General features: G+C 45.5%; 81 protein-coding genes and 1 other annotated feature (1 of these 82 only partly in view). Of the genes, 28 read left to right on the top strand and 53 right to left on the bottom strand.

The window, feature by feature from the left end; genetic code table 11:
* Together L7D49_RS09810 and L7D49_RS09805 are read left to right on the top strand one after the other, a co-directional pair.
* On the top strand, nt 1–185 hold a 185-nt coding region (locus L7D49_RS09810), incomplete at its 5' end, for a hypothetical protein (RefSeq protein ID WP_238080647.1).
* A 202-nt stretch (nt 186–387) separates the two neighbouring features.
* Complete coding sequence (locus L7D49_RS09805) at nt 388–909, top strand: hypothetical protein (protein WP_238080646.1); 522 nt, start codon at nt 388–390, stop codon at nt 907–909.
* On the opposite strand, the gene L7D49_RS09800 is transcribed toward L7D49_RS09805, so the two are convergent.
* Together L7D49_RS09800 and L7D49_RS09795 are read right to left on the bottom strand one after the other, a co-directional pair.
* Nucleotides 910–1404, bottom strand: a complete 495-nt coding sequence (locus L7D49_RS09800; protein WP_238080645.1) for a C40 family peptidase — start codon at nt 1402–1404, stop codon at nt 910–912. It lies immediately after the preceding gene.
* 200 nt (nt 1405–1604) lie between these two features.
* Nucleotides 1605–2306, bottom strand: coding sequence for a glucosamine-6-phosphate deaminase (locus L7D49_RS09795; protein ID WP_238080644.1), 702 nt, complete (start codon nt 2304–2306; stop codon nt 1605–1607).
* Between the two features lie 308 nt (nt 2307–2614).
* Between L7D49_RS09795 and L7D49_RS09790 the strand changes: the two genes are divergently transcribed.
* Genes L7D49_RS09790 through L7D49_RS09780 form a run of 3 tightly spaced genes read left to right on the top strand, consistent with a single transcriptional unit; the run spans nt 2615 to nt 4938 of the window.
* Nucleotides 2615–2758 (top strand): cytochrome c oxidase subunit 2A, encoded by a 144-nt coding sequence (locus L7D49_RS09790; protein ID WP_238080643.1) that lies wholly within the window; start codon nt 2615–2617, stop codon nt 2756–2758.
* Nucleotides 2759–2782: 24 nt separating this feature from the next.
* Nucleotides 2783–3286: a cytochrome c oxidase subunit II gene (locus L7D49_RS09785; protein WP_238080642.1), complete on the top strand. Its 504-nt coding sequence runs from the start codon at nt 2783–2785 to the stop codon at nt 3284–3286.
* Nucleotides 3283–4938: a b(o/a)3-type cytochrome-c oxidase subunit 1 gene (locus L7D49_RS09780; protein WP_238080641.1), complete on the top strand. Its 1656-nt coding sequence runs from the start codon at nt 3283–3285 to the stop codon at nt 4936–4938. The genes L7D49_RS09785 and L7D49_RS09780 overlap by 4 nt, the downstream gene beginning before the upstream one ends.
* Nucleotides 4939–5031: 93 nt before the next feature.
* Here L7D49_RS09780 and L7D49_RS09775 read toward each other — a convergent pair whose 3' ends face one another.
* Nucleotides 5032–6930: a putative bifunctional diguanylate cyclase/phosphodiesterase gene (locus L7D49_RS09775; RefSeq protein WP_238080640.1), complete on the bottom strand. Its 1899-nt coding sequence runs from the start codon at nt 6928–6930 to the stop codon at nt 5032–5034.
* 242 nt (nt 6931–7172) lie between these two features.
* Here L7D49_RS09775 and L7D49_RS09770 point away from each other — a divergent pair, with 242 nt between their 5' ends.
* From L7D49_RS09770 to L7D49_RS09750, 5 genes are all read left to right on the top strand, one after another.
* A complete protein-coding gene (locus L7D49_RS09770; RefSeq protein WP_238080639.1) occupies nt 7173–7520 on the top strand; it encodes an SCP2 sterol-binding domain-containing protein in 348 nt (115 codons plus the stop codon).
* A gap of 68 nt (nt 7521–7588) precedes the next feature.
* Nucleotides 7589–8374, top strand: a complete 786-nt coding sequence (locus L7D49_RS09765; RefSeq protein WP_238080638.1) for a C40 family peptidase — start codon at nt 7589–7591, stop codon at nt 8372–8374.
* 195 nt (nt 8375–8569) lie between these two features.
* Complete coding sequence (locus tag L7D49_RS09760) at nt 8570–9172, top strand: ECF transporter S component (RefSeq protein WP_238080637.1); 603 nt, start codon at nt 8570–8572, stop codon at nt 9170–9172.
* Between the two features lie 16 nt (nt 9173–9188).
* On the top strand, nt 9189–9962 hold the full coding sequence (locus L7D49_RS09755) for an energy-coupling factor transporter transmembrane component T family protein (RefSeq protein WP_238080636.1): 774 nt from the start codon (nt 9189–9191) through the stop codon (nt 9960–9962).
* The gene (locus tag L7D49_RS09750) at nt 9959–11611 is read left to right on the top strand and encodes an ABC transporter ATP-binding protein (RefSeq protein WP_238080635.1); all 1653 of its coding nucleotides are present in this window, start codon (nt 9959–9961) and stop codon (nt 11609–11611) included. Before L7D49_RS09755 ends, L7D49_RS09750 begins: the two co-directional genes overlap by 4 nt.
* Before the next feature lie 39 nt (nt 11612–11650).
* Here the strand turns inward: L7D49_RS09750 and L7D49_RS09745 are convergent, their stop codons facing one another.
* On the bottom strand, nt 11651–12388 hold the full coding sequence (locus tag L7D49_RS09745; RefSeq protein WP_238080634.1) for an SDR family NAD(P)-dependent oxidoreductase: 738 nt from the start codon (nt 12386–12388) through the stop codon (nt 11651–11653).
* Nucleotides 12389–12596: 208 nt separating this feature from the next.
* Here L7D49_RS09745 and L7D49_RS09740 point away from each other — a divergent pair, with 208 nt between their 5' ends.
* Entirely contained in the window at nt 12597–14180 is a 1584-nt protein-coding gene (locus L7D49_RS09740) for a SulP family inorganic anion transporter (RefSeq protein ID WP_238080633.1), read from the top strand.
* Between the two features lie 84 nt (nt 14181–14264).
* Here L7D49_RS09740 and L7D49_RS09735 read toward each other — a convergent pair whose 3' ends face one another.
* The 4 genes from L7D49_RS09735 to L7D49_RS09720 form a co-directional block, all read right to left on the bottom strand.
* A complete protein-coding gene (locus L7D49_RS09735; protein ID WP_238080632.1) occupies nt 14265–16232 on the bottom strand; it encodes a TRAP transporter permease in 1968 nt (655 codons plus the stop codon).
* A gap of 54 nt (nt 16233–16286) precedes the next feature.
* The gene (locus L7D49_RS09730) at nt 16287–17285 is read right to left on the bottom strand and encodes a TAXI family TRAP transporter solute-binding subunit (protein ID WP_238080631.1); all 999 of its coding nucleotides are present in this window, start codon (nt 17283–17285) and stop codon (nt 16287–16289) included.
* Nucleotides 17286–17507: 222 nt separating this feature from the next.
* Entirely contained in the window at nt 17508–18791 is a 1284-nt protein-coding gene (gene murJ / locus L7D49_RS09725) for a murein biosynthesis integral membrane protein MurJ (protein WP_238080630.1), read from the bottom strand.
* Nucleotides 18788–19891 carry a glycosyltransferase gene (locus tag L7D49_RS09720; RefSeq protein ID WP_238080629.1) on the bottom strand — a complete coding sequence of 368 codons (1104 nt, stop codon included), beginning with the start codon at nt 19889–19891 and terminating at the stop codon, nt 18788–18790. Before L7D49_RS09720 ends, murJ begins: the two co-directional genes overlap by 4 nt.
* A gap of 426 nt (nt 19892–20317) precedes the next feature.
* Between L7D49_RS09720 and L7D49_RS09715 the strand changes: the two genes are divergently transcribed.
* The 3 genes from L7D49_RS09715 (at nt 20318) to L7D49_RS09705 (ending at nt 25424) form a co-directional block, all read left to right on the top strand.
* Nucleotides 20318–21211, top strand: a complete 894-nt coding sequence (locus L7D49_RS09715; protein ID WP_238080628.1) for a C40 family peptidase — start codon at nt 20318–20320, stop codon at nt 21209–21211.
* A 144-nt stretch (nt 21212–21355) separates the two neighbouring features.
* Nucleotides 21356–23068 (top strand): N-acetylmuramoyl-L-alanine amidase, encoded by a 1713-nt coding sequence (locus tag L7D49_RS09710; RefSeq protein WP_238080627.1) that lies wholly within the window; start codon nt 21356–21358, stop codon nt 23066–23068.
* A gap of 184 nt (nt 23069–23252) precedes the next feature.
* Nucleotides 23253–25424: a 5'-nucleotidase C-terminal domain-containing protein gene (locus L7D49_RS09705; protein WP_238080626.1), complete on the top strand. Its 2172-nt coding sequence runs from the start codon at nt 23253–23255 to the stop codon at nt 25422–25424.
* 381 nt (nt 25425–25805) lie between these two features.
* Here the strand turns inward: L7D49_RS09705 and L7D49_RS09700 are convergent, their stop codons facing one another.
* The 8 genes from L7D49_RS09700 to L7D49_RS09665 form a co-directional block, all read right to left on the bottom strand.
* Complete coding sequence (locus L7D49_RS09700) at nt 25806–26084, bottom strand: DUF2691 family protein (protein WP_238080625.1); 279 nt, start codon at nt 26082–26084, stop codon at nt 25806–25808.
* Between the two features lie 45 nt (nt 26085–26129).
* Nucleotides 26130–27215 carry a CapA family protein gene (locus L7D49_RS09695; protein ID WP_238080624.1) on the bottom strand — a complete coding sequence of 362 codons (1086 nt, stop codon included), beginning with the start codon at nt 27213–27215 and terminating at the stop codon, nt 26130–26132.
* Between the two features lie 641 nt (nt 27216–27856).
* A complete protein-coding gene (locus L7D49_RS09690) occupies nt 27857–28030 on the bottom strand; it encodes a hypothetical protein (protein ID WP_238080623.1) in 174 nt (57 codons plus the stop codon).
* Between the two features lie 152 nt (nt 28031–28182).
* Nucleotides 28183–30582 carry a bifunctional 2',3'-cyclic-nucleotide 2'-phosphodiesterase/3'-nucleotidase gene (locus tag L7D49_RS09685; protein WP_238080622.1) on the bottom strand — a complete coding sequence of 800 codons (2400 nt, stop codon included), beginning with the start codon at nt 30580–30582 and terminating at the stop codon, nt 28183–28185.
* A gap of 178 nt (nt 30583–30760) precedes the next feature.
* A complete protein-coding gene (locus L7D49_RS09680; RefSeq protein WP_238080621.1) occupies nt 30761–32137 on the bottom strand; it encodes an ABC transporter substrate-binding protein in 1377 nt (458 codons plus the stop codon).
* Nucleotides 32138–32179: 42 nt separating this feature from the next.
* On the bottom strand, nt 32180–32998 hold the full coding sequence (locus tag L7D49_RS09675) for a carbohydrate ABC transporter permease (protein ID WP_238080620.1): 819 nt from the start codon (nt 32996–32998) through the stop codon (nt 32180–32182).
* The gene (locus L7D49_RS09670) at nt 32995–33891 is read right to left on the bottom strand and encodes a carbohydrate ABC transporter permease (protein WP_238080619.1); all 897 of its coding nucleotides are present in this window, start codon (nt 33889–33891) and stop codon (nt 32995–32997) included. Before L7D49_RS09670 ends, L7D49_RS09675 begins: the two co-directional genes overlap by 4 nt.
* Nucleotides 33888–35021, bottom strand: a complete 1134-nt coding sequence (locus L7D49_RS09665; RefSeq protein WP_238080618.1) for an ABC transporter ATP-binding protein — start codon at nt 35019–35021, stop codon at nt 33888–33890. Before L7D49_RS09665 ends, L7D49_RS09670 begins: the two co-directional genes overlap by 4 nt.
* A 156-nt stretch (nt 35022–35177) precedes the next feature.
* On the opposite strand from L7D49_RS09665, the gene L7D49_RS09660 reads away from it, so the two are divergent.
* Entirely contained in the window at nt 35178–36032 is an 855-nt protein-coding gene (locus L7D49_RS09660) for a glycerophosphodiester phosphodiesterase family protein (RefSeq protein ID WP_238080617.1), read from the top strand.
* 59 nt (nt 36033–36091) lie between these two features.
* On the opposite strand, the gene L7D49_RS09655 is transcribed toward L7D49_RS09660, so the two are convergent.
* The 4 genes from L7D49_RS09655 to aceA all read right to left on the bottom strand — a co-directional run bounded on the left by L7D49_RS09655 (nt 36092) and on the right by aceA (nt 40519).
* On the bottom strand, nt 36092–37261 hold the full coding sequence (locus tag L7D49_RS09655; protein WP_238080616.1) for a pyridoxal-phosphate-dependent aminotransferase family protein: 1170 nt from the start codon (nt 37259–37261) through the stop codon (nt 36092–36094).
* Between the two features lie 195 nt (nt 37262–37456).
* Nucleotides 37457–37585, bottom strand: a complete 129-nt coding sequence (locus tag L7D49_RS09650) for a YhfH family protein (protein ID WP_238080615.1) — start codon at nt 37583–37585, stop codon at nt 37457–37459.
* A gap of 20 nt (nt 37586–37605) precedes the next feature.
* The gene (gene aceB, locus L7D49_RS09645) at nt 37606–39213 is read right to left on the bottom strand and encodes a malate synthase A (RefSeq protein ID WP_238080614.1); all 1608 of its coding nucleotides are present in this window, start codon (nt 39211–39213) and stop codon (nt 37606–37608) included.
* 22 nt (nt 39214–39235) lie between these two features.
* Complete coding sequence (gene aceA, locus L7D49_RS09640) at nt 39236–40519, bottom strand: isocitrate lyase (RefSeq protein WP_238080613.1); 1284 nt, start codon at nt 40517–40519, stop codon at nt 39236–39238.
* A gap of 183 nt (nt 40520–40702) precedes the next feature.
* On the opposite strand from aceA, the gene L7D49_RS09635 reads away from it, so the two are divergent.
* Nucleotides 40703–41371, top strand: a complete 669-nt coding sequence (locus tag L7D49_RS09635; protein ID WP_238080612.1) for a LytTR family DNA-binding domain-containing protein — start codon at nt 40703–40705, stop codon at nt 41369–41371.
* Nucleotides 41372–41582: 211 nt separating this feature from the next.
* On the opposite strand, the gene L7D49_RS09630 is transcribed toward L7D49_RS09635, so the two are convergent.
* From L7D49_RS09630 to L7D49_RS09620, 3 genes are all read right to left on the bottom strand, one after another.
* Nucleotides 41583–42722 (bottom strand): polysaccharide pyruvyl transferase family protein, encoded by a 1140-nt coding sequence (locus L7D49_RS09630; RefSeq protein WP_238080611.1) that lies wholly within the window; start codon nt 42720–42722, stop codon nt 41583–41585.
* A 205-nt stretch (nt 42723–42927) separates the two neighbouring features.
* Nucleotides 42928–45153, bottom strand: coding sequence for an S-layer homology domain-containing protein (locus tag L7D49_RS09625; RefSeq protein ID WP_238080610.1), 2226 nt, complete (start codon nt 45151–45153; stop codon nt 42928–42930).
* Nucleotides 45154–45322: 169 nt separating this feature from the next.
* Complete coding sequence (locus L7D49_RS09620) at nt 45323–46786, bottom strand: O-antigen ligase family protein (RefSeq protein ID WP_238080609.1); 1464 nt, start codon at nt 46784–46786, stop codon at nt 45323–45325.
* Nucleotides 46787–47070: 284 nt separating this feature from the next.
* On the opposite strand from L7D49_RS09620, the gene L7D49_RS09615 reads away from it, so the two are divergent.
* Nucleotides 47071–49071, top strand: coding sequence for an S-layer homology domain-containing protein (locus tag L7D49_RS09615; RefSeq protein WP_238080608.1), 2001 nt, complete (start codon nt 47071–47073; stop codon nt 49069–49071).
* 57 nt (nt 49072–49128) lie between these two features.
* Here the strand turns inward: L7D49_RS09615 and L7D49_RS09610 are convergent, their stop codons facing one another.
* Nucleotides 49129–51396 (bottom strand): S-layer homology domain-containing protein, encoded by a 2268-nt coding sequence (locus L7D49_RS09610; RefSeq protein WP_238080607.1) that lies wholly within the window; start codon nt 51394–51396, stop codon nt 49129–49131.
* Nucleotides 51397–51730: 334 nt separating this feature from the next.
* On the opposite strand from L7D49_RS09610, the gene L7D49_RS09605 reads away from it, so the two are divergent.
* The 3 genes from L7D49_RS09605 to L7D49_RS09595 all read left to right on the top strand — a co-directional run bounded on the left by L7D49_RS09605 (nt 51731) and on the right by L7D49_RS09595 (nt 53851).
* Nucleotides 51731–52669, top strand: coding sequence for a hypothetical protein (locus tag L7D49_RS09605; protein WP_238080606.1), 939 nt, complete (start codon nt 51731–51733; stop codon nt 52667–52669).
* A gap of 183 nt (nt 52670–52852) precedes the next feature.
* Nucleotides 52853–53275 (top strand): hypothetical protein, encoded by a 423-nt coding sequence (locus tag L7D49_RS09600; protein ID WP_238080605.1) that lies wholly within the window; start codon nt 52853–52855, stop codon nt 53273–53275.
* A 168-nt stretch (nt 53276–53443) separates the two neighbouring features.
* Complete coding sequence (locus L7D49_RS09595) at nt 53444–53851, top strand: hypothetical protein (RefSeq protein WP_238080604.1); 408 nt, start codon at nt 53444–53446, stop codon at nt 53849–53851.
* Between the two features lie 114 nt (nt 53852–53965).
* Here the strand turns inward: L7D49_RS09595 and leuD are convergent, their stop codons facing one another.
* From leuD to L7D49_RS09490, 21 genes are all read right to left on the bottom strand, one after another.
* The gene (gene leuD, locus L7D49_RS09590) at nt 53966–54550 is read right to left on the bottom strand and encodes a 3-isopropylmalate dehydratase small subunit (RefSeq protein ID WP_238080603.1); all 585 of its coding nucleotides are present in this window, start codon (nt 54548–54550) and stop codon (nt 53966–53968) included.
* A gap of 21 nt (nt 54551–54571) precedes the next feature.
* Nucleotides 54572–55981, bottom strand: coding sequence for a 3-isopropylmalate dehydratase large subunit (gene leuC, locus L7D49_RS09585; protein ID WP_238080602.1), 1410 nt, complete (start codon nt 55979–55981; stop codon nt 54572–54574).
* A 36-nt stretch (nt 55982–56017) separates the two neighbouring features.
* Nucleotides 56018–57115, bottom strand: a complete 1098-nt coding sequence (gene leuB, locus L7D49_RS09580) for a 3-isopropylmalate dehydrogenase (RefSeq protein ID WP_238080601.1) — start codon at nt 57113–57115, stop codon at nt 56018–56020.
* A 79-nt stretch (nt 57116–57194) separates the two neighbouring features.
* A complete protein-coding gene (locus tag L7D49_RS09575) occupies nt 57195–58736 on the bottom strand; it encodes a 2-isopropylmalate synthase (RefSeq protein ID WP_238080600.1) in 1542 nt (513 codons plus the stop codon).
* Nucleotides 58723–59757 carry a ketol-acid reductoisomerase gene (gene ilvC / locus L7D49_RS09570; protein WP_238080599.1) on the bottom strand — a complete coding sequence of 345 codons (1035 nt, stop codon included), beginning with the start codon at nt 59755–59757 and terminating at the stop codon, nt 58723–58725. Before ilvC ends, L7D49_RS09575 begins: the two co-directional genes overlap by 14 nt.
* Nucleotides 59758–59789: 32 nt before the next feature.
* Nucleotides 59790–60305, bottom strand: a complete 516-nt coding sequence (gene ilvN / locus L7D49_RS09565) for an acetolactate synthase small subunit (RefSeq protein ID WP_238080598.1) — start codon at nt 60303–60305, stop codon at nt 59790–59792.
* Nucleotides 60302–62059 carry an acetolactate synthase large subunit gene (ilvB, locus tag L7D49_RS09560; protein ID WP_418895867.1) on the bottom strand — a complete coding sequence of 586 codons (1758 nt, stop codon included), beginning with the start codon at nt 62057–62059 and terminating at the stop codon, nt 60302–60304. The genes ilvN and ilvB overlap by 4 nt, the downstream gene beginning before the upstream one ends.
* Before the next feature lie 85 nt (nt 62060–62144).
* Nucleotides 62145–62399 (bottom strand) — a binding site (T-box leader).
* A gap of 2 nt (nt 62400–62401) precedes the next feature.
* Nucleotides 62402–64069 carry a dihydroxy-acid dehydratase gene (gene ilvD / locus L7D49_RS09555; protein WP_238080597.1) on the bottom strand — a complete coding sequence of 556 codons (1668 nt, stop codon included), beginning with the start codon at nt 64067–64069 and terminating at the stop codon, nt 62402–62404.
* Between the two features lie 248 nt (nt 64070–64317).
* Nucleotides 64318–64848, bottom strand: coding sequence for an IseA DL-endopeptidase inhibitor family protein (locus L7D49_RS09550; protein WP_238080596.1), 531 nt, complete (start codon nt 64846–64848; stop codon nt 64318–64320).
* Between the two features lie 82 nt (nt 64849–64930).
* Nucleotides 64931–65881, bottom strand: coding sequence for a bile acid:sodium symporter family protein (locus L7D49_RS09545; protein WP_238080595.1), 951 nt, complete (start codon nt 65879–65881; stop codon nt 64931–64933).
* A 141-nt stretch (nt 65882–66022) separates the two neighbouring features.
* Nucleotides 66023–66469 carry a hypothetical protein gene (locus L7D49_RS09540; protein ID WP_238080594.1) on the bottom strand — a complete coding sequence of 149 codons (447 nt, stop codon included), beginning with the start codon at nt 66467–66469 and terminating at the stop codon, nt 66023–66025.
* On the bottom strand, nt 66470–66799 hold the full coding sequence (locus tag L7D49_RS09535; RefSeq protein WP_238080593.1) for a Zn-ribbon domain-containing OB-fold protein: 330 nt from the start codon (nt 66797–66799) through the stop codon (nt 66470–66472).
* 5 nt (nt 66800–66804) lie between these two features.
* Entirely contained in the window at nt 66805–67941 is a 1137-nt protein-coding gene (locus L7D49_RS09530; protein WP_238080592.1) for a thiolase C-terminal domain-containing protein, read from the bottom strand.
* A complete protein-coding gene (locus L7D49_RS09525; RefSeq protein WP_238080591.1) occupies nt 67938–69419 on the bottom strand; it encodes a class I adenylate-forming enzyme family protein in 1482 nt (493 codons plus the stop codon). The genes L7D49_RS09530 and L7D49_RS09525 overlap by 4 nt, the downstream gene beginning before the upstream one ends.
* 6 nt (nt 69420–69425) lie before the next feature.
* On the bottom strand, nt 69426–69899 hold the full coding sequence (locus L7D49_RS09520) for a PCC domain-containing protein (protein ID WP_238080590.1): 474 nt from the start codon (nt 69897–69899) through the stop codon (nt 69426–69428).
* On the bottom strand, nt 69892–70653 hold the full coding sequence (locus L7D49_RS09515; protein ID WP_238080589.1) for an SDR family NAD(P)-dependent oxidoreductase: 762 nt from the start codon (nt 70651–70653) through the stop codon (nt 69892–69894). The genes L7D49_RS09520 and L7D49_RS09515 overlap by 8 nt, the downstream gene beginning before the upstream one ends.
* 11 nt (nt 70654–70664) lie before the next feature.
* Nucleotides 70665–71984, bottom strand: coding sequence for a TRAP transporter large permease (locus L7D49_RS09510; RefSeq protein WP_238080588.1), 1320 nt, complete (start codon nt 71982–71984; stop codon nt 70665–70667).
* Nucleotides 71981–72466 carry a TRAP transporter small permease gene (locus L7D49_RS09505; RefSeq protein WP_238080587.1) on the bottom strand — a complete coding sequence of 162 codons (486 nt, stop codon included), beginning with the start codon at nt 72464–72466 and terminating at the stop codon, nt 71981–71983. The genes L7D49_RS09510 and L7D49_RS09505 overlap by 4 nt, the downstream gene beginning before the upstream one ends.
* A 17-nt stretch (nt 72467–72483) precedes the next feature.
* Complete coding sequence (locus tag L7D49_RS09500; RefSeq protein WP_238080586.1) at nt 72484–73515, bottom strand: DctP family TRAP transporter solute-binding subunit; 1032 nt, start codon at nt 73513–73515, stop codon at nt 72484–72486.
* A gap of 15 nt (nt 73516–73530) precedes the next feature.
* On the bottom strand, nt 73531–74847 hold the full coding sequence (locus L7D49_RS09495; protein ID WP_238080585.1) for a (Fe-S)-binding protein: 1317 nt from the start codon (nt 74845–74847) through the stop codon (nt 73531–73533).
* A complete protein-coding gene (locus tag L7D49_RS09490; protein ID WP_238080584.1) occupies nt 74840–76252 on the bottom strand; it encodes an FAD-linked oxidase C-terminal domain-containing protein in 1413 nt (470 codons plus the stop codon). The genes L7D49_RS09495 and L7D49_RS09490 overlap by 8 nt, the downstream gene beginning before the upstream one ends.
* 373 nt (nt 76253–76625) lie before the next feature.
* On the opposite strand from L7D49_RS09490, the gene L7D49_RS09485 reads away from it, so the two are divergent.
* Genes L7D49_RS09485 through L7D49_RS09475 form a run of 3 tightly spaced genes read left to right on the top strand, consistent with a single transcriptional unit; the run spans nt 76626 to nt 77235 of the window.
* Nucleotides 76626–76772, top strand: coding sequence for a hypothetical protein (locus L7D49_RS09485; RefSeq protein WP_238080583.1), 147 nt, complete (start codon nt 76626–76628; stop codon nt 76770–76772).
* 12 nt (nt 76773–76784) lie between these two features.
* Nucleotides 76785–77042 (top strand): hypothetical protein, encoded by a 258-nt coding sequence (locus tag L7D49_RS09480; RefSeq protein ID WP_238080582.1) that lies wholly within the window; start codon nt 76785–76787, stop codon nt 77040–77042.
* On the top strand, nt 77002–77235 hold the full coding sequence (locus L7D49_RS09475) for a hypothetical protein (RefSeq protein ID WP_238080581.1): 234 nt from the start codon (nt 77002–77004) through the stop codon (nt 77233–77235). The genes L7D49_RS09480 and L7D49_RS09475 overlap by 41 nt, the downstream gene beginning before the upstream one ends.
* Nucleotides 77236–77263: 28 nt before the next feature.
* Here the strand turns inward: L7D49_RS09475 and L7D49_RS09470 are convergent, their stop codons facing one another.
* Complete coding sequence (locus L7D49_RS09470) at nt 77264–78385, bottom strand: CdaR family transcriptional regulator (RefSeq protein ID WP_238080580.1); 1122 nt, start codon at nt 78383–78385, stop codon at nt 77264–77266.
* A gap of 359 nt (nt 78386–78744) precedes the next feature.
* On the opposite strand from L7D49_RS09470, the gene sda reads away from it, so the two are divergent.
* On the top strand, nt 78745–78915 hold the full coding sequence (gene sda, locus L7D49_RS09465; protein WP_238080579.1) for a sporulation histidine kinase inhibitor Sda: 171 nt from the start codon (nt 78745–78747) through the stop codon (nt 78913–78915).
* A gap of 28 nt (nt 78916–78943) precedes the next feature.
* Here the strand turns inward: sda and L7D49_RS09460 are convergent, their stop codons facing one another.
* From L7D49_RS09460 to L7D49_RS09445, 4 genes are all read right to left on the bottom strand, one after another.
* Nucleotides 78944–80374, bottom strand: coding sequence for a S41 family peptidase (locus tag L7D49_RS09460; RefSeq protein ID WP_238080578.1), 1431 nt, complete (start codon nt 80372–80374; stop codon nt 78944–78946).
* 81 nt (nt 80375–80455) lie between these two features.
* A complete protein-coding gene (locus tag L7D49_RS09455) occupies nt 80456–82447 on the bottom strand; it encodes a TRAP transporter permease (protein ID WP_238080663.1) in 1992 nt (663 codons plus the stop codon).
* A gap of 25 nt (nt 82448–82472) precedes the next feature.
* Nucleotides 82473–82949, bottom strand: a complete 477-nt coding sequence (locus L7D49_RS09450; RefSeq protein WP_238080577.1) for a DUF1850 domain-containing protein — start codon at nt 82947–82949, stop codon at nt 82473–82475.
* Nucleotides 82936–83922, bottom strand: coding sequence for a TAXI family TRAP transporter solute-binding subunit (locus tag L7D49_RS09445; protein WP_238080576.1), 987 nt, complete (start codon nt 83920–83922; stop codon nt 82936–82938). Before L7D49_RS09445 ends, L7D49_RS09450 begins: the two co-directional genes overlap by 14 nt.
* Nucleotides 83923–84268: 346 nt before the next feature.
* Between L7D49_RS09445 and L7D49_RS09440 the strand changes: the two genes are divergently transcribed.
* The 3 genes from L7D49_RS09440 (at nt 84269) to L7D49_RS09430 (ending at nt 88452) form a co-directional block, all read left to right on the top strand.
* Nucleotides 84269–85417, top strand: a complete 1149-nt coding sequence (locus L7D49_RS09440) for a polysaccharide deacetylase family protein (RefSeq protein ID WP_238080575.1) — start codon at nt 84269–84271, stop codon at nt 85415–85417.
* A 266-nt stretch (nt 85418–85683) separates the two neighbouring features.
* On the top strand, nt 85684–86694 hold the full coding sequence (locus L7D49_RS09435; protein WP_238080574.1) for a YpdA family putative bacillithiol disulfide reductase: 1011 nt from the start codon (nt 85684–85686) through the stop codon (nt 86692–86694).
* Between the two features lie 234 nt (nt 86695–86928).
* Nucleotides 86929–88452, top strand: a complete 1524-nt coding sequence (locus tag L7D49_RS09430) for an AbgT family transporter (RefSeq protein ID WP_418895871.1) — start codon at nt 86929–86931, stop codon at nt 88450–88452.
* 37 nt (nt 88453–88489) lie between these two features.
* On the opposite strand, the gene L7D49_RS09425 is transcribed toward L7D49_RS09430, so the two are convergent.
* The 3 genes from L7D49_RS09425 to L7D49_RS09415 all read right to left on the bottom strand — a co-directional run bounded on the left by L7D49_RS09425 (nt 88490) and on the right by L7D49_RS09415 (nt 93298).
* Entirely contained in the window at nt 88490–89992 is a 1503-nt protein-coding gene (locus L7D49_RS09425; RefSeq protein WP_238080572.1) for a class I adenylate-forming enzyme family protein, read from the bottom strand.
* A 134-nt stretch (nt 89993–90126) separates the two neighbouring features.
* Nucleotides 90127–91812: a methyl-accepting chemotaxis protein gene (locus tag L7D49_RS09420; protein ID WP_238080571.1), complete on the bottom strand. Its 1686-nt coding sequence runs from the start codon at nt 91810–91812 to the stop codon at nt 90127–90129.
* Nucleotides 91813–92155: 343 nt separating this feature from the next.
* Nucleotides 92156–93298 carry a M20 family metallopeptidase gene (locus L7D49_RS09415; RefSeq protein WP_238080570.1) on the bottom strand — a complete coding sequence of 381 codons (1143 nt, stop codon included), beginning with the start codon at nt 93296–93298 and terminating at the stop codon, nt 92156–92158.
* 225 nt (nt 93299–93523) lie between these two features.
* On the opposite strand from L7D49_RS09415, the gene L7D49_RS09410 reads away from it, so the two are divergent.
* Nucleotides 93524–94067 carry the 5' portion of a hypothetical protein gene (locus tag L7D49_RS09410; protein ID WP_238080569.1) on the top strand. 17 nt of this gene lie beyond the right edge of the window, so the window shows 544 of its 561 coding nt (coding positions 1–544); it begins with the start codon at nt 93524–93526; its stop codon lies beyond the right edge, outside the window.

Here is a 94067-nt window from a genome sequence, read left to right as displayed (position 1 = left end):
GAGCTTATTCTTCTCGAGCAATTTTACGAGCGGTTCGGGAGAGGATACGAGCGGTCGTGGGAATATACGAGTGGTTCGGTGGCAGATACGAGCGGTTGCTGAAATATACGAGTGGTTCGACCACAGATACGAGCGGTTACAGGATTATACGAGTGGCTCGACAGCGGATACGAGCGGTTGATTGAAGATACGAGGTTCGGCGGGATACGGTTCGACCGTTTAATCTAAACGCGGGAAATTTACATGTCTTTCCCTACACCAGGTCGCGCTGAATGCCTTTGACCAATCAAGAAAAATGATCTGATCGTTGAGCTTATTCTTCTCGAGCAATTTTACGAGCGGTTCGGGAGAGGATACGAGCGGTCGTGGGAATATACGAGTGGTTCGGTGGCAGATACGAGTGGTTCGACCACAGATACGAGCGGTCACAGGATTATACGAGCACTTCGCAAACAGATACGAGTGGTCACAGAGATATACGAGCTCTTACAAAACAGATACGAGTGGTTACAGGATTATACGAGCTCTTCGCAATCAGAAACGAGCGGTCACAGAGATATACGAGCTCTTACAAAACAGATACGAGCAGTTACAGGATTATACGAGCACTTCGCAAACAGATACGAGCAGTCACAGGATTATACGAGCACTTCGCAACAGATACGAGCAGTCACAGGATTATACGAGCACTTCACAAACAGATACGAGCAGTCACAGGATTATACGAGCACTTCGCAAACGGATACGAGCGGTCACAGGATTATACGAGCACTTCGCATACAGATACGAGTGGTTACAGAATTATACGAGCGCTCCCCAAAATACGCCCTTCCCTCTCCCCTTCTCCACAACCCAATTAAAAACAGCAGCCGCCCAATGATGGGTGCTGCTGTTGTGTTATTACTATAATTATCTAGCAGAAGCAACGTCATGTACTTCGGAGACGCGTTTTGCTCCGATGTAACGTTTGCCCCAGTAGTGTGGGTCGTTTAGTGCATCGACGCGTACGCCTTTGGATGTGGAGGCGTGTGCGAATTTGCCGTCGCCGATGTAGATGCCGACATGTGAGACACCTTTGCCTGTCGTATTGAAGAAGACGAGATCCCCTTCACTCAATTCATCCTTGTCGACTGAGCTTCCTGAGCTATACATGCCGGAAGTTGTTCTTGCAAGGCTGATTCCGTGTTGTTTAAAAACATAGCTTACATATCCAGAGCAATCAAAACCTGCTGTTGTCGTGCCGCCGTATGAGTACTTAATGCCTTTCAAACTGGTAGCCGTTTCTAGAATGGCAGCTGATTTTGAAGATGACGCTTCAGCTTGATCTATGAAAGGCGCAACAAATAAGAGTAGTGCCATTGCAGAAATCGCAAAGAACTTTTGCATGTTTGCTTGTATTCTCATATTGTCCCCCAAAATTTATATTTATCTGAATAAATCATCTGAAACTACTGTAACATGCTTTTAGTCCTGTAAACATTACAGTTCTGTAACAAGCCCATGACAAAAACATTGCGATTTCAGCAGGGTGACATCGTATTGAAATAGTCATCACAACAAAAAGACCGCCATCCTTAGAACAGAGGCGGTCTTTTCGTATTATTTTAAAGTTTCAAGTCTGTAATAATTGTAACATTGTCGTGATTATGCAAATACGTAATTGGCCATTCGGCTGTCACTACGCCTTCTTTCATTTTCTCCAAGGCGGCCCGTTTCTTCTCGCCGAACGCAAGAAGTAGCAATTGTTTCGCGCTCATAATGGAGGAAATGCCCATTGTCAAAGCGGTTTCCGGTATTTTTTCATCGTTTTCGAAGTACTGGCTATTGACACCCAGTGTGGATTCCGTGAGTTGTGCCACATGCGTCACAGAATCAGCCCCTGTGCCTGGCTCGTTGAATGCGATATGCCCATTTTCGCCGACACCGAGGAGCTGGATGTCCAGTCCGCTTTGTTGCAGCCCATCTTCATAGCGTTTGCATTCTTCTTCTAGGTCTGAAGCCATACCATCGGGAATGTTTGTTTCTTTGAATTTCTTTTTATTAAATAAATGATCGTTCATGAAATAAGCGTAGCTGTTCGGGCTGGATGCTTCCAAACCGACATATTCATCAAGGTTGAACGTTTTGACATCCGAGAAATCCAGTTCGGATTCCGTCCATTTCTTGTACACGGGGATCATGGTGCTTCCTGTTGCTAATCCGAGGACATGAAGCCGATTGTGTTCCAGTTCTTGTTTCACGATCTGATAAACTTGCTCTGCCCCTTGCTCGGGGTTCTCCACTTGGAGCCATTTGATGTTACCCATTCTATCAACCGACTTTCCTATAGATTTTTCTGTGCTCTTCCATTTTAATTTCCACGCTGGACTTGGTCAATTGACGAATTGACTCAATTCACGAAGTACGCCCGATTTTCTTTTCCCTTTTCCGCGCTGTTGAAACGTGACTATATGCCTCCCTACAAAACAACTATGTCGAATTATTGAAGTCCCTTTGAACAAAGTGTGAACAAAGTTCCGATTCAACAAATCATAGGGAATTCCCTAATTCTCATTTTTTCCGTGGTGATTAAGATAAAAGTAACAAAAGAAATTCCCGTTCGGGAGGTGAACGTATGGCTAAGTCAACAAAGCAGCAATTGGAGCCGCAACATAATCCATCTATCAATTTGAAGGGAACCTTGATTGCTGTCATGCTGCTCGGCGTTTTCATTTTGGCAACATGGTTCGGATGTTATTACTTATTCTTATCAAGATAGTCTTACCCGTCAGGAGGGAATCCAATGCATTTGCATAAATTTGAAAAAGTATGGCTCATCTTTGGGATGGGATCATTAGCACTCTTTCTCGTCATTTTAGGTTTTGCCGCCTTTTGGAAAGGCACCCATCCTCAAAGCCATATTGAAACCATCGATCCGGAAAATGTCGAGGCGCATGATTCATTCAAGCCCGAAAATCTTGGTCTCCGGGAAGTAGCCGATGGCAAATATATCGTCAATATTGTCGCTTCCGCTTTCAATTATGATTTCGGCACGGACGCGGACGGCAAGCCCGTCAAGAAGATCAGTGTGCCAAAAGGTTCTACGGTTTTATTCCAGATTACAAGTAAGGACGTCGTTCATGGCTTCCAAGTTGCAGGCACGAATGTCAATATGATGGTGGAACCTGGCCACGTGAGCCGTTTAGAGACAGAAATGAAGAACGTCGGTGAGTTTACAGTCGTCTGTAATGAATATTGCGGAATTGCCCACCATCAGATGTTTGCCACTGTGGAGGTGTATGAATGATGAACCCGTTGAAAATTGCTAAGAAAGATGCGCGTCTTTACATGTCGTTCATGTATGTGACGTTTGCTTCATTGCTCGTCGGAGGGCTGATGGGTCTTTTACAAACACTCGCGCGCTCCGGAAAATTCACATTGCCGTTCAATATTAACTACTATACGATTCTAACGGTTCACGGAGTCATACTTGGTCTAGTATTAACTACATTCTTTATCATCGGATTCCAATTTGCTTTAATGGGAAAAACAGTTGGCATTTCCGATAAGCAGCGCAAAGCTGGCTGGTGGTCCTTCTGGCTGATGCTCGTTGGAACTGTTATGGCAGCGGTCACTATTCTCGTCGGCGAGGCGAATGTTCTTTATACATTCTACGCACCACTCCGTGCTCATCCTGCGTTCTATATCGGATTGGCTCTCGTCATCGTCGGCAGCTGGGTTGCCGTATTTACTAACTTCCACCAGCTTTATGTTTGGAAGAAAGCGAATAAAGGACAGAAATCGCCTTTGCTCGCATTCATGGTCGTCATCAATATGGCCATGTGGTTCATCGCATCGTTAGGTGTTGCAGCTTCCGTATTGATTCAATTCATTCCATGGTCACTCGGCTACGCGGAAACGATCAACGTCTTGCTCAGCCGTACATTATTCTGGTATTTCGGTCACCCGCTCGTCTATTTCTGGTTGCTTCCTGCATATATGGCATGGTATGCAATCATTCCGAAAATCATTGGCGGAAAATTGTTCAGTGACTCCCTTGCACGGATGTCTTTCATTCTTTTGTTAATGTTCTCGATACCGGTTGGTTTCCATCACCAGTTGACAGAACCAGGTATTGATCCGACATGGAAGTTCATTCAAGTCGTCTTAACATTCATGGTCGTCATCCCTACTTTGATGACAGCCTTCTCCATTTTCGCGACATTTGAAACAACTGGCCGCCGCCAGGGCCATAAAGGTTTGTTCGGCTGGTTCAAACATTTGCCTTGGAAAGATGTTCGTTTCCTTGCACCATTCATCGGTATGGTTGCTTTCATTCCAGGCGGTGCCGGCGGGATCGTCAACGCATCCCACCAAATGAACTCTTTGATCCACAATACGATCTGGGTAACTGGGCACTTCCATTTGACTGTCGCCACTACCGTTATCCTAACTTATTTTGGAATAGCGTATTGGCTTGTGCCACATTTGACAGGACGCCGTTTGACACCAAGATTGAATAAACTCGGCATCATTCAATCGATTATTTGGACAGTCGGCATGACGATCATGTCAACAGCGATGCATATTGAAGGTCTGTTAGGCGGACCTCGCCGATCGAATTTCTCAACTTATGCAGGTGGAGAACAAGTTCAGTCGTGGATCGGCTACCAGATTGCGCAAGCAGTTGGTGGAACTATCCTTTTCATTGGTATTGTACTCATGGTGTACATTTTCATTCAGCTTGCTTTCTTCGCACCGCGCGGCGTGGAAGAATTCCCGATCGCAGAGGAAGAAGTCGATGCAGAACCTACGCCAAAATTGCTCGAAAACTGGTATCTATGGATCGGTATTACGATTGCGCTCATTTTATTCGCCTATACCATCCCGGTCTTCGATATACTGAAACATTCCCCTCCTGGTTCTGTGCCATTTGATTGGCCAATCGGCAGGTATTAAAAAGAAAGGTCCGATCTCTTTCAAACAGAGATCGGACCTTTTTTATGCATCAAAAAAGTTGGAAGCGAAGGCTCCGTTTCCAACTGTAAATTTTCACTTTGATATGGAGACTAGAGGCAATGTAACTCCCGCTTTCGAAGTTGCAAGCAGTTGATCGAACTCCTCTACTGGCGCTGGTTTGCCAAAGTAGAAGCCTTGCGCCCCCGTGCACTCCAATTCCCGCACAATCTCCCACTGAGCCGCCGTTTCGATTCCTTCCGCTATCGTGTCCAACCCGAGCATGTTAGCTAAATGGATGATTGTTTTAACGATGGAGCAGCTTTTCGGATCGTTTCCCAGCCCGCTGATGAACTGGCGGTCAATCTTGATTTGCTTCACGGGAAAGCGCTGCAGGTAAATAAAAGCGGAATAGCCTTTACCAAAATCATCGATTGAAACACTGACTCCCATTTCAGTGATGATCTCCATTCTTTTTTGAACGGCTACATGATTTTCCAATGCCACATTTTCGGTTATCTCCAATATCATCTGGCCTGATTCCACTCCAAAGTCATCCATGCATTTCCTCAAATAAAATGGAAAGTTCGGGTGCAGGAAATGCCGAGGAGAAATGTTAACAGAAATGGTCAGATGGCCGTAACCCATACGCTTCCATTCTGCAAGCTGCATCATCGCCTGCCTGATGACCCATTCCCCTAGTGGAATGATTAAGCCTGTCGATTCCGCCAGCTCTATGAAGCCATCAGGTGTAACCAATCCGCGGTGTGAATGCTCCCACCGAATCAATGCCTCCACTCCCTGCACAACACCATTCAAGTCGACTTGCGGCTGGTAGTATAACTTGAATTCATTGGCGTCTAAACCTTTCCGCAAATTCATTTCGGAGAACATTGTCTGTTTGACATGTTCTTGCATAAGCGGTTCGTATAGGCCACATGCCTTTCTTTTGGTGTCCTGCCTCGCTGTCTCCAGGGCCAAATAGGCTTGTTGTACGCCTAGTAACGGACACTCTGCATGATCCGGAAAGATAGAAATTCCGTAACTGAACGTCATATACACTTCCTGTCCTGAGAGGAACAACGGTCTTCTTAGCTCATTCGTTACAAGTTCCATTCGCCTAAAGAGCAAGTCAGAATCAAGTTGTCCTTCAAATGCGGAATAAATGAGAAAGTGATCAAAGGCAAATCGTGCTGTTATGGCAGGAGGCGGAAACAGTTTCCTGACCCGCTCCCCGATCATCCGCAGCAACTGGGAGGCACAATCATGTCCCAGAGCACTCTGGACCTCTGTGTATTGGTCGATCACCAAATAGATGAACATCCCCCGCTGTCCCTGCCGCTGGTTTTGCAATTGCTCCGTCACCGCCTCATCAAACGAATGGCGGTTATGAAGTCCTGTCAGCATATCTGTATACGCCAATGTATGTACATGCTTCTCCATATCAATCCGGTGAAGCCGATCGAAGATAAATGACACCATATCCGCGATGGCAGCGATCAGGATTTTATCAAGCGACGTCCACGTTCGTTTATTCCTCGTTTCACAACAAAGCACCCCGCCAAGTCCCCTGCTCAATATTATGGTCGCATCAATCAGGCCGGCAACCGGATCCGTTTGTTCAAAGTACCAAAGCTTTAATTCTTCCATCGACGGATCAGTGAGAATATCGTCGACAGCCAATACTCGTTCTGATTCAATCGCTTTAAAATACGTCGGATAGTCCGATCGTTTCAACTCTTGGCCGGAATAATGATGTGAGTTGCTGCTGTCAAATGAATTTTGCGCAACGAGCCGATTATGGTGTTCATCATACAGCCAAATGCTCACCCGTTCACATTTCATAATTTCAGCAATCCCTTTGCACAATTCCATTAAATTGTCTCGCAAAGATTGATGGGTCAATTTTAATTCTTTTGCGTGTGAAAAGATAAACTGCTGTTGCCGCCGCAATTCGTTGAAAGCCGTGACCCATTCTTCATATGGCCGTTCCATCCTCCCTTACCCCCTTTCAATAATTAGACAGTCCTACTAGTAATATCGGTATTCTAAGGCTGATTTGCAATAAACGACTAACAAATATAGGAACTCACGTAGAGGAAATTCATAACTTTGTCAATATTTATAATGGCTACCTTACTTAGATATTTCATTACCTAAATGGGTTCCTCTAGTAGAGTTGGAAGCTTTATGATAAAATGAATGGGTATTCATTACTAAAAAGGGATGGGATGACTATGAACGTAGAAACAATGGAGATGACAGAGATTTGGGATCAGATCGATGCGAAATTGAACGGAGAGCCTGAACCAATCCGAGCTTTGAAGGTATCCTATGCTTTTCATTTGAGCGGAGAAGATGGCGGATCATATGGGCTAAAGCTGAATGACGGCAAAGCCGAAATCATTAGGGAAGATCCGGGCGATGTGGACTGCTCCCTCTCCATGAGCACGAAAGACTTTAAGAAGCTACTCGCCGGGAATTTGAATTCGACAGCCGCCTTCATGATGGGGAAATTGAAGGTTAAGGGCAATATTGGTCTCGCTTTAAAGCTAGAAACCTTATTAAAACAGTATTCTTTTTAACTCTGTATTGTTTTGTCGAATGATTCACATTACAATAGAATCATAGACATAGCGAACGGAGGATTCGGATGAAAGCAAAGGTTTTGTCGCTTCTCGCTACAGCTGCATTAGCGACCGCACTCACAGCAGGACAGGCAAACGCCACATCTGATACGTACGTTGTAAAAAAAGGCGATACGTTATGGAAAATCGCTTCTAGCCACAAGATTTCCGTTGATGAACTGAAAACCTTGAATAACATGAAGTCTGAAAGCATAAAGATCGATCAAAAGCTTGTTGTGACAAAAAAGACGGCAAGCACCAAACCACCTGCCGCCGCACAAACAAGTAAAACGGCTACGGCAGACAGCCTGACAGTAAGCAAACAAACATCGTCTACCAATCAGTTTAAAGCTCCAGCACCAGTAGCACCACCAGCTCCTGCTCCAGCGCCGCCTTCTCAGGTGGACAAGCCGCATGCGCCGGGTGCTGCTTCGCAATCCATTTTGGCAGCCGCAACGGAAGTATCGCTTCCTTTGCTTGATACCCCATATGTATGGGCTGGCGTCACACCGGAAGGCTTTGACTGCAGCGGTTTCATTTACTATGTATTCCGTACTGCAGGACTGGATCTGCCGCGCCTCGATACAGTCGGCATGCATGCAAATGCCACGACAGTGGACGAGCCGGTTCCAGGCGATCTCGTTTTCTTCCAAAATACATACCGTGAAGGCATTTCGCATGCGGGAATCTATTTAGGAGACGGCAATTTCATTCATGCCGGAACCAAAAAAGTCGAAGTGGCTTCCGTCAATTCTGCTTATTGGAAGGACAAATTTGCCGGCTATAAGCGTTTCAATCAATTGATGAAATAATTTTAAGACCAAGGGATGTGCCTCTCTCTTGGTCTTTTTCTTATCTTTCGTGTCATATTCTCCAGTAGTAGTCGAAAAGGTCTTCCCTCTTGCAGTAAAATAGATTAGTATAGTCATGTGTCATGACACTTAAAAGCAATCGTTTGCAGCCTGAGGGCTCTTCGATAATAAACGCATGAAAAGGGGTACATGAGAATGGTTCGTACTGGGTTATGGTCATTCCGATTTTCAACGGCGGCACTCGTGTTAATTCCAGCGGCAGTCGGCATCAATTACATCGGAAAATTATTTGTGGAGCTATTGAAGCTTCCGTTATGGGTGGACTCCATCGGCACAGTCCTGTCCAGCATGCTCGCTGGCCCAATCATCGGTGCGCTCGTCGGGATCGTGAACAATGTGATTTACGGCTTCACCACATCGCCCGTGTCGTTTGTTTATGCGATTACCTCAGCGGTGATCGGCCTTGTGACAGGAATTATGGCGTATAAAGGGTGGATTTCGAATATCGGAAAAGCGCTTGTCCTCGGCTTTGTTGTCGGACTTATCGCGGCTACCGTTTCGACTCCGCTCAATATTTCCTTTTGGGAAGGGACAACAGGCAATGTATGGGGCGATGCGCTCTTTGCTTGGATGACGGCACAAGGAAATCCGCTCTGGCTCGCTTCTTTTGCGGATAGTGTGGTCGTAGATGTTCCGGATAAAATGGTGACCGTATTGATCAGCTTTTTGATCTTTAGGAACTTACCTGAAAAAGTGCTTACCATGTACGATACGAAACAGGAAATTGAACGGCTCTAAGTTAGGAGGTGCAAGCATGCGCAACATGACGTTATACGTTCATCCGGAAAATGGATCGCCTATCCATCGAATGGATCCGTTGACCAAGATGTTATATGTATTCACTTCTGTCGCTATTTCTTACTTGCTGCCTTCCCATCTATTGGTGTCACTAGTGCTTGCGGTGAGCATTCTATTGCTGGTTGACGGAAAAGTTTTTCGTTCCATTTTGCCAATCATTGGTGTCAGCTTTGTACTGCTCGCCTCTATCCTCGTTGTCCAAGGATTCTTTCATCCCGATCGGGCAACTGTGCTGTGGGAAATCGGACCTTTCACTTTGTATAAAGAAGGATTTTCCATCGCCTTTTTAATTTTGCTGCGTGTCCTTAATATGGTCTGTGCATTTGGCGTGCTCATTTTAACAACAAAACCGGATGAATTAGTGGAAACTTTGGTGCAGAAAGGTCTGTCTCCTCGATTCGGCTATGTCCTATTGTCCGTCTTGCAGATCATCCCTCAGATGATGACGCTGACGGGTAAAATTATGGATGCGCAAAGGGCACGCGGACTGGAGATGGAGGGCAGCCTGTGGGTCCGGGTGAAATCGTTCATTCCGCTGCTTGGCCCCGTCGTGCTTCGTTCGCTTGCCGAAACGCGGGAAAGATCCATCGCTCTTGAAGTACGGGGTTTTAATTCGACAGGAAAACGAACAAGGCTGCATGAACTGCCTCTGTATCCATATGGGGTTGCAGCGAAGGCATTGCTTGCGGCAATCTTACTAACCGTTATTGTCTGGAGGATTTGGTCATGAGCCTTCTTCATGTTGAACAATTGAAGTATCGATATCCGAACCGCTCCGTGCTCGCATTGGATGAAATCTCATTCACTGTCAACAAAGGTGAATTCATCGGCATTGCGGGCAGAAATACAGCTGGCAAAACAACATTATGCTACGCCTTATGCGGACTGGTCCCCCACTTCTTTAAAGGAGCCTACGGAGGCCGTATCTTACTTGATGGCGATGAAATCCTTGCCTCTCCATTAAGTAAAATCACGTCAAAAGTGGGGTTCGTGTTTGAGAATCCGTTCTCCCAATTAAGCGGAGCGAAATTTACAGTGGCAGATGAAATTGCATTCGGCCTTGAAAACTTGGGTCTTCCTCGTGAAGTGATGCATGAGAGAATCCAAGATAGTCTTCATATGCTAGGAATTGAACATCTCCGGCAGAAAAATCCGTTTGATCTATCGGGCGGCCAAATGCAGCGGCTTGCGATCGCCAGTGTCATCGCCATGCAGCCGGAAATTCTCGTCCTCGATGAACCGACGAGTCAGCTTGACCCGCAAGGCGCAGAAGAAGTATTCACCATTGTGGAGAAACTGACGCAAGATGGCATGACAATTGTGATGGCGGAACAGAAAATGGAAAAGCTGGCCGCTTATTCAGATCGGATTTTATTGCTGCATGAGGGGAAGTTAATTCAGGATGGGGAGCCGGCAGCTGTATTCTCTCGGGAGGATCTGATGGAGCTGGGCGTTGAGCCGCCGATTTATACGACGGTCGCCAAGAAACACGGTCTTCGCAAAGAAAGCACAGGCTGCTTCCCTGTTACACTGGAGGAATTGCTCGCTTTTGATTTGGATGAACCTTTGGAAGGACTCTTCCCTGTTCAGGAGAAAATTGAGACATCCAATATTCAAATAGAAGAGCTATCGTTTTCGTATCCAGATGGACAAAAAGTGCTCGATTCCATCACACTCGGTCTTTCCAGCGAGCCGATTGCCATTGTCGGCCAAAATGGAGCCGGAAAAACGACGCTGGTCAAACTGATGAAGGCTTTGCTGATACCTTCGGATGGACGAATTGTCATTGATGAAACTGATACGAAAGCTACGACTGCAGCTAAACTTGCAAAAAAAGTCGGACTCATTTTCCAGAATCCAGATGATCAGATTTTCAAAAAAAGTGTTCTCGATGAAGTGATGTTCGGACCGCTCAATATGGGGATCGACAAAGCTGAAGCGAAATCATTGGCCTTGCAGCAGCTAGAAGCTGTCGGCTTGGCAGAGAAGGCGGAGGAAAATCCGTATGACGTCAGTTTGGCCGAGCGGAAATTGATCGGCGTGGCCTCCATTCTCGCAATGGATCCAGACATTATTATTTTTGATGAACCGACTATGGGACAGGATTACGAAGGCAAATTACGGTTAAAGGGGATTATTGCGGACCTTCATTCGAAAGGCAAATTGGTCATCTGCATTTTGCATGACATGGATTTCGTGTCGGAAGTATTTGGACGGACGATTGTCATGGGACAGGGCAAAGTCTTATTCGACGGTTCGACGAAAGACGTATTTTCTCAACTGGATATTGTTCAGCGAGCTAAGATTGAACTTCCTCATCGGTATCAGATTGCACGAGCGATACAGCAAAAGCGGGAGTTTGCATCTCCGACATCATAAAAACATCCGCCCCTCTGCAGAAGGGCGGATTCTTTATTATTATCTAGCGGAGTAGCCACCGTCGATGACAAGTTCAGCACCTGAGATGTAAGCTGCATCGTCAGAAGCAAGGAATAGTACTGCTTTCGCAACATCTTCTGGTTGTCCTAGACGTTGAAGCGGTGTTGCTTTGATGAGCATGTCAAGAACCGCTTTAGAGGATTCCAAGTCTTTAACCATCGGTGTTTCAATAACACCTGGGAATACTGTGTTTACACGGATGCCATGTTGGCCATATTCAGCTGCTGCCGCACGTGAAATAGCGCGTACAGAGCCTTTAGAAGCGGAATATGGGTTAAGTCCCATACCGATCATTGCTGTATAAGAAGAGATGTTAACAATCGATCCTTTTTTCGCGTCTTTCATATTCGCAAGCGCATGTTTCAAGCCAAGGAATGTACCAAATCCGTTAATATCGGAAAGTCTACGCCAATCTTCAATTGTGATTGCATCCATTGGTTTTTCAGTGGAAATACCTGCATTATTCACGAGGATATCCACTTTGCCGAATTGATCCTTCACCGTTTTCATTGCTGCAGCCCATTCTTCATCAGAAGTAACGTTCAAACGCACAGTTGAAACGTTATCATGGTTGCCCCATTTTTGGCTGAGCGCCTCTTCGTTAATATCAGCGGCAACCACTTTTGCTCCTTCTGCTGCGAATAAACGTACCATCATTTCGCCCATACCGGATGCTCCGCCTGTTACAAATACTACTTTATCTTGGAATCTTTCCATGAGTACCGCTCCTCATAAGTTTATTTTAACATCTAAATAATAATCCTTTTTTTGTTCAATAGCAATCAAACAAACTCCCAAAGGCAAACTCACTTTTCAGAGAAGTAAGACCTATGTTTTTTCCAAGTATCTTGCCACTTTTCTAATGACGAGGTATGATAAAAGTGAAACAATGTTCGAAATAATAAAGTGGAAGAAGTGAACAATCATGTTCAAGGATAACCGTTTTATTTCTTATAATGCTGCTGGATTCCGAAAAGATTTGATTGCCGGGATCACTGTAGGTATCGTAGCCATTCCACTCGGGATGGCTTTTGCAATTGCCTCGGGTGTCAAACCGGAATACGGGTTATACACGACGATCATTGCCGGTTTTCTAGTCGCGCTATTCGGAGGAAGCCGTTTTCAAATTGCAGGTCCGACAGGGGCGTTTATTCCCATCTTGCTCGCTATTGTTCTTCAATACGGCTATGAGGATCTGCTGATTGCCGGAATGATGGCAGGTGTGTTTCTCCTCCTCATGAGTTTTCTAGGCGTCAGCCAGCTGATCCATTTCGTCCCCCGGTCTGTTACGATCGGTTTTACGACAGGGATCGCAGTGATCATTTTCACTGGGCAGCTGGGCAACTTTCAAGGATTGACCGGCCTTTCCAATCATGAGTTTTTTCATGAGAACATGGCAGGACTCATCAATCAAATCCATACTATCAATGGCTACAGTATTGTAACGGCTTTGATTGGCCTGACCGTCATTTTACTATTGCCTAAAATAGCGCCGCGCATTCCGTTGTTATTGGTCGCTCTGTTGATACCGACAATCGTCTCTTTTCTTTTCTATCCAGGAAAAGTGGAAACGATTGGATCGGCATTCGGGGGAATACCAAGAACATTGCCCAGTTTTCATTTGCCTCATATTACGCTATCCAAACTTGTTACTTTGTGGCAGCCTGCTTTGATCATCGCGGCACTAGGGGCCATCGAGTCACTGTTATCCGCCGTCGTGGCGGACGGGATGAAAAATGGGGAGAAACATAATTCAAAAAAAGAATTATTCGGTCAAGGGATCGCCAATCTGATCACACCTCTATTTGGCGGCATTCCGGCTACGGGTGCCATCGCTAGAACAGCAACGAACATCCGATCAGGCGCCGTCAGCCCTGTTTCTGGGATGGTGCAGAGTGCGTTTGTGCTAGGCTTCTTGGTAGTATTTGCACCGTACGCTTCCTTTATCCCTTTAGCTGCCATGGCACCGATCCTCATGTATGTCGCTTGGAATATGAGCGCCCGTCATGCGTTTGTCCATATTTTGTCTTTGCGCTCGAGTGATTCGATCGTATTGCTGACGACGTTCTTGCTTACTGTCTTCATCAATTTGACAGTGGCTGTCCAAATCGGCATTTTGCTGGCAGCCCTTTCATTCCTGAAAAAAATGAGCGGAAAGCTGGCTATCGTTCCACAAAAACTTTCGGACGTAGAAAAACACAAATTTGGCGATGGCGAAAAGACTGTCCTTAAATTTGCTTTAGATGGTCCTTTATTTTTTGGGACAGCGAAACGTTTTGAAGAACAATACCCGAAAATGTTGCTGGAGAAAGAAAGTGTCTTAATCCTCGATTTAGAACACCTCGCCATGATTGACGCAACAGGCGAAGCAGCACTTTTTGCCATGCTGGACGAAGCAGAGCGAAAAGGCATCGAGATTAAAATCAAACGATTGCCTAAAGAAAAAACAGCCCTTTTCAAACGAAGCGGACTGTACAATAGGATCGGAAAAGAGAATTTTTTCATGTGAATATAGCTTTGGGAGAGAGCAAGTTACTCCAATGAAAACAGGTGGCGGAAACCGTATCGTTTCTGCCACCTGTTACATTTCGGCTTACACCGTAGCCATTTTTCTTCTCGCTTCCTCTTCCGGCCGTTTCTTTTGAATTACCCAGATGAGAGTAATCAGTACGATTCCTGCGAGACTTGTATAAAATTCAGGCAGGATCAGCATGAGCCCCGCTCCAAACAGCACAATCCGTTCCCATAGCCGCGAGTTGCGAATAAAAAATCCAATAACCGCGCTGCTGACTCCGACCATGCCGATCAAAGCAGTGATCAAGCCCGTAATTAATTTAAATGGCGTAATATCTACAAATACGAAAATGGGATTGTAGATGAAGATGTACGGGATGATAAACGCCGCAATTGCCAGTTTGACGGCTGTCATTCCCGTCTTGAACGGGTTCGCCTTGGCAATGCCTGCGCCCGCATATGCAGCGAGACAAACAGGCGGCGTGATATCCGCCACAATGCCGAAATAGAAGACGAACATATGCGCCGCAATCGGGGCAATGCCAAATTCATTAATTAAGGCAGGTGCTGCGATTGTCGCCGTTACGACATAGTTTGCCGTGGTCGGCAATCCCATCCCGAGAATGATACATGCAATCATTGTAAAGAAAAGAGCGAGGATGAGGTAGCCGTTAGAGAGAGCAATAATGCCTGCAGCGAATTTTGCTCCAAGCCCTGTCATGCTGACAACGCCCGCTATAATGCCTGCAGTTGCAACGGCAGCGATTACCGGCAGGGCAACTCTGCCCCCTTGCTCCAGCACGTATATGATTTTATTAAAACTGAATTCCGATTCCTTTCGGACCAATGCGTTGAAAATCCAGATAACAAACGCGGAAGCAATTCCGAAAAGGGCTGCTCTCTGAGGGGTAAAGCCCGACATGATGGTAACGATGATGACGAGCAATGGAATGATCATATAGCCATCCCGCACAAATATTTTCTTAAACACCGGAAGCTCTGATTTTGGCAGACCGAGAATATTAAGCCGTTTCGCCTCGAAATGGGTCCCGATAAAAATTCCGGTGAAATAGAGGATGGCGGGAATGACCGCTGCCAGCATGATTTGGGCATAGCTGACTCCTAAATATTCCATCATGATAAACGCTGCCGCACCCATCATCGGAGGCATAATCTGTCCTCCGGTCGAGGCCGAAGCTTCCGTTGCTGCAGCAAACTCCGGTTTAAATCCAGCCCTTTTCATCATCGGAATGGTGAATGAACCGGTCGCCACCGTATTCCCGACAGAACTGCCGGAAACGGTACCTTGCAGTGCACTGGCCACAACCGCTGCCTTTGCTGTTCCGCCGGTAAACCGTCCCGTCAGAGAAAATGCCAAGTTATTGAAGAACTGACCAATCGGCGTGTTGACGAGAAGCACACCGAAAAAGAGGAACAGGAAAATGAATTTTGCTGATATTTGCAGCGGTGTTCCGAATACCCCGCTTTCACGGTACCAGAGGTTCGTCATCGTCCGATCTACTGCGAATCCAGGATGGGACAGGATCTTCGTCGGTATATGGTTGCCCAAAATGGCATAGCTAATGGCAACTAGTGCAACGATGACAATCGGCAAGCCTACTGTCCTTCTTGTCGCTTCCAAGACTAATAGGATGCCCAGAATTGAGATCGTAATATCAAGAGCACTATAACCGGATACACGGCTTTGCAGGATGGAATCGAAAAAAATGATTTTATGATATGCCACATACATCGCCGTGAAAGCCAGCACGACATCATACCACGGAACGCCCTTCTGCGTCTTTCTCCACTCTTTTTTCGCCGGATACAGCAAGAAGACGATTCCGAGTGCAGTTCCCAGATGGATGGCCCCTTGCTGCTGTGATGGCAGGACGCTTGTCAGGCCGGTATAGAGATGAAATATTGTCAGTGCGACGCCTAAAAACGTGACGACCCACGCCCATCTGCCGATATTGATGCGATACTGATTTTCCTTATCAAATTTTTCAAGGATTTCCTGTGCATCGACCACCTTTTTTTCTTTCATTTCCTTTCCTCCCTGCTACTTAAATTGTCTCCCATCCACTTCCCTTTATATCGATCATTTCAAGTCTTCAAAACTAGTGATTCCTGTCTTTTCACGAGTTACAATCTGTACGACTTCCGGATAAATATGTCCGATGAAGGCAGCATTCTTTACTGGATTCCCATCGAAATCAGCCTTGCCCGCAATCGCATTCAAGGCAGGAACGTGGACTGTCATCCCGAGATCCATATTCCCTTGCGAAATAGTCGAGAGGTTTTCAACAGATGCTCCCGTCTCCATGTTCGTGACGTTAATGCCATCGATGTATTTATTCCAAAGGTTCGCCATTTCTCCGCCAAGCGGATAATACGTCCCCCCCTGGCTCCCTGTCCCCAGCGTAAGCTCTGATTTGCGGTTGTCTTTTGATGCGGAAAGTTCCGCTACTTCGTTATCGACTGTCAACCCTTGTTCTTCATAATACTTCTTCGCTCCCGGATGAATCGGAAGCCCCTCGGCGCCGTTCAGCGCATTTTCCAGAATCATTTGTTTCGCTTGCGCGTGGGTATTCTCGCTCGCATTTTCAATCATGCTTTTCGCCAGTTCATACCCTAGCTCCTCATCGATTGTATCGGTGTTCCCCATAAGAATGGCGTAAGCAGTTACCGTTTGGACGTCTTCCGTCAAGAAATCATACGAATCTTTTGGAATCGTGTACGGTTTGTAGCCTGACTTCTCTTCAATCTGTTTGACCGCTTCGTCGGACAGGCTTAACATCTTCACGTCTCCAGCTGATGCCTGTAAACTTTCAATGCTGGAAGCCGGCAAGCCTAAAATCCCGATGGAAATATCGATATTGCCATCCTGGACACCATCTGCCGCTGCACCAAAGCTCTCCTGGAACGCTTTGTAATCTCCGTCTCCAATGCCATACGCATCCAAAATAATCTTCGAGACATTGTTCGTTTCACTTGCCGGCGGCCCGATCGCAATATTTTTCTTACCGTCCCCACAAGCCGATAATACAAGCACTACCCCGAGCAGGACCATTATCCATCGCACGCTACTCCTTTTCACTGTTACATCCCCCTTTTTGTTTATCATCCCCTTCTCGTAAGCGCTTACAAAAGGATAGGTGATTCGTTCTCTAAGAGGTCTATGACGCTATGAAAAGTAGAATGTTATTCTAAATTATACTGAACATTAAATATTTTTCAATCATTCCATTGTTTATTCCAATAAAAAAACAAGAACCTCTTCCCACTTGAAAGGAAAAAGCTCTTGTCTATTTGAATTAACTTACAGCTTCCATTTTATCCGCGCATAGAGCCAAAGCATGATGAAGTTTGCAGCGGAACTGATGACAGTGCCGTATGCAATGGCCACTGCACCGAGAGAATCTACCAAAGCATAAATGACAGCAATGTTTATTCCTAATACACTGATCAGACTAAATATAACGGGGGCGATTGAATTCCCTTTTGCATAATAGAAACGTGTGACATAGGTGTTTGCCGCCAAAAAGAACATGGACAGCGAGAACGCTTTGAAGATCGGCACAGTAATTGCGATTGATCCTTCTCCAAATTTTCCATGCCCGAAAACAAGCCGGACAATCGGGTCTGCGAAGAAGTAGGCGATTAATGTGGCAGGGACAATTAAAGCGGCTAGATAGAGCATCCCTTTCTTGTATAAGGATCGGATCGTCGCGGTATCCCCTTCGCCTTCCTTCCTGCTCAGCATTGGATAAATGACCGTTGTCACCGCGGTCATCATAACAGCTTGCGGGAAACCGCTCAGTTTAGAGGCGTAGTTGATGGCCGAAATAGCACCGTCGCTTAAGCCGGTCGCCGCAACCCGCTGGATGATGGCGTAAAATTGCAATGAAGCTCCGCCAAGCAAGATGGGAAGGGCGATGACCCATACCCGTTTGATGTCTTCCGTCATGCCGAATGATGGCTTAAGTGATGACAAATTACTTCGCTTAATGCCGGCATAGAGGAACACGACCATGAGCACCGCACTGAAGAACGCTCCGACTCCATAGGAAACCGGTCCGATTGAGTAAGTCAGGACAGCTCCAATCACGACAAATGCCGCATTGTACACGAGAATGGCAACACTCGACAGATGGAAGCGATCATGTAAATTAAGCAGCCCGCTCATCCAGGTCGAGAGGACAAGGAAAATTGTTGACGGCATCATCCATAAAAACAAAGGATAGACGGCAGCAATTTCCGCATCCGATAACTTGAAAAATACAATTCGCAGGAATGGCTCCGCAAATATAAAGGCCAATACTGTAATGACCGAGATAAATGCCAGCACTGTAGTAAACGATTTTCTGACAAAAAGTGTTTTATCAGCTGAGGTCGAATGATAGACAGAAATGAACGCTGTCGTTAATCCCCCTCCTATAACGAGATAGAGGAAATTCGGAATCGTATAGGCAGTCGCAATGGCATCAGCAACACGACTGGTCCCATACTGGTTGCCGATGACCATTTCCCGCGCAAATCCAATAAGCCGGGCTAGAATATTGATAACGGCAACAGCACCGATAATCTTAATAAATTTGCTCATTCGCCCAGACCTGCCTTTTCCTCTATAGAGCGGTAGATTGACAAAAGTCGTTTACTGATCGATTCAAACGAGTTTGATTCCACTTTTAGTTGAATCATCTCTCGATTCAATACCGACTCGCCATTCAATGCCTTGCGTATGCCGTCCGCCAGCGAATCAGCATTTTTCGGTTCTACTGCAATCCCGGCCTGATCAGCAAGCAAATACGAGAGACCGCCCACATCTGTGCCGACGACCTTCGTTCGGGTTGCCATCGCTTCCAGTACGACTAGTCCAAAGCCTTCATGGTGAGAAGGAAGGACAAATACATCCGAAGCGGCCATCCACCGTGCGATTTCTTTTTGAGGTTTCGGCATTTGTTGAACGACTTTGACGCCATGTTCCAGCACATGCTTCGCCAGCTTTTCCATAAACCCTTCGTCCTTCGATGACCCGATTAAATAGAGTGATGCATCAGGATTATCTTGTTTGACAAGTTTAAACGCTTCAACCAGCTCCAGCAGGCCTTTTGCTTCAATCAAATTCCCAACATATAAGACCACTTTTTCCTGTGCCGGTATGTCCAATTCCATCCTCGTTTCCTCTTTCGGGTAAGGTTTGAACACTGTAGTGTCCACTCCCATGCTCATCACATGAACCCGTTGTTCCTGGACGCCGAACGTTTGGATTACATCTTGCTTCAGTCTTTCTCCTACCACGATGACAGCCTCTGCATTTTGAAGGATGGAGGCTGTCATGGAGGCGATCTTTCCGCCTTTCGCGGCCATCTTGTCAATATCGCCACCATGAACCGTAATGACATACGGCAGCTTCCAAATCCGTTTTCCCATTAATGAAATGAGCCCTGTCGGGAATGCATAATGGCTATGTGTTAAAGAGATACGCTTTCTATTTTTTAACATATAAACAAACGAACGAAGCAGCCAAGTCCCATATTTCTTTGCAGCTGCCCCTTTCCCTTTCGCCGGGTCGTCGATTGCAATCACATCAACATCGAGCCCCTGGGAACGCAGTAATTCTACTTGATTTTTAACAAATATCCCAAACGTCGGATGCTGTCCGGAAGGATACATATTGCTGAAAACCGCTATTTTTTGCATCTATTCTCTTCCCATCTACTTATTCTGCCTTCACTTCCATTGAACGATTATAGCATAAGTGCATGCCGCAACGAATACGAGAGGAATTCCCAGTAGGCTAGGTCGGTTTTCATGAGATAAAGTTCATATGTAACATGTCTGTAATAAACCGTCCGAGCCTTTTATCTAGTCCGTTGGAACTTACTTTCAATCGTCTAAAGATCTAGATTACTAGTGAAAATCTATTACACAAGGGAACGAAATACCGGTTGAAAAAGTTCCAAAACTCTTGAAAACTGCGCAGTGAAGCCGTTTTTAAGATTACTAGGCTTTTGTAACGTTATTGTAATGTAACTGTAACCGAAATGAAGGTTTAGCTATGCTAATATTGGTTTCAGATAAAAGCACACTGTATAAAACGTGCGGAAGGGGAATTTGGGAACCATAATGAAAAGACTTATTGTAGCTTTGTTTGGGTCAGTTTTAATCGCAACGTCAATTCCAGCCATGGCCTCAGCGAATTCACCGACAGCGCTCGTTAGTACAGCGAAGAACTATATCGGCACACCGTATTCATACGGTGGGACAACCACATCCGGATTCGACTGCTCAGGATATACGCAATATGTATTTAAAAAAGAAGGACTTTCAATTCCAAGATCGACAGGCGAACAGTATGCTATGGGAACATCTGTTAAGAAAAACGATCTTACAACAGGAGACCTTGTGTTCTTCAACACGACAGGCAAAGGTGTATCGCATGTCGGAATTTATATCGGCTCCAGCCGGTTCATCCATGCATCTACAAGCAAAGGCGTCATGATTTCATCAGTCAACGACCCGGCTTACTGGGGCAGCCGTTACTTAGGCGCCAAGCGGGTAGCTAAATTCGACCAGAAGACAGTCGCATTTGATGAATCAGCAACCTTACCGAAATATGTAACACGGTCAGAAGTGGCAGAAACACTTTATAAAGTACTCGGTTTAGAAGACCTGTCTCACCAAACGTCTTTCTCCGATGTACCTGCCAACCACCCACATTATGATGCCATCATGGCTGTCACAAATGCCGGCATCTTTTCAGGTAACGACGGCAAGTTTAATCCAGACGGTTCATTGACACGAGCGCAGCTAGCGAAAATCGTTGTCGAAGCATTCCATCTGGAAGGCACATCACAACAGACATTCTCAGACGTCCCTGCGGATCATTGGGCAACTGAATATATTAGCACACTAGCATATAATCATATCGCAAGTGGCTATGAAGACGGTTCTTTTGGATTGAATGACAAGCTGACTGAAAAGCAATTCAACAAGATCGTCGACCGTCTTAACCAATAATGAATATTGAACCGGGTGTTCCGTTTTTGGGGACACCCGGTTTTATGTAGAAAACTATATAAATCTATCGAAATTACTCTAGATTTAATGAATCTACACTGTTACACTAAACCTACACCAATAGTAAAAAATAGGGAGGACACCATGAAAACGATTAAATGGGCCACTGTCGCTTTGTTGTTTTTCGCTCTTGTTTCCATCGTCCCAGGACATTCCTCGGCACAATTCAAATTCTCTGACGTATCTCCAGACAAGGAATATTTTGAGGCAGTACATTACATAGCTGATCTCGGAGTTGTCAATAAAGTTTCCAAATTCAATCCCGGAGACAATCTGACACGCGCGCAAGCTGCCAAAATGTTGGTAATCGCTTCCAAGAAAAAGGACATGCCTACCCCTTCTATTACTTTCAAGGACTTGAAACCAGGCACAGAGCAGTATGAATTTGCAAGCCGCGCGGTTCAACTTGGTTACTTTAAAGTCGACAAGGACGGGAAGTTCAATCCTAACGAAAAGATTAAGCGAGAGGAAATGGGTTATGCCCTTTCTGTCGCATTCAATTTATCGCAAAAGATTACAGTGGATCATCCACTTATGCTCACGGATATGAAAAACCATCCTTACGCAGAAAAGATTAACGGTCTTTATTATGCAGGTGTCACGCAAGGAGACGCAGGAAAGTTTTTACCGAACGATCTGCTGACGCGTTCTCAGTTTGCACTTTTTGTCGCACGCGCGTTGGATGACAAGTTTGCGTTGCAGGTAAAACCGCCAGAACAGACGTCCAGAACGTATTTTGCTAAAGTCGTAACAGGCGGTATCAACCTAAACGTCCGAAGCCACCCGGCATTGACTGGCGATGTCGTCGGGAAGCTGAAAGATGGAGAGATTGTCGAAGTGCTTGGCCAGACTGGCGATTGGCTTCTCATCCTGATTGACGGGAAAAACGGATATATCAATAAGAGTTATACCGTCGATGTAGGCGTAGAAAAACCAGGTGATGATGTAGCAACAGAAGAACCTGGTGAAACTCCTCCAGATGTGACAGAACCTTCCCTTCCGGAAGAAGATGAAAGCGAACCATCCGTTGGGACAAGCGGCCTGATCGGCAAAGTAACGACTGGCAGCTTAAACGTACGTAAATCAGCCAACTCGACTTCAGAAGTCATCGGTAAATTCAAACTCGGCGAGAAAGTTGAAATTCTATCAATCTCTGGCTACTGGGCTAAAGTTAACACAAACAACGGACCAGGTTATGTCCATAAAAACTATTTGAAACTGATCAACCAATCAGGCAATCCATTAAAAGATCGGATTATTGTCATTGATGCTGGACACGGCGGCAAGGATCCCGGCACAACAAAAAGTACTGCTAAAGAAAAAGAGATTACTTTAAATGTAGCGAAGCGAGTGGAAGCGAAATTGAAGAAAGCCGGAGCTAGCGTGCTAATGACACGTTCCGGTGATACGTTCCCTTCCCTGCAAGACCGTACTGATTTTGCAAAGAAACATTACGCGGAAGCATTTGTCTCAATACACGTCAACTCAGCTGGCTCCACTTCAGCAAAAGGAACAGAGGTCTATTACGATTCTTCTACCAATCCAAATGCTGCAGAAAGTAAAGCCCTTGCGAAAAAGATTCATGACAACATCATCAAAAAGGCAGATATGGCAGACCGCGGTGTGCGTGATCAACGATTCTATGTTATTCGCAACAACAATGTAGCCGCTGTATTAGTAGAATTAGGATTCTTATCAAATCCTGAAGATTTCAAGAAACTAACAAGCGACCAATACGCGGAACTTTATGCAGAAGCCATCTACCAAGGATTACTTCAGTATTACTCCGCCCAATAATTTCTAGCCGGAAAGGATTATTCCTTTCCGGCTTTTTCATTTGCCCAGCGTTTACGAAAAATTAATTTGTCCTCTTGTAGGTATAATGCTAAACTGGAAATGACTACGTTTTCATCATTATTTATCTTTCACTAGTATAAAAGAATGATGGACAACTACTATTACAAAATGAGGATGGTGTATTATGTCGAAAAAGTATTTTAAGGGGGCGGCGGCTTCCATTTTGCTATTCAGTATCGCAGGCGTTACTCCTGCAGCCGTTTCAGCCGAGGAAGCGTCGAAAGACTTTTCAATGACAGTGTTCCACAACAATGATTCACATGCACACTTGGAGAATATCGCTCAATTCGCAGCATTATTGAAGGATAAGCAAGCTGAACATCCGAATAATGTACTGCTACATGCTGGTGATGTGTTCTCCGGAACTCTTTACTTCAATGAGTTCATCGGTCAAGCCGACTTGGCTTTTATGAATTATCTAGGCTATGATGCAATGACATTTGGCAACCATGAATTTGATTTAGGCACAGGTCCAGATGGTCATAAGCCGCTTGCGGACTTTATCAAAGGTGCAAAATTCCCTATTGTCTCTGCGAATGTTGACTTCACAGAAGATAAGAATTTTGATGGCTTACAAGAACGCAAAGTAGTGGCAGAGCCTGAAGACGGCAAAATCTATAATGGAATTGTCAAAGAAATTAACGGAGAGAAAGTTGGTATTTTCGGTCTGACAACTGAAGAAACTGCCGACATTTCCAGTCCTGAAGCAATTAAGTTTACAAATTATATTACTGAAGCAAAAGCTGCAGTAGCAGCATTCGAAGAAATGGGCATTAATAAAATTATTGCAGTCACACATATTGGCTTCGATGACAATCCTGCAATTGATAATGATCAAGAGCTTGCAAAACAAGTTCCTGGTATTGACATTATTGTTGGTGGTCATACTCACTCAAAACTAGAAGAACCTTACGTAGTAAATAAAGATAAAGAACCTGTTATTATTGTTCAAACTAATGAGTACCACAAATTCCTTGGACAATTAGATGTAACATTTGATGAGAATGGCGTTATCAAAGATTACAAAGGTGTTCTTCATACAGTTGATAAGGAAGGAGCTAAAGATCCTGAAGCTGAAAAAATGCTTGCTCCTTATACTAAACAAGTAAATGATACTATGGCCAAACCTACTGGAGGAACTGCTGATGTCTTCTTAAGTGGACTCCGTGGACTTGGTGGTGTACGTGCTGGTGAAACAAACCTAGGTAATATTATTACTGACGGAATGCTTGAAAAGGCAAAAGAAATCGATCCTAACGTGGCAATCGCTTTCCAAAATGGTGGCGGCATCCGAGCTTCTATTAAGACAGGTCCTATCACATACGGTGAAGTACTTACAGTACTACCATTTGGTAACAACCTTGCAATTATCGAGCTAAGCGGTGCGGAATTGAAAGAGACATTCGAACACTCCGTAAAAGAATATCCAAAAGAAAACGGTGGATTCTTACACGTAGCTGGTATGGAAGTTGTTTTTGATGGTACAGCTGAACCTGGAAAACGAATTGTTTCATTGAAGATTGATGGTAAAGAAGTAGAAGACAATAAAATGTATAAAGCCGCGACGAATGTATTTACAGCACGCGGTGGAGATGGTTTTGAGGCATTAGGAAAAGCTTACGAAGAAGGACGTGCAAGCGAACCAGGATTTAGCGATTGGGAAAACCTTGCAAATCATCTACAAGGACTTGGTACCGTTACGAATGGCCTTGAAGGTCGCATTATCGCAACTGTTCCTTACAAAGATCTTTCCTTAAATAGCTGGGCATATCCTTATGTTTCCGACCTTTACTACAGAGATATTCTCGAGAAGGATAATAAATTCAAACCTGGTCAAAAAATTACTCGTGCAGAAATGGTATCTTGGATCGTGAAAGCTCTAGACCTTAAAACTGAAGGCGTTGCGGCTGCACCATTCAAAGATTTAAATGGTGTTTCTGATAATCTAAAAGCAGATATCGCTGCTGCCTATGAAGCTGGCATTATTAAGGGTGAGGACGGTAAATTCCATCCAAACCAAAACGTGACGCGTGCACAGTTTGCCTTAATTCTTGACCGTGCTTATGAGAAATCTACTGGAACAAAGTATGCAGCAACTGCAAAAGCACCTTACTCCGATTTTGGAAAGTACTCTGCGGAAGCTGTTAATGCTATTTCCATGCTACATGAGCTAGGAATCGCTTCCGGTTACGAAGGTAAATTTATGCCTGAACAATTTACAACACGTCAACAAGCAGCAAAAATCGTTTCTAATTTTATTTACACTCTTAAAGTAAAAGACGAAGAAGCTAAATAATTCATTAGAATTATGAAAAGCGTTCTGCCCAAAAAGGCAGGACGCTTTTTCGATTCTGGAGGAAGCTGTTCATCAGAAACGTTTTTAAAAAACCAAATAGAAATTGTCTCTTTAAATCCTACCTCTTCCTATTCCAAATTAAATACTGCTGTGAACAAACAGAGGCCCTCCCCTTCAGTTTAAATACTTCTCTCTCCATCCCCAAATCGCGTACACTAAGTCATCATGAGATAAGAAACGGCTACTGCCATATCCCAGCGATTCTACCCGCTTTATCATTTCATGGATGATCCGTGATTCACGTGAATACACGATCACATTCGCCGAATCGTAGATGTTAATGCCAAGTATGCAGGAGCTCTCATTAAATTCCCTTTCAGTCTAAAGCGGTGCCACACTTTCGGCAGTAGGAAATGCCTTGAGATCAGCAAAGATTAGATAGTAGTCTTCTTTCGAAATATGTGACAGAAACGATTTTCCGTCCATCGTGACATCCGTTTCAAAAAAGAATGGCTCACTATAATGACCGTTCTCTGCAAAATACGCTTCTTCCGCCCCTACAAACCAATGCCACAAAGAATTCGCTATTCCCTCCAGCAATTCAAACAACTGCTTGCCATACCCATTTCTAATTTCAAATGCAATGCCTTCCAAGCCCATTTCATTTCTCCCCTCCCCTTTATACATTCAAAGCACTCGTTTTCCTTACTCCGCAGTCAGTCCAACATGTTCCTCTACCCATTTCACATTTTTGGAAGCCTGCGATCCAGCCTGTTCGAGCGGGACTACGATGTAACGCCGCTGTGCATTACGTATGACGGCTGTTGAGATCAGATGGGCTTCACCTACAGTTACCATCTCATGGCCTGCAAACTCTAGCTTCCGGATGCTCACCTTGCCGATCCCCCCGATATTCGTCGTATCAAACTGCTGAGCAGAATAGAAGTTTCCTAATGAATAAAAGACGTGCGTCTTCCCCACCTTTTCATACCGCTGCAAGACGTGTGGATGGTGGCCGAAGATAATATCAACTCCTGTATCGGCTAGAAAACGAGCTAAGTCCTCTTGGAAGTTGGAGGGCTCCAGCACATATTCCATTCCCCAATGGATCGATACGACGACAACATCCACCTTGCCTCGAATCGATTGGATATCGCTCTGCATCATCTCCCGGTCGGTTAAACCAACCATATAGTCCTTTCCTGCCGGCACGGGAAGCCCATTTGTTCCAAACGTATAGGCGAGGACACCGATTCGGATCCCATTTACCTCTACAATGCGTTCGGTCTCCCGATCTTCTTGCGAGTCGTAGGCACCGACATATGGCATGCCATACGCCTTCATATGTTCAATTGCCTTTCGAAGCCCGTTTTCGTTTAAGTCCATTGTATGATTGTTTGCCATATTGATCATATCGACGCCGTTCTCTTTTAAATCTCGTATAATATGTTTCGGGCTATTGAAACGCGGATAGCCCGACAAGCCGAACTCTTTTCCGCCCGGCAGCGATTCCTGGTTGGCCAGAAGAAAATCGATTCCGTGGAGCTCCTCCGAAATGGCTGCAAAAGACGGATCATAATCTTCGTATTTATATAGTGGATTGTGCAATAAAATGTCTCCTACCATGCCGACCGTGATATGTGTTGCGTTCTCCTTTAAATTCAGCGGATCCAGTTTGCATTGGATCATCGCTAAATCCTCTGGCACTTCAACTGTTTCCTCTTTTCCGAGAGGCCCACATCCATTAAGCATCAAGAATGAAAACACAGTTAGCAGTACTCTTTTTCTCAACGTCTTATCCCCAGTCTCTTTTCCAAATATTTCTCCCTATTAGTATACGCGAAAGATATATTTTGAAAAGTAGATTGGAACGTAAAAAAGGTATTGTCGATACAATGCCTTAGAGCGTAGACAAAAGCATATTAATTTGTTGTGGCGTATAAAAATAATATACAACCGCTACTTACATTTAGATTCCTAGTAAAGTTGATTTACGCTTCTGGCGTCGCTTTCCGGGGGGCGGGCGGTGAGCCTCCCCGTCCGCTGCGCTCCCTGTGGGGTCTCACCTGTCCCGCTGATCCCCCAGGAGTCGACGCCTTCCGCTCCAATCAACGGATGTTCTACTAACAAGGTAAGTTGTTATTAATAATTAATATGATAGACCTCGTATAAAAGAAGTTTAGAGAGTCTTCACGTATTTACTCAACAATTAAGAAATTGTATTAAAGGCAGGGAGCGCAACGAAGACTCCTATGGGAATAGCTTGAGCTGAAGACCCCGCAGGAACGGAGTGACGAGGAGGCTGAAGCCAAGCCCATGGAAAGCGAAGTTGCGCTCACTGCCGATTGGTTTATGCAATTCTATTCATCTCAAAGTGACTTTGTCTACAGTCTAAGGCATTGTCAATACAATGCCTCACTCCACTCAATATTTCATTTTTTCTTATCCTCATCCATTTTCCCAACCGTGTTCTCGAATTGTTCCATTTGCTTTTCGGCACTCTGCTTAGGTTCCAAATCAGGAAATTCTTTCGCATCCGGCATCCCTGTAAAGCGGCTGTCACGGCCTTCACTTGCATTCGGTTCCACTTGAAATTTTCTTTCCATTTTGAAACGGCTCCTTTCTGAACATATTAACCTTTACGATACCCGGAACAGAGTTTATTACACGTGGAGTGAAAAAGATGTTTGAGAAATGGCAGAAATCGATTTGCACATAAAAAGAAACGGAGCAGAGATATGCTCCGCTCCGTCACTTCTTATTTCAATTTGATTGAGAATTTCGCAAAGCCGTCCTTTGTTGGAGCGACGTATTCCACATCGCCTTCCTTAGGAGCAAAGTTTTGTGCTTTTGCTGATGTTTCGAAGAAAATCTTCGCATCGCCTTCAACCGGTACAAATGTCCAGTTGTTATCTGCAGATGGGTCGATTGTCTTTTGGTCGATCATATAATCCATAATCGCTTCACGGTTTTCGTATGCATATTCGATTGTATTGATTGCATTACGAACACCCGGGAAGTTTCCGCTTGCGCGGTAGTTGTTTGTCACAACGATGAATTTCTGTTCTGGATCGATTGCTTTTCCATCATATTGCAAATTAACAATCCGGTTTGCTTTTTCGTTGATTGTTTCGCCTTTGTAGTCATACTTCGCAGGCTGTGTTACATCGATTTGATACGTTACGCCATCAATTACATCATAGTTGTACGTACGGAATTCACCGTTAATCAAATCTTGTTCTTCGCTTGAAGCAGGATCGATTTGATTGAATTGGCCTGCAGACATCTCAAGCCATTCTTTCACATCTGCCCCTGTCAGAACAAGAGCGGCTACTGTATTGTCGAATACATATAGATCAGCAACGTTCTTGATTGCAATTTCGCCTGCAGGGATTTCTGTGTAATAGTTAGCTCCATTACGACCGCCTGCTTTAAATGGCGCACCAGCCGAAAGAACTGGAAGGTTTTCATATTCCGTGCCTTTTACTTGATTTTCTACATACCATTTTTGTGCGTTCGTTACGATTTGAATAGAAGGATCATCTTCTACTAATGCAAAGTAACTTGTAATTGGTGCTGTCGTTTTGCCGACTGGGCTGCGCACATATTCGATTGTTCCTTCATGTGCTTCTTTTACTGCATCGATTACTTTTTGATTCACAACGTCAGACTTTTTATCGACTTCACGCAATGAACCTGTTCCGTCAACAACCTTCCAGCTGTCTCCGTCCTTCTCCAATACTAGGTCAAGAATTCCTAAGTGGCTTCCGAACTTGCCAGGCATTACGACTGGCGTTCCGTTTACAGTGCCTTTTTCCATATTGATGTTTGGAAGATCAGCGTAATCTCCAGGGAATACAGAGTGGTTATGCCCTGTAAGAATCGCATCTACCCCTTCAAATTGGGAAATTTGATACACAACATCATCTTCGCCCTTTTCATGGGTTGCATCACCCATGCCAGAATGGGAAAGAACAACGATAATGTCTGCTCCCGCTTCTTTCATTTCAGGGATAAACTTTTCAACTGTATCTGCTGCATCTTCTGCAATTACTTTTCCTTCAAGCAATGCACGGTCCCAACGCATAATTCCAGGGGCAACCACTCCGATTACGCCCACTTTCAACTCTTGCTCGTTCCCTTTTCCGTCTACAACTTTCTTATCCATAATGACATATGGAGTGTAACGGTTCTTGCCTGTTACCGCGTCATACACGTTAGCATTCAATACAGGGAATGGAGCTTCTTCTAATACCATATCTAAGTAATCCAAGCCATAGTTGAACTCATGGTTCCCTAGTGTGCTTGCATCAAACTCAAGTGCACCAAGAGCAGCCATCGCTGGGTGAAGTTCTCCTTTTTCCAAACGATCGACAGACACTTTATATGCGCCAAGCGGTGTTCCTTGAATCAAGTCACCATTGTCGAACAACAGGTTGTTCGGATTTTCAGCGCGTGCTTCATCGATGAGTACGGCTGTCTTTGCCAAACCGAATTCATTTGTCGGCTTGTCCTGATAGTAATCGTAGTTTACAAAGTTCGTATGCAAATCGCTTGTGCCAAGAATACGAAGTGAGACGTTGTCATTTGACGGTTGTTCACTTGGCTCTTCTCCTGGCTGTTCAGGATGTGTACTATGTACTTCCAGTAAGCGATCAATAATTTTTTTCACTTGGACTTTTGTTACAGCCTTTTGTGGCTTCGCTGTTCCGTCTTCAAAGCCTCTGAAAATATCCAAGCCGACACTCTTCGCCAATTCTTCTAGCTCATTCGTTTTGAATTGGTCTTTGTCTTTAAATTTCTCAAGCAATGTTGTTGGGAATACTTCGTCAGTCTTGACAGCACGAGATACGATTAAGAACGCATGCTCACGTGTCAATTTTTCACCTGGTTTAAATTCGGAAGCCGTAGCTCCTTTTACCAAGCCGTTTGAGAGGGCAGCTTCTACAAATGGTGCCAATTTCTCATCCACATCTGTAAATTTATGCGATGTGCCATCTCCTAATTCTAATTCAAGCGCCTTTACGACTGCGGTAATGAATTCACCGCGCGTTACGTCATGTTTGCTGGCAGCGCTTGCATTCAAACCGAATGAAAAACCGCTTACTGTGAGTGCCATGATGACAATCCACATGCCAACTTTTTTCAAAAGCGACATTCCTTCATCTCCTTCATTCTTTTTATCTATTTTAAGTGCAAATGCTACTTAAAACCAAAAGTGGTCAGTTCATCTATTACTATATCATAGCATTTGAAAGATTCGTAGACATATTCCTCTATTTACAAATGAATTACAAAAGCACCTTCACCTGGTATAGGCGAAGGCGCTTCAAATTTTATTTCTTTGTTTTATTCGCGATTTCCATTGCCCGATTTGTACCTTCTACTGCTTTATCAAGCACTTCCTGCGGGTCTTTTCCTTGATATAGTTCTTCGAGTGCCGTGACGATCTGCTGTCTGGATTCCGGGAATACCGAGATCAGTGCACCTTGTGTTGCATAACCAGGAACCGTATCTTGCAGCTGGTCGACGGTCACTTTGAATTGTGGATATTCCGCCCACTTCGCTTTGACATTCTCCTCGTCATAAGCTTTCGGGTTGATGGCGAAATAACCTGTGTCGAGGTGCCACTTTGCCTGCACTTCTGGTGTCGTTAAGTATTTCATGAATTCCCAAGCAGCTTCCTGCTCCTCTTCGGCAATTCCTTTCGACATCCAGAGGGAAGCACCGCCGATGACCACTCCATTGCGCTTCACTTCGTCTGCATGTGGAATATAGGCGACACCGACTTCGAATGGCGCATTCGCGATGGCACCGGCAACACCGGCAGAAGAATCCATGTACATGGCTACTTTTTCTGTTGCAAACGCTGCACGGATATCATCCCAGTTCGTTCCGAAGTTGCCGAATGTTCCTGCTTTGTTCATCTTATCGAGGAAATCAAAAACATTTCTTCCCTCCGGTCCATTGAAGACCGCTTCAGTAGCGTCTCCAGTGCGTCCGTTGTTTTCATTCACATAAAGGCCGCCTTGTGTGGCCACGAGCTGCTCGAAGAACCAGCCGTATGTCAGCATGGAGAAGCCCTTCATGTCATCCTTCGTCAATTTTTCTGCTGCTGCCATCACTTCAGAAAACGTTTCAGGCGCCTTTTCCGGGTCAAGTCCAGCTTTCTCGAACGCATCTTTGTTATAAATCATGACAGGCGTAGAAGAGTTGAATGGCATGGAATACAGATCCCCATCCACGCGATAATAATTCAAAATGTTTTCTTCAAGCTGGGACAAATCATAATTGTCCTTGTCGATGAACGATTGCATCGGCTCGATATATCCGCTGTCAATCATATACTTCGTTCCTACTTCAAAGACTTGTGTAATGGCCGGCGCATCTTTCGTTCCGCCGACACTGCGCAGCTTCGTCAATGATTCTTCATAGGTACCTTGATATTCTGCTTTTACTTCATATTTATCCTGCGATTCGTTAAAGCCTTTTACGATGGCGTCAATCGACTCCTGGCCTGTTCCTGACATCGCATGCCAGAACTCGATGGACACTTTGCCCTCCTCTGTCTTCGCCGGTTCTTTCGTTGCTCCCTTTTCACCATCAGTGGAGGATTCACTATTCGTATTGCTGTCACTGTTCGTACAGGCCGTCAAGATGGCCATCGCTACTATAAGCAGCCATAGAAATGGACTTTTCCCAAACTTTTTCATTTCCTGCCAACACCCCTTTTTTTTATTCGCCAACTACTAGCTTCATTTTAGAGCGCCTTGCGACAAACCTTTCTGCAATTGCTTTTGTCCGATAAAGAGCAATAATAGCGTCGGAATGATAACAACAATGACGCCTGCCATGACCACCCCCCATTCGGTCGCGATTTCTTGGGACTGCAATTGCTTGAGCCCGATCTGCACCGTACGGACAGACTGATTGGTCGTAATGAGCAGCGGCCACAAGTACATATTCCAGGTCGTCAGGAACCCATAGGCCCCGAGTGTGACGAGACTGGTCTTCGAAATCGGAAGAACTACCTTCCAGAAAAACTTAAAACGGCTCAAGCCCGCAATCTGTGATGCTTCGTGGAGCTCCTTCGGTATTGTCAGGAAATGCTGCCGGAGCAAGAACGTCCCGAATGCCAAGGCGAAGAATGGAAGTGTCAGCCCTTGGTAGGTATTGAACCAATCGAGCTTCCTCATCGTGAATACATTCGGGATCATCGTCGCTTCCCAAGGGATCATCATCGTGGAAATGAATAAAAAGAAGATGAAATCCCGCCCTTTAAATTTGAAAAACACGAATGCATACGCCGCCAAGCTGCAAACGACGAGCTGGCCCAGCATGACGCTGATTGAAACGATAAAGCTGTTCAATAAGTAGCCGAGTAACGGCAGCCGTTCGAACACTTTTACATAGTTCTCTAAACTGAGCGACCTTGGGATGAATCGTCCCTGGATAATCTCAGGCCCTGTCATGAATGAAATCATAAATGCGTAAAGGACCGGGAAAAAGACGAGCAATGAAGTGACGATCAGCAAAAAATACATCCATATTTTCGCAGGAAGGCTTGTTTTCATTGATAATGCACCTTCCTCTCCCCTAACTTAAACTGCAAAATGGTCACAATCAAAATGATGACGAACAAAATGACCGCCTGCGCACTCGCCGTGCCGAATTGATAATTAATAAAGGCTTCCCTGTAGATGGAGTAGACGATCAGATTCGTCGATTGAGAGGGCCCGCCTTTCGTTAAAATATCAATCTGGCCGAACGTTTGAAACGCATTGATCAGCGAAATGGTAATAATAAAAAATAATGTCGGCGACAGCATCGGCAAAGTAATGCGCCGCAATCTGTAAAAATAGCCTGCTCCATCAATTCGTGCACTCTCATACAAATGTTCATCAATATTTTGCAGGCCGCCAAGCAAGATGAGGAATGAAAAGCCAATATTCATCCAGATCGTCGACATGGAAACCGAGAGGAGCGCCCACTCTGGATCGAGCAGCCATTGAATTTGCGGCAGGCCGATCGAATGCAGCAGCCGGTTGAACATTCCGATACTCGGGTTAAACATGAACAACCAGATGACGGAAGAGGCAGCCACAGATACGCCCATCGTTGATGAATACATCGTCCGGAAAAAGCCGATTCCCTTGAGCTTTTCATTCGCCAGCAAGGCAAAGAACAGTGCAAGGATAACGCCGATCGGAACCGTATAAAGAACAAAAAGTACTGTTGCTTTCATGCTGTTCTGGAACTCTGATGATCCCAACAAATATTGATAGTTTTCAATACCGACATTGATGGCGGCATTCCCAGCTTGGTCTGTCAGGAAGAAACTGAGATAAATCGTCCGGAACATCGGATAAAAAACGAAAACCGAAAACAGGATGATGGACGGCAATAAATAGAGCAGCGCCGTTCGTCCATTAATGGAACGCCGCCATAAGGATCCTGCCGTATTCATTTGCCCACCTCGTGCTGCGTGACATGATGGCTTTGGTCGATCGTCTTCTTAAGAAGCTGGCCATCCTCCCGGTCAAAAATGGATAATGTAGCAAAATCCATTTGTATCGGCAGTCGATCCCCGATATTGATATGCCACTGGCCGGTCCACTTCGCCATCCATTCCGAAGCGCCCACTTGGAATGAAAAGATCGTCTCGTTCCCGAGTACTTCCACATTCGTAACAGTGACTTCAAATGAGGAACCAGCTGCTGTCTCCACTGTAACGGGATGCAAATTTTCTGGACGCACGCCTACCGTCAACAGACGCTTCGATAGTTCCGAATAATCCCCTTCTGGCAATGGCAGTTTCAGGTCATTTCCAATGAGTAACTGCGAATTTAGCTCATCCAGCTCGGCTTCCGCCAGGTTCATCGGCGGGGAACCAATAAAAGTCGCGACGAACGGATTCGCAGGATGGTTATAAATCTCAATCGGTTTTCCGATTTGCTGGATTTTCCCTTCATGCAAAATCATAATCCGATCGCCCATCGTCATCGCTTCCACCTGATCATGCGTTACATAGATCATCGTGATGCCAAGAGAGCGCTGTATCCTTCTGATTTCGGACCGCATATGCGCCCGCAGCTTGGCGTCCAAGTTAGAAAGTGGCTCATCCATAAGGCAAATTGGCGTTTCGCTCACAATCGCCCGAGCCAATGCCACACGTTGGCGCTGCCCGCCCGACAGTTCCCTCGGTTTCCTGCCAAGGTACTCTGTCAAACCAAGCAATTGCGCCACTTCTTCTGCCTTTCTTTTCTGCTCATCCTTCTTCATGCGTTTGACATCGAGGCCAAACGTAATGTTCTGTTGGACAGTCAAATGGGGATAGAGGGCATAGTTTTGGAACACCATAGACAAATCCCGTTTATCCGGAGATAAGTGATTGGCAACCTGTTCCCCAATTTTCAATGTACCACCCGTTATGTCCTCCAGTCCTGCTATCATCCGAAGCATCGTACTTTTTCCGCAGCCGGATGGGCCGACCAAAACAAAAAACTCGCCCGGCTCGATCGTGACGTTTATATTGGAAATAACGTCCACTTGCTTGTCGTATGATTTTGATACATTGATCAGTTCTACTTTTTTCATGAATCAAATTCCTTTCCGACACCTTGTCATTGCTAACTTGAAAGACTTTCAAAAACCTAATAGACATATTTCGATAAAAGATTTAGTTTTTCCTGCTTTTTTAGATTTTTCTTTTAATCGATGTTAGATTAATATATTCCCAGGGGTGGATATCTCATGAAAAAGATTTTTCTGTTCATTCTTCTCATATTTCTTATCGGTTGCGAACAAACTGCTGAGCCTTCTCCCTTGCCTGAGGACAATTTCCTGATCATCGCGCATCGGGGAGCCTCCGCTTATGCACCTGAGCATACGATTGCCGCATATGATCTCGCATACGAAATGCAGGCCGACTATTTGGAACTCGATCTTCACCAAACAAAGGATGGTCAGCTCGTCGTCATGCATGATCGGTTTATCGTTAATCAACAAAAAGAAATCCCTGTAGCGGATTTAACCTTTGAGGAACTGAAGGCTTTGCATGATGAAAGTCCGGGACCAAGGAAGCCCGTTTCGCAAGGCTTGCAGGGAGAGAAGGAAGGGCTCGTCAGCTTACAGGAAGTGTTGGAACGGTTCGGAAGTGATGCCAATTACTACATCGAACTGAAATCTCCTGATGATTATCCCGGAATGGAGGAAGACTTGATTGCCCAGTTAAAAAGCTTCGACAGCCTTGATGGCAAGCAGAATACGCCGTGGATCATATTGCAGTCGTTCGACCGAAAAAGCTTGCAGCGAATACACAAATTGGAACCGAACATCCCGTTGATTCAATTGTATTCCTTTGATAAGCCCCCTTCCTTCAATGAATCTGACTTCAGGAAGTTAACGAAATATGCATCCGGCATTGGAATCAACCAGGATGCCGTGTCAAAGGAATTGATCGATCAATTCCATCAGCACGGACTAGATGTCCATCCTTATACGGTTAATGAAAAGGAAGAGATACGTCAAATGATTGAATGGGGCGCTGATGGGATCTTCACAGACCGGCCGGATATTGGTGTCGAAGTGAAACAAGAGGAACGGTAACTTGTATAGAACAAGCAAAACGCCAGGCGTATAGCACCCTGGCGTTTTGGTTACTTACTTTATTGAACATCGACCGAAACAAGACCAGTAAATTGGTTGACTGCCTTGTCGATATCGACCGCATGGCCCATCTCCTGAAGCACTTCACCGATCGCACGGACGGCACCAGCAAGCATTTCTTCTGTCGTGTTACCCATATGCCCGATTCGGAACGCTTTACCCGCCAAATGCGCCAATGCCCCGGCAACGATGATGCCTTTCTTTGCAAGAGCTGCACGGAATTCGGCATCATTTACGCCTTCCGGGTAAAGGATGCAGCTTAATGTAGAAGCCGCAACCTCTTCCGAAGCGAGCGGTGTCATGCCGTATTCACGCAACGCGGTGCGGACGGCCCGGCCAAACGCGGTGTGGCGTGCAATCCGTTTGTCCATTCCTTCAGCTAGGACGAGTTTCATCCCTTCCTCGTATGCGTAAATGAGATTGACAGGTGGTGTCGCGAAATAATTGGCCGGATTTTGCATGATCGGCATCCAATTGTAAATATCGCAATAATACGCAGGTACACGGCCGATTGCTTCTCTTGCCTCTAGTGCCGTTTGATTGAATGCGACAATAGCAAGGCCAGGCGGAACACCGATCGCTTTTTGGGAGCCCGTCAGGACAATGTCTATTTTATGGCCAGCACTGCCGTATTCCTTGCTCATATCTTCTTCCATAGCGGCTGTTGCACAAACGCCATCCACAATGACAAGAGCGCCATGTTCCTTAATGAGCGGGACGAGGCGATCCAAGTCAGCAGCGACACCTGTCGACGTATCCGCATGGGTCACCGTGACCGCCTTGTATGTATGCTCAGCGAGTTTCTTTTCCACTTCCTCAACCGCTATTTGCTGTCCCCATTCGGCTTGCAGCACATCAATTTCAATTCCAAACGCTTCCGCCAGCTTGATGAACCGGTCACCAAAGTATCCATGACTGATGATCAGCAACCGCTCTCCTGCTGCGACCGTGTTGACGAGCGCCATTTCCATCGCGACCGTTCCGGAACCTGAAATGACGAACACTTCACCATCCGTTTTGAACAATTCACGCGTTTGTTCAATGGCCTGTTTATAGATCGCGACAAACCGTGGATCCGTATGACCTCTTGTCTCCGACGCCATTGCATCATAAATGGAATCGACGACCGGCGTCGGTCCCGGGATCAATAACATTTCTTCATTCTTCATTTTTCATCCCCCTAATCTAAATCACTGCTTCCAACCCTATTATTCGTGATATAGCCGTGAAACTCCTTTTATTCACCGCCAGACTTGTCGAAATTACATGAAACGTCCGGTAAATCGTGGTTTCTATCTACTTTTGTCCGCCTTCCTGTTAAGAGAAAAAGCGGCTTGATCCATTGGATGAAGCCGCCCTCCGTTCTATTCTGTATGTTTTCCAATGCAGCGCTCGCATTCATAAAGCAAGGACTCGACTTTCTCCACGATTTCACAGCCGCATTCCTGGCAATATTTCTTCGTTTTCACTTGTTCGTTGCACGTCTTACCCATTTTCGTCACCTCCGCTAGTTTCATATTTTTTCATATCCAGGCAGAGTTAAAAACTCCACGAAATCATCTTGTAAAACCATCGATTGAAAGAGCTCACCGGCTTCTTGAAATCTGCCTAGCTTGTATCGGCGCTCTCCAGCTTCGGTAGCAATTTTCTTCATTTCTTCTTCTAACATGGTTTTGAACAGGTCAGTTGTAATGTTTCGTCCATCGGCCAATACGCCTTTCGGATGGCGGATCCATTGCCATACTTGGGACCGTGATATTTCCGCGGTAGCTGCATCTTCCATGAGGTGGTTGATTGGCGCAGCCCCCTGCCCGACGAGCCAGGAAGCGATATATTGAACGCCGACGCTGCAATTCATCCGCAAGCCTTCCTCGGTAATCGAACCTTGCGGGGGTTGCAGCAAATCGTCAGCCGTCACTTGAACATCCTCCCTTTTGCGATGAAGCTGATTTGGCGTTTTCATCTGTTCATTGAACTCTGCCATTGCGACTGCAACAAGACCAGGATGCGCAACCCAGGTTCCATCATGTCCTTCCAGCACTTCCCGCTTTTTGTCCTCGCTCACCTTCCGGAACGCATCCTCGTTCGCAGTGGCATTGTCACGGATCGGAATCTGGGCTGCCATGCCTCCCATCGCAAAAGCGTTCCTTCGGTGGCATGTTTGAATGCAAAGCTGGGAATAGGCGCGCATGAAAGGCGATGTCATTGTCACTTGGTTCCGGTCCGGCAAGATGATATCCGGATGGTTACGAAGCCGTTTTACGAAACTGAAAATATAATCCCATCTGCCGCAATTAAGCCCCGTAGCATGTTCCCTCAACTCATAAAGAATCTCATCCATTTCAAAGGCGGCTGTAATTGTTTCGATTAAAACAGTGGCCCGAATAGTTCCTTGAGGGATGCCGAGTTTTTCCTGTGCAAAGACAAATAGGTCATTCCATAAGCGTGCTTCCAGATGGCTTTCCAGTTTCGGCAAATAAAAATATGGTCCGGTACCCCTCTGTATCAATTCCTTTGCATTATGAAAAAAATAAAGACCGAAGTCGAAAAATGCACCAGCAATCCGTTCCCCTTCTATGACGACATGCTTTTCCTCCAAGTGCAAACCACGCGTCCGCACGATAAGCACTGCTGTTTCCTCATTCAATGCATACTTTTTGCCGCTGATCGGATGTTCATAAGAGATGGTGCGCCTTACCGCATCTTTCAAATTGACCTGGCCGTCGATGACATTCGTCCATGTCGGGGATGTCGCATCCTCAAAATCGGCCATGAAAGCTTTGGCCCCGCAATTCATGGCATTAATAATCATTTTTCGGTCGACAGGTCCCGTAATTTCCACTCTGCGGTCTTGAAGATCAGAAGGAATTGGCGCAACCGTCCAATCCCCTTCCCTGATTGACCGTGTCTCTTCCAGGAAACCGAGCCGTTCACCTTGATCAAGCCGTTTCTGCCTATGTTGGCGTTCTTCCAATAAAGCCTTTCGTCTTTCGTTAAATTCCGAATGTAACGCATAAAGGAATTCTAATGCTTCCGGCGTTAATATTTCTTCCGTTCCTGCCGTAATTTCACCAAGTATGTCTATCGTAAAGCGAGTCTGCTGAGTAGTCAGAGGTCTCATCCTTTCCTATTTTATTGTTTCATTAGACAAACTGCGCTTGTTCCGTCGATCCCTTCATCGCAGTTGTCGAAGAAGTTCCGCCTGAAATGACTTGCGCCACTTCATCGAAATAGCCCGTGCCGACTTCCCGCTGGTGCCGAGTCGCTGTGTACCCTTTGGATTCATTTGCAAACTCCGCCTGCTGCAGCTCCGAATAGGCGGCCATGCCCCGCTGTTTGTATCCGTGTGCCAATTCAAACATGCTATGGTTCAAAGAGTGGAAGCCCGCCAACGTCACGAATTGGAACTTGTAGCCCATCTTGCCGAGTTCTCTCTGAAAACTGGCTATTGTCTCGTCATCCAAATTGGATTTCCAGTTGAACGATGGGGAGCAGTTGTACGCTAGCAGCTTTTCTGGGAATTGCTCATGAATGGCATCTGCAAAGCGTTTCGCTTCTGCCAGGTCCGGAGTCGACGTTTCACACCAGATGAGATCCGCATACGGCGCATAGGCGAGCCCCCTTGCAATCGCCTGGTCCATACCCGCTCTCGTTCGGTAAAATCCTTCCGGCGTCCGTTCTCCTGTAATGAATTCATGATCTCTTACATCGATATCACTCGTGATCAAGTCGGCAGCATCCGCATCCGTCCGGGCAATAATGACAGTCGGTACACCCATAACATCCGCCGCCAATCTCGCAGCAATCAAATTGCGAACCGCATTTTGCGTTGGGAGCAGCACTTTCCCACCTAGATGGCCGCATTTTTTCTCCGAAGCAAGCTGATCTTCGAAATGAACGCCCGCAGCTCCAGCTTCAATCATCGCTTTCATCAACTCGAACACATTCAACGGGCCGCCAAAACCGGCTTCTGCATCCGCTACAATCGGCGCGAACCAATCAAACCCGTCATCACGACCTTCCGCGGCGTCAATCTGATCTGCCCGCTGCAACGCTTGATTGATGCGCTTGACAACATTCGGCACACTGTTGACCGGATATAAGCTCTGATCGGGATACATATGACCGGCGAGATTGGCATCCGCTGCCACTTGCCAACCACTTAGATAGATTGCTTGTAGGCCGGCCTTCACTTGCTGGACAGCTTGATTACCTGTCAGTGCGCCGAGTGCATTGACATACTCTTCTTCATGAATTGATTTCCATAACCGCTCCGCTCCTCTTTGTGCCAATGTGTGCTCGATCAACACCGAACCGCGTAATGTAAAGACATCCTCTGCTGTGTAGCCCCGCTCAATTCCTTCCCACCTGTCGTTCTGTCCCCAATCCTTTTCCAACTGTGCAATTTGCTCTTTTCTTGTTCCCATATTCACATTTCCTCTCCTTTCGATATTTCCTACTTTCTTACTGTTCCATAACAGTAATTTATGTTATACATTACTATATAACAGAAGATTCATATTGTCTGGACATTTGGATAAGTTCCGTATTTTTCAGGATAAAAGGACAATTTTAGACGATGAATGAAAACAGCAAGAGCAGAAAGAGGGATGGAATTGACGTTGGAGAAGCAGAAACACGGAGATGATTCGCTGGCTCACTATACAAGCGTGCTGGAAGATTGGGTGCCGAACGGTGCATCACTCGCCATTGCTGTGGGCGGGAAATACATTCACTATTCGCAAGGCACCTATGATGTGAAACTGACAGTTGGAGAAGCGGTTGTGAAGCATAGTATCGCAGATGCAGTGTGTCAAACAGGAAAGAAGATGGAACGAATGGAACAGTCACCATCAGGTGTATTATTTTACGGCGTCGGCTACCCTGTTCCTGTCCACGGAGAACGGGGTGCGTTGCTCGTCATTCTCCCCCCTGCTGTTCATATAGAAGAACCCATTCGTATATTAACGGGGAAACAGCATGACGATTGGTATCCCATTCCAGTGGAGCAGGTGACCCATATCGAAAGCCTTCAGAAGAAGACATGGTTTTATTCCAATGGGGAAACTTTCAGCACGAACATGACACTGAAAGAACTGACACCCAAATTGCCCGACACGTTTCTCCGTGTCCATCGTTCGTATATCGTCAATTTGACCGCCGTCCAAAAGATCTCCAAAGATATTTCTTCCGGCCTTGTTTTGACAATGAACGATGGCAGTGAGCTGCCGATTAGCCAGTCTTATATAAATGAAGTGCGGGCCGCCTTTAATTTATAACTTCCTCCATAAAAATAGCCGCTTGGGAAGACACCCAAAGCGGCTTTGTTCACCTTATAATTGCCTGACAAGACTGCTTTCCTTATATAGGGAAAATAAAAAGCAAAGCTACGTTTATTGCCCGCATACAACCATCAAATTTCTTGAAACATTAATGTGATTATGCAAAAAAATGACCACCAATTGGATGGTGGTCATAGTCACTTACATATTATTTGATAGCATCAATAAATTGGCGCGTACCTTTCATCGACTCCTCATAGAGCTGTTCGGACAGTCGCTCCGTTTCCTCTAATGTAGCCGGCCAGTTGTCAGCCATCCGCTTGAAAGCTTCGGCAAACAAATGCGAATTCTGATGAATGTCATTGATTGGGAATGCATACCGATCCAGTTCCGCCAACTTCATGAAGTCGTTCACTTTATGGTGATATGAAATCGCCATGATCGGTGTTTCTGTGCAAGTTGCCAAAATGAGCGAATGCAACCTCGTTCCAATGACAATGTCCTGCTTCTCCGTCATTTCCAGAATCCGTTCAGGCAATAGATTCTCATCAAGCACGGTCGTCTTATCCGCATGTTTCATCTGCGCCTGAATGTCCTTCGTCACGTTGGCATCCTGCGGAAATTTCGTCGCGAAGAAATTAATCTGCACGTTGAACTGTTCTGCCAGCTCGTCCAGGTTTTTCGCCATGCCGTCTACATAATCCTGATAGATGGCTGGATTCCCTTCCGGCCAATAATCCGCATTATAATACGGGACTGCCGTCACGCCAATTTGAGATGGAGCATCCGACTTTTCCACATGTTCCTTGCGCAAGGAGAAGGCTGGATCGCCGATAACATCAACAGGCTTTGTAACGCCAACCGTTTGAAGCAGCTGAGCCGACTCCGGATCTCGTACGGATACGCTCTCAGCATGTTTGCACATATAGCGGATGAACCATTTGCCAAGGCCCGTGTTTAGCGGACCTGCTCCACAGCCGTAAATGACATAAGGCACATTCGAATTCTTTGCCATCATAGCGTAAGAACCATAGAGCGGCGCCTCCCGCTTGTACAAATCCATCAGAATGCCGCCCCCGCCGATAATCAGAAGATCAAACGTGCGAACGATCCGTTTATTGTTTTGATACGTAGCGAAAAACGTTTTGGCTGCGTTCCCTTTTTTATAATAAAGCGGAAAACTCTCCACGCCATAACGTGTCGCCGTCTGCTTGGGGTTATTGCTGAATACTGTAATCTGGTTGCTCTCAATGGAGAATGTCGAAGTAACCTGCTTAATCAAACTGAGCAGGATTGCCTCGTCTCCGTTATTATCGTTTCCGTAATTTCCTACAATTCCAATTCTCATTAGCAAACTTCCTTTATCCTTAATGCTTTCATTATAACATGGTTGCCGTTTTCATGAAAACGTGACACGGTACGCCTGGCCTAGCGTGCTTTGAAGAATTTTATTAAGGAGGCGGTTGGTATGTCTCTATATTGATTTCCCTCATTCTATGAAAGTTCGTTAAAGCGTAAAAACCGCCCTTCCGAAGAAGGACGGTCCGCAAAACTTATTTCGTCATGCTGCGATATAGAAATGCGCTGAACTGGGCACGGTTGACCGGTTTATTCGGTTCAAACTTCCCTTGCTCATTTCCTGTTGTAATGCCATGGTTGGCTAAGATGTGAATTTGCTTATATGCCCAATGAGTTGACGGCACATCCTTGAATTTCTTTCCCGACTCGCCTTTCAGCTCATAAGCTTTTACGAGAATCGCAGCCATCTGAGCGCGCGTTAATTGGCCAGAAGGATCGAACTTGCCGTTGCTTCCGCCGACAAGACCCGCACTTGCGATTGCATTAATTTCATTGTAGTAGCGGTGCGTCGAAGGAACATCTGAGAACTTCTGTGCTCCTGCCTGTGTTGTGTCCAGATTGAACACCCGGCTCAGTATGACAGCCGCATGCTCACGAGATAGCGTTTGGCCAGGATTAAACTTGCCATCGATATCTCCTTTAATATATCCGTTGTCTTTCAAGTAACGGATTTCAGTATAATATGCATAATCTGCAGGAATATCTTTAAATGCCGGTGTACCGTCAGACAGGTCAATCGAAACAGATACAGTCTTCGTACCGAGTGACGCGGTCACTTTACCGCTGCCTGGTACAGAAGATGCCTTGAATACGCCTGAACTGCTAATCGTTCCAATGTTGCCTGTAACACCCCATTGAACCTGCTCCGGCGAATAGACGATCGGTTTGCCTTGGGCATCGGTCGCATTGACTTTGAATGAAACCGTCGAACCAGGATCCACCTTCGTTGTGCTCGGAGAAATGGTCAGCTTAGCCGGTGCATCTACCACCTTGACCGGGAATGACTGGGTTGCCGCGCCGTACTTGACGTTGACACGGTCATCGCCCGCTTCAAGAGCTGTATAGCCCATGCCGGCTCCTGTCAATTTCCCTTTATCTGATGTGACTTCGATTTGAGAAGGATCTGCTTTCAATGGATTGTAGTAGGCATCCAACACATAATTCAACGTAAGTGGCACTGTTGCTCCAACTAACACCTCACCAACTTGTCCTCTTGAGACGCTGATGATGCCAGGTTCGCTGACTGGTGCAGTGCTGATTGCTTCCACGATAGCTGATACTTTCCGCTGACTGGAATTAGTCGTGCGGTTGCCAAGCACGACTGTGTTGCTGCCATGTTTGCGGATTCCCATCGTTGTGGATCCGCCGCCGTCAAAATTAAGTGCCCGGTCATAACCTTGTGCCGCCAAGTAATTGGCGAACTGCGTCAATGTCATGCCGCTGCTGTAGCCACTCCGGCTATCGACTGTGACAAGATGAACTTGTTTTTTGTCCTTGCTGATAGCAATGGCCGTCCGTGCTGTCGTCGCTTTTGCACGCCAGTTGTTAGTGTTCATTGTAATATTCGGCTTGCCGTCCTTAAGCAGCATCGGCCCGCTCGCAAGCATGAACTCTGAATCTTTCCATTTATCATCAATTGTAATAGAAAGAGAAACGCTATCGCCTTGCTTAATTCCTTTTAACCGTTCTAATGCTTTTTCACCGTGTGCTGAAATGACAAAACCAGTTGAAGGGATTTCGACTTTTTCCTTAGAACCGTAATCCCTAACTTTCACGACATTACCAGTTAATTGCTGACCGTAGTATGTAGAAGTAATTGGTGAACCTGTATCTACAACAATCTCAATGCCAAATTCATTGGAATTTGTATTTTTCGATAGGTTTTGAGGAGTGAAGACAATAGTTTCACCGGCTTGCCGTTCCCGGTTTAAGCCTGTCATTTTATAGTTTGTCCCACCGTGATTAATGGAAACATTGAAGTTGAAATGATCAATTTCAGCTCGTCCATCCTTCATAACACCAAAAGCGATCGGCTGGCTGACATAATAATCTGGTGAGCTGGAAATGGCTCCACCGTTGATGATTTCATTGCCTTGGGATATTAAATAAAGAGGCAATCCTGATTTCATATCAAAAAACGAGGCATTTACTGCACCGACTACACGGTTGCCGTCTCGTGAATCACGATTGGCTAGTGTCGTAGTGGCATCCGTCTTCGCCAATGGAGACGGGAGTCCGACTGACAACTTTGTGTAAGGGTCGTTTAAATTCACTTGCAAATGGTTTACGTGGTTTGCTCCTCCATGGGTGTTATGTGTGTACGTGACACCTGAAGAAACGGGATAGCTTTCAACCGCTGATGTGCTGGCCGAAGCTCCTGCCGGGACTGTGAGTATAAGAGAGACAGCTGCAACTGTCATCGCGACTTTTTTTCCGATATTTCGTACCGAAACGCTAGAATACTTGATAAGTCGACACCTTCCTTTCTATGAATCAATCTACAGCTTACCAGAGCTCATGGTAAATTGCCATAATCCATAAGAAGGAAAAAACCACCCGGGAACCGCCCAGGTGGTTGTCGTAATGCCTTTATTTTTCTTTCAAATTGAATTTTACGTATTGATCTGTCATGGAGGCAAAGGCCCCGAACAGAAGGAAATAGAACATCGTGTACATTTTTAATTCCCAAATATTGTAGTAGAAACCGGAGAATCCTGTCGCAAACCAAAGGGCGATCATGAATTTCCCAAACGTCGTTTTTCGTTGCTTCCAGAAAAGAGCGAGCATACCTAGAAGATAAACCGCGAAAAGGATGACGCCAACTACACCTGTTTCTGTGATGATCTGGATATATTGGTTGTCGGAATAGAAATATTTGCCGCCATAAATATCCGAACGGATTCCGTAATGGTCATAAATCGGCGATCCATACGACAGAGTAGCTGAGCCGCCGAAGGAGCCAAAACCGGAACCGACAATTTTATAATCGTTAAAGATTTCAAATCCCTTTTTAATATAGAAGAAACGTCCGCTTTCCGTCATGAGATCCAAGTTTTTCTGATCGAATGTCTCGCCAAGCCGGTTGCCGATGCTTCCTGGATGTGAAGTAATCGGCTCTACGCCCAAGGATTCAAAATATTTCACTCCCCAATTGACCGGGAAATAGATAAGAATGATCGATGCTAGACCCGCAATTGCAAGACGCTTCAATACTTGCCAGTTTCGAGTCATTAGAATGAACAAAACACCGAAAATAAAAGCTGAAATCCATGTTCCGCGGGAGTAGGTGAGAATAAACACGCCCAAAAACAAGGTCAAATTTACATTAAAGAACCATTTGTACTTTTCGCCTTTATACAATTGTTGAAGGAACAATACGGCCAAAATACCGAAAAATAAGAGCAACGCGAGTGAGTTCGGATTGCCGGGCAATCCATAAATTCTTACAGCGTTCGTTGGAGACAGTATTTTGTACTTCCAAACATCCGGCAACAGCATTTGGCGCATGGACAATTTTTCAATTAACCCATGTACAGATGAGATAACGCCTGTCCACACCGTTACCCAAGCGAGGCTTTTTAGCCATCCTTCCGGTAAGCGGCTGCGTGAAATGATGTAATACAGAAGATACATAATAATGAATGTACGAACTTGGAAAATGACTGCTGAAGTCAGAACACCATTCATAAGTCCGCTGATCGATCCTGCAATTAGCAGGAGGAATAGCGCCCATTCAAATATTTTGAAATGGAACAGACTGAATAGGTTTTTGCGTGCAGCAACCAACAATCTTAGAAATGCGACAAAGGTGATCAAGTCGCCGACCAGCTTTACGCCTGAGTTGACTTCAACTAGCAACGGCCGGATGCTGACATAAATGACGAGAAACACCAGGCTTTGCTGGGGCCTTAGGAAGGCGAACGCAGCAAAGAACAATGATGTGAGCACAAGGGCGATGGATGTAGGCAAAAACAACGACACGAACAATACCGCCAAAGAGACAATAAAGTATATAGTATCTTTTCCACTAATTTTATCTTTGATCATGGTCATGTAAAATAATACCCTTTCTACGACTGATAGCCAAATTATTATGTGGTAACCCTTCTGACATTATAGCATCTAATACGACGTTGCGGTGCGCTCTTTAGTTTCATTTTTGAAAATTGATTATTCCTTATTTACAAAACAGGCTCACATGGGCCAATGGACAGGCTTCTGAATAAATATTCGCAGGCAAATGATAGATCCGAACGCAGAACATGCGAAAATTGGTCCTTATCCTCGCTTCCGAATTCTGTTACTATATTAATAGTTAGACAGAAGGAGGTTTACGAGTGAAAAAAATAGTTTCACTGACGTTATTGACATTGCTCATGTTCTCTTCCCTTTTCATGAATGTGGCACAAGCCAGTGATATTAAAGGCCATCAGATGGAATCGGAGTTGAATTATTGGATTCAAAAGGGTGTCATCAAACCAGATGCCAAAGGAAACTACAATCCGAACAAAGCGGTCACACGCGGAGAATTCGCCTCGTATTTATCCCGCGCTTTGAGCTTGCCGGTTTCCACGAAGTATACATTCAAGGATTTAAAAGCAAACTCTAGTTTGACAATTGAAATTCAGAATGCTGCTGGCGCTGGTATTTTGTCCGGATATCCGGATGGCACATTTAGGCCGAATGACAAAATTACTCGACAGCAAATGGCTGGCATGATCTACAAAGCATTCCGCTATATGGACTTGCCTGTCCAGACCATTGACATGAAGTTCAAGGACCAAGCGAAAATCTCACCGAATTTCAGAGATGCCGTATCCGCTTCGGTCAACTTAAATATTATCCGCGGTGACCACCAGAAAAACGGGATTTATTTCAAACCGCAAAACAGTGCGACGATCGCACATGCGGCTGCCTTCCTTTTCCGGATGAATGCCGCAGCCGAAGTGTTGAAACCAGAAACTCCGAGCGAACCGGGACAACCTGAAGTGCCTGATGTCGATCCGGAAGTATACAAAGTAAGTTCGATTTCAAACGGACAAGTTGTTCCGACAATCGCACTCTATAAAACATACGAAGATGCATTGGCTGTTTACAATGCATCTTCGTCCATAAAGGCCATCCAAAAAAATAATAAGGTCATTAAAATGAAATCTGGCCGGGCTTTCGGTTCGCAAAACCCGAAGCAGCTCACATCGCTTTACAGCGATAAGACGCTGCGCAATGAAGTGACCTATATTCAAAAAGGCCGTGAAATGAAATATATCGGCAGTGGTCCAGATTATGTCATCGTGGAAGTGGCTGGTTCCTCTTACTACGCGAAACAAAATGAAGTCGATCTCGTTCCGTCCGAACTTGTGACTGGATACGACTACTATGTAGTAGACAACAGCGGAATCCTAACTCACTACACGTACGACAATTTAAGCAAGAGCTATGGGACATACTCCATCGGCCCTGCCTCCTCAGCTATGGGCGCAGGGAAATATACGAGCCTGGATGGCGTGCATTTTACAAATGTTTCATCCAAACAAGTCATTACGCATTATCCTTACTTCCAATTTCAATCCGTGCGCCAGCCGTCCAACTATACGGGAGAAGAGTTGGATCTTTATATAGCAGAAGCCTTGCGTGAACGTGAAAGCAGCGGCCATGCCCGTTATAAAGATTTATCCACAAAATCCAAACTGATTGGTCTTGGCTCCTATTTGAAGGAAGTTGAACAGACATATAATGTGAATGCGATGTTCATCTTAGCGGCAGCTATCCACGAAAGCGATTATGGCATTAGTGCAAATGCCCAAACGAAAAACAACTTATTCGGCATAAAAGTATTTGATTCAACGCCGGAAGCCGGCGAAGTCTATGCAAGCCCTAATAACAGTGTGAATGCGTTTGTTACGCGATACATCAATTTAAACTATGCCAACCCGCTCGGCGCACATGCAAATGGAGCCGTACCTGGAAACAAGGCAGTCGGTTTCAATGTTAAATATGCGTCTGACCCGAACTGGGGAAGTAAAATCGCCGGCCATATGTGGCGGATCGATAAATTCCTCGGCGGACGGGATTATAAGCAAGTCCAGCTTGGCCGAATCACGTATGACGGCTCGACAGGCGTGAATGTACGGACAAGCCCTGATACATCCAGTGCAAAATTGTTTACGTACAAGCCGAAAAACCCAGGATTTGAGGCAGCATTCGGCTACCCGCTCGTCATCGTTGAAGAAACGACAGGAAGTGACGGCTATGTCTGGTACAAAGTGATTTCCGATTTAAATCCTCCTTCCGATTATGGCTGGATCCGTTCAGACTTAGTTACGAAAATTAATCAATAAAAACACAACGCCCAAGGGACGATAGCTGTCCGCTTGGGCGTTGTGTTATTTCTATTATTACAGCGCATCTGTGTGCTCTGTGCCAGCCGGCAATAATTCCGGCATGCCAATTCGTTCTAAACCATTTTTGATTTTGGTCGTATATCCTTTTTCATTCCGATCCATATAACCGGCTTTCGAGCGAATCATCTTTTCGAAGACTGCCACTTTGGACGGATCGATTTCAGACCACATTTCATAGGAATGAATCAAGTCTTCCAAGGTCAAATGGGTATAGTCGCGGCCAACAAATGTATGGTCCGGCGATACTTTATACCAAATATCGCCATCCGGCCGGATCCATTTATCCACATCTTTAACTAGAGCCGCGTGAATACTGTTCGCCGTCTCAAGATAGACCGGATCCTTAAATTCTTGATACGCGAGCAGCAAGATATTCATTCCGCCCAGCTGATGGTTCATCGAAGTATGTGTTTTCACCTTCTGCTTGGAAGGGAAATAATCCGGAATATAAAACGCATTCGGTCCAACGGAAATGATATTGCCCTTCTTGCGCTGCGAAACTAACAGATCCGCGTAATTCTTCAATCCAACATTATAATCGGAATGTCCGAATGCCTTTCCTCCATTGTACAGGAAGAGCGCGATTTGTTCATTGAACCTCGTGTCAACAAAAGGTGCTGTCAGTCCGAACAATCCTTTCAAATACGTGCTCGTCACTTCTGTTTCCCAGTAGGTGGAGCTTCCACGGAACACATCTAAGTTAGCATATGAATTGTACAGCAAGCTTTCATAATAACGTTCTTTCGTATCCAAATACTTCGCCATAACCCGATCTTCTTTCACGAGCAATAGGTTACGGCCGTATCCTCTGCCTGATTCCGGCATTGGTTCGATGGTCGTTGCCATCTTATTGTAAGGACCTTGGGCGGTATACCATTTATTCCGCTTCTTGTAGTTAATGGCCGACTCAAGCATCCAATCGTCCATTTCTTTTTTCGTCGAGAAAAGCTCTTCCTTTGATACGAGGATCCATTGATCTACAATATCATAGCCTCTTGACTGCAGGTGGTAAACGGACAGTTGGGAATCTCCCAGCTTCACACCACTAAACGCTTCTGTTTCACTAAGAAGTTCTCGCGTATGACTCGCCGAGCCGTTTGCATACGATTTAGTCAGCGCTTTAGATTGGTACGCTTTCCCGATCATCTTCTGTGATTTTATTCCTTCAGGAGATGTTTCCTCAAAAATGCCCGTAGGATACGTCGTAATATCAAAACCGAATGTGCCATCGGTCACTTTTTTGATTGGGAAACGGTCATACGTATGCAAGAGGCTACGCGTGACACCGTTCTCCGTCTGAATCAGATCCACTGTAATAGGCAGACGCTGATTGTTTTTCAACTCTGTAAATAGGAAGTAATCCCCGTTCGGCAACTCCCGCTTTGTCACCGTCACAGCAACAGACGGTATCCCACCAATTTTATACGTATACACTTTATCGGTAGCATGCGGGTGCTTCACCGTTTTTTCTCCGGCATACTGTAAATATTGATTGGAACGCAAGTAAGTTTTCGCTGTCTCCGAAACCGGTACTTCCGCAAAATTTCTTTCTGTCCGGATCGTTTCATACTTACCAAACGTCTGGGCCGGTTTGAATTCCACGGACAATTGTTCCTTAATCATGCCTGTCTTGACCATGGCCCGATGCAAGAATACTACATACGTCGCACGGTTGACCGGGGTTTTCGGATCGAACGAGCCATCCTCTTTCCCAGTCGTAATGCCATGCTGCGCTAAGATTTTCACACCTTCACGATGCGATTCGCTGATCCTGTTTTCATCAGTGAAATGAATTTCTTCTCCAGTATCTTGCAAGTTGAATGCCCGCGTGATGACCGTTGCCATCTGCTCACGAGTCAATGAATCTCCTACACCAAACGTTCCATCTTCTTTTCCAAGGAAAATTCCTGCCTTATAGGTCGCCATAGCACCCTTTAAATGCGAGGACTTGGAACTAACATCTTTGAAAATTGGTTCGTAGGCTGCTTCTGGAAGCTTTAGCGCCCCTGTCATCAAATTGGCGGCTTGCCCCCTTGAAACTTCTACAGAAGGTCGGAACTGCTTATCCGGATATCCGTTAATAATTCCCATATTCACAAGCTGCGTTACTTCGTTCTTAGCCCAGAAATCATTATGTATATCGGTAAAACTCTGTTCAACCTGCTGGCTTTCCGCCTCTGTCGAAGTGCAACCAACGAGCATCAATATAATAGATAAAAAAGAAATCTGGACAATCTTGCTAAATTTATTGCTTCGTGGCATATCCTCTCTTCCTCCTGATAATTTCTCTTCATAATGATAACATAAACGACTGTATTATGGCCTCCCATTGATTGGTTATGCGCAAGAAAAGGGAAAAACTTTATCTAATTGTAGTGGAAATAGGGAGTATTTGTCTTTTTCTGCAAGCATATTGTGCGGAGGTTTGCTGTTTCGTGCCACTGTTGTTGATCAGGATGTTTATTAAAGAATCCAATTGAAAAATAGAGAAAAAGTTTTATGAATATCCTGTCAAACGATGTCACATTACGTTATACTAGTAGAAAAGACGAAACTTATAATCTATGACATAAATACTAATGAATGAGGTGGGCATTTGTTTATTTCCGCATTGAATGATCGCAATTTCCACATGCAAATTCGAGATACGAACCAAGCAGGAGGAGATGGCTGGAAGAGAGTCTGGGGAAAAGAAGCGGCCGCTGCAAATCCGCTGGCGGCAGTCAACCAAGGACGCAATTCTCTTATTTTGGACTCCATCCGGACGAACGACTGGTCAGCCTATCATCAGTTTGAGGCTAAACAGCATCCCGCCTGGTATGACAAAGTCAACGGCGAATTCAAGCCAAACAAATTATATTACGGCAACTTGCTGGATGTTCAAAACCGCTCACTGAAAGAAGCAATGCAAAGCGGGGATCAGCAAGAAATTGCAAGCCGGCAAGCAAGAATGGAAGAACTGATTGCTGATTTCAAAAATGCACCTGGCGAAGTGCCCCATGTCATCACATTCGCAACGGACCCGGAACTGGCACAAAAGCATGGCATCCCAAAACCATCCAGCGACTGGTACAACTCGCCTTATAATAGTGATCTGGCCGCATCGCAAGGGCGCTTTCAAGATCAATATTGGTATGAGAATCCATACTTTGCGGACCACCCAAATGAAATGACTTTTGCCATGGAAGCCGTCCAAGAACTTCGTCCGGGCATCGCAAAAATTGCAGCTTCCATTAATAAAGGTGCGTATGAACGGAATGTGGCCTCATCATCGTTCTCATCCAACGCCTCTAAAACTGTCCAGCCAGCAACCGAAACTGTAGTTACGCATTCCGAAGAAACGACAGATACTTCTGCGGCTCTAAGTTCCGAAGCATCCACCCAAGTAACCGAGCAGTTTGCCCATCAATTTAGCGCAGATGCATGGATCGCCAGCCTGTTCTCCGAAAAGGAACAGACCGTGAACACTTCTTATGATGTGCTGCTAGATCAATTAAACCGCAAGGCAGAAGAACGCAGAGCGACGATTGGATAATGAAGTAACATAGGTTTACCTAGAAATAAGTGAACTTCTCTATATGCCTTTACGACAAGTGGGCATGTCTTTCTTGAACCGAACTGCTACTGTCTAAAAATGAATACGCAAAGAGTGTGAGCCTTGAAGCTTGCACTCTTTTTTGCTAGTATGGCACCTATACTTTTCTAGGAGGTCATTCAGATGAAAAACACTGTGTTAGCCGGCACATTCATGGGGGCGGTCCTACTTCTCGGAGCTTGCAATAACGAAGCCGCCCAGCGGACCGATGACCAGATGATACAACAAGAGACCCCTGCAGAAAAGCAGACAAACCTCGAAAGCCAAGGCGCAGTCGACAAATCAGACACAGCCAAATCCGATGAATCTCTGCAAAAGGAATTCTCCGAAGTACAAGGTGTTTCCTCGGTCAGCCTCATTGTCACGGAAGACAGCGGCGGCTACGTCCTAGTCGACTTCGAAGTGGATCACGATATGACTAAAGAACAGGCTGAACAAGTAACCGCTGCCTTTTTGAATAAAGCAGAAGAAGCCTACCCCGAAGATAAAATCGATATCCAAGCACGTAAAAATGGCGAATCATTCGTGCAGCAAAGCAAGGAATAAGGAGACCAAACAAAAGAGCCTTCGATTTGCCGAAGGCTCTTTTGTTTGGTTCTGAAATAATAGATTGATTCCTCACTACTATAAGCTGGTAGCTCGTATGAATCGGTTAACCACTCATACCGCCACTTGAACGCTTGATTGCTAAGGTGCGTTTGTCTGGAGTTCGCCATGGTTTATTGGCGTTCAACACGGGTTATTGGCGTTCAACTCGGGTTATTGGCGTTCACTACGAGTTATTGGCGTTCACCACGAGTTATTGGCGTTCACCACGAGTTATTGGCGTTCAACTCGAGTTATTGGCGTTCAACTCGAGTTATTGGCGTTCAACTCGGTTTATTGGCGTTCACCACGGGTTATTGGCGTTCACGTACTTCATTTACCGAAGCGCTCGTATATTTCCGTGAACCGCTCGATTACGCCGATAACCACTCGTTTACCCTTGCCAACCTCTCGATTCCAAGGATAACCGCTCGTTTCGCCTCGCTAACCTCTCGATTATCCCAATCTACCGCTCGTATCTTCCCCGGAACCGCTCGATTCCCCCAGCACACCAGCCGCATCAATCAGGATACGTAACAATATACACGGTCATCTCTCAACTAACAACCTCAACTCATCCATGCTAAACTGCTCTGCTCTTCACCCTCAGACTCCGCTTGAGCTCGACTCAACTTCGCTGAACAGCCTTGCTTACGCATGTTGCTTTTCGTAGTTTTGGATGTGTTCCTCGTATTGGAAGGTCAAGGAAATTTCATCCCAGCCATTCAGGAGCATTTGTTTGTAGTAGGGATCAATCTCAAAGGAATAGGTTGCGCCGTCTTGTCCGGCAACGGTTTGTTCCTCAAGATTCACCTTTACTTCATATGTTGATTGTTCCCCTTTGGCCAGCAGCTCTTCTACTTCGTCGACAGTGAGCCGGATTGGCAGGATTCCATTTTTAAAGCAGTTGTTATGGAAAATGTCGGCGAAGCTTGGCGCGATGACGACTTGGAAACCGTAGTCCATGATGGCCCATGGAGCGTGTTCACGGGAAGAACCACAGCCGAAGTTTTCGTGTGCGACGAGAACTTTAGCATTTTCGAATTGTGGCTGGTTTAAGACAAAGTCTTCATTCCGCGAGCCGTCTGGGCGATGGCGCCAATGGTAGAACAGGTATTTGCCGAAGCCGGTACGCTCGATCCGTTTTAGAAATTCTTTTGAGATGATTTGGTCGGTATCGACGTTTTTCCGGTTCAGTGGGACTATAATGCTTTCCACGATATTGATCGGTTTCACTATGACTCATCCTTTCTTCAGTTACGCATGGGCCGGCTCTAATGTCCGAACATCAACGAATTTGCCTGCAATCGCTGCGGCCGCCGCCATCGCCGGGCTCATAAGGTGCGTGCGGGAACCTGCGCCTTGCCGCCCTTCAAAGTTCCGGTTGGACGTAGAAGCACACCGTTCTCCGGCTGGCACTACGTCATCATTCATGGCGAGGCACATGCTGCATCCCGATTCTCTCCATTCGAAGCCGGCTTCAATGAAAATCCGATCCAATCCTTCAGCTTCGGCTTGCTGCTTTACAGTCCGTGAGCCTGGTACAACGATCGCTGTAACAGAAGAATGCACCTTTCGCCCTTCTACTAGTTTTGCAGCGCTCCGCAGATCACTCAGCCGTGCATTCGTGCAGGAACCGATGAATACGTGCTGCACTTCGATAGACGTCATCGGAGCTCCTTCTTCCAAATCCATATATGCGAGAGCCTTCTTTAGTGCTTCCTTGTCGGATTCCGAAGCGTAATCCTCTGCCCGTGGAACATGTTTGCTAATGCCCGTTCCCATGGAAGGATTAGTACCCCATGTTACGAACGGTTCGATTTCATTCGCATCGATTTCAAGCACGGTGTCATAAGCTGCTCCAGCATCTGTCGCCAACTCAAGCCACTGCTGAGCCGCTTTTTCAAACTCATCGCCTTCCGGAGCGAATCTTTTACCTTTTAAATAGTCGATTGTCGTTGCATCCGGACTGATCAAACCGGCTTTTGCACCTGCCTCAATGGACATGTTGCAAATGGTCATCCGTTCTTCCATCGTCATGTTACGAATTGCCTCGCCTGTATATTCAACGATATGGCCTGTTCCGACATCGATTCCAAATTTAGCGATGATGGCTAAAATCACGTCTTTTGCAGTAACGCCATAACCTAATTGACCGGAAATCTTGATTTCCATCGTCTTCGGCTTGGACTGCCAAAGCGTTTGCGTCGAAAGGACGTGCTCGACTTCGCTTGTTCCGATCCCAAAAGCGATCGCGCCAAACGCGCCGTGGGTAGAAGTATGGCTATCTCCGCAAACGATCGTTTTTCCCGGTTGAGTCAATCCCAATTCGGGACCGATAATATGGACAATACCCTGATCGGGATGTTCCATATGCGCCAGCTGGATGCCGAATTCCTCGCAATTTTTTTCCAGCGTGGAGATCTGTTTCTTAGCGATCGGATCTTGGATGACCGGCAAATTCTTTGTCGGTACATTATGATCCATCGTCGCAAAACATAAATCCGGACGACGAACTTTCCGGCCCGCCAGCCGTAGCCCTTCGAACGCTTGCGGTGATGTCACTTCATGAATCAGATGAAGGTCAATATAAAGTAGGTCGGGTTTCCCCTCCTCTTCGTAGACGATATGCTGATCCCATATTTTCTCGATAATCGTTTTTGCCATTTCGGGCCTCTCCTTCCATTTGCCAACCTTCGTTGTTTACACGTATGAGAACATAATGCTATTGGAAACGAACTGCAAATCGAGTTCATCCACTACTTTATCTGTCCATTCAGCTGTCGAAAGCTTTTTGTCATCGACGGCCAGGTCTGCTGTAAAGCATCCTTCTTCAAACACCGTTTCGACCGCTTTTTCAATGGCAGCGGCTTCCGTTTCCATGCCGAATGAGTACTTGAGCATCATTGCTGCTGAAAGAATGGCAGCTGCCGGATTAGCAATCCCTTTCCCTGCCACATCCGGAGCCGATCCATGTACGGGTTCATATAAGCCGAATCCATCTGTCCGGACACTTGCGGATGGCAATAAACCGAGTGAACCCGTAATGACAGATGCCTCATCGCTCAAAATGTCCCCAAACATATTCTCCGTGACGATTACATCGAAAGCGGAAGGATTGGTAATCAACTTCATTGCTGCGGAATCTACTAGCTGATGCTCCACTTCAACATCCGGATATCCCTGTTTTTTCTCATCTACAATTTGTCGCCACAGCTTGCTTGACGAAAGAACATTCGCCTTATCTACGGATGTGACTTTCCCTCTTCGTAAGCGTGCGAGCTCAAATGCCTTCTCGACAATCCGCTCGATTTCCGGGCGAGTGTAAACGAGTGTATCGACAGCGGACTCATCGGTGAACCGGCTCGGCTGTCCGAAGTAGATGCCGCCCGTCAATTCGCGGACAATCATCATATCTACTTCTTTCGCGACATCCTCCTTGAGTGGAGAAGCCTGGATCAAAGAAGGGACTGCCTTCACTGGACGAAGGTTGGCAAACAGATCAAAATGTTTTCGAATCGCCAGAAGACCTTTTTCCGGTCGCAGTTCGGATGGATTTTGATCCCATTTAGGTCCGCCGACCGCACCGAGAAGAATAGCATCACTCGCTTCACAAAGTTCAATCGTTTCAGCAGGAAGCGGATTATTGTATCGATCAATCGCATCACCGCCGATCGCACCGTACTCGAAGTGGAACGTATGATTGAAACGTCTTGCAATCACCTCAAGCACACGTACTGCCGCTGACGTTACCTCTGGCCCAATTCCATCGCCTTGTAGAACAGCTACTCTTTTTTCCATGGAACTTCTCCTCCTCATTGTGTTCATTTCACCTTATTCCACTTGAATAAAATTCCATATGCAATATATCACAATTTCGTCAAGAAACCGGTTCTTTCACCTTTACAGCCGACTTGATCAATTTTCGATTAATTGCATTTAAATACGCTTTTGCCGAAGCTTCCAAAACGTCTTGCGCTACATCGCGTCCTGTCAACACTTCACCATTGAAGCTTAAATTGACGACCGCTTCCCCAAGTGCATCGCGTCCTTTACCGATTGAAGTGACCCGGTAGTCCAGAATGTGAACCTGGCCTTTGACAAGCTGTTCCAATGTATTAAAAATCGCTTCGACTGAACCTGCGCCTGTTGTTGCGACGACTACGTTCTCGCCCGTCGGCACAGTAGCAGATACAGTAGCAGTCGGTACATTCGACGTACCATATTGTACTTGGACATTTGTCAGTTCATATGTCGGCACATCGGAGTACTCAATTTGCTTGCCCGTAAATAATACGAATAGATCATCCTCTGTGATCTCTTTCTTTTTATCCGCTAAGTTCTTGAATTCTACGAACGCTTCATTCAGCTGTTCGTCCGTCAGTTCAAATCCCATGGAAACCGCACGGTCTTTAAATGCATGACGTCCGGAGTGTTTCCCTAGTGCGAGCGGCGCTGTTGTTTCGCCAATCAACTCAGGCGTTATGATTTCATATGTTTCACGATTCTTCAGCATGCCGTCTTGGTGAATACCCGATTCATGGGCAAATGCATTCTTACCGACAACTGCTTTATTCGGCTGAATGACAACACCCGTCAACTGACTGACAAGCTGGCTAGTTCGCTTGATTTCCTGTAAGTTAATGCCCGTTTCCACGCCGTAGAAGTCTTTTCGGATATGCAAAGCGACCGCAATTTCTTCCAGCGCTGCATTTCCTGCCCGTTCTCCAATTCCGTTAATCGTTCCTTCCACTTGATCCGCACCGTTTTCAATCGCTGCGATGGAGTTTGCAACTGCCATGCCTAAGTCGTTATGGCAATGAGCCGAGAGTTTCACTCGATCTATTCCTGAGACATTCTCCTTCAAGAACTTGAATAGCGCGCCATACTCTTGTGGAGTCGCATATCCGACTGTGTCCGGAATATTGATCGTTGTCGCACCCGCTTGAATGACTTCATTAATGATGCGAACAAGGAACGCTGGATCGGATCGGAAAGCATCTTCCGCAGACCATTGGACGAGTGGGAAAAAGCGCTTGGCGTATTTCACAGCTTCCACTGCGATGTCGACTACTTGATCAGGCGTCTTTTTTAATTTGTATTCCATATGAATTGGGGAGGTAGCCAGAAATACGTGAAGATGCGGTTGTTCCGCTCCGCGGAGCGCCTCCCATGATGTGTCGATATCCTTCTTCATTGCGCGAGCCAAACCAGTTACTGTGGAGCGTTTGACCGTTTCCGCAATCCGCTTGACTGCTTCAAAATCACCCGGTGAGGAAGCAGGAAAACCTGCTTCGATCACCGTTGCGCCAAATCGTTCGAGTTGGCGTGCGATTTCCAACTTTTCGGCAGTATTTAGATTAATTCCTGCCGACTGTTCACCGTCCCGTAGTGTCGTGTCGAAAATATCAATTTTGCGCACTCGCGACCACTTCCTCCTGTTTGGAATTCACGCTTTGATTAACAAATGGCATCATTGCACGAAGCTTTTGACCGACCTTTTCGATTTCATGCTCTGCTTCTGATTTTTCAATTGCATTGAAGTTCGGACGGCCATTTTCGTTCTCTTTAATCCAGCCTTCAGCAAATTTGCCTTCTTGGATATCAGTCAAGATATCTTTCATGCGGGCTTTTGCGTCTGCGTCAACAACGCGCGGTCCTGATACGAAGTCGCCCCACTCAGCTGTATCAGAGATGGAGTAGCGCATGCCGGACATGCCGCCTTCATACATCAAGTCAACGATCAATTTCAATTCGTGCATTGTTTCGAAATATGCAAGCTCAGGCTGATATCCTGCTTCTACCAATGTTTCGAAGCCCGCTTTGACAAGTGATGTCAAGCCGCCGCATAGTACTGCCTGCTCTCCGAATAGATCTGTTTCTGTTTCTTCTTTGAATGTCGTTTCCAATACACCTGCACGCGCTGCACCGATTCCTTTTGCATACGCGAGAGCCACGTCTTTTGCTTGACCGGAATTGTCTTGGAATACAGCGAACAATGCTGGAACTCCTGCGCCTGCTTCATATGTTCTGCGGACAAGATGCCCTGGCCCTTTAGGAGCTACTAGGAACACATCGACATCACTTGGCGGTACGATTTGGCCGAAATGAACGTTGAAGCCATGTGCGAATACGAGTGATTTGCCTTCTTTTAATTCAGGTGCGATTTCTTCCTCGTACACTTTCTTTTGTCTTTCGTCTGGAAGAAGAATCATGATGATATCTGCTTCTTTCGCAGCTTCGCTAACCGTTTTAACAGTCAGGCCGTCTTCCTTCGCCTGGTCGAAAGATTTACCCGGACGTACACCTACAACTACGTTGTATCCAGAATCCTTCAAGTTTTGCGCATGTGCATGACCTTGCGAACCGTATCCGATAATTGCAATTGTCTTTCCTTGTAGAAGTCCTTCGTTGATATCTTGGTTATAGTACATTTTAGCCATTGTATATTCCTCCTAGTTTTTAGTTAAATTTTTTATTTTAAAATGGATAACTGTGGTGATGGAGCCTTTTGCATGTCTCTAACGAATGCAGTAGCGCCGGTTCTTGACAACTCTTTAATGCCATATGGCTTGACGAGATCGATGAATGCCTCGATCTTCTCCGGGTTGCCGACTACTTGATACGTGACAACGTTTTTTCCGGAATCGATAATCGTTGCCCGGAATGGTTCAACGATGCTATTAATTTCGCTGCGCGCCTGAGGAGGCGCAACGACTTTCACTAGGGCCAATTCCCGCATGACAATCGCTTTGTCTGTGATGTCATTCACTTTGATGACATCGATCTGTTTTTGAAGCTGTTTTACGAGCTGCTCAATTTTCCCTTCATCTTCCACATGGACGATGAATGTCATTTTGGACATGCCCGGCTGCTCCGAATGCCCAACTGTAATACTTTCAATATTAAATTGCCGTTTCATGAGCAGCCCCGTGACCCGGTTCAGCACACCACTTTGATTGATGACTGTTACTGTGATGATCCGTCTCATTTGCCGCTCACTCCAATCATTTCATGTAATCCTTTGCCAGGTGCGACCATTGGATAGACATTTTCCTGTTGCTTCACGCGGCAGTCGATTAGGACTGGTTCGTCTGAAAGCAAAGCTTCCGCAAACACGGCTTCTGCTTCCTCCTGAGACTCGATGCGGTATCCTTTTATGTCATATGCTTCCGCCAGCTTTACGAAATCAGGCTGCACTGGAATCAACGACTGGGAATACCTTTCATCATAGAATGTCTCCTGCCACTGCCGGACCATGCCGAGTGCACCATTGTTCAAAATGACGACTTTGACTGGAATCCGGAATTCCTGAAGAAGGGAAAGCTCCTGGGCTGTCATTTGGAATCCGGCATCTCCGACAATTGCGACGACTCGCTTATCCGGTTTGGCAAATTGTGCTCCGATAGCTGCTGGGAAGCCAAAGCCCATTGTTCCCAGGCCACCTGACGTCACCCAATGATCCGGGTTGTTCAAAGAGTAATATTGCGCCGCCCACATTTGATGCTGACCGACATCCGTTGTGACGATTGCATCCCCTTTTGTCAGGCGGTGGATGATTTGGATCGCTTGCTGCGGCAATAAATCTGAATCGTCCTCTTTATACCACAACGGGAAATCTTCCGTCTTTTTCGCTAGTGCGTCAATCCATTCCTCCGTCTCCGGCGAATACATATCTGCAGCGAGTAAAGCTTTCAGCGCTTCCTTCGCATCCGCAACAATTGGAATTTCTGTCGGGACATTCTTGCCGATTTCGGCTGGGTCGATATCGATATGGATTACCTTTGCATTCGGTGCGAATGTCTTAAGATTTCCAGTCAACCGATCGTCGAACCGAGCTCCGATGTTCAAAAGGACATCACATTCGCTGAGCGCCATATTCGCGGTGTATGTTCCATGCATGCCCGCCATTCCTAGGAACAGTTCATGATCGCCTGGAATACTGCCTAACCCGAGGAGTGTGTTGGTCACCGGAATGCGGTGGCGCTCTACAAATTCCTTCAGTTCATCCATCGCTTGGGCGTGAAGAATGCCTGCGCCTGCTAGGATGATCGGTTTCTTTGCATGCGTCAGTGTATGGACCGCTTTTTGTATTTGCAAAAAGTTAGGAGTCGTCGTCGGCTGGTACCCTGGGAGATCCACTTCGACATCAAAAGACTCTGGTGTTGTGAACACTTCAGTCGCAACGTTTTTCGGGATATCGACGACAACTGGTCCCCTGCGCCCTGTTGACGCGATATGGAACGCTTCTTTAATAATTCTTGGAAAATCGGCTACATCCCGCACTTGATAGTTGTGCTTCGTAATCGGTGTTGTGATGCCGATAATATCGGCCTCTTGGAAAGCGTCTGTACCGATGACGGAGCTTGCGACTTGGCCAGTGAAGACGACTAATGGCAAGGAATCCATCATGGCATCCGTAATGCCTGTCACCAAGTTGGTTGCGCCAGGTCCGGATGTCGCGATGACGACGCCGGGCTTACCGGATACACGCGCATACCCTTCCGCCGCATGGATGGCTCCCTGTTCATGACGGGCAAGCACATGTGGAATCGGATCCTTATACAATGCGTCATAAATCGGTAAGACGGCTCCTCCCGGGTAACCGAAAATGACTTCGACACCTTGGTCCTTCAACGCCTGAATCAGGACCGCTGACCCATCCGCCGGTCTTGTTGTCTGCTGCTCTTCCATGGTCGGCATTGGTTCCAAAACAGCTTGCTTCGTTTGAACTTCAGCACTCATTTGCTAACTCCTCCTGACTTTCTATGTTCCATTATTTTCAAAAATAAAAAGCTTTTTCTCCCCACACAAAGAAACGATTCTTCGTATAAGGGATGAAAAAACTTTTCATGGTACCACCCTTGTTCGCGGCAATCCGCCGCCTCATGAATGGATAGGATGCCTATCCATTCGTTTGTAACGGGCTGCCTACAATTCATGCCGCCCGGGATTGCCTACTCAGTCTTCTTTTCAGCAACCCACTCCGAGGTGATATCGCGATTAGGTGTATTGCCGGCTTCCAGCACGACCGGCTCTCTGGGAATACAGTATCTAATCACTTTTGCCTCATCATCGATTTTATTATTAGATTTTCATTACGCCGCCTGTACTTGCAGAAGTGACAAGCTTTGAATATCTGGCTAAATATCCTTTTTTAATTTTCGGTTCAAATGGCTGCAGCTTTGTTTTGCGCTCCGCCAATTCCTCATCTGATACTTTCAGTTCGATCGTCCGGTTCGTCAAGTCGATGGCAATGATGTCGCCATCTTCTACTAATGCAATCGGGCCACCTTCGGCCGCTTCTGGTGAAATATGGCCAATGGAGATTCCCCGCGATGCCCCGGAAAAACGTCCGTCTGTGATGAGTGCTACTTTTGTTCCGAGTCCGCGTCCTTGAATCGCGGATGTTGGTGCAAGCATCTCTGGCATTCCCGGACCGCCTTTAGGTCCCTCATATCGGATTACGACAACATGCCCTTCACGGACAGTGCCATTATCGATGTTTTCCTGGGCTGCCTCTTGAGAATCAAATACAATTGCTTCTCCGACAAACTCCTTGATGGACGGATCAACTGCTCCAACCTTGATGACCCCGCCATCCGGTGCGATATTTCCAAACAGTACGGAGAGGCCTCCGACCGGGCTGTACGGATTGTCTTTCGTCCGGATGACCTGTTCATTCGTAATGTGGTAATCCTTCACGTCTTCCCCGATCGTCTTTCCTGTCACGGTAATCCGATCCGGGTGGATGGCTCCTGGTATTTTCGTCAGCTCGTTGATGATTGCGCTGACTCCGCCTGCTTTGAAAATATCATCCATTGAAACGTCGGACGCCGGCATTATCTTCGCCAAGTATGGTACTCGCTCTGCTACTGTGTTAATATCCTGCACGCTATATTCGATTTCTGCTTCGTGTGCAATGGCCAATGTATGTAAGACGGTGTTTGTTGATCCGCCCATTGCCATGTCCAGTGCGAATGCATCATCGATTGCTTCTTTGGTTACGATATCACGAGGTTTAATATCCTCTTTTACCATCCGGATGAGATGTTTTGCCGCTTCTTTAATGAGCTTATGGCGCTCATCGGAAGTTGCGACGATCGTTCCGTTCCCCGGCAATGCCAATCCGAGCATTTCCATCAGGCAGTTCATTGAATTTGCTGTGAACATTCCGGAACAAGATCCACATGTCGGACAGGCATTCGTTTCGATGTCGAGCAATTCTTCAGCAGACATTTTGCCTGATTTGTATGCTCCCACACCTTCAAACACCGATGTGAGTGAAAGTGGTGCGCCTGTTGCTGAGACGCCAGCTTCCATTGGGCCCCCCGATACGAAAACGGAAGGGACGTTCGTTCGAACTGCCGCCATTAGCATGCCTGGCGTAATTTTGTCGCAGTTCGGAATGTAAAAGACCCCATCAAACCAATGAGCGTTAATGACGGTCTCTGCAGAATCTGCGATCAGCTCCCGGGAAGGAAGCGAATAACGCATTCCGATATGCCCCATCGCGATTCCGTCATCGACTCCGATCGTGTTGAATTCGAACGGAATGCCACCCGCCTCCCGGATCGCCTCTTTGACGATTTCCGCGAAATGGTTCAAATGTTTGTGGCCTGGAATAATATCAATATATGAATTACATACGCCGATAAAAGGTTTTTCCAGATCTTTCGTCTTCACACCTGTCGCATATAGCAAGCTGCGATGAGGTGCTCGATCGATGCCTTTTTTTATCATGTCACTTCTCATTGCAATCTCTCCTAACAAAACGACCGATACCAGCCTCAAGCTGATGATAGATTGTGAATTGAATCACAACTCGTAATAGATTGTTGCTATCATATATCGGATAATCGGTAGAGTCAACACTCTTTTTATAATTATTTTTCAATTAGGAATAGTAATATTTATTGTAATCGCTTACATTAGCGATATATTGCATACTACATTATATATGTCATTTTGTAAATTTTTTTTTTGCGTAATCAAGGTCATACTTATTTTTCCACTTTGTCTATTCGCCATCCATGCCTTTTTTTATAGACATACGTAAATTTCATTTTTTCCGCCGTTCTTGTTTCCCCGATTGGCACCGTCAATTCCATAACCATTTTGGACTTTTTCGCCTTCACTTCCTTTACCGTGGCGACATTCCACATGAGCTCACTCACAAATTCTGCTTCTGGCTGCGCCATCCTCTTCTTATAGGAAATAATCCCATTATCTTTCATAAAACGCTTGGCCCCTTTTTTCGTCATCGTCTTCCGAAGTTCAGCCGTCAATTTTTTCTTTGAATCAATGTGGCTGGCCAAATAACGATAATTCATGCCTTTGTAGAGAAATGTTTCATATTCCCCTTCTTCATAGAAGCCCCCGTTCACTACGGCCAATTCCGTCGTTGCCCATTCTGCAGCCAGATTGGCGGCTTCCACAGGAGATAACGGAGTGGCCGCACGATTACCTTGACAGGCAGTTAGCAGCAGCGAAATGCATATTACAAACAATAACGTCCACCATTTTTGTCTCAACCGCTTTCCTCCCGATGTGCTAGTAGTAAAAGATATGTCATCAGGAGCCAATAAAATGTTGGACTCTGCAAAACATTTCGCGTCAGCGACTCGGAATCTTGAATTTATTCTCAAATAGGCTTGCGACTGTTGCTCCGATCGTCAAATTGACGACCATATTAGCGACTGCGGGAACGGCCGCTAGAGAACTGACGTGTTCCATGGCAAGCGTTGCTGCAAGAGCTGAATTGCATATGCCGGTGTGGAATAAAATCGCACGCGCTGTCTCCTCTGGTGCTTTGCAAAGCCGCGCCGCGAAATAGCCTGCGGCCATCGGAATGGCCACTTGTAACGTGACTGCGATGAAAATCATCGGCAAGATCGTCAAATTCTCCTGCAAGGATTTCTGTGCATTTGAAATGACGGACAGGATGACGATGAATAAGGACAATTGGGATAAGACGGCTGTATACGGCCTGACTTTCCCGACCGGCTTCGGCCATTTCCATTGGATGAACAGGCCAGCCAACAGCGGAAGAAAGACGATATAAATGATGTTGAGAAACAACGGCCAGAAAGCGATCGGAATTAATTTCCCCGCGAAAAACTGGACGAGTGCCGGGGTCAGCAGCGGTGAAATGAATGTATCCATCGTCGCCATCGTAATGCTGACTGCCACTTCGCCGCCGGCAATGAACGTATAAATATTCGCAGAAGTGCCACTCGGAACTGTTCCTGCCAAAATGATACCGGTCGCAATTTCCGCTTCATTCCGGAAAAAAAGATAGGCAATCGTGATGGATACAGCCACCATGATTGTCCATTTGAATAGCACGCCAAGGCATGCATATTTCGGATGTTTAATGACTTGAAGTAGTTTGTCGGTTGACAGCGATAAGCCCATTAATAAGAAAATGGTCCCCAGCCCGAACCCAGTCAGGCCTCGAATGGATATAAATGCATCTGGAAACGCGTAAGCCAATAAAGACAGGGCTACAATCCAGATCGGCAAATATTTCGAGATAACACCTGATAGTAGAGGGATGACCTTCATTCCTTCGCCTCCTAGACAAGAAGACCTGTGCAGCAGATCGCTTTGATCCGATGCACAAGCCTTCCTTTGCCATGATTTTATTCGAAGAACTAATTTACCTCATTTTGTTCGATCAAATTTCGATTATACTGCTTAAAAATGTCAGCCTACCGCTCGTATCGGCTGGCGAACCACTCGTTTTTCTCTCGTACCGCTCGTAAACATAAACGAACCAGTCGTATTTCCCGGTAACCGCTCATAAACGCTGGCGAACCACTCGTTTTTCCAGGTAACCGCTCGTAAACGCCGGCGAACCACTCGTATTTCCCGGTAACCGCTCGTAAACGCAAACGAACCACTCGTATTTCCCGGTAACCGCTCGTACACGCTGGCGAACCACTCGTATAGCTCTCGTACCACTCGTAAACACAAACGAATCACTCGTATTTCCCGGTAACCGCTCGTATACGCTGGCGAACCACTCGTATAGCTCTCGTACCGCTCATAAACGCCGGCGAACCACTCGTATTTCCCGGTAACCGCTCGTAAACGCCGGCGAACCACTCGAATTTCCCGGTAACCGCTCGTATCTACCAAATTACCGATCAATTAAACCGTTGGACCGCTTGAAATGGTCTGCTTCGTGTAAATGAATGCTCCCTCTTCAAGCCCTTTTAACTCCACGGCATCCCCAATTGTAACTTCGCCGTCCATTCGCGCCGTCACTTTGACAGGCGCTTTATCCAGCTGGATCAAAGCGACTGTATAGGGAGCGATATGGGCGAATTCCGCCGGAGCGACATGGATATCCGTAAAACTGTAAACAGTGCCTTTAGGTGAAACTTCAGTCTCCTGCAGCTTTCCTTGCTGGCATTTCGGACAAGTGTACTTGGATGTCACACTATGATAATCACAATTCGTGCAAGCAAAAATCTTCATGCCCCTCACACCCTCTCCAAAATATGCACAACGGAATAGGATCCCGTTCCGCCTAAATTTTGTGCCAAAGCGAGACGTGGATTGCCTTCCACTTGATTTGGCGCAGTCCCTCTCAACTGATGTACGAGCTGATAGATCTGGGAAATTCCAGTTGCACCGATCGGATGGCCACGCGATAACAGTCCGCCGCTCGTGTTGACCGGCTTGTCACCTGTCACTTTAGTGCGGCCTTCCTCAATTGCTTTCCAACCTTCGCGCTTTGCAAAAAAGCCGAGCTCCTCGATCGCTAGCATTTCCGTCATGGAGAAGCAGTCATGGATTTCCACGACATCAATATCTTCTGGTCCGACACCTGCTTTTTCGTATGCGAGACGACCTGATTCCTTGATGGCAGGGATGGATAATAAATCATCCGCGTCCTGCATTTGCGTCGGTCCTGAACTTTGAGCGGACGAACGGACGTGGACCGGTGACTTTTTGCTCGATAAAACGACTGCAGCTGCCCCATCTGTCATCGGCGAACAATCGAACAGGCCGAGCGGGTTCGTGATCATCCTTGCTTCCATGATCTCTTCCAAAGTTGCGGGTTTTCGGAACTGGGCAAGCGGGTTTTGCATGGCGTTTTCCCGGTTCTTCAGTGCCACCATAGCCAGATGCTTTTTGGAAGCGCCTGTTTCATAAAAATACCGGTTGGCGAGCACGCCGAAGAAACCAGGGAATGTGAGACCCGCCCGTTTTTCATTTGAATCATTGTCCATCGCCGCGTTGATCGCCTGCGTAACATCGGCAGTGGATGCATGTTTCATCTTTTCAACGCCAGCTACCAATACGGTTTCATACTCACCGCTCTGGATGCCTAGCACACCTTGCCGAACCGCGATGCCGCCAGAAGCGCATGCTCCTTCGACTTTAGCTGTTGGAATGAATCCAAGGCCTAATTCATTTGCCACAATGGCGCCAAGGATTTCTTGATTGTAAATGGAACCGCCCATGAAATTTCCTACGTAGACAGCATCCACTTTCGGATTTCCCGCTTCATTCAATGCCTGAATACACGCTTCAAGCAACAAGTCTTTCATCGTCCGGTCGACGAATGTCCCAAATTGTGTCATGCCTACGCCGTGTACATATACATTCGTCATGCTTTCACCTCTTCATGCTGGTTGCGCAGCTCACGCTTCAGGATTTTCCCGTAGGAACTTTTCGGCAATTCCTCGACAATATGAATCTCCTTCGGCTTTTTAAAGCTGGCCATATTTTCGATGCACAGAGCGAGCAGCTGTTCATCTGTCACCTGCTGCGTACCATTTGGCACGACATAAGCAATGACATTTTCTCCCCATTTCTCATCTGGAACTCCGATGACACATGTCTCCTTGACGCCGGGATGCATGTTCAGTACTTCTTCCACTTCACGCGGGTAAATGTTCACGCCGCCTGAAATAATCACGTCTTTTTTGCGATCGACGATATGGACGTATCCTTCTGGATTTTTCCAGCCTAAATCGCCAGTATGGAGCCAGCCGTCCTGCAACGTTTCTGCCGTCGCTTTTTCATTGTTCCAGTATCCCTTCATGACAAGTGAGCCTTTACAGATGATTTCCCCGACTTCACCGTCAGGCAGCTCTTTCCCTTCGTCATCCACGATCTTTACGTCTACAAACAGGCCTGTGCGTCCGCATGATTCAAGACGGTTGCCCAGTTCCCTTTTCGGCATCATCGTAATGCACATCGGTGCCTCGACTTGTCCGTACGTCTCTGCAAAAATAGGCCCAGTCAGCTTGAGAGCCTGCTCCAGTTTGCTTGCCGCAATTGGAGAGCCTGCCATGTTGATGCTCTTTAAAGTCGATAGTTTGGAAGGATCAAAATTCGGATGCTGGATCATCAAGTTGACCATCGTAGGCACGAGGAAGATAATAGACACTTTTTCTCTTGCCAGATCATTCACGAATTCTTCCGGTTCGAATTTATCGAAAACGACTTGTGTCAAACCATACAGCCAAGCTACATGGGAAAGGAAGTTACTCCCGTGCGTAAGCGGCGCCACGTGTCCGATAATGTCGGTGTAATCCGTTTCACAAACGAGTGCTAGAGATACGGCACCGGCAATCATATTCCGGTGGGAGAGCATAACCCCTTTCGGATTGCCCGTCGTGCCGGATGTATACATGATGGCGAACAGGTCGTCCTCTTCCACCTGTTCTGCAAACCCTGCTCCGACATAGGATTGGATGACTTCTTCGTAAGACGCGCCGACCAAAAGCGTCTCCACTTCGGTGCCAATAGCGTCGATGAGCTCCTGATCGCCAATTAACTGGCCGACATCCGCATCAGATAGCATATACTGATGCTCTTTCGGATGGAGTCGGTAGTTGAGCGGCACTTTAATAAATCCGCCAAGCGCTACCGCCACATCGAGTTCAATATGTTCGAGACGGTTTGGCATCAAAATGCCGATCCGGTCGCCTTTCTTCAATCCTTTATGATGGAAATAAGCCGCCAGCGCATGAGCTCTTTCCAACAACTCTTTATATGTGAATGAACGGTCTTTGTCTTTCACAGCGAGCTTGTTTGGATTAGCAACCGCTGATTTCACCGCAAGTTTACCTAACGTTTCCACAATGAATCACTCCTTCTCCGCGAATTGGAATACAGGCATATTCCAAAATTCGTCGTTTCCGCGCTGCAATGCAACTTCATGCAACGGAAACAGCATATATTCAATCGTGACAGCTACCGGATTTTCTCCGTCGATAAAATGGCCGCCATCGATTTTTTTATCACAGTCAATAAACATTCCGTGGAAATGGACCTCCAATTCCCCTTGCAGATCCAGCCCGATAAACCCGGTGCCCGACAACAATTCGATCGGTGTGTCCGTCTTAAGCTTTTTGGAATATTTCAAGCCGCCTTCCGCCGTTTGATCCAGCTGGACATACGTCGCATAATCGAGTGATCCGATGCATTGGAATTGAGCGGCGGTCACTTGATAAGCACGGCAAACTTCCTTAAATCCTTCAAAAAGGTCGATCCCTTTCATGAATCTTCCGGCAATCCGATTCGTTTTTTGATCTAATACTGCTTGAACCCGATTATCCAAAGCTGTAGCCTCCATCTACTTTGAGTACTTGCCCAGTTGTATAGCTCGATTCAGGAGAAGCGAAATACAGAACGGCCTCCGCAATATCTTGCGGCGTCCCCATACGCTTAATAGCTTGCTGGCTTACATCGTATGCAACGCCAGTCGTTATGCCAGTCAATGTGGCACCCGGGGCCACTGAATTGCATGTAATTCCATGAACGCCCAGCTCCTTTGCCACCCACTTGGTCAACGCGATGACTGCCCCTTTAGAGGCGGAATAGGCAGGGCCGGAACGTCCGTTGTTGTCCTCCTGGCCGGAAATAACGCCGCCATTTAAGCCGGAGATTGAACTGATATTGATGATTCGCCCGTATTTCTGCTCCACCATATGCGGATAGACAATCGCCTGGATAAACAGAAATGCAGCTTTCACATTTGTATCCATATCACGGTCCCACACATCTAGCGTCATCGTATCGATACCGAGTCTGCCGCATGTTCCCGCATTGTTCACTAAAATATGAAGTTCTCCGTACGTATCGGATGCACGGGCGACCGTCGCTTTCACAAATTCAGGATCGCGGATATCCCCCAGGCATTCCATGACGCTCGCATCGGTTGATTGGCTTTGAATCGATTCAATTGTTTTCTCGCACGAATTCAAATCAACGAGAACAACATTAGCACCTTCCCTCGACAGGATAATCGCTGATTCTGCGCCAATACCACTGGCCGCACCTGTAATGATTGCTGTTTGTCCCTTTAATCTCACGATGTCGCCCCCTATTTAATGTTCAATAGATCCGGCAGGAATGTGGAAATCTGCGGGATATATGTGATTAACAATAAGATGATGATGGATGATACGACGAAAGGCAGCACACCTTTCGATATTTGGCCAATCGACGTTTTGGATATGCCTGCCGCGACGAACAAGTTGAGTCCAACGGGAGGAGTAAACAAACCGATCGCCAAGTTCACCGTCATGAAAACGCCAAACACAGTCGGGTCCACGTTAAATGCAAGCATGATCGGTAATAAAATCGGAATGAATATGTAATAAGCAGAGATGGCATCAATGAACATACCTGCAATAAGCAATATAATATTTACGAGCAATAGGATGATGATTGGATTATCCGAGATGCTCAGCATCGCGTCTGAAATCTGTCTTGCAATCTGTTCCGTCGTGATGATATACGCATACACGGAAGCCGCACTGACGATAAACATGACAACCGCCGTTTGAATAGAAGAAGCAATCAAAATGTCATACAGTTTCTTCAGTGTTAATTCGCGGTAGATGAAGAAGCCGACGAACAACCCGTAAAATACAGCGACAACTGCCGCTTCAGTCGGTGTGAAGAAGCCACCGTAAATTCCGCCGAGAATGATGACCGGAATGAGAAGTCCCCAAATAGCGCCTGTAAACGCTTTCAGTCTTTCCTCGCCAGTCGCCTTTTTCGTCATGACTACCTCGATCGGACCTTCCTTCTTCTCTTGTTTCCACCTGACATACATCGCTGCCAATATGAAACCTAACCCTAAAAGCAACCCTGGCACAACGCCCGCCATGAATAATCGGCCGATGGACACAGGAATTTGATCGCCTGCCACGACAGCGAAGACGATGAACGCAATACTTGGCGGGATGATGATTCCGATCGCTCCCGAGCTTGCCACGAGGCCGCCTGCTGTCTCTTTCTTGTAACCACTTTTCACCATCGCCGGCACAAGGATGCCTCCGATAGCGGCTACAGTCGCCGGGCCTGAACCTGAAATGGCCGCGAAGAAGATGGCCGTCAATACAGTAACAAACACAATACCGCTCTTACGATGGCCTACCAGCGATTGAGCGAAATCAATCAAACGCTTGGAAATGCCCGCCTGCTCCATGATGACGCCGGCTAAAATAAAAAACGGAATGGCCAGCAACGTGAATTTCGCTACACTTGTATACATGATGTCGGCAACCAGTTCCAAACCAAATACCCCGCTGCCTGTGAACAAGACGGCAATGGAGGACACAGCAAGTGCAATCGCAATTGGCATACGCAACATGACTAACAGGAAAAATAAACCGAATAAAATAAACGCCATCATGAGAGCTGCTCTCCTTTCTCATCTTGTCCCCGTAATTCTTTTATTGTCGCTTGGATAGTCCGATAGATACATAGGAGTGCGCCAAGCGGCATCGCGAGAGAGAACCACCATTGCGGCCAGCCGAGTGATGGTGTTTTTTGGCCCATATCCATCTGGAATTGCACCATTTGGATTCCGAAATAAAGAAGAACGCCGAACAGCAGGAGCATCATCATACCGACAAGTACGGAAATGACCCGCTTGAAAGCAACATTCGCTATATCATAAAGAAGAGTAAAGCCAAGGTGTGCGTGTTCACGCACACCAATGGCTGTTCCGACAAACGTCAGCATAACGAATAGATTGACGGTCACTTCCTCCGTAAACGAGAAGGAATAGCTTGCAAATCCCCTCGAGAGGATATTGACGAATGCAATGGTTGACATGATGGACAATACGATAGCGACAATCCATTCTTCCAACTTGCTGATTACTCTTTCCATTCATGTAACCCCCAGTATTATTGGTTTTGGAACGCTTTTAGCAAGTCTTCGCCCCAAATGTCCTTATACTTGTCATAGACTGGCTGAACTGCTTCTTTAAAGGATGCCAATTCTTCCTCTGTCGGCTCATAGAACTGCATGCCGGACGATTTCAATGCATCAATTTGGTTTGCTTCTTTTTCACGTGCGATTTTCACTTGGTACTCAGCTGCTTCTTTGCCCAGCTTCTTGAAAAGTTCCTGATCTTCTTTGCTCATCGAGTCAAATAGCTTCTTGTTAATTCCAAGCACAAGCGGATCATAGGAATAGTTCCATGTCGTGATGTAATCTTGTACTTCGTTCAACTTCGAAGAATGAATAACATCAATCGGGTTTTCCTGTCCATGAATCGTACCTTGCTGCAAGGATGTGAACACTTCGGAGAATGTCATCGTCGTTGGATCCGCACCTAGTTCTCTGTACAAGTCCGTATACATCGTGATACCAGGAATCCGGATTTTCATGCCCTTCAAATCTTCAGGCGACTTAATTTCATGTTTGCTGTTCGTAATTTGGCGGAAACCGTTTTCCCCGAAACCTAATGTCTCGACGCCTTTTTCGCGAAGGATGTCAGCTATTGCGTCTCCACCCTCACCGCCAAACACTTTGTCAACTCCGTCTGTATCCTTGAAAAGGAATGGTGCGCTCGCTACTCCAAAACGAGGATCCAAGATCGAATAAATGATTGTCGAGTGGAAACTCAAATCGGTTTGCCCTTTCGCCAATAATTCAACGCCTTTACCGGAATCTCCACCGGACAGCTGTTCATTCGGATAGATTTCGATATTGATACGTCCATCGGTCTCTTCCTTCATATCATTGGCAAGCTTCTCTGCAGCCTTATACCAAGTCGAAGAATCATTAACCGTGACAGACATCTTCAAGTTGTATGACTTATCCTCTGATCCTGCACCTGATTCCGTATCACCTTTCGCTGATGAACAAGCCCCTAGCAATAGCATTGCGGATAAACCGATTGCTCCAAAAATTGTGCTCTTTCTTTTTCTCATTCCATTTCCCTCCGATTATTGGATTATCTTTTCGTGGATAAAATCCACTAAATGCATGGCTCGTGCAGTCGATGAAAGACCTTCACGCTCCACCCCTACTTTCATTTGAAGCAAGCACCCTGGATTCGTCGTAATAATGGTCGATGCTTGAATCTCTTTCACCTCTTTCATTTTCGATTCCAAAATCTTTGACGCCATTTCAGGTTGAAGCAAATTATAGATACCAGCGGAACCGCAACAGAGATTCGCGCCAGGCATTTCCGTAAACACACTGCTTTGTACCGCTTTTAAGATCGTGCGTGGTTCGTCCGTGACCCCATTTACATTCCGTAAATGACAGGAATCCTGATAGGTGACGATTTCCACAGCCTCTGTGGAAGGCAATTTTTCAAGCTCAGCTACTATGCCGAGCTTCACAAGCAACGAAGAAATGTCGATCTGCTTGTCCACAAAACGTTTTGCTTTTGCATAGAGTTCAGGAGACTCCCCTTCGAACAAACGGTCATACTCCGAAAGAAATGCGCCGCAGCCTCCGGCGTTATTGACAATAAAATCAAATGCCACGTCATCGAACGCTTCGATGTTCACCAAAGCATTCCGTTTGGCTCGCTCCATTTCCCCGCTGTGACCTTGCAACGCTCCGCAGCACTGCTGGCCTTTTGGAAGGACAACCTCGCATCCTAACCGTTCTAGAAGCTCGATCGTATTCCGGTTCGTTTCCTTGAACATCGTGTCCATGAGACAGCCTGTAAAGAAGGCAACTTTTGTTTTTGCCGGACTTCGCAATACGGAATCCCTCTTTCGCTTCGGTGGTTCCGGCAAAGCCCGCTCCATATCTTTCATAAAGGAAGGGAATAATTCCAAGAACCCGATTTTCCGCACCACTTTTTGCAGTCCTGTTTTTTGATAAAATGTTACCAGTTTCACTGCAGCCTGCATTTTTCGCTGATCCGCAAACAGATGGTCAAACGCCCCTTTGCGGATGAGCTTTTCCTTGAGCGATTGATCTTTCGCAGAAACGATAGCGTCTCGCGTCTCCTCAATCAGCGTGCCATACTGCACACCAGCCGGACAGGCCGGCTCACAAGCCCGGCAGCCGAGGCAAAGGTCAAATGCTTCCTCAATGGAACCATCCCATTCAACCACACCGTCCCGAACCGCTTTCATCAAGGCAATCCGGCCGCGCGGTGATTGGGTCTCGTCATGTCCGGAGTGGATGTACGTAGGACAGGCCGGAAGACAGAAACCGCACCGCATGCAATCCATCAGACGGTCTTCATTCACACGGGTGACGAAGGATTGCCTGATTTTTTCAGCCTGAAGGCTACCCATTGTGCACCACAACTCTCTTCTTCGAATCCTTGGCGAAAATCTTGCCTGGATTCATGATGTTCAAAGGATCAACCGCTAATTTAAGCGCTTTCATTAATTCGATGCCTGCCGTGCCGATTTTCCATTCCAAATAGGGAGCCTTCATTTCTCCGACACCATGCTCTCCGGTAATCGTTCCGCCGAGCTGAATCGCTTGGTTGAAAATCTCGGCAAACGCCATTTCAACACGTGTCATCTCATCCTCATCCCGCACATCCGTTAAGATGGTCGGATGTAAGTTTCCATCGCCTGCATGGCCAAATGTACAAATGAGAAGGTCATATTTTTTCGCGATTTCCTGGATAGCTCTCACCATATTGGCAATTTCCGATCGCGGCACCGTTGCATCCTCCAAAATGGTCGTCGGACGTTTTCTCGCTAGTGCCGACAGGGCAACCCGCCTGGCGGTGCTCAGCTGTTCCGCTTCCTCGGCTGATTGTGCCATTTGTGTAGAAGTGGCACCTTTCTCCTGACAGATCTGATGAATGAGTTTCATATCTTCCGTAACGACTGCAGGTTCGCCATCCTGCTCAATGAGCAGCATCGCTTCACAGTCTGTCGGAAGACCGATTTTCATATAATCCTCAACTGTCTCGATCGTCCCTTTATCCATGAATTCCAGCGTAGCCGGTACGATCTTCGCAGCGATAATCGCCGAAACCGTCTCCGCCGCCTTTTCCAATTTGTCATAGAAAACGAGCAGTGTCTGTTTCGTCTTCGGCGCCGGAATCAATCCAAGTGTAATCTCGACAATGACCCCAAGTGTCCCTTCCGAACCGACATACAAACTCGTCAAATCATAGCCCGCCACGTCTTTCGTCAACTTTCCTCCGGTCGTCAGCAGCTCCCCGGATGGCAGAACCACCTTCAACCCTTTTACATAATCCCGGGTCACGCCATATTTCAATCCACGCAATCCACCGGAATTCTCCGCAACATTTCCGCCGATCGTTGAAATCTTCATCGAACTCGGATCTGGCGGATACAGGAAGCCTTTCGACTCCACCACTTCATTAATCTCCCGAGTAATGACGCCCGGCTGAACCGTAATCGTCAAATTCTCCTCATCCAGCTCCAGAATTTGATTCATTCGATTGAACAGAAGAACAACGCCCCCTGACGTCGGCGCCGTGCCCGCTGCCAAATTGGTTCCGGAACCACGAGAAACGATCGGCACCTCATTCGCGGCACACACTCTCACGATTTCCTGTACTTCCTCTATCGAAGATGGCGACAACACCAAATCAGGCAGTGCCTGAAAATTCGCGGTCGCATCATAGGAATAAGCCAACTTCTGAGCGGTCGTCGTCTTCGCATAAGAACGGCCAGTGATCGCAATCAGCTGTTCCATCACCCGTTCATCCATTCACCCGCCCCCTTCAACTTTCTGATTCTTGTTTTCATTCTAATAGTCTGAAGATTTATATGATATAGTCGCACACACAACCTTTCGACAAAATTTAGACATAATTTTTGGTTCTTTGTACAAAAGTCGCAGGAAATGTTTAGTGATAAACTCATACAAAAGGTCGAATGAGGATGATACTTTAGTCTGTTAGAGTGAATGAGGATTGGTTTGATTATGGAGTTTAATAATGGTGTCTTGTGTCCCGGTAGATTCAATTTCAATAGAAATCATCACAGGTAGGAACGCGATACGAGTGGTTAGACTGCTTATTCGAGCGGTTCACGAAATATACGAGCTGTTGCCAACTTAAACGAGTGGTTCGACAGGAGAATTGAGCGGTATTGGAAATATACGAGCGGTTGATGGATTATACAAGTGGTTCAGGCAAAGATACGATCGGTTAGCCTGCTTATTCGAAGTGTCCACAAAATATACGAGTGGTTCGACAGAGCAGCATTGGAAAGATACGAGCGGTTAACGGTTTATACGAGTGGTTCGACAGAGCAGCATTGGAAAGATACGAGCGGTTAACGGTTTATACGAGTGGTTCCGGCAAATATACGAGCTGTTGCCAACTTATACGAGAGGTTCGACAGGAGAATCGAGCGGTATTGAAAATATACGAGCGGTTGACGGATTATACGATTGGTTCAGGCAAAGATACGAGCGGTTAGCCTGCTTATTCGAAGAGTCCACAAAATATACGAGTGGTTCGACAGAGCAGCATTGGAAAGATACGAGCGGTTAACGGTTTATACGAGTGGTTCCGGCAAAGATACGAGCGGTTGCCAACTTATACGAGAGGTTTGACCGGAGAATCGAGCGGTATTGGAAATATACGAGCGATTGACGGATTATACGAGTGGTTCAGGCAAAGATACGAGCGGTTCGCGAATCAAGAGCTTACAGAAATATTCCGAGTGACTTGTCTGAGCATCTAAAGTGCCCTTTACAAACAAAAAAACCTTGCTACATCGTAACAAGGCGGCTTGCCCTCTCATCCCAAAGGCGAATGCCTAGGTAAAGGAGGAATACGTCATGGATATCGGATACAGAAAGTCCGGTCAGCTGTTCCACTTTTTGGAGTCGATAGGTTAACGTGTTTTTATGGATATGAAGCTTCTGTGCTGTATTTTGCATGGATTGATTTTCACTGAACCAGATCCGTAAATTGTGGAGCAATTCCATATCACTGCCGAGCGGTTCAACCGTCCGGCGAATGAATTCGTCGCATGTCGTTTCGGGCAGGCTTTGGATGATTAAATCAAAACGGAGCTCGCGTTCTAGCACGACTCTGCCTACTCTTTTGGAGACGGCTACTGCCCGTTCGGCCTCGTTAAAAGATTTTCCTAACTCGAGAGGGTGCGCACTGCCTCCAATACCGGCGGCCACCGCGATTTTTTTTCTTCTCTTAAGATGCAGCAGGAAATATTCGAGCTCGTTCATTAATTTGTCTTCTGGAATATCAGGCAATAAAAGAAGGAGTTTATTTTGTCCCCACCGGGTCAATTTCATTTCCGGATGGATATTTTGAATCACAATAAAGCTGTCCAACTCTTCCACAGTAAACTGGTCATCGTCATTAACTGCTTCGATGACAACGACTTGTTTGTATTTTTCAACATCTATCCCGAGCAGGGTGCCCCGTTCCAGAAAACGCTCATCTTTTTTGGACGAAGTGAGCCATTCAAAAACGAAAAATTCCCGTTCCCGTACTTTCTCTTCCTTCTCTTTCCTTTTCAAACTATCTTGAATGAATAACTCGACCACCCGCAAAATCAACTGCGCCTGCGGTTGAATTTTTTCCGGTTCGCCTGTAATACCAAGAACTGCAATCGGCTCACCAGAGATGATAAGCGGCAAAACAATTCCTTTTCGTACACCCCTGAGTCTTTCCAGCTCCTTGTCAGTCATATAGAGGATCTTTTTTTGGCGCAAACTCAGCAAAGCTCCCTCATGAAATTGATTGATTCGTTTTGGATCCGTACTGGCTTGAATAAAACCGCGACGATCCGTCAAAATCACTTGCTCTTGAATTAAGCTGGACAACTCCTCCACAATTTCCTGTCCCAATGTATCAAATTGAAACAATTTGATCCCCCCAAACTTCCCTATAGAAACACATTATCTGAAGAGAGCAAAAATAACAATACGTAATTCGACAAAAAGCGCTAAATTATACTGACAATTTAATTAATCAGAATAAAGTTTCGACACGATCCCCCACCGCCCACAACTGTGGATAACATTATACACAATATCCCCACCTCAAACACTGGCTTTCCGCCTTTATAAACAACTTAACCACAACTTATCCACTTGCTTGTGTGGATAAATAGAACGGTTGTTCCTTATTTTATTTTCTGCTAAAGTAAGAGTAACTCCAGTGCACCACCTACTACAATATGATGAATGATTTTTAATTAGAACTATTTTGGAGGTGAATTGTAATGAGTGAAATGCCTGATGATCTTCTCCTGGAAAGCTATTCGAAAGCTAAAGACTTACAGCTGTGCCGGGATTTTATCCTTTTACTGGAACGAGAAATTCAGCGACGTCACCTACATCCTGTTACCCAATCACCCCGAGAAAAGAAAACGAAAAAGAGCTTCACCATTTAACAGACAATGGGATAGCTCTTTCTTTTTGTTATTTTACTTGAACCTCAACATAAATCCCTTTTTTCATTGGTTTACCGGCTTGACTCGTTATTTTCGGATGGACAACCAACAAGTATTTGCCCCCTGCCAATAATTGTTTTTTCGGAGATATGTGTAACGTCGTGCTGTTCTTTTCTTGAATTGTCACAGGCACTTCTTCGCCGCCCAGTTCAATCAATTGCACCGTGTTGGATGATAGCGTCTTCCAATTCATCTTTGTGTTCATTTCTATTGTAAATGTCTTTGTTTTTGGCACATTAAGCAGTGGACGCATGCGCGAGTATCCTTGCAAACTGGAAATCAGCAGATCACGATGGGCTTGGATAAGTTCGTCTCCAATCTCTGTTTCTTGATCAGGAAGCACTCCCACTTGATCGACAGCTTGCCCTTCTGGAGAATAAAACCGCGCGGTCGTCAGCTTTAAAACACTGCCATCAGTAAATGGATACATCGATTGCATCGTCCCTTTGCCATAAGACCGTTGTCCATATAAGGTCGCTGCACCTTTCTCCTTCACTGTCGCTGAAACCATTTCGGATGCACTGGCGCTGTATTCATTAATTAATAAAGCGGCTGGTCCTTCCAGCATATTTTTCTGCCGATGCGCTTCGTACAGCATCGGTTGTTTATTTTTCTCCCTCAACTGAAAGGCATAACGGACTTCAGGAAAGAATCCCGCCACATCTTGAGCTGCAGTAATATAGCCGCCCCCATTATTCCGCAAGTCGACGATCCAGCTTTCAGCCCCTTTCAACGAACGGATGGCTTCATTCATCTCACCCGCAGCCTCATTGGAAAAACTGTTTAAACGGATATAGCCGATATGCCCGCCCAGCATGGCCGACTCCACGACAGGCAAATGAATTTCCTGCCGCTTCACCTTCATCGTAATCGCTTGTGAAACTCCAGGTCGCTGAATGGATAGTGTGACGACTGTTCCCTCTTCCCCTCCAATCAAAGTAACAGCGGACTGCACTGCCTTGCCCGCAATGGAAGTTCCATTCACATCTGTAATGACGTCGCCCTGCAGTATTCCCGCTTGCTCCGCCGGGCTTTTTGGAATGACTGAAATAATTTTCACGCCTTTTGCATGCTCTTCAAGCACAATACCAATCCCGACAATGCGCTGGTCAATCGCGTTGATAAATCCTTCAAATTCCTTTTTCGTTAGGTAAACAGAATGCGGATCGAGCCCATCTGTTATCTCCTTTCCCGTCTTCTTCGATAATACGGATTCAGGAACAGAATCCACGTATTCATCCCGGATCAGCTGCCGTATATCCTCAATCGGTTCGGCTGAAGCCAAAGAGGCGAATGGCAAATAAAACAGAATGGCTGTGATAAACAAAAGAATATATCGTACACTAGGTCTTTTTAACAGATCAATCGCCCCTTTTCTTCTTATAGTTTCAGTATACATTTTTTTCTAACTTTATCGATACTTTTTTCGTAGTGTGGGGGAATCAAAAAAGTGAAGGAATCCCTTCACTTTTTTTGATACTTATCTATTCGCTTGTATCACATCGGCTCGTTTGCTTTTTACAGAGTTAAGGAAGAACATTATACCAACTGCTATGATTCCTATTACGTCAGTAATCGTTTCAGGTATGATTAACATTAGGGCGCCTGCTGCCAAAACAATTCTTCCAACTACGTTCAAATTCGTTTTGAAATATCCCTCTATAGCAGCACTCAATCCAATAATTCCAACGACCGCCGTAATAGTTATCAATGCGATATCTAATGTAGCAGCAACAGGAAACTCTCTTGCATTCATAGCTACGTTTGTCGTATCGAGCATTAACATAGCTGGATTATAGACAAACATATAAGGGATCAAAAAACCGGCAGCTGATAGCTTCAATGCCGTAAAACCTGTTTTCATCGGGTCTCCTCCTGAAATACCTGCTCCAGCAAAAGCTGCCAATGCAACAGGCGGAGTAATATTGGCAAAGATCCCGAAATAAAAAACAAACATATGAGCAACTAGAATCGGAACATCAAAAGCAGCCAATGCCGGGGCGGCCATTGTAGCTGTAATAATATATGCTGGTATAGATGGCAGTCCCATTCCAAGAATCATTGAGGCTAGCATTGTAAAGAACAGAGTCAAAAATAAAGAACCTGCACCTAAGCTAGCTATGGAGGTTGTCATCACATTCCCGAAACTTGTTAAACTAACCACTCCAATAATGATACCAACCACAGCACATGCAACCATGACAGATAGCGACTGCCGTGCCCCACTATCGAGTGCTCCTAAAATATCTTTAAATGACATTCTCGTCGTTTTTCGGATTGCCGCCACAATTATAGTAGCAATAATTGTATAGAAGGCAGCATGTCCAATTGGGACATTTCTATAGAGTAAGTAGACAAGAAATAAAATCGGCAGCAATAAATGCCCGCGTTCCTTCATAACTTCTTTTACACGCGGCAGATCAGGCTTTGGAATGCCTTTTAGATTTTCTTTCCCCGCTCTAAAGTGGACCTGCATGATCACCGCTAAAAAATATAATACAGCCGGAATCAATGCAGCCAACGCAATTGTTCCGTATTTTACACCTGTCGTTTCAGCCATGATAAAAGCGCTTGCCCCCATAATTGGCGGTAATATTTGCCCCCCAACTGATGCACTCGCTTCTACAGCTCCCGCGAAATTTTTAGAGTATCCTACACGTTTCATCATCGGAATGGTAAAGGCACCGGTTCCTACTACGTTCGCAACTGCAGCTCCATTGATGCTTCCCATGAAACCACTTGAAATTACAGCTACCTTAGCTGGCCCTCCTTGTTTATGTCCAGCTAAAGCAAGTGCTAAATCGTTGAAAAACTGTCCCATCCCTGACTTCGCCAAAAAGGCTCCAAACAATATAAAGAGAAAAATAAAAGATACGGAAGCTCCGATTGCGGTCGAATATAATCCTTCCGTCTTTAAATACATCTGGCCAAAGATGTCTCCAAGATCATATTGCCTTGTCATCATCTTCACCGGCAGCCAATCCATATGGCTGAAAAATGGATACGAAAGAAATAGCAAAGCTAAGAGTGGCAATATCCAGCCAGTAACCCTTCTGGCTGCTTCTAATATGAGTACTACTGCCAATATAGCCATTACAATATCAGCAGTATTCGGAATTCCTCCCCTGGAGGTAACAATTGCAGAATACTCCCAAATCAGATAACCCGCAGTCCAAAGCGCTAAAACGAATAGTAGCCAATCGTATATAGCAATCTTACTTCTATCTTGTTTTCCATGTGTAGGATAGATTAAAAAGATGAGGGCTATCCCAATGGCAACATGAACAGCACGCTGTTGCAAGGCTGGCATTGGATAAAATGTGATATATAAATGGAATAGGGAATAAAAAATAGCGATCGCTGATACGAATAGAACGATTTTCTTATTCCTTAACTTCCTTACTTTTGATTCGGTATCAAACTTTTCGAGTAATTCGGATTGCTGTTCTTCTGTTAATGATTCGGCAAGTATACCTGCCTGCTCTTTGCTATCTTGTTTAATCAATTGACTCACCCCAAATCCACCTCCATAAAGAAATTTTCACGATACGTATGGTGATCGTTTCATAATCATCCATCAATTGATATAGAGGTATTATTTTCTCATGTGTGTATAGAGTAGTTTTAACGTTTTCAGATACAGTTACAGTTACCTCACTCATCTTTCTATCTACCACCATGTGGATAAAACCATCATTAGACTTTATTATTCGGTTCTCCGTTGGAACCCCTGCACCAAACGTTTTGAATTTTGTTGACTTTAGGTACAGCTCGCCTCCTTTTAATTCGTATGTTTCAAACCATGGTTCTTTTTCTACCGAGTGAATCCAACCAAGTTGAAAATCATTGCTCTTTAAAAGAAAGCTTTGATTTTGATAACACACCTCAATCGAAGGTATCTTCACCCAAAAAAGACAAAATAGGAGCACGAATAGCATCATGCCCCCACCGACATACAATTTACTTTTGTTCATCGTAGTACTTTTTTGCGCCAGGGTGGACAGGTGCCACCATTCCTTGTTGTGCATTTTCTAGTGAAATATCATTAGCTGCCTGATGAGAATTGCCTAATGTCTCAAGACTATCAAAGAATTTTTTTGTTAGTTTGTATACATCATCTTCACTCATTTCACTGCTTACCACTAAAGCATTCATAATAGCTGCAGTTGGAACAGCTTCTGCATTGCCATACGTATCTGCTGGTATGTCCATTGCTACAAAATATGGTTGGTCTTTAGAGATTTCCTCCACTTTTGCACTGTCCACAGCAACTAGAGTTAAATCGATACTTGCTGCAAGCTCCATAACTGACGAATTCGGTAAACCACTTGTTAAAAACGCAGCGTCTATGCTTCCTGATTTCAGTCCATCAGCCGCTTCTGCATAACCAAGGTAATCCACCTTCAAGTCATCATATGTAATCCCAAAGCCGGCAAGAAGATTTCTTGCGTTCACTTCAACACCTGAATTTTGATCTCCCACAGCTACACGTTTACCTTTTAAATCTTCTATTGATTTGATTCCGGAATTGGCAGTCGTTACGATTTGCACGTAGTTTGGATAAAGAGCGGCAATCTGCTGAACATTCTCGACTTTCTCAGGAAAATTACCAGTTCCTTCGACAGCTTCAGTTAACACATCACTCATGACAAACGCCATCTCGACTTTCCCTTCCTTGATTAAATTGATATTTTCAACGGAAGCTCCTGTAGATTGAGGCTTAGAATTGACACCGAATTCATTGGAATATTCATTTGCAAGAGTCGTTCCGATAATATTATAAGGACCTGAGGAACCGCCAGTTGCTATTGTAACTATTTTGGCATCAAGTCCGTCTGAACTTGACGTTTTCGTTCCTTCCTGTTTTTCCCCATCTCCACATGCCGAAAGAAGAGATGCACTTAATAAAGCGCTTACAAAGAGCAAGCTATACTTTCTTTTCTTCATTTAACTCAACCCCCAAAAATTTTCTAATAACTTCAACAATAATATAGTAATCTATCTTTAAAAGCAAGTTTGTTATTTTAGGAAATAATTTCAATTCTCACTTGAGTTATCAACATAGTAGTTATTTTAATCTAACATCTCCCTACTTTTTGCCGATATACTATGTAGACATTACATTCCAATTCCTCGTTTTGCATAATAGTTGGACTAAGTGAAATAATAATCAAATCGGCGAGCCAAAACGTGTTATAATAAAAGGAAAATAAATACTGCAAGGGGCCATCTTGGAAGTGATGTCTACTTCCAGGAGGTCCTCTTTTGCGGACGAAGGGGTAAATGAAGGAAATTGAAACGATTAGTGTTCATCATGATGCTGTTCATCTTAGCCTATCCAGCCATTGCGGATGCAAGCAGTCCGAAGGCGGTTCATATTACAGAAACGACGCCGGTGTATAAAGAGACAGGCAAAGTAGCGGTTTTTCTGAAAGGGACTTCCCATGCGGTCATTAAGGAATCGGACAAGTATTACTACACGGCAATCGGTGGTGAAGAAGTCAAATTCTCCAAGCAACGCGCAACGCTCTCGCAAGAATCCCCCGGCAATTGGAAAGCTGTGCATCCGGTCCGCGCCAAAACAACCGGTGTCGCCACGATTTTAGAGAAACCATCCTTACAGGCCAAAACAGTCGGAACGATTCAAAAGAACGAGACAGTCCACCTCCAGCGCATGAAAGGAAATTACTATCCGATCAATGTTGGAGGGAAAACGGGATATATCCGTAAGGACCAAATACAAATCCAGCCAGGTATACCGGTTCTCATGTACCATGATATTGTGGAACGAAAAGTTGGCAACAATGCATCTGAACTGGAATTGAAGAAGTTTAAAGAACAGATGGCCTATTTAAAGAAAAACGGCTGGACGACCATTACCCCAGCCCAACTGGAGCACTGGGTCGAGAAGAAAGGTACATTGCCGGCAAAATCGGTCCTTATTACGTTTGATGATGGCTATGTGTCCACAGTCGACTTGGCGTATCCGATTCTTAAAGAATACGGCTTCCAAGCCACTTCATTCCTAATTACGAGCCGCATTGGCAGAGCCGGCATGGTAACGGAAGAGGATATTAGGAATACGCAAGACGTTTATTCCTACCAAAACCATACTCATCGCTTTCATATGTTCAATACAATGACCAATCTAAGCATTATGCAATCGGAGTCACGTTATGCCATTGCTGCTGATTTGCAGGAAGCGAATGAAGCAATAGAACCGTTGCTCACAAATGGCAGCTCCGTTTATGCCCATGCGTATCCATACGGGAAATATAGCAAGGAAGCCGTTCAAGCCTTAGCGGATTCACATATTTCAATCGCCTTCACAATTAATGAAGGAAACGTCTACCAAGGAGATCCTATTTACGCATTGAATCGCCAGCGGGTTCATTCCGCCATGACCATCCAGGAATTTGCGAATAAGTTAATTGGAAAATAAACATCATTTGACCGTAAGGCGATTGCGCCTTCCGGTCTTTTTTCATTCCCTCAGCATACTTAGTTCAAAATTAAGTCTAAAAAAACCTACAATCCTTGCGAACAATCCATTGTTTAGCGCTCGGCATACTCGTCTATGCTAGCCTATGTGCCCAAGTGTTTCGTGACGGCTACTTTGGATGCAAACCATAAAAGCATGAAAATGGATTTAGCACTTCCAATTGCCCTTAGCGGAAATAAACAATGGAGAGCGGAGGAATTCCTTACATGTATGATGTCATTGTGATCGGCGGAGGACCTTGTGGCTTAGCGACTGGTCTCGCCCTTCAAAAAAGAAAGATTTCTTATCTCATAATCGAGAAAGGCGCTATTGTAAATTCGATTGCCGATTGCCCACTCGATATGCGCTTTTATAGCACATCCGATCGCTTGGAAATCGGAGATATCCCTTTCATTTCTCAGGAGGTGCGGCCGACCCGGACGGAGTTATTAAAATACTACCGCCTTGTTACAGATCGAAATGACATGAATATTGCATGCCATGAAAAGGTGGTACATATTTCAAAGAATAAGGACTTGTTTTCGGTCCGTACTGTTGATCAGAAAGGTGCCGACATTACGTACCAATCCCGAATGCTCGTCATGGCCACAGGTATTTTTGATCATCCGAGAAAAATCGGCGTTTCCGGTGAAGATTTACGGAAAGTGAAACATTATTATAAGGAAGGCCATTCGTATTATGGCCAGGAAGTGCTGGTCGTCGGAGGTAAAAACTCTGCTGTAGAAGCGGCAATCGATCTGTATCGAAACGGTGCTCAAGTTACCTTAGTCCATCGCGGGGATTCCGTGTACAAAGGAATAAAACCTTCCTTGCTGCTAGATATCCGGAATTTCATTGAAAAAGAAAAAATAAAGTTCTATCCAAATTCCAGTGTTACGGAGATTGGAGATTCCGAAGTTTCTCTACATACTCCTGCTGGACCGATTACTATTTCCAATGATTATGTGTTTTCATTGATCGGCTACCAGCCCGATACCCAGTTGCTGCAGCAAATCGGCATCACATTGGATTCTGACACTCTTGTACCTTCATTTGATCCAGAAACGTATGAAACGAATGTTACGAACGCCTTTCTTGCGGGTGTAGTCACTGGCGGCATTACGAATACCGTCTATATTGAAGGCGGCCGATTCCACGGTGAAACGATTGCATCGGAAATTGAAAAGCGTATAGCCACTTCTTCTATTGTCAGTTATCCGAATGTACGTGAAGCCTAGCATTATCCAAGCCTGATTTCGTAATTAATCGAAATCAGGCTTTTTTTGTTTTTTGCTGTTCGCATGCAAAGGAGATGAGCCAATTTTACTTGCTAGCAGTACTCTTGAACCTTTTTCATTCTCTAATTAAAAAGAAAGTATTGAATTTCTATAATTATATGACATAATGAACGTTAATTAACTAATACATTACTACATATATGTATTAAAGGGGGAAATGGAAGAATGAAGGAAATGGAGATAAAGAGTGAAAAGAGGGGGTTATTTAATCGATTTCTCGATTTTATTGAGAAATACGGGAACCGATTGCCTGACCCGGTCATGTTATTTGTTTATATTGCCGTCATCATTTTGATCTGCTCCGCCATTTTTGGAGCGCTCGGCACGACTGCGGTCAATCCGGGAACAGGCGAAGAAATTAAAGTGGTCAACTTGCTGAATGGCGAAGGGCTCATCATGATCCTGACGAATCTCGTGAAGAATTTTACGAGTTTCCCGCCGCTTGGGCTTGTGCTGGTTGTCATGCTCGGCGTCGGACTCGCAGAATCGACCGGTTTAATCTCAACTGTGATGAAAACTACGATTCTCAATGCACCTAAAAAAATTATTCTGCCGACTATTGTGCTCGTTGCCATTTTAGGCAATGCAGCTGCGGATGCGGCAATGGTCGTATTGCCACCCATTGTTGCCATGATTTTCATCGCATTAGGCAGACACCCGATCGCAGGGCTGGCAGCTGCCTATGCCTCAGTTGCCGGGGGATTTTCTGCAAACTTGATCTTAAGTGTACTTGATCCTCTCGTTGCTGGTTTTACAGAGATCGGTGCGCAAATTTATGACCCGTCTTACAAGGCGAACCCTGCTATGAACTATTACTTCCTTGCTTTTTCCACACTCGTATTGGTTCCCGTTGCCGTGTTCGTGACAACTAAAATCGTGGAACCGCGACTCGGCAAATATGAAGGTGTTACGGAGGAGCTAGAGAAAGTTACACCGGCGGAGAAAAAAGGATTGCTTTGGGCTGCCATTTCCGTCGCGGTCATTCTTGGCACTGTTCTGGCTCTTTCCATTCCGGAAAACGGCATCTTCCGTCACCCTGAAACGGGTGGGCTGACTGTATCCCCGTTAATGGATAGCCTCGTTCCTTTAATGATGATCCTGTTTCTCGTTCCTTCTATTATTTATGGAAAAATCGTTAAGTCGATTACAAATTCAAAAGACTTCGCAGACCATTTGGCCAAGGCGATGTCCGGGATGGGCATGTATATCGTCATTGCATTTGTCGCTGCTCAGATGATTGCTTATTTCAATTGGAGCAATCTCGGTCCGATTGTTGCGATCAAAGGTGCTGAAACACTGGAAGTACTTGGATTGAAAGGTGTCCCGCTCTTCATAGGTTTCATTATCGTGGCGGCATTGATCAACTTCCTGATCGCCAGTTCATCTGCAAAATGGGCCATTTTGGCGCCGGTTTTCGTGCCGATGTTCATGATTATGGGCTACAGTCCTGCACTGACTCAGGCTGCTTACCGTATTGGCGATTCTATAACCAATCCGATTACACCGATGCTCGCCTATTTCGCTATCGCATTGACGTTTGCCAAGAAGTATAATCCGAAAATGGGAATCGGAACGTTCATGACGTCTTTATTGCCTTACTCCATTGCATTCGCCATCATGTGGATCATTCTCTTTGCAGTTTGGTACCTGCTCGGTATTCCGCTCGGGCCTGAAGGTGAGATTTTCTTATCTAAATAAGCAAAAAAGGGCGTCTCCATTGGGAACGCCCTTTTTATTACTTAACATAGTGGCCAGCTGACCGTAGCGTGTGCTTCAACACTTTACCGGAAGCGTTGCGCGGCAGCTCATGTAAAAATTCCACTTCCACTGGCAGCTTATATTTCGCAAGCTGTGAACGGCAATAAGCGAGAATTTCTTCCTCCGTAATTGATTCTCCATCCTTAACAACTGCGTAGGCTTTCGGCACTTCACCGAGAACTTCATCCGGAACGCCGACAACCGCCGCTTCTAGCAGCTCGGGAATTTGATAAAGAACTTCTTCCACTTCAACAGGATACACGTTTTCTCCACCTCGGATGATCATATCCTTTTTTCTGTCCACGATATACAAAAGACCGTCGTCATCCATTCTTCCGAGATCCCCCGTATAGAGCCAGCCATTACGTATTGCCCGCCGCGTCTCCTCTTCATTCTTCAAATACCCTTTCATTACTTGCGGGCCTTTCATGACAATTTCACCGACTTGGCCGACTGGCAGCGATTCTCCAAATTCATCGACTACTCGCAGTTCGGTTTGCGGCAAGGCCTGCCCCACTGAGCCGATCTTCTCAAGTGCCAAATGATCCTTCAAAGTGGAGGCGGCTGGTGTATTCTCCGTCTGCCCATAGAGATTTTGTACTTTCACATTCGGGAAGGTTTCCTTCAACTTTTTCACCATTTCATACGGCATCGGAGCGGCCCCATAACAGAACAGCCGCAAAGAAGGGATGTCGATCTCCTTCCGGTTCGGCAAATTCAGAAGTATCGTATACATGGCAGGGACGCCGAAAAAGATGGTCGGCTGCGTCTTTTTCATCAGCTCTACTGTTCCGGTTGGAGAAAAAGCCTCTTCCACGATGACGGTTCCACCTTTGTACGTAACCGGAATCGCAAACACATGGCTGGCAGCACAGTGGAACAGTGGTGTCGAAATGAGCATGCGATCTTCACTCGTTATCTCCATCGATTCGGACCAAATTTCAGCAGTTGAAACAATATTTTGGTGTGTCAGCATGACCCCTTTCGGCTTGCCTGTCGTACCGGATGTGTACATAATGACGGCCGTATCATCCGGTTGGAATGAAACTGGCGCAAAGTCGGAAGTTTCCTGTTCAATGATTCTAATAATGTCTCCAGCAGGTCCGAGGGACAATTTCTCACGAAAATCATGCGTTGTTTGTTGAATCACCTCTTCCAGCCTGTCATCATAAATCAGCGCTTTCGCTTCTGAATGCTGAAAGATATATTCTACTTCTGGAGCGGCCAGCTTCGTATTGATCGGCATGACCGTATAGCCGCCAAGCTGGATGCCGAAGTAACAGACGAGAAAGAGATCGGAGTTTAACGAATAAAGGGCGATAATATCGTTTTTTTCATATTCTTTAGCTTGTAAATAAGCTGCTATCCGTTTCGCTTTTTCATAGAACTCGCCATACGTCCACTCCCGACCGTCGAACGAAGTATACACTTTGTTTGGCTGATTTGTTGCATGCTCCTTAAGAACGTCGATCATTAACATAGTTGTCCCCCTATCACCAATCATATTTCTTTCATACTATCAACAGAATCTTTGGATTACAAGTTATTTTACTACTATTCAGATATATTATTATTTAAAAAAGGACAGCAATTGAATGCTGTCCCATCTAGTGTTTATATTGAAAATTGTTGAATCATTTCCTGAAGATCCATTGCCCGTTTGCTCAAATCATTTGCGACTGCATTGATCTCTTCAATGGTCGCTAATTGTTCTTGAATGGCGGCTGTATTCTCCTCATTCTGACTAGTTGAAGCATCAGCCTGTATTGCTATTTCTTGAACAGATGCTGAAACCTGCTCCGCACTCGCCGAGATTTCTTCCGTCGCAGCCGAAACCTCCTCTATTTGTCCATTCATCATTTGGACTGCATTAACAATGATTGAAAATGCGTCACCTGCTTCGTCGATCACTTTCACGCCCGCCTCAACATTCGCTAAACTCTTTGAGACAGCTTGTTCCACGTTTTTAGTGTTTTTTTGAATCTCGGCTGTCACATCGACAATTTGAGTGGCCGATTGCTTTGATTGTTCTGCCAGTTTGCGAACTTCATCCGCCACGACAGCAAAGCCTTTCCCGTGCTCCCCTGCGCGTGCAGCTTCAATTGCCGCATTCAATGCAAGAAGATTCGTCTGCTCCGTAATATCTGTAATGACTTTCGTAATATTTTCAATCTCAGCCGTCTGTTCACTAAGTCTCTTTATTAACTCATTTGTTTGATATGAAGAATCGTAAATAAGGTTCATTTGCTCTTTTGCAGTCATGACGGACTTCTCACTGTCGCCTGCAAGTTTTTCAGTGTTTGAAGCATTTTGCAGCAGCCCTTGTGCCGATTCTGCTATACGCTGGACACCTGATGCTGTTTCCTCCATTGCATAGGAACTTTCTTTAGCGGAAGCAGCAGCGATTTGGGAGCCACCTAACATTTCTTCCATATTACGATTTACTCCTCGAGAAGAGCGGGTTACCTCTTCAGTACTTGCCGAAAGTTCCTCCGCGGACGCAGTAACGTGTAACACACTTTCGTTCACATGTCCTATGACAGTACGCAAATTTTGCTTCATTTTATTAAATGCAGTAGCCAATTCTTTTAGCTCGTCTTTTGATTTAACAATTATATCTTCTTTTGTCAGATCTCCATTCGCAATAATGTTAGATGCTTCTGCCAAACGCTTTACCGGCCTAGAAATATTCCTGTTAATTAGTGTTGCTATTAGTAAACCGAGTAAAACGTCAAATATTGAACTAACAATTAACCCTCGCATTGCCTGAGAGGCTTTCTTATCAGTCGTTGCTCGATCAAGTGAAACATGTTCAGTTTGATAATCGACCATTTTTTGAGCAGCTTCTTCTATCCCCATGTTCGCCTCGCGAACTTCGCCGTTCATTGCTATAGCCGCTTCGTCCAAATTGCCCTTTTGAACCTGTTCAACTATTCCAAGTGCCCCTTGGTCGAATAGTAATATTTTCTCTTGAACTTCCTTAAGGTATCCTTTCATCTCATCAGAATGAACATACCCCTCTAGTTCTTTTACACGGTCTTTCAATATTTGTTGGTTTTCCTTCAGACTGTTTAAGGAATGCTCATCCTGTTGTAATATGTATGCCCGGATATAGAGACCTTGCAAAGCCATCTGTCTCTGGATATCATTAGCCAGTTCAGATTGTTTAACTCTGTTATCAATCATTTCTTCATAGTCGCTCTTCACATTCTTCAGTTGAGAAATACTGTAAATAGAAAATGTAACCAATATTAAAAGAACAATACCGAAACCACCATAAATCTTTTTTCCAATTGTCATACCTAGACTCCTCACCATGATTTAGTAGTTTCATTACAATAACTTTCCCTTGTAAAACTTTACCCCCTAGTGCAAGGGAAACACTATTTCCAGAATAAAATCTCCCCTATTTAATACCATTACCTGATATTATATTTAAATTATCGGTACGAAAGTTCTATATTTAATAGTCTCCATAAATTTTTCTCAACCCGCCGAATAAAAAATCTCGAAATGAAGAATTATACTTTCAATACTATTTAAATATAGATAGAAGGCAATTGAAAATCATCCATTTTGAATAGATATTTATTTTTCCATAATAAAACACCACGGAAAATATCTTCCATGGTGCCTCTAATCTCTATTGTTTTCCGAGCAGCCTTACTAGAACCTTCGCAAGCAATTCAGTGCGTTCCACAAAAGATGCAATTTCCAAATATTCTTCATCGCTATGTGCATTTCCTCCAATTGGTCCAAGACCATCAATTGTAGGGATTCCTAAGCTGGATGTAAACGAAGCATCCGACCCGCCGCCTGTTGCGACATCCGTAATGGTAATCCCCAGCTCCTTGCCAACCTCTTGAATAATGCTTAGCAACTCCACCGTTTGCTCATTCTTCTCCATCGGAGGACGGTTGAGGCCACCTTCTAAAACGATAGACGTTCCAGCCACATCCGGTACCTCACAAATCTCTCGTATACTCCGATCCAGCCACTCTGCCTGATCCGCGGATGTAATCCGAACATCCACATGCCCTACTGCCGAAGGGGCAATCGTATTGACTGATTCCCCTCCCTCAACGATGCCGACACTGACACTGACGCCCGCTTCATGGTCTGTCAGGGCATGCAATTTAATAATTTTATGCGCCAGTTCCTCAATCGCACTGATACCATTTTGCGGTTCGATGCCCGAGTGAGCCCCCTTGCCTTTAATATACATCGTATATCGTCCACCGCCTCGTCGCGCAGTTACGAGAGAGCCGTCTTTCCGCGCCGGCTCCATGACAAGAGCATATTGTTTTCCTGCCGCACATTCTTCAATCAGTGATCGGGACGTCGGCGACCCGATCTCTTCATCCCCATTCAAGACAATCTGCACATGCCCAAGCACCTCCGGATGATGCTCTTTGAGCGCTTTCATCGCATACAACAAAGCAACCTGGCTCGCTTTCATGTCGATGACCCCCGGCCCATAAGCCCGGTCCCCTTTGACTGTGAACGGGCGCTGCTTCGCTGTACCTGTTTTAAAGACCGTATCCATATGGGCGATAAACAAAATAGTCGGTTTGATCTCGCTGTCCTGCAAAGTTAAAACGATGTTATCCCCATTTTCCGATTGCTCGTACATCTTCGGGCAGAAGCCAATCTGCGTATACTGTTCGCGCAACACCTCTCCTACGTTGTCAACGCCTTTCTTATGTGAAGAACCGGAATCAATAGATACAAGCCGCTCCAACAACGCCAGCATCTCAGACTCTTTCGATTGCAGATAGTTTTTCATGGGTTGTGTCTCCTTTCTAACTTTTCTATGTATTCATTATATAGAAACACATCTTTACTCACAATGTTGTCATGACAAGTTACTCCTACACAAACTAGGAAATGTTCTGTGCCGTGTTAGACTTTTGACTCTTTCTGTAAAGATTTTCACTTTCCTCACTTTTATCGGAACTTTCACTTTTATTTCGTATATAGGAAAGTAAGTATTGTTAGGAGGCTTGTTTTCTTGAAGACACTCTCTCTTTTTATAATTACTATGTCGTTAGTGTTTTCGCTTATAGGCTGTGATCATAACGATCAAAGAAGTTTAAAAGATTATGAGGACAGCGACGTTGCGGCAATTGTGAGAGACAAGGAGATTACAATAGGTGAATTGCGTTTTTTGTATGCAGACAACGAAGTATTGAATAGTATTGATGATGCTGTACGAATGGAATTAATGATACAAGAAGCTAAAAAAATGAATTCAGACGTACCTGATAAAATCGATTCGATGACGAAAACATGGAAAACGATGTCTCTAGACGACATTGAAATGGAAAATTCTCAGCGAGCGTTTATAAAATCGCAGGCTGGAAAGTTGGGTATGGATCCTGACGAATATTTTAAAGAGTGGCTAGAAATTACAAGTGTAAGAAGTTTGTATATAATGGAATATACACAAAACGCATTCCGTAAGCTAGAAGCATTTAACGAAGAATTAGCAGCGTACAATAAGGAAGTAAGTGAACATCTTGATGAATTAACAAATGCAAATGAGAAGGATATAA

Origin of the sequence: Sporosarcina cyprini, assembly GCF_022048975.1 — a bacterium.
GTDB classification, from domain to species: Bacteria; Bacillota; Bacilli; order Bacillales_A; family Planococcaceae; genus Sporosarcina; species Sporosarcina cyprini.
The sequence above is the reverse complement of the archived record's forward strand: the minus strand, read 5'-3'. Positions and strand labels throughout refer to the sequence as shown.

Bases quoted from the DNA above. Each gene is read 5' to 3' on its own strand.
- ilvB (WP_418895867.1), bottom strand. From the start codon at position 62,059: ATGAGTGCTGAAGTTCAAACGAAGCAAGCTGTTTTGGAACCAATGCCG.
- sda (WP_238080579.1), top strand. From the start codon at position 78,745: ATGAGTGAAATGCCTGATGATCTTCTCCTGGAAAGCTATTCGAAAGCT.
- L7D49_RS09760 (WP_238080637.1), top strand. From the start codon at position 8,570: ATGGTTCGTACTGGGTTATGGTCATTCCGATTTTCAACGGCGGCACTC.
- L7D49_RS09490 (WP_238080584.1), bottom strand. From the start codon at position 76,252: ATGGATGAACGGGTGATGGAACAGCTGATTGCGATCACTGGCCGTTCT.
- ilvC (WP_238080599.1), bottom strand. From the start codon at position 59,757: ATGGCTAAAATGTACTATAACCAAGATATCAACGAAGGACTTCTACAA.
- L7D49_RS09420 (WP_238080571.1), bottom strand. From the start codon at position 91,812: ATGACAATTGGAAAAAAGATTTATGGTGGTTTCGGTATTGTTCTTTTA.
- L7D49_RS09510 (WP_238080588.1), bottom strand. From the start codon at position 71,984: ATGATGGCGTTTATTTTATTCGGTTTATTTTTCCTGTTAGTCATGTTG.
- L7D49_RS09670 (WP_238080619.1), bottom strand. From the start codon at position 33,891: ATGAATACGGCAGGATCCTTATGGCGGCGTTCCATTAATGGACGAACG.
- L7D49_RS09435 (WP_238080574.1), top strand. From the start codon at position 85,684: ATGTATGATGTCATTGTGATCGGCGGAGGACCTTGTGGCTTAGCGACT.
- L7D49_RS09680 (WP_238080621.1), bottom strand. From the start codon at position 32,137: ATGAAAAAGTTTGGGAAAAGTCCATTTCTATGGCTGCTTATAGTAGCG.
- L7D49_RS09445 (WP_238080576.1), bottom strand. From the start codon at position 83,922: ATGAAGAAAAGAAAGTATAGCTTGCTCTTTGTAAGCGCTTTATTAAGT.
- L7D49_RS09415 (WP_238080570.1), bottom strand. From the start codon at position 93,298: ATGAAAAACTATCTGCAATCGAAAGAGTCTGAGATGCTGGCGTTGTTG.
- leuB (WP_238080601.1), bottom strand. From the start codon at position 57,115: ATGGAAAAAAGAGTAGCTGTTCTACAAGGCGATGGAATTGGGCCAGAG.
- L7D49_RS09600 (WP_238080605.1), top strand. From the start codon at position 52,853: ATGAAAAACACTGTGTTAGCCGGCACATTCATGGGGGCGGTCCTACTT.
- L7D49_RS09620 (WP_238080609.1), bottom strand. From the start codon at position 46,786: ATGACCATGATCAAAGATAAAATTAGTGGAAAAGATACTATATACTTT.
- L7D49_RS09460 (WP_238080578.1), bottom strand. From the start codon at position 80,374: ATGTATACTGAAACTATAAGAAGAAAAGGGGCGATTGATCTGTTAAAA.
- L7D49_RS09430 (WP_418895871.1), top strand. From the start codon at position 86,929: ATGGAGATAAAGAGTGAAAAGAGGGGGTTATTTAATCGATTTCTCGAT.
- L7D49_RS09630 (WP_238080611.1), bottom strand. From the start codon at position 42,722: ATGAGAATTGGAATTGTAGGAAATTACGGAAACGATAATAACGGAGAC.
- L7D49_RS09720 (WP_238080629.1), bottom strand. From the start codon at position 19,891: ATGCAAAAAATAGCGGTTTTCAGCAATATGTATCCTTCCGGACAGCAT.
- L7D49_RS09610 (WP_238080607.1), bottom strand. From the start codon at position 51,396: ATGCCACGAAGCAATAAATTTAGCAAGATTGTCCAGATTTCTTTTTTA.
- L7D49_RS09750 (WP_238080635.1), top strand. From the start codon at position 9,959: ATGAGCCTTCTTCATGTTGAACAATTGAAGTATCGATATCCGAACCGC.
- L7D49_RS09755 (WP_238080636.1), top strand. From the start codon at position 9,189: ATGCGCAACATGACGTTATACGTTCATCCGGAAAATGGATCGCCTATC.
- aceA (WP_238080613.1), bottom strand. From the start codon at position 40,519: ATGGGAACAAGAAAAGAGCAAATTGCACAGTTGGAAAAGGATTGGGGA.
- murJ (WP_238080630.1), bottom strand. From the start codon at position 18,791: ATGAGCAAATTTATTAAGATTATCGGTGCTGTTGCCGTTATCAATATT.
- L7D49_RS09780 (WP_238080641.1), top strand. From the start codon at position 3,283: ATGATGAACCCGTTGAAAATTGCTAAGAAAGATGCGCGTCTTTACATG.
- ilvD (WP_238080597.1), bottom strand. From the start codon at position 64,069: ATGAGAAGTGACATGATAAAAAAAGGCATCGATCGAGCACCTCATCGC.
- L7D49_RS09500 (WP_238080586.1), bottom strand. From the start codon at position 73,515: ATGAGAAAAAGAAAGAGCACAATTTTTGGAGCAATCGGTTTATCCGCA.
- L7D49_RS09765 (WP_238080638.1), top strand. From the start codon at position 7,589: ATGAAAGCAAAGGTTTTGTCGCTTCTCGCTACAGCTGCATTAGCGACC.
- ilvN (WP_238080598.1), bottom strand. From the start codon at position 60,305: ATGAGACGGATCATCACAGTAACAGTCATCAATCAAAGTGGTGTGCTG.
- L7D49_RS09705 (WP_238080626.1), top strand. From the start codon at position 23,253: ATGTCGAAAAAGTATTTTAAGGGGGCGGCGGCTTCCATTTTGCTATTC.
- L7D49_RS09625 (WP_238080610.1), bottom strand. From the start codon at position 45,153: ATGACAGTTGCAGCTGTCTCTCTTATACTCACAGTCCCGGCAGGAGCT.
- L7D49_RS09715 (WP_238080628.1), top strand. From the start codon at position 20,318: ATGAAAAGACTTATTGTAGCTTTGTTTGGGTCAGTTTTAATCGCAACG.
- L7D49_RS09635 (WP_238080612.1), top strand. From the start codon at position 40,703: ATGGAATTGACGTTGGAGAAGCAGAAACACGGAGATGATTCGCTGGCT.
- L7D49_RS09505 (WP_238080587.1), bottom strand. From the start codon at position 72,466: ATGGAAAGAGTAATCAGCAAGTTGGAAGAATGGATTGTCGCTATCGTA.
- L7D49_RS09655 (WP_238080616.1), bottom strand. From the start codon at position 37,261: ATGAAGAATGAAGAAATGTTATTGATCCCGGGACCGACGCCGGTCGTC.
- L7D49_RS09535 (WP_238080593.1), bottom strand. From the start codon at position 66,799: ATGAAGATTTTTGCTTGCACGAATTGTGATTATCATAGTGTGACATCC.
- L7D49_RS09735 (WP_238080632.1), bottom strand. From the start codon at position 16,232: ATGAAAGAAAAAAAGGTGGTCGATGCACAGGAAATCCTTGAAAAATTT.
- L7D49_RS09800 (WP_238080645.1), bottom strand. From the start codon at position 1,404: ATGAGAATACAAGCAAACATGCAAAAGTTCTTTGCGATTTCTGCAATG.
- L7D49_RS09775 (WP_238080640.1), bottom strand. From the start codon at position 6,930: ATGGAACGGCCATATGAAGAATGGGTCACGGCTTTCAACGAATTGCGG.
- L7D49_RS09710 (WP_238080627.1), top strand. From the start codon at position 21,356: ATGAAAACGATTAAATGGGCCACTGTCGCTTTGTTGTTTTTCGCTCTT.
- L7D49_RS09495 (WP_238080585.1), bottom strand. From the start codon at position 74,847: ATGGGTAGCCTTCAGGCTGAAAAAATCAGGCAATCCTTCGTCACCCGT.
- L7D49_RS09690 (WP_238080623.1), bottom strand. From the start codon at position 28,030: ATGGAAAGAAAATTTCAAGTGGAACCGAATGCAAGTGAAGGCCGTGAC.
- L7D49_RS09450 (WP_238080577.1), bottom strand. From the start codon at position 82,949: ATGAACAAAAGTAAATTGTATGTCGGTGGGGGCATGATGCTATTCGTG.
- L7D49_RS09425 (WP_238080572.1), bottom strand. From the start codon at position 89,992: ATGTTAATGATCGACGTTCTTAAGGAGCATGCAACAAATCAGCCAAAC.
- aceB (WP_238080614.1), bottom strand. From the start codon at position 39,213: ATGAGACCTCTGACTACTCAGCAGACTCGCTTTACGATAGACATACTT.
- L7D49_RS09745 (WP_238080634.1), bottom strand. From the start codon at position 12,388: ATGGAAAGATTCCAAGATAAAGTAGTATTTGTAACAGGCGGAGCATCC.
- L7D49_RS09665 (WP_238080618.1), bottom strand. From the start codon at position 35,021: ATGAAAAAAGTAGAACTGATCAATGTATCAAAATCATACGACAAGCAA.
- L7D49_RS09595 (WP_238080604.1), top strand. From the start codon at position 53,444: ATGGTTTATTGGCGTTCAACACGGGTTATTGGCGTTCAACTCGGGTTA.
- leuC (WP_238080602.1), bottom strand. From the start codon at position 55,981: ATGGCAAAAACGATTATCGAGAAAATATGGGATCAGCATATCGTCTAC.
- L7D49_RS09685 (WP_238080622.1), bottom strand. From the start codon at position 30,582: ATGTCGCTTTTGAAAAAAGTTGGCATGTGGATTGTCATCATGGCACTC.
- L7D49_RS09675 (WP_238080620.1), bottom strand. From the start codon at position 32,998: ATGAAAACAAGCCTTCCTGCGAAAATATGGATGTATTTTTTGCTGATC.
- L7D49_RS09700 (WP_238080625.1), bottom strand. From the start codon at position 26,084: ATGGGCTTGGAAGGCATTGCATTTGAAATTAGAAATGGGTATGGCAAG.
- L7D49_RS09795 (WP_238080644.1), bottom strand. From the start codon at position 2,306: ATGGGTAACATCAAATGGCTCCAAGTGGAGAACCCCGAGCAAGGGGCA.
- L7D49_RS09740 (WP_238080633.1), top strand. From the start codon at position 12,597: ATGTTCAAGGATAACCGTTTTATTTCTTATAATGCTGCTGGATTCCGA.
- L7D49_RS09650 (WP_238080615.1), bottom strand. From the start codon at position 37,585: ATGGGTAAGACGTGCAACGAACAAGTGAAAACGAAGAAATATTGCCAG.
- L7D49_RS09660 (WP_238080617.1), top strand. From the start codon at position 35,178: ATGAAAAAGATTTTTCTGTTCATTCTTCTCATATTTCTTATCGGTTGC.
- L7D49_RS09545 (WP_238080595.1), bottom strand. From the start codon at position 65,881: ATGAAGGTCATCCCTCTACTATCAGGTGTTATCTCGAAATATTTGCCG.
- L7D49_RS09530 (WP_238080592.1), bottom strand. From the start codon at position 67,941: ATGACGAATGTATATGTACACGGCGTAGGCATGACACAATTTGGGACA.
- L7D49_RS09790 (WP_238080643.1), top strand. From the start codon at position 2,615: ATGGCTAAGTCAACAAAGCAGCAATTGGAGCCGCAACATAATCCATCT.
- L7D49_RS09785 (WP_238080642.1), top strand. From the start codon at position 2,783: ATGCATTTGCATAAATTTGAAAAAGTATGGCTCATCTTTGGGATGGGA.
- L7D49_RS09770 (WP_238080639.1), top strand. From the start codon at position 7,173: ATGAACGTAGAAACAATGGAGATGACAGAGATTTGGGATCAGATCGAT.